Annotated in this window: 56 protein-coding genes, 1 tRNA gene and 4 pseudogenes; 31 read left to right on the forward strand and 30 right to left on the reverse strand. The window is 73.3% G+C overall.

Going from position 1 to position 85018, the window contains the following annotated elements; all coding sequences use genetic code 11:
- Positions 1 to 163: 163 nt before the first annotated feature.
- From ABD358_RS28485 to ABD358_RS22775, 6 genes are all read left to right on the forward strand, one after another.
- Positions 164 to 547 (forward strand): DUF4291 family protein, encoded by a 384-nt coding sequence (locus tag ABD358_RS28485; RefSeq protein WP_425576395.1) that lies wholly within the window; start codon positions 164 to 166, stop codon positions 545 to 547.
- Positions 544 to 1086 carry an SMI1/KNR4 family protein gene (locus ABD358_RS22755; RefSeq protein WP_344632978.1) on the forward strand — a complete coding sequence of 181 codons (543 nt, stop codon included), beginning with the start codon at positions 544 to 546 and terminating at the stop codon, positions 1084 to 1086. The genes ABD358_RS28485 and ABD358_RS22755 overlap by 4 nt, the downstream gene beginning before the upstream one ends.
- Before the next feature lie 61 nt (positions 1087 to 1147).
- Positions 1148 to 1720 carry an SMI1/KNR4 family protein gene (locus ABD358_RS22760; protein WP_344632979.1) on the forward strand — a complete coding sequence of 191 codons (573 nt, stop codon included), beginning with the start codon at positions 1148 to 1150 and terminating at the stop codon, positions 1718 to 1720.
- Positions 1717 to 2289 carry an SMI1/KNR4 family protein gene (locus tag ABD358_RS22765; protein WP_344632980.1) on the forward strand — a complete coding sequence of 191 codons (573 nt, stop codon included), beginning with the start codon at positions 1717 to 1719 and terminating at the stop codon, positions 2287 to 2289. The genes ABD358_RS22760 and ABD358_RS22765 overlap by 4 nt, the downstream gene beginning before the upstream one ends.
- Positions 2286 to 2450, forward strand: a complete 165-nt coding sequence (locus tag ABD358_RS22770) for a hypothetical protein (RefSeq protein WP_344632981.1) — start codon at positions 2286 to 2288, stop codon at positions 2448 to 2450. The genes ABD358_RS22765 and ABD358_RS22770 overlap by 4 nt, the downstream gene beginning before the upstream one ends.
- Positions 2451 to 2538: 88 nt before the next feature.
- Positions 2539 to 2799: a DUF4291 family protein gene (locus ABD358_RS22775; RefSeq protein ID WP_344632982.1), complete on the forward strand. Its 261-nt coding sequence runs from the start codon at positions 2539 to 2541 to the stop codon at positions 2797 to 2799.
- A 95-nt stretch (positions 2800 to 2894) separates the two neighbouring features.
- Here the strand turns inward: ABD358_RS22775 and ABD358_RS22780 are convergent, their stop codons facing one another.
- The 6 genes from ABD358_RS22780 to pglW all read right to left on the reverse strand — a co-directional run bounded on the left by ABD358_RS22780 (position 2895) and on the right by pglW (position 21707).
- Positions 2895 to 5036: a DEAD/DEAH box helicase gene (locus tag ABD358_RS22780; protein ID WP_425576396.1), complete on the reverse strand. Its 2142-nt coding sequence runs from the start codon at positions 5034 to 5036 to the stop codon at positions 2895 to 2897.
- Positions 5033 to 6382 carry a BREX system ATP-binding protein BrxD gene (gene brxD, locus ABD358_RS22785; RefSeq protein ID WP_344632983.1) on the reverse strand — a complete coding sequence of 450 codons (1350 nt, stop codon included), beginning with the start codon at positions 6380 to 6382 and terminating at the stop codon, positions 5033 to 5035. The genes ABD358_RS22780 and brxD overlap by 4 nt, the downstream gene beginning before the upstream one ends.
- Before the next feature lie 26 nt (positions 6383 to 6408).
- A complete protein-coding gene (gene pglZ / locus ABD358_RS22790) occupies positions 6409 to 9339 on the reverse strand; it encodes a BREX-2 system phosphatase PglZ (RefSeq protein ID WP_344632984.1) in 2931 nt (976 codons plus the stop codon).
- Positions 9336 to 13229, reverse strand: a complete 3894-nt coding sequence (gene pglY, locus ABD358_RS22795; RefSeq protein WP_344632985.1) for a BREX-2 system ATPase PglY — start codon at positions 13227 to 13229, stop codon at positions 9336 to 9338. Before pglY ends, pglZ begins: the two co-directional genes overlap by 4 nt.
- A 169-nt stretch (positions 13230 to 13398) precedes the next feature.
- Positions 13399 to 17022, reverse strand: coding sequence for a BREX-2 system adenine-specific DNA-methyltransferase PglX (gene pglX / locus ABD358_RS22800; RefSeq protein ID WP_344632986.1), 3624 nt, complete (start codon positions 17020 to 17022; stop codon positions 13399 to 13401).
- Positions 17019 to 21707 (reverse strand): BREX system serine/threonine kinase PglW, encoded by a 4689-nt coding sequence (pglW, locus tag ABD358_RS22805; RefSeq protein WP_344632987.1) that lies wholly within the window; start codon positions 21705 to 21707, stop codon positions 17019 to 17021. The genes pglX and pglW overlap by 4 nt, the downstream gene beginning before the upstream one ends.
- A gap of 546 nt (positions 21708 to 22253) precedes the next feature.
- On the opposite strand from pglW, the gene ABD358_RS22810 reads away from it, so the two are divergent.
- Positions 22254 to 24017, forward strand: coding sequence for an AIPR family protein (locus ABD358_RS22810; protein ID WP_344632988.1), 1764 nt, complete (start codon positions 22254 to 22256; stop codon positions 24015 to 24017).
- A 47-nt stretch (positions 24018 to 24064) separates the two neighbouring features.
- Here the strand turns inward: ABD358_RS22810 and ABD358_RS22815 are convergent, their stop codons facing one another.
- On the reverse strand, positions 24065 to 25954 hold the full coding sequence (locus ABD358_RS22815) for a DNA/RNA helicase domain-containing protein (RefSeq protein ID WP_344632989.1): 1890 nt from the start codon (positions 25952 to 25954) through the stop codon (positions 24065 to 24067).
- Positions 25955 to 26289: 335 nt separating this feature from the next.
- Between ABD358_RS22815 and ABD358_RS22820 the strand changes: the two are divergent.
- Positions 26290 to 26428: pseudogene (locus ABD358_RS22820) on the forward strand (DedA family protein); the annotation flags it as partial.
- 18 nt (positions 26429 to 26446) lie between these two features.
- Here ABD358_RS22820 and ABD358_RS22825 read toward each other — a convergent pair.
- The 3 genes and pseudogenes from ABD358_RS22825 to ABD358_RS22835 form a co-directional block, all read right to left on the reverse strand.
- Positions 26447 to 26791 carry a hypothetical protein gene (locus ABD358_RS22825; RefSeq protein WP_344633030.1) on the reverse strand — a complete coding sequence of 115 codons (345 nt, stop codon included), beginning with the start codon at positions 26789 to 26791 and terminating at the stop codon, positions 26447 to 26449.
- Positions 26792 to 26973: 182 nt separating this feature from the next.
- A complete protein-coding gene (locus ABD358_RS22830; protein WP_425576399.1) occupies positions 26974 to 28254 on the reverse strand; it encodes a dienelactone hydrolase family protein in 1281 nt (426 codons plus the stop codon).
- Between the two features lie 225 nt (positions 28255 to 28479).
- Positions 28480 to 30040, reverse strand: a pseudogene (locus ABD358_RS22835) (M4 family metallopeptidase).
- Between the two features lie 914 nt (positions 30041 to 30954).
- Here ABD358_RS22835 and ABD358_RS22840 point away from each other — a divergent pair.
- The 5 genes from ABD358_RS22840 (at position 30955) to ABD358_RS22860 (ending at position 43536) form a co-directional block, all read left to right on the forward strand.
- Positions 30955 to 37092, forward strand: coding sequence for a DNRLRE domain-containing protein (locus tag ABD358_RS22840; RefSeq protein WP_425576400.1), 6138 nt, complete (start codon positions 30955 to 30957; stop codon positions 37090 to 37092).
- 147 nt (positions 37093 to 37239) lie between these two features.
- Positions 37240 to 37683 carry a hypothetical protein gene (locus tag ABD358_RS22845; RefSeq protein WP_344632991.1) on the forward strand — a complete coding sequence of 148 codons (444 nt, stop codon included), beginning with the start codon at positions 37240 to 37242 and terminating at the stop codon, positions 37681 to 37683.
- Positions 37684 to 38143: 460 nt separating this feature from the next.
- On the forward strand, positions 38144 to 39961 hold the full coding sequence (locus ABD358_RS22850) for an RNA ligase family protein (RefSeq protein ID WP_344632992.1): 1818 nt from the start codon (positions 38144 to 38146) through the stop codon (positions 39959 to 39961).
- On the forward strand, positions 39961 to 42816 hold the full coding sequence (locus ABD358_RS22855) for a poly(A) polymerase (protein WP_344632993.1): 2856 nt from the start codon (positions 39961 to 39963) through the stop codon (positions 42814 to 42816). The genes ABD358_RS22850 and ABD358_RS22855 overlap by 1 nt, the downstream gene beginning before the upstream one ends.
- A 45-nt stretch (positions 42817 to 42861) precedes the next feature.
- On the forward strand, positions 42862 to 43536 hold the full coding sequence (locus ABD358_RS22860; protein ID WP_344632994.1) for a hypothetical protein: 675 nt from the start codon (positions 42862 to 42864) through the stop codon (positions 43534 to 43536).
- 70 nt (positions 43537 to 43606) lie between these two features.
- Here the strand turns inward: ABD358_RS22860 and ABD358_RS22865 are convergent, their stop codons facing one another.
- The gene (locus ABD358_RS22865) at positions 43607 to 44371 is read right to left on the reverse strand and encodes a class I SAM-dependent methyltransferase (RefSeq protein ID WP_344632995.1); all 765 of its coding nucleotides are present in this window, start codon (positions 44369 to 44371) and stop codon (positions 43607 to 43609) included.
- Positions 44372 to 44676: 305 nt separating this feature from the next.
- On the opposite strand from ABD358_RS22865, the gene pnuC reads away from it, so the two are divergent.
- The 5 genes from pnuC to ABD358_RS22890 all read left to right on the forward strand — a co-directional run bounded on the left by pnuC (position 44677) and on the right by ABD358_RS22890 (position 50337).
- Entirely contained in the window at positions 44677 to 45342 is a 666-nt protein-coding gene (gene pnuC, locus ABD358_RS22870) for a nicotinamide riboside transporter PnuC (protein WP_344632996.1), read from the forward strand.
- On the forward strand, positions 45339 to 46445 hold the full coding sequence (locus ABD358_RS22875) for an AAA family ATPase (RefSeq protein WP_344632997.1): 1107 nt from the start codon (positions 45339 to 45341) through the stop codon (positions 46443 to 46445). Before pnuC ends, ABD358_RS22875 begins: the two co-directional genes overlap by 4 nt.
- Positions 46446 to 46812: 367 nt before the next feature.
- The gene (locus ABD358_RS22880; protein WP_344632998.1) at positions 46813 to 47178 is read left to right on the forward strand and encodes a hypothetical protein; all 366 of its coding nucleotides are present in this window, start codon (positions 46813 to 46815) and stop codon (positions 47176 to 47178) included.
- 691 nt (positions 47179 to 47869) lie between these two features.
- The gene (locus tag ABD358_RS22885) at positions 47870 to 49999 is read left to right on the forward strand and encodes an N-6 DNA methylase (RefSeq protein ID WP_344632999.1); all 2130 of its coding nucleotides are present in this window, start codon (positions 47870 to 47872) and stop codon (positions 49997 to 49999) included.
- Positions 49894 to 50337 carry an NUDIX domain-containing protein gene (locus tag ABD358_RS22890; RefSeq protein ID WP_344633000.1) on the forward strand — a complete coding sequence of 148 codons (444 nt, stop codon included), beginning with the start codon at positions 49894 to 49896 and terminating at the stop codon, positions 50335 to 50337. The genes ABD358_RS22885 and ABD358_RS22890 overlap by 106 nt, the downstream gene beginning before the upstream one ends.
- A 96-nt stretch (positions 50338 to 50433) precedes the next feature.
- On the opposite strand, the gene ABD358_RS22895 is transcribed toward ABD358_RS22890, so the two are convergent.
- The 6 genes from ABD358_RS22895 to ABD358_RS22920 form a co-directional block, all read right to left on the reverse strand.
- Positions 50434 to 51084 (reverse strand): class I SAM-dependent DNA methyltransferase, encoded by a 651-nt coding sequence (locus ABD358_RS22895; RefSeq protein WP_344633001.1) that lies wholly within the window; start codon positions 51082 to 51084, stop codon positions 50434 to 50436.
- A gap of 78 nt (positions 51085 to 51162) precedes the next feature.
- A complete protein-coding gene (locus ABD358_RS22900; protein ID WP_344633002.1) occupies positions 51163 to 51999 on the reverse strand; it encodes an AAC(3) family N-acetyltransferase in 837 nt (278 codons plus the stop codon).
- Between the two features lie 96 nt (positions 52000 to 52095).
- Complete coding sequence (locus ABD358_RS22905; protein ID WP_344633003.1) at positions 52096 to 52836, reverse strand: ThuA domain-containing protein; 741 nt, start codon at positions 52834 to 52836, stop codon at positions 52096 to 52098.
- Between the two features lie 48 nt (positions 52837 to 52884).
- The gene (gene mgrA, locus ABD358_RS22910) at positions 52885 to 53874 is read right to left on the reverse strand and encodes an L-glyceraldehyde 3-phosphate reductase (RefSeq protein ID WP_344633004.1); all 990 of its coding nucleotides are present in this window, start codon (positions 53872 to 53874) and stop codon (positions 52885 to 52887) included.
- A gap of 70 nt (positions 53875 to 53944) precedes the next feature.
- On the reverse strand, positions 53945 to 54835 hold the full coding sequence (locus tag ABD358_RS22915) for a DUF3626 domain-containing protein (protein WP_344633005.1): 891 nt from the start codon (positions 54833 to 54835) through the stop codon (positions 53945 to 53947).
- Between the two features lie 139 nt (positions 54836 to 54974).
- Entirely contained in the window at positions 54975 to 55748 is a 774-nt protein-coding gene (locus tag ABD358_RS22920) for a TioE family transcriptional regulator (protein WP_344633006.1), read from the reverse strand.
- Between the two features lie 59 nt (positions 55749 to 55807).
- Here ABD358_RS22920 and ABD358_RS22925 point away from each other — a divergent pair, with 59 nt between their 5' ends.
- A complete protein-coding gene (locus ABD358_RS22925) occupies positions 55808 to 57013 on the forward strand; it encodes an erythromycin esterase family protein (protein WP_344633007.1) in 1206 nt (401 codons plus the stop codon).
- A gap of 194 nt (positions 57014 to 57207) precedes the next feature.
- On the opposite strand, the gene ABD358_RS22930 is transcribed toward ABD358_RS22925, so the two are convergent.
- Together ABD358_RS22930 and aroD are read right to left on the reverse strand one after the other, a co-directional pair.
- Positions 57208 to 58446, reverse strand: coding sequence for a right-handed parallel beta-helix repeat-containing protein (locus tag ABD358_RS22930; protein ID WP_344633008.1), 1239 nt, complete (start codon positions 58444 to 58446; stop codon positions 57208 to 57210).
- Between the two features lie 320 nt (positions 58447 to 58766).
- Entirely contained in the window at positions 58767 to 59543 is a 777-nt protein-coding gene (gene aroD / locus ABD358_RS22935) for a type I 3-dehydroquinate dehydratase (RefSeq protein ID WP_344633009.1), read from the reverse strand.
- A 190-nt stretch (positions 59544 to 59733) separates the two neighbouring features.
- On the opposite strand from aroD, the gene ABD358_RS22940 reads away from it, so the two are divergent.
- Positions 59734 to 60780, forward strand: a complete 1047-nt coding sequence (locus ABD358_RS22940; protein WP_344633010.1) for a glucose 1-dehydrogenase — start codon at positions 59734 to 59736, stop codon at positions 60778 to 60780.
- Positions 60781 to 60914: 134 nt separating this feature from the next.
- Here ABD358_RS22940 and htpG read toward each other — a convergent pair whose 3' ends face one another.
- The 5 genes and pseudogenes from htpG to ABD358_RS22965 all read right to left on the reverse strand — a co-directional run bounded on the left by htpG (position 60915) and on the right by ABD358_RS22965 (position 66830).
- Positions 60915 to 62855: a molecular chaperone HtpG gene (gene htpG / locus ABD358_RS22945; protein ID WP_344633011.1), complete on the reverse strand. Its 1941-nt coding sequence runs from the start codon at positions 62853 to 62855 to the stop codon at positions 60915 to 60917.
- A 241-nt stretch (positions 62856 to 63096) separates the two neighbouring features.
- Positions 63097 to 64932: a DUF262 domain-containing protein gene (locus tag ABD358_RS22950; RefSeq protein WP_344633012.1), complete on the reverse strand. Its 1836-nt coding sequence runs from the start codon at positions 64930 to 64932 to the stop codon at positions 63097 to 63099.
- A 253-nt stretch (positions 64933 to 65185) separates the two neighbouring features.
- Positions 65186 to 66304 (reverse strand): annotated as a pseudogene (locus ABD358_RS22955) (methyltransferase domain-containing protein).
- Between the two features lie 53 nt (positions 66305 to 66357).
- Positions 66358 to 66492, reverse strand: a complete 135-nt coding sequence (locus tag ABD358_RS22960; RefSeq protein WP_344633013.1) for a hypothetical protein — start codon at positions 66490 to 66492, stop codon at positions 66358 to 66360.
- A 134-nt stretch (positions 66493 to 66626) separates the two neighbouring features.
- Positions 66627 to 66830, reverse strand: a complete 204-nt coding sequence (locus ABD358_RS22965) for a hypothetical protein (protein WP_344325765.1) — start codon at positions 66828 to 66830, stop codon at positions 66627 to 66629.
- 10 nt (positions 66831 to 66840) lie between these two features.
- Here ABD358_RS22965 and ABD358_RS22970 point away from each other — a divergent pair, with 10 nt between their 5' ends.
- The 4 genes from ABD358_RS22970 (at position 66841) to ABD358_RS22985 (ending at position 72733) form a co-directional block, all read left to right on the forward strand.
- Complete coding sequence (locus ABD358_RS22970) at positions 66841 to 67797, forward strand: helix-turn-helix domain-containing protein (RefSeq protein WP_344633014.1); 957 nt, start codon at positions 66841 to 66843, stop codon at positions 67795 to 67797.
- The gene (locus tag ABD358_RS22975; protein ID WP_344633015.1) at positions 67781 to 67990 is read left to right on the forward strand and encodes a DUF397 domain-containing protein; all 210 of its coding nucleotides are present in this window, start codon (positions 67781 to 67783) and stop codon (positions 67988 to 67990) included. Before ABD358_RS22970 ends, ABD358_RS22975 begins: the two co-directional genes overlap by 17 nt.
- A gap of 277 nt (positions 67991 to 68267) precedes the next feature.
- The gene (locus tag ABD358_RS22980) at positions 68268 to 69083 is read left to right on the forward strand and encodes a GNAT family N-acetyltransferase (RefSeq protein WP_344633016.1); all 816 of its coding nucleotides are present in this window, start codon (positions 68268 to 68270) and stop codon (positions 69081 to 69083) included.
- Positions 69084 to 69271: 188 nt separating this feature from the next.
- Entirely contained in the window at positions 69272 to 72733 is a 3462-nt protein-coding gene (locus ABD358_RS22985) for an AAA family ATPase (RefSeq protein ID WP_344633017.1), read from the forward strand.
- A 401-nt stretch (positions 72734 to 73134) separates the two neighbouring features.
- Here the strand turns inward: ABD358_RS22985 and ABD358_RS22990 are convergent.
- Positions 73135 to 73219 (reverse strand) — tRNA-Leu (locus ABD358_RS22990).
- Between the two features lie 275 nt (positions 73220 to 73494).
- Here ABD358_RS22990 and fdhD point away from each other — a divergent pair.
- The 4 genes and pseudogenes from fdhD to ABD358_RS28550 all read left to right on the forward strand — a co-directional run.
- Positions 73495 to 74358 carry a formate dehydrogenase accessory sulfurtransferase FdhD gene (gene fdhD, locus ABD358_RS22995; RefSeq protein ID WP_344633018.1) on the forward strand — a complete coding sequence of 288 codons (864 nt, stop codon included), beginning with the start codon at positions 73495 to 73497 and terminating at the stop codon, positions 74356 to 74358.
- A gap of 210 nt (positions 74359 to 74568) precedes the next feature.
- The gene (locus ABD358_RS23000) at positions 74569 to 76395 is read left to right on the forward strand and encodes an AMP-dependent synthetase/ligase (protein ID WP_344633019.1); all 1827 of its coding nucleotides are present in this window, start codon (positions 74569 to 74571) and stop codon (positions 76393 to 76395) included.
- Between the two features lie 90 nt (positions 76396 to 76485).
- The gene (locus ABD358_RS23005; RefSeq protein ID WP_344633020.1) at positions 76486 to 77313 is read left to right on the forward strand and encodes an aldo/keto reductase; all 828 of its coding nucleotides are present in this window, start codon (positions 76486 to 76488) and stop codon (positions 77311 to 77313) included.
- Positions 77314 to 77450: 137 nt separating this feature from the next.
- A pseudogene (locus ABD358_RS28550) lies at positions 77451 to 77623 on the forward strand (trypsin-like serine protease); the annotation flags it as partial.
- Positions 77624 to 77660: 37 nt separating this feature from the next.
- Here the strand turns inward: ABD358_RS28550 and ABD358_RS23015 are convergent.
- Positions 77661 to 77972: a 4a-hydroxytetrahydrobiopterin dehydratase gene (locus tag ABD358_RS23015; RefSeq protein ID WP_344633021.1), complete on the reverse strand. Its 312-nt coding sequence runs from the start codon at positions 77970 to 77972 to the stop codon at positions 77661 to 77663.
- 51 nt (positions 77973 to 78023) lie between these two features.
- On the opposite strand from ABD358_RS23015, the gene ABD358_RS23020 reads away from it, so the two are divergent.
- On the forward strand, positions 78024 to 78824 hold the full coding sequence (locus ABD358_RS23020) for a helix-turn-helix domain-containing protein (protein ID WP_344633022.1): 801 nt from the start codon (positions 78024 to 78026) through the stop codon (positions 78822 to 78824).
- Between the two features lie 15 nt (positions 78825 to 78839).
- On the opposite strand, the gene ABD358_RS28490 is transcribed toward ABD358_RS23020, so the two are convergent.
- From ABD358_RS28490 to ABD358_RS23030, 3 genes are all read right to left on the reverse strand, one after another.
- Entirely contained in the window at positions 78840 to 79013 is a 174-nt protein-coding gene (locus ABD358_RS28490) for a hypothetical protein (protein WP_425576397.1), read from the reverse strand.
- Entirely contained in the window at positions 78950 to 79282 is a 333-nt protein-coding gene (locus tag ABD358_RS23025; protein ID WP_425576398.1) for a hypothetical protein, read from the reverse strand. The genes ABD358_RS28490 and ABD358_RS23025 overlap by 64 nt, the downstream gene beginning before the upstream one ends.
- Before the next feature lie 282 nt (positions 79283 to 79564).
- Positions 79565 to 81637, reverse strand: coding sequence for a phage holin family protein (locus tag ABD358_RS23030; RefSeq protein WP_344633029.1), 2073 nt, complete (start codon positions 81635 to 81637; stop codon positions 79565 to 79567).
- A 249-nt stretch (positions 81638 to 81886) separates the two neighbouring features.
- Here ABD358_RS23030 and ABD358_RS23035 point away from each other — a divergent pair, with 249 nt between their 5' ends.
- Together ABD358_RS23035 and ABD358_RS23040 are read left to right on the forward strand one after the other, a co-directional pair.
- Positions 81887 to 82660, forward strand: a complete 774-nt coding sequence (locus tag ABD358_RS23035) for an MBL fold metallo-hydrolase (RefSeq protein WP_344633023.1) — start codon at positions 81887 to 81889, stop codon at positions 82658 to 82660.
- Entirely contained in the window at positions 82657 to 83295 is a 639-nt protein-coding gene (locus ABD358_RS23040) for a DedA family protein (protein ID WP_344633024.1), read from the forward strand. Before ABD358_RS23035 ends, ABD358_RS23040 begins: the two co-directional genes overlap by 4 nt.
- A 73-nt stretch (positions 83296 to 83368) precedes the next feature.
- Here the strand turns inward: ABD358_RS23040 and ABD358_RS23045 are convergent, their stop codons facing one another.
- Positions 83369 to 84412, reverse strand: coding sequence for an MBL fold metallo-hydrolase (locus ABD358_RS23045; RefSeq protein ID WP_344633025.1), 1044 nt, complete (start codon positions 84410 to 84412; stop codon positions 83369 to 83371).
- Positions 84413 to 85018: the final 606 nt, after the last annotated feature.

The following is an 85018-nucleotide window of genomic DNA, read 5'->3' on the forward strand; positions in this document are numbered from 1 at the left end:
TCACCCGGACCGGGCCGTCCCGCGCACGGATCTGGGTGGACGGCTGGGGAGAGTCCTTCTTCGGCTGCCAGGAGCTGCGCTGGGCCGCGTACACCGCCGGCGCCCGGCGCGTCGACGGCCCCGCCGTCCGGGACCGTGCCGTCTGGGCGGGAGAGAGGTCGGCATGACGGGGACGGACACGTCGCGGCCCGTGGTGGACCGGCAGGTGAGAGCACGTTTCACGGAGGAGACCATCACGGTGTACCAGGCGTACCCGCCGGCGGTGGCCGACGCCGCGCTCGCCGCCGGTACGTTCGTGGCGCCTTTCAAGCACGAGCGGATGGCCTGGATCAAACCGTCGTCACCGACCTCGCCCGGACGGTCCACCGGGACGTCGGGGCCGGCCGTCTCGGCGAGGCGGCGTCCAGGCTTCCGCAGGAGGTCCCGTACCCGTTGCCCGAGGAGATCCGCGAACGCATCGGCGGCACGGCGACAAACGGGGAGTTCCCGGCAGGGCCGTAGACACGGCCTCCCCGGATTGCCGCACCCGACATGGAGAAGAGCGTGAACCCCACGGTGGCCCGCATCACCGAACTCGTCCCTCCCCCGGCTCCCCCGCGCCCCCGCGCCTGGGAAGCCGTGGAGGCCGAACTGGGCACGCCGCTGCCGGAGGACTACAAGCAACTCGTCGACCTCTACGGCGGAGGAGTGTTCGACGAGGTCATCTGGCTCCTGGAGCCGGGATGCCCGGTCGAGGACCACGACCTGCTCGCCATCGCCCGGGAGCGGGAAGAGATCCTGCCCGGACTGTGGGCGATCGGCGAGCCGAAGCCCACCGGCCTGACGGAGGACGGAACGCGCCTGCTGCCCTGGGCTTATGTGGAGGACGGCGGGCAGTACCTCTACTGGCTCGCCGGGCCCGATCAGGCCCCGGAGGAATGGACGGTGACGATCAACGAGGGGCGCGGACCGGGGCGGGAGGGCCACGCCGTGTCCTGCGCGCGGTTCCTGCTGTCCTTCATGACCGGGAAGATCCGCTCGGGAATCCTGCCCGGGCCTCCCGGCGAGCCCCACGTATTCGACGCCAACACCGACATCCTCCGGTGACCGGCGGGGTTCCCCGCCTTCGTCACCGATCCGGCCGGCCCACCATCGAATGAGGTCCATGATGAGCGACACGATCGACCGGCTCACACGCATCGTCCCTCCGCCCGGTTCCCCCACTGGGAAGGACGGGAGTTCCCACCGACAGGACCTCGGGTTCTCGCTGCCGGAGGACTACGAGCGACTCGTCGAGATCTATGGCGGGAGCCGCTGGGACGACTACCTCTACATCCTGGAGCCGGGATGTCCGAACTCCCACTACGACATGGTCACGTGGGAACGGGAGCAGAGCGAAATCCTCGAAGAGGACTGGCAGTTCGAGGAGAAGCCCGCCCAACTGCGCCCGAAGGGAAGTCGACTGGTCCCCTGGGCGACCACCGACAACGGAGAAGTTCTCTTCTGGTTGCTGCTTCCCGGCCAGGCCCCGGAGGACTGGACCGTCATGATCCGCGAAGCTCGCGGAGAAGGTTGGGAGCACTTCCGGATGGGGTGCGTCGATTTCCTCGTGGCCGCGCTGACGGGAGAGGTGCGCTCCGAGATCCTGTCCTCTCGTTTTCCCCTGGCGGAGCACCGGGTCGAGCCTCTGTCGATCCCCCATGCCCCCGCCAGGAACCTCTCTCACAGGACGCGCCCATGAACCGGTGTCTCTCATCCCTTGTCCGGCTGCTGCCGCGGCCGGAGGACCCGCCGCCCGCCGTGGACTGGGCGACCGCCGAGGACACGCTGGGCACTCCCCTGCCCTCCGATTACAAGGAGTTGATCGACGTCTACGGCGGCGGCCACGTCGACGACTACCTCCTCCTCTTGGAGCCGGGTTGCACGAATGTCAACTACGACCTCCTCGCCAAGGACAGTCAGAGGAGGGAGGCCTATGAGGAGTTGTGGAAGTACGAGGAGAAGCCCCGGGAGATGGAAGAGGAGGGAAACCGGCTCATCCCCTGGGCGACCACCGACAACGGGGAGTACCTCTTCTGGCTCGTCCGCCCCGGACAGAGCCCCGACGCATGGATCACCCTGATCAACGGGGAGGGCGGTCCTGACTGGGAAAGATACGACATGACCTGCACGCGGTTCCTCGCCTCCGTGCTCTCGGGTGAGATCCGTTCGGAGGTCCTCTGGGACCTGTTCCCCCTCGCCGTCCACCGGTTCCGACCGGCGCGGTCCTTCCTCTGCCCAAGTCCCCATGGGAGGTTCGGCGATCAGTGAGGTCCGTGTACGAGTACCGGTGGCGATCCGGCGGCGCCTGGGGCATGGTCGGGTGGCTGCGGGGGAACACCGGTGTTCCCGGCGTCGACCACACCGTACGGTTCGACGCCGAGGAGAACCGGTACGTCTTCACCTGGGGCGAGTCCGGACGGCCCGCGTGAGCGCCCCCGACGGAACCGCGACGCCGACCCCGGCGCTCGGGCGGCATGCGTCGGTCCTGTTCGACGGAGCCGATCTGCTCGCTGTGGAGTGACTGCCGGGCCCCTGCCTCACCGCGTCATTCAGGTCGGCCTCTCGGGGGAGGCCGTGGAGCGGTACGTCGAGGAGTGGATCGTCCGGATCTCGGACGTCACCGACCTCGCCCAGGCGGTCCACCGGGACGTCGGGGCCGGCCGTCTCGGCGAGGCGGCGTCCAGGCTTCCGCAGGAGGTCCCGTACCCGTTGCCCGAGGAGATCCGCGAACGCATCGGCGGCACGGCGACAAACGGGGAGTTCCCGGCAGGGCCGTAGACACGGCCTCCCCGGCATACGGCACCCGGCTGTGGGGCGACACCGTGGAGACCCTCTCCGCCGCGCCGATCCGGACGGACGGCCCGGGGTACCGCTCACCCCGTGAGGTGGAACCGCACCGGCTCGGCCAGGGCCGCCCCGGCGCCGTCGAAGTCCGCCAGCCGGGCGGCGACCGTGGCGGCGGCGAGCTGCTCGGGGAGGGCGGCGGAGAACTTCAGTCCGCGTACGGCGCGGGGGTCCACGTCGGGGAGGACGAAGTGCTCGCCGACGCCGTCGAGGGCCGCGCGCCACATTCCGGGAGTCAGGTCCTCCCTCAGCCGTACGCAGCGGTCGTCCGGCCGCTGCACGGGGTCGGCGATCGACCGGAGGGTGGCGGCGAGGGTGGCGTTGGCCCGGTAACCGGCCCAGGTCCACCAGCGCACGTCGTTCCCGGCCCGGGTGATCAGTGTTCCGCCCGGGTGGACGGTGTCCGGTGCCCTGGTCCCGCGCGCCTCGGCCAGGCGCGCCACGGCGCGGCGGGTGAGGGAGACCGGCGGGTCGGTGCCGAGCAGCACCTCCCTCATGGCCCGGGTCAGTTCGTACGACAGGCCGGTGATTCCGCCGGTCATCCACTTGGCGATGCCGCCGCTGTCGGCGGGTTCGACGAAGACCCGTCTGCGCTTCCAGTCGATGAAGGTGACCTGCCAGCTCCGGCCGGCCAGCAGCAGTCTCCTCGGGCCGGGCCGCTCCTCGGTCAGTACCGAGGGGTCGGTCCGGCCGATCTCGGTGCGGCCGGACAGGACGGTGAACTGGGGCGGCGCGGTGAAGGAGGCGGTCAGGTCCATGAAGTTCCGCCGCCCGAAGCGGCGTTCGGCCTCGGGGCCGACGAACAGCATCCCGCCGTCCCGGTCGAGGTACCCCTCCGCCAGCAGGTGCGTGAGGACGGGCGCCGCCGAGCGGTCGAAGGGCACCAGTCCGTTCCACTGCTCGTGCCACATCCGGTCGCCGAGCCGGTGTTCCTGGAGGGTGACGGCCAGGAGCTGCTGGGCGACGAGGTGGCGCGGTTCGGGCGGCGCGGTCACCGGTTCGACCCAGCCGCGCCCCCACAGCGTCAGCAGACCCGCGGCCTGGAGCAGGGCGTCCTCGTCGGTGGCCAGGAACAGGCAGTTGCGCACGGTGCCGGCGCGGCGTCCGGTGCGGCCGATGCGCTGCAGGAACGCCGCGACGGTGGCGGGTGCGTCGATCTGGATGACGCGGTCCAGGTCGCCGACGTCGATGCCCAGTTCCAGGGTGGAGGTGGAGACGATGACGCAGTCCCGCGCCTCGGCGAACGCCTGCTCGGAGCGGGCGCGTTCGTCGGCGGAGAGGGAGGCGTGGGAGAGGAAGACGGTCACGTCGCGTGCCCGCAGGGCCGCGCCGAGCTGTTCGACCCGGCTCCGCGAGTCGCAGAAGACCAGCCGCTTCTCCCCCCGGTGCAGGGCGGCGATCAGCTTGGCGGCGTTCTCCAGCGACCCGACGTAGTCCAGCTCGACCTCGCCCGCGGGCCGGGCCTGCCCGGGCGCGGCGGGGACCTCGGGGGCGACGACCCGGCCGGTCCGCTTCTCCGCGCCCGCGCCTTGGAGCCATTCCAGCAGGTGGCGGGGGTTGCCCACGGTGGCCGACAGGCCGATCCGCTGGATGGGCCGTCCGGCGATCCGCTCCAGCCGCTCCAGCACGGCGAGCAGGTGCCAGCCCCGGTCGTCGCCGGCGAAGGCGTGCACCTCGTCGACGACGACCGCCCGCACGCCGCCCAGCAGGTGGGTGTGGTCGGTCTTGACGCCGATCAGCATCCCTTCCAGGGATTCCGGCGTGGTGAGCAGGATGTCCGGCGGGTCGGTGCGGATGCGCTGCCGCCGCGACTCGCGCACGTCCCCGTGCCAGAGTTCGGCGCGCCGCCCCAGCCAGCGGGCGTAGGAGTCGACGCGGGTGACGAGGTTGTTGAGCAGCGCCTTGAGCGGGCACAGGTACAGCACCGAGGTGCCGGTCCACTTCCGCTCGGCCATCGCGGACAGCAGCGGGAAGCAGGCCGCCTCGGTCTTGCCGCCGGCGGTCGGGGCGAGCAGGACGGCGTCCTCGCCGTCCATCAGCGGCGCGATCGCCGCCTTCTGCAGGGGCCGCAGATCGGGCCAGCCGAGGGTGTTGACGATGTGGTGCAGGACGACGGGGTCGAGCCGGTCGAGGGCGCCGTCCGTACCGGTGGTGCCGTCCTTCACCGTCACACGTCCAGGTCGATGTCGTCGGCGGAGGCGCCGGACGCCGGGGAGCCCGCCGCGGCCGTCGCCAGGTTGCGTTCGACGTCGGTGAGTTCGTGGCTCGCGACGGTCAGCCGGTAGTGCTGCCGGGGGTCGAAGTCCTCGAACTGGTCGACACGGTCGAGGACGTCCCCGACGAGCTTCTTCAGGAACAGCCGGGGCGCCACCCCGACCTTCCCGCCCAGCGCCCCGCCGACCGCCCGCGCCAGGTCGGCGACATAGGCGTCGTCCACGACCGTCCTGATCCGCTCCGGTGCCCCGGCTCCCGCCGCGTACAGGTCGCGGATGGTGGTCCCGAGGCCCACCAGCGAATCCCGGGTGAAGCCGGGCAGCCTGAGCTGGACGGCGCGCGGGTTGTCGAAGCGCGGGTCGGTGGTGAAGTCGGTGGCCAGGCGCTGGGCGAGCGGCGCGAGCCGCTGGACGCCCTGCTGCCCGTCGTAGAAGGCGGGGGTGCCGGTGATCACCAGGTACAGGCCGGGGAAGCGTCCGGAGTGCACCTCGTCGATGAGCTGCCGCAGTGCGTTGAGGGCCTTGTCGCGGGCGTCGGAGCGCACCCGCTGGAGGGTCTCCACCTCGTCGAGGACGACGAACAGCCCGGCGTGCCCGCTGTCGCGCAGCACGGTGAGCAGTCCCTGGAGGAAACCGAGCGCCCCGAAGTGGTCGAGGTCGCCGCGCACTCCGGCGGCCCGCCGCGCGGCCGCGGCGACGTGCGGCTGCCCGCCGAGCCAGGCCAGGACGGCGGCCGCGGTCGGCTCGTCGTCCCGCTCCAGGGCGGCGCGGTAGCCGCGCAGGGCGGTGGCGAAGGACGGCGCGTGCCGGGACACCTCGGCCAGCCGCGCCGCCAGCAGCTTCTCGACCTCCAGCGGCAGTTCGTCCTCGCTCGCCCCGGCGGCCAGCGCGTCCTCCTCCAGCGCGTAGAACCAGGCGTCGACGACGGGGCGCAGCGCGCTGGGCGGGAAGCCGGCGGTGGTGAGCCGCTCGGTGAGCCGCCGGTAGACGGTCTCCAGCCGGTGCAGCGGCGTCTCGGTCTCCGAGATCTGGATCTCGGCCGTGGCGAAGTTCCGGCGCTTGGCGCGCTCCCCCAGCCAGCGGGTGAAGAAGGTCTTGCCGGACCCGTACTCGCCCCGCACGGCCTTGAAGACGGACGCCCCGGAGGCGACGGCGTCCAGTTCCGCGTCGAGCGCCGCCTCGAACCGGTCGAGTCCGGTGGCGAGCAGGTCGAGTCCGCTCTCGGGGACGGCGCCGCGCCGCAGTGCGTCGATCACGGAGCGACGGCGGGCGGCGGAGACGGGCGTGGTGCGGTGGTCGGTCACTTTATCCGGTCTTCCTTCCGACGCGGTCAGGCCAGTCCGAACTGGAGGCGCAGCAGGTCCGGGTGGAGCCGGACCGTGCGCCCGTCCGGCAGCGTCTCCAGCACCTGTACGCCGTCGTAGTTGAGGAGCTGGCGCAGGACGGCGGCGAAGCCGCTGCCCCGGGTGGGCTGCTGGCCGGTGCGCTGGGCCAGGGCGGTCACGGGGAGGGTGCCGCCCGCTTCCAGCAGGGCGGCGAGTGCCTTCTCCACGTGCTCCTGCCGGGGTTTGCGTCCCAGCAGGCCGAGCTGGGCCTGGTAGGTCTCCGACGCCAGGAGCGCGGTGATCAGGTCCTCGTCCGGGGACACCGGGGCGGGGGCGGGGGCGGGGGGGGGGGGGGGAGGGGTGTCGTCCCCGCCCGGTGCCGGGGCCACGTCGAAGAGGGCGTCGTGGGTGCGGGCGATCTCGGCCTGCTGCCGCTTCGGTGCGGCGGCGGGCTTCCGCGCCGCGGGGGCGGGCCCGGGTGTCCGGGCCGGGGCCTGGGCGAGCGCCGTCCTGGGGTCCGAGAACCACCAGGCCGGACGCTGGTCGCCCAGTTCCTGCCATCCCTTGGGCGGTTCCGCGTCGAACGGCAGGAACGCCAGCACCGGGATGGCGAACTCCGCGAGGGAGGCCCCGCCGTGGTAGCCGGCCTTGAGGGCGGTGTAGCGGGAGTCGGCGTCCCACAGGGCGACGACGGAGCCGCCGGGTCCGGGCGCGACCACCCGGGGTCCGGACAGCTCGATCTCCGCGTCCGCGAGCGGGCCGCCGGGCAGCCGGTGCCGGGCGGAGGCCGGTTCGGCGGCGGCGTCGACCTTCACCCCGTGCCGGTCGACGACGTGCCCGTGGTCGCTGGTGAGGATCACCGCCATGCCCTGGGACCGGGCGACGCGCAGCAGGTCGCCCAGCCCGCCGATGTCGCCGGTGCGCCAGGCTCCGTCGCCGAGCTTCTGCTCCTTGGCGAGCCGGTCGTCGATGGTGTTCAGCACGACGGCGACGTGGGTCCGGCCGTCGGCGAGGGCTTCGGCGAGTGCCGGGCCGAAGACGTCGCCGGCGGTCTCGGTGCGCAGGTCGTCCTTGTGGAACACGGCGGCCGGGGCGCCGCCCCACAGCTTGTGCGCGGGGAAGAGCCGCTTCTCGTCGGCCTGGGTGCCCCGGGTCAGGGTTCCCGCGAACAGGGAGGTGCGGGAGACGGCCGTCACGGTGGGCAGGGCGGCGGCCATGGCGCGGCGGCGCGGGGTGCCGTCCGGCAGCGGGTCGTACTCGGCCCAGTACCGGCGCAGTTCCTCGCCGAGCTCGCCGGCGATGGCCGCGCTCATGCCGTCCAGGACGAGCAGCAGGACGCGTCGTGTGGTGCCGCCGCGCACGACGGGCTTCACGACCCGGTCGAGGAAGGTCTCCACGGTCAGCATCGAGCCGGGCGGGGTGCCCGCCGCGGTCCAGACCGCCAGGGTGCGGGCGAAGGCGCGGTCGATCTCGCGGCGCCGCTCGCGGACGCGTACCGCGAGGGCGTCGTAGGCGGCCTTCAGGACGGGGTCGGGGTCGCCGCCGGCCTCGATGTGCTCCAGGGCGAGGTCGACCCAGCCGGTCTCGGCGACGTGGCGCTGCACGGCGTCGCCGACCGCGCCCGAGTCGGCGGCCGGGTCCAGGGTCAGCCATCGGGCGAGCCGCTTGGCCATCCGGGTCCGCTCGATGCGGGCGCGGGTGTCGTCGGCTTCGGCGAGCCGGTGGCCCGCGAGCCGGCCGATGGCCTCCGCCGCCGCCTTCGGGTCGCCGCCGGCGAGCGCCCGGCCCACGGCCGTGAACCGGGCTTCGAGCCCTTCGCGCAGGACGGGGCTGGCCTCGGCGGCCGTCTCGGCGCCGAACTGGCGGGCCAGCGCGCCGGCCCGGCCCAGGACGGTCTCGGTGGTACGGCGGGCCTCGCGCGCCTCGTCCTCGCCGCCATTGCCGGTGCGGGCGCCGGCGGCGAGCAGGGCGGCGAGGTACTCCTCGGCGGTCCGGCCGAAGGCGGACACCAGGGCGTCGAGTTGTTCGCCGGTGGCGGGCGGCTGGTCGCCGAACCAGCGTTCGGCGCGGCCGCGGGCCCGGTAGGTCTCCGCGTCGGGTCCGGCGTGCGACCACAGTGCCGCGCACACCAGGCCGAACGCCACGGCGTCGGCCCCGTGCCCGGCCTCCGCGAGGGCGAGCAGGGCGCGTCCGGCCGGCCCGGCCTGGTCGTCCTCGCCGAGGAAGGCGGCCAGCCCGGCGCGTTCGGGACCGCGCAGCTCCGTCAGCCGCTCGGGGCCGCCGGGGTCGAGCGACCAGCCCAGCAGGGCGTGGGCGTCGAGCCGGTCGTCGCCGGGGCGGTGCGCGGTGCGGTCCGCGGCGCCGTCGTCGTGGCCCGTGCCGTAGCGGCCCAGGCGCAGGCGGCGCCGGGCGAGCGCGGTGAGGGCGTACTGCCGCGACAGCCAGCCGCCGGGCACGGACGGCCACCCGCCGGGCGGGGTGGCGTCGAGCAGCGCCTCGGCGGCCCAGTTGGCGGCCTTGAGCCGGGGGTCGATCTCCTGGGCTCCGAACGCCTCCTTGACCACGTCCCAGCTGTCGACGGCCTCTATGCGCTTGTGGTGGACGCGGGCGAGGATCGCCGGGTCGATCTCGTGCTGCTCGCGGTCGGTGAGCACGACCAGGACGGCGGGGCCGGGCGTCCGGCCCGCCAGGTGGCCGAGGACCAGCTCGTGGACGGCGAGCGGGGAGGGCGCGGCCACGACGCGGGCGGTCAGGTCCTCGCCCCAGGCGGGTTCGGCGGGGCCGTCCCACTGGGGGGCGGACCTCAGCAGGACGGCGTGCCTCCTGCCGTCACCCGCCTTCCTCAGGGAGGCGGCGAGCGGCGACTGGGACGACAGGTACTGGGTGACGGTCGCGGTGTTCAGCCGGACCACGCCCGAGACGGCGGTGGTGCTCATCCTTCGACGACCTGCCAGGTGATCTCGACGGTGGCCTCCGGGTTGCGGGCCACCAGCTCGGCCAGTTCCGCGCGGAGCACGTCCGCCGCCCGGGCGGCCTTCGTCCGGCTGCCGCCCGCGCGCCGTGCCGCGTCCGGCTTCCCCTGCCCGGCGGCAGGGGTCTGCTCATGGGTGTAGGGGACGCGCGGGTCGCTGGTGCCGGTGTCCAGGGGGACGTCGTCGGCGGTCGACGCGGCCGTCCCCGGCGGTGTGGACCGGGGGGGAGCCGGGGGCGGCGGGGTGACCGCCGCCCGGTTCTTCTTCACCAGCGCCAGCACCTTGCTCTGCGCCGTGGTCAGCGCCTCGCGCAGGTCCAGGGTGTGCTGGTCCTTGCGGGCCACGTTCCGCAGGGAGTCGAGCAGCGCCTCGCCCTTCGGGCCCTCGCCGAAGGCGAGTTCGAGGGTGTGCCAGGAGGTGGCGGCCAGGGCCGCCGCGACGGACCGGGCCTGCCGGACGGACGCCCCGTACCGTTCGGCGGTCGCCGCGCCCAGGTCGAAGGAGGCCAGGGTCTCCACGGTCCTCTTCGCCCCGGAGGCCGATTCGAGGGCCGTGAGGAGTTCGAGGGAGCGCCGGGCGAGCGCGAGCCGCCCGCTCTCGTCGGTCTGGTCCAGGCCGAGGAAGGAGGCGTGCTCCTCCAGTTCGCGCACCAGCTCGGCGGCGTGCTCCCGGTGGGCGCGGGCGGCCTCGGTGATCTGGCGGGCGAACTGGTTGACCATGCGTCCGCGGCGCAGGGCCGGGGGCTTCTGCCCGAAGATCACCTGGTACCGCTGCCGTGCCGTCTCCCAGTCGTCCTCGGCCGGCAGGGGCTGGCTGCGCAGCGCGTCGTACTCCTTGATCTGCGACAGCTCGGGGGCGGGGTCGAGGACGGTTCCGCCGCGCACCCACACCCGGTCGTCCATCTCCGCGAAGGAGGCGACGACGAGGTGGGCGAGGAAGTCGGGCAGGCCGCGCGGCTCGGGTGCGTCGATCCACTCGCGGAGCGACTTCATGGGCAGGTCGGCGGTGACGCCCTGGGCGCTGGCCAGCCGCCGGAAGTGGTCGGCCCAGAACCGGGACAGCTCGAAGTACGCCTCCTTCTGCTGCCCCAGCCGCAGCGGCCCGGCGATCCGCTGCATCAGCCTGCGGTCCCCGGCCGGGATCTCCAGGAGCCCGTCGCGGGTCTCGGCCGCGTCCCGCACGTGGGCGAACACCTTCCGCGCGTCCGCCGGCCTGACGGGGGGTTCGTTCCCGTCGGGGGCGAAGTCGGGGTGCGCCGGGTACTGGTGGGCCAGCAGCTTCCCGGCCACGTGCCGGATGCCCTCGCGGAGGGACTGCCCGAAGGGCAGGGTGAGGTCGTCGACGTCGGGCAGCGCCACGAGGTGGTCGTCGAAGTTGAGGGCCACGTCGGCGGCCTGCTTCTGGGCGAGCCCATAGGCCTGCTTGAAGGCGTTCCTGACCTGCTTGAGCAGGGCCTCGCGCTGGGTCTCCAGCAGGCCCTTGGCGCGGCTGCGGTTGTCGGCGTTGAGGTGGCCGGCGTACTGGGTGTCGAAGCGGTGGTCGTCGGCGAGGGCCTTGTCGATGACGACGAGGCGGCGGAAGTCGGCCAGCCGCTGGGCGGAGAGGTGGGCGGGCAGCCAGGCGACGGTGCGGGAGCGTTCGTCCTGCTGGCGTTCGCGCAGCCGCCGCATCCGGTCGACGTCCTCGGCCGGTCCCCACTCCCCTTCGTCGAAGGGCAGGTCGACGACGATGCGCCAGTGGTCCTGTCCCTGCGGCACCAGGTCGTGGTCGGGCAGCTCGTCCTCGTCGGCGACGTTGCCGAAGACGATCTCGGCGGTGCGGGCGGTGCCGCGCCAGGTGAAGTGCAGCTCGTCGGTGAGCTGGCCCTGCTCGACGCCCAGGTCCTCCGCCAGCAGCCGCTTGGCGAGGGCGAGCCGGTTGCCGGGGTTGTCGTTGACCTGGGCGTTGGCGATGACGGAGTCGACGTCGACGCCGGACAGCTCCAGCCGGACGCCGGGGTTGGTGTCGGTGCCGGTCTCCTTGATCTCGGGGAAGCGGGCGGCCCACTCGGCGACCTTGTTCTTGATGATGCCGACCTCGGCACCCGGGATGGGCGCGGTGACCGATCCGTGGTTGAGCGCGCCGAGCCGCCGGATGGTCAGGTCGGACAGGGCGGGCACGCTGGGCGCCAGCGCCGACAGCAGCAGGGTGCAGATCAGCCGGTTGTCGCCGGTGAACAGCTTGCAGCGGGTGGCCTTCCGCGGGTCGGTGATGCTCTCGGGCCGGTGGAGGTACTGCTCGACGTCGTCCTCGGTGATCTCGTGCGAGCTGAGCAGGTAGGGCCGGAGCTTGGTGCGGTACAGCTTGTCGGCGGCCTCGAAGACGACCTTGAGGCTGTCGGTGAAGGGCTTGTCGCCGCCCTCGGCGATGACCGGGTACAGGTCGCCGACGGGGACCAGCTCCCCCAGCCGCAGGTGGTCGCGGTGGTCGGCCAGGAGCTGGCCCATCAGCTTCAGACCGGTGCGGGAGCGCTGGAGCGCGGAGGAGATGTGGACGAGGGTGTCCATGAAGGCCGGCGAGAAGGGGTACGTCAGCCGGAACGACTCCTCGTCCGCGCCTGTCGTGGCCTTGTCGGAGCCCAGCAGGGTGTCCCACACCTGCGGGCCGAGCCGCTTGGTCTGGGCGAAGGCGGCCTCGACGAGCCGTTCCGCCTCGGTGTCCTTGGGCTTCAGCAGGCGGGCGTGGGCGATCTGGGGGAGGTTGCGGTCCTCCAGGGTGATCTTGTCGAATCGGCCGGAGGCCAGGTTGAGGGTGTCCTGGATGGACGCCTCGGCGGCGCCGGACACCTCCTCGCCGACCAGTTCCCGCAGGTCGCGCTGGCGGGCGATGAACGATACGACGGGGATGGCCCGGCGCGCGTCGCCGCCCTCCACGAAGTTGGTGATCTTGCTGGCCTCGCGGGCGACGAACTTCTGGTCGTGGATGAGGGTGGCGAGCCACAGGATCAGCTCGTCGAGGAAGAGGATCAGCCCGTCGTAGCCGAGGGACTTGGCGTGCGCGGCGATGACGGACAGGCCGGCGTCGAGCGAGATGAAGCCGTGCTCGTCCTCGGCGGCGTTCCGCGCGAAGCCGGGCAGGAGGTTGGTGCTCGCGTCGCCCACGAGCTTGGCGCGCAGCTCGGCGGGCGTGGAGGGGTGGACGAGGTTGAGCGCGGCGTCGGGCTCGTGGTTCTCCTCGGCGGCGAGGGCGGTGTCCAGCAGCTCGGGCGTCCAGGCGAACCCCTCGCCCCACTCGTCGTCCTCGGCGTCGCCCGTGCCGCCCAGGCCCCGGATGACGGCCTCGTCGCCCATGGTGGCGCGCATGGCGCGGATGTCGGCGAAGAGGGAGTCGGTCCGGTACACCTGCGGCGTGGGCGCCTCGGGGTGCAGCTTCTTGACGTGGTGGACGTATCCGCCGAGGACGCGCTGCTCCAGCGCCTTGGCGCCGAGCATGTGGTACGGCACGAGCAGGAACTTCTTCCCGTCGGTGCTCAGCCATTCGTGCTTGGTCAGGACGGGGTCGAACTCCTGCCGGGCGCGGGCGGCCGGGTTGCCGCTGAGCAGCGCGTACAGCACGGCCATGAAGTGCGACTTACCGGAACCGAACGAGCCGTGGAGGTAGGCCGCCTTGGAGGTGTGGCCGTCCAGCGCGGACTTGATCAGTCCCAGGGCCTCGTCGAAGTTCTCCAGCAGCCGCTCCGTGACCACATAGTCCTTGAGCGCGTGCTGCGCGCCCTCGGGCGTGGTCGCCTCGGCGAGGGACAGCACGAAGTCCGACGTGGAGATGGACTCCTTGATGTCGATGACATCGCGGAGGAGGGGCGGCTGCTGGGCCATTGCGGTTCTCGCTCCCTGGGGTTCGCTGCTGCCTGCGGAGGGTTCGATCCTACGTGCACACGATCGTGTGAACTATGTTCTCTTGCGATTGGCGGGGCCCGGACACCCGCCGGTCCGTCTCCTCGCAGAGGCGGACCGGCGAGCCGGCGCCGGGCGGGGTGCCTGGCGCCTACTTCCTGGCGGCGGCTGCACGACGGCCCCGGGTGGCGGCCGGGGGGCGCCAGGCGCGCAGGTCGTCGTCGGTCAGGCCGTGCTCGCCCTGCATCTGCTGCCGGTAGCTCCGGAAGAAGTCCGCCGGGGAACCGCTGTAGAGCACGTCGAACTCGTTGTGCCACTGGTCCAGCCACGGCTGGAGCTCCAGCAGCCCGGCCAGGAACGGGGTGATCTCCTCGGTGGACAGCGGATTGTTGGTGAAGTACGTCGCCAGCGCCTGGGCCTGCTCCCGGTGGTCCCAGCCGGCCCAGCCGTACAGCTCCGGGGTGGCGGTATTGGTCTGGGAGTAGGAGATGAACCGCTCCTTGGGCACGTCCAGCTTGCCGCGCGCCTTCCAGTAGGAGGGGCGCAGGAAGTCGGCCGAGGTGTACTTCGGGGGCACCGGGATCGTCTCGCGGATCTTGCGCTTCTCCGGCTCGGTCTCGGCGGCGTCCTCCTGGCGCTGCAAATCCCAGACGTGCTCCCAGTCGGCCCGCTTCTTCAAGCCGGAGGGCTTGTAGCGCAGCGCGGCCAGGAACGGCACATGCTCGTCGGTGAGGAGATCGGCGACGACGTCCGTCAGCTCCTTGCGGGGAGCGTAGAGCTTGGCGACGGAGACGAAGTCCTCATCGAGGGAGAGCGCGGAGGTGAGCTGGGCGCGGGTGAGGATGGTCGGCTGCTCATCCGGGAACCACAGCTCACGGGCCTCCATCTGGTCCAGCAGCCAGGAGCGCAGCGCCTTGGCCTGGAGAGCGTCCCAGCCCTCGGTGGCCCACCGCCGCTTGTACTCCGGTCGCTCGATCATCCCGATGGCGCGGGAGGACTCGATGGCGTCGATCCGCTTCTGCACCATGGCCTTATAGGTGTCGGGCCAGTGGGTGGGGATTTCGGTGATCGGCGTCGAGCCGTGCCGCCGGAACCACTCGTCGGAGGCTTCTCCGGCGGCCACCCGCCGGGCCAGCACGATCTCGAACGCCCGCTCGCCGAGCGCGAGGTCGGGGATGGTCGGGTCATCGGGGTCGTCGGAGACCCGCAGGTCCTCGGGGTGCAGGCCGTAGAGGGCGTAGACCTGCCAGTCCAACTCCTCCTGCAACGCGATCATCCGCGCCCGGACGGACTCCCACCGGGCCCGAGCCTCCCGCAGCACCCCGGCAGTGGGAACCGCCTCGGCGACCACGGCCGTGGGGCTGGCGGCGGCAAGTTGCCGGGCGAGGGCATCGAGGGCGGTGGCGAGGGCGGTGGGGTACGAGGCGGGAAGCGGGAACTCCTCCAACTTGGTACCGGTGAACTCATAGCGGTCAGACCACGGGTGGACGCTAACCCGCGCTCCTTCACCGCCAACTGGGTCACCACCCTTGGGGTAACTCACCATGCGGAGCCAGAAGCCAGCGGTGGAACTGTTGAGCAGCCCAAGCAGTCGGAGGTGCTCCTCCTCGCTCGCCCCCTCCCGCAACTTGATCACCGGAGCAGAACGGTTGAACACCTTTCCGCCTCGGTCCAAAACGAAGTGATTGTGCGTGGCCACGAAGGAGAACGCGATGGCCAGAGGGTCCTTGTGGCGCTCCGCGAAGAACATGCCGAGGTCGAACCAGCGCAGACCGCGCTCCTCCGGGACCTTGCCGAAATAAAGGCGCCGTCGAAGATTGGAGCGGTAGGGCCAGAGATGCCTGATCGTCGCAGGGCTCAGCTCCCGCTTCCGACCGTCCCAGCTCCTCGGCATAACCACTTGCTGTGGGTCGGCGATGACATAGTCACGCACTTCGTCGCCGTTGACCAGGTACGCGCAGTCCTCGACGAAACCACGGCGCGAGGACAGCTCTTTCGGCAGAAGAAAGGCATCGTCCTCAAGGGTGAGGGCGGTCATGCCGATGGCGGACGAACGCTCTGAGAGCACTCCGACCGAACCGTGTTCCAGCCCTTCCACCATCTCAGGACCGCCATCGGCCAGGATCCACGGCTGTTTGCCGAAGTAGCGCTCACGGCTCAGGTCGTCCACCGAGACCCACTGGCTGGTCGAGCCGGGCTTGTCGATCTGTTCCGTGATGGCTCTCCAGACCAGTCCGTCCTCGGCGTTCTCCGGGGTGACGGGTTCGCCCTGCACGCTCCGCACGGTGCGGATGGTCGCCGAGCGTGCATTTCCCCCTCGTCGCCTGCCGACCAGGATCACCGTCGGGGTGCCGTGTCCGGGGATGTATGCGCCGGAGGTGTCGATGACCTCGGTCAGTTCAACCTTGTGGGCGAAGTACTCCTCGATCAGCTTGGTGCCGAACTCGCGCTTCATGAAGGAGTTGGCGGTGATCTGGCCGACCATGCCGTAGCCGCTGCCGTCGGGCTCCCCGGCCCTGGCCAGTTGGAAGAAGCGCTCGGCGAACGGCACCGACAGCGCGTACTTGCCCGCGCACGACTTGTACAGCTCCCGGTACAGGGCGTTGAGCTTCTTGTCCTTGACCGTGATGTAGGGCGGGTTGCCGACCACCACGTGGTAGCGGCCCTCCTGGAGGATGCCGGGGTGGTCGTGGATGTCCTCGGTGGCGTAGGCGAAGGAGGCCAGCGGATCGGCGGTGCCGTCCTCGTCGCCGCCCAGGGTCAGCTCCAACTGGCGGGCCTTGATCAGGGAGTCGCCCACCGCCAGATGGATCGGCCACGCGTACTTGTTGGCCTCCGCCAACGTCCGCACGTTCGCCGCCGCCATCGCCGCGACCAGCAGCCGGAACCGGGCGATGGCCACCGCGAACGGGTTGATGTCCACCCCGTGCACCGCGTCCAGCGCGGCCCGCACCCGCTCATACGCGTCCATGCCCGGCCGGCGCTCGTCCCACAGCCGCACCAGCCGCCGGAACGCACCCAGCACGAAGTGGCCCGATCCGCAGGTGGGGTCGATCATCTTCAACTCGCCGAAGCGGTCGCCCAGTTCACGCACGACCGGGTTCATCGTCCGGTCGAGGATGAACTCCTCCACGAACTCCGGCGTCTGCAGCAGCGCGTACGTCTTCCGCGCCGCCTCGGACAGGTCCTGGTACAGATCGCCCAGGAACCGGGTGTCCCACCCTTGCGTGCCGTCCGCGCTGAGCGGGTCGGTGAAGTCGTGCACCAGCCCGCCCGTCTCGTCGCGCTGCCGCCAGAAGTCCACCAGCGCCCCGGCCCCGTCGTGGGAGAGCGGGATCTGGTAGAGCGGGTTGTGCCGCTTGTCGAACAGCGAGCGTCCGGCCTGGCCGGCACCCAGCTCCTCGAAGGCGCGCTCCAGCCAGCCCCGGTAGGTGGGGTCCGCGTCGGTCTCCACGTAGTGGTCGTAGCGGGACTCGGCCAGCTCACGCCGGTCGGCGTCCGGCCCGGTCAGGTACGGCTCTGGGATCAGCTGGTTGTCCTCGCAGAACCGCACGAACACCGTGCCCAGCACCCACGCCACCGCCACCTGCGTGACGCGCTCGCCCAGCCAGGAGGCCCACGTCACGCCCGTGCGGCCCAGCTTGCGCGCCTGGTCATACTCCGCACGCAGCCGCGCCCCCACCTCACCCAGCGCCCTCACCTGGCGCTCAAGGTCGGTCTCGACCGCCTTGACCTGCTGCTTCAGGTCGTCCAACAGTGCCTTGCGGTCGATCACTTCGTGTCCCCGTCCCCTTCGTCACGTGCTGCGTTCTCGTCGTGCTCGTCGTTCTCGCCGGGCTGCCGGTGCTTCCCCTGCACCCACGCGTCCGGGAGCTGGATCCACTCCCCCAGTCCGGCCTGGTACGGCACGGCCGTCCGCCCCAGCCGCGGTTCCCGTGCGGGGTCGTCCTGCGGGGCGAGCAGCCACAGGCCGCGTCCGCCGCGCCGGGCCGTGTCCGCGAGGCGGTCCAGGACGCCCATCGCGTCGTACCGGGCGAACGCCCCGGTCTCCGTCAGCAGCACCGGGCCACCGCCGGAGGCGGACGGCCCGGCCGCCAGCAGTTCCCGGATCCGCGGCTCGACCGTCCCCCAGGCGGTGCGCGCGAACTGGGCGAACTTCGTCGCGCCGCGCGAGCCGGGTTCGGCCACGTCCGCCTTGAGCAGCGTCTCCCAGGTGGGCTTGGTGCCCGGCGGGACGAGGCCGTGCATGGCTTCGAGGAACAGTTCGGTGACCGAGACGGTCTCGGCCCGGTACGGCTCGCCGCCCAGCCGGCGCACGGCGTCCCACGTCCGCTTCCCGTTCACGGTCAGCACACGGTAGCCGTCGCGGCGGGCCGAGGCGGTCAGCCGTTCGTCGGCGCGGGCGGCGGCGGCGATCTGCGGGTCGTCGGCGTACCGCGTCACCGAGGTGCCGCCCCGGCTGGTGCCCCGCCGGGTGCCGCCCGTGAGGTAGCTGGAGGCGTGGTCCGTGCGGGTGGGCAGGTAGCGGAGCGTCCCGGTGTCCTCGCGGGTGGACAGGGTCAGGTCGAAGCCCGCCTCCCGCAGCGCCTTCGTCAGCGGCCCGCCGGTGGGCAGGTCGTGCGTGGTGCCGCCCCGCCCGTCGGGGACGACCAGCTCGGGGAAGCGCGCCCGCACCCGCTCGTGGACGTCCTCGCCGGTCAGGCCCGGCTGGCGGCCCTCGGGGACGTCGGGGATCCACCGCACCAGGCCCGCCTGGGTGAGCCGCAGCGCCCGCACCAGCGGCAGGTCGCGCGGGTAGATCTCCAGGCGGGGGGTGGCCGCCGCGTTGGAGGAGGCGGCGGCGGCCAGTTCCACCAGGCGCCGCTCGTCCCAGTCGACGGTGCCGGGCGGCGGGGTGATCGCGCCCAGCTCGGCCAGGACGGTGGCGGCCGTCGGCAGGGTGTCGAGCCGAGCGAGCCGGTCGGCCGTGCGCCCGAGCCTGGTGGCGTAGTCCAGCAGGCCCGGCGCGGTCGGGGTGTCGGGGGCGTCGTCCTCCCGTACGTCCAGGGCGAGCAGGCCCGCGCCCAGCGACTCCTCGGTGGCCCTGCGGTTGGGCTGGTGCTGGAACTCGGCCTCCTCCGGGACGAGCTGCTCGACCTCGACCACGGCCCGCACCGCCGCCAGCGCCAGCGCGCGCCGCTGCTCGCGCTCGGCGAGCTGGGTGCCGCGCCGGACGGCGAGCGCGTCCGCTATCTCGACGGCGGAGGCGACGCGGCCCATGGCGGCGAGCAGCTCCAGGATCTCCTCGCGCAGCGCCCGGACCGCCGGGTCCGCCTTCCAGCGCTTGCGCTCCTCCTTGAGCATCTGCGGGATACGGCCGGCCGACAGGCCCAGCGCCTCGGCGACCTCCCGCTGCTTGGGCCACACACCGATGTCCGGCAGGACGCCCTGCTCGTTCGGCAGGCGCAGCAGCAGCCGCACCATCTCGGCCTTGTTCCGGTTGGATCCGTTGCTGTTGACCGCCGGGACGAGGATCGTGGCGAGGGTGTCGAGGCTGATGGCGCGCAGGGTGCGCCTGGGCAGGCCGTCCGCGGCGCCGCCGGCGGCGAGTTCGCCCGTGACGGCGGCCTCGGCGGCGGTGAGCTGCTCCAGTTCCTCCTTCGCCTCCGCGCGACCCTTCGGGGTGAGCGGCGAGACGGGGACCTCGCGGAGCCTCTCGCCCCACTCGCGCTGGCGGCGCTGGATCTCGTTGCGGGTCCGGGCGCCGAGGCCGGGGGCGTTGACGAGCTTGCGGCGGCTGTAGTCGAGCAGCTCGCCCACCGTCGTCACGCCGAGCCCGTACAGGAACGACTCGGCCGCGCCCGTGAGGCCCGCCACCGACAGCGGGGTGTCGCGGGTGACCTCGGCGGCGAGCCGGTTGCGCTGCTCCTCGGCGGTCTCCGGCTCGGCCTCGGCGATGGCGGACGCGGGGGCGTCCTTGCCGCCGGGCGCCGTGTGCCGGGTGCGGTGGCTGGAGGGGACGGCCTGTGCGGCGTCGAGGAAGATCTTCCGCCAGGCGTCCCGCATGTGCTTCAGCTCGGGGTACCGCTCGGCCGCGTCGCGGTGCAGGGCCTTCTTGAAGAAGGCGAGGAGCCCGTCGCGCACGGCCGGGTCGAACGCGTCGGCCGCGATCGTCGGGTACGGCCACTCCTGCGGGTCCGTCATGCGCGGTGGGACGGACCCGTCGCCCCACCTGGGCAGCTCGCCCGAGGCCATCTGGTGGAGGGTGACGGCGACGGCGTACCGCTCGGCGTGCGAGTCGTAGGTGCCGCGGGTGATGACGCCGACGAACGGGTCGAGGTAGCCCTCGGTGCCCGCGTCGATGTTCTTCGCCGGGTACCCGGCGAGGGAGAAGTCGATCAGCACCAGTTCGCGCGTGCGGTTGGGGCGGATGCGGATCGCGATGTTGTCCGGCTTGATGTCGCGGTGCCAGACGCCCTCGCCCTCCAGGAAGTCGACGGCGCCGAAGAGGTAGTCGCCGTACGCCTCCAACTGGTCGACGGGGAGGCGGCCGTTCTCGCGGATCTGGCGGGCGACGGTCTCCTCGCGGCGGCGGGCGCGCGGGCTCCTCCCGTCCGGCTCGCCGCTCCCGTCCCGCTCGTCGCCGACGTACTCCAGGGCCAGGACCGTGCGGCCGCCGATGGTCAGCGGCTCGGGTTCGACGAGGCGGATGATGCCCGAGTGGGGGCGCAGCCTGCCCATGACCTCGGCCTCGCGGGCGAGGATCTCGCCCCGGCTGTCGGAGAGGGCGACCTTGAGCACGGCCAGCGGGCGCGCCCTGCGCGCCTCGGCCGTCAGGTCGCGGACGAGGAAGGCACGGCTGGTGGAGCCCGTGCCCAGGCGGCGGCGGACCTCCCAGCGGCCGGCGAGCACGTCGCCCGCGACGGCTTCGAGCGGGTCCTTCTCCTCGGACTCCCCGGCCTCCCCCGCGGTCTCGTGGGCCGTGTCGGACGCCGGGGCCGTCAGGGAGTCCTCGACGACCTCCAGCATCTCCAGGAAGTCGTCGACGCCGGCCAGGCGCTGCTCGGGCCGGTAGGCAGTGGCCGCCTGCACCAGATCGTCGATGTCCTCGGACAGGCCGTCGACCAGGGAGCTGGGGCGCAGGCCCTCCCCCGCCTCCAGGCGGGCCAGCAGTTCGCTCTGGCTGGCGGCCGGGGGCTTGCCCGTGACCAGCAGATAGGTGAGGACGCCCAGTCCGTAGACGTCCAGGTGGACCGGGTCGGGGTTGAGCGCGGTCAGCTCGGGCGCGAGGTAGGGGTCGTCGTCGTCGGCCAGGTGCATCGCGGACAGGGCCGTCGGCGCGAACCGCGTCATGCCCTGCCCGGGGGAGGAGTCGCCGCTGCGCTGGGTGGCGATCTGCCAGTCGGAGATCTGGAGCCTCGGGGTGAGCCAGGCGGCGTCCTCCCCCGCCGCCTGGCCCGCCCGGCCGTGCTCGCGGGGCAGGACGTGGATGGAGCGGGCGGCCAGCGCCCGGTGGTGGATGCGGTTGGCGTGGGCGGACCGCACGGTCTCGGCGAGCTGCCGCACCAGCGCCATCCGGCCGAGGATGTCGAGCTTCTCCCCGTACTGGACGAGGTACTCGTCCAGTTTCATCGTCTGCGGGTGGTAGTCGAAGATCAGCGCGGGTCCGGCGGAGTGCCCGGAGGGGTCGTACTGCTTGAGCTGGACGACACCGGGGTGGCGGAAGCGGCGCAGGACCGCCGCCTCGCGGCGGGCGGCGTTCTCCACCGACTGCCGGATCGAGGCGTCCGAGCCGCGTTCGCGCAGGTAGATGCGGACGCGGGCGGTCTCGGGCAGCTCGCTGTGGCGGGCCCGGTAGTCGGCCCAGGTCTCGCCGGAGTCGAAGGCCTTCCGCTCCAGCTCGTAGGGGCCGACCTTGTACTCGGCGTCGCTGCGGCGGATCCCGATCCGCTCCAGCGCGGCCTTGATCTCGCGGGAGTCGGTCTGGGTGATGCGGCGCCGCTCGTCGCGCGGCGGCCGCTTGAGCAGCTCGACCAGCTCGGCGACGCTGTACACGCCGTTCTGGTCATGGGCGGGCAGGCGGACGCGCAGCTCGTCGCTGGTGAAGCAGACCGCCTCGCCGACCCACACCCGCTTGCCGTTCTGCCCCAGCAGCCCGGACAGCTCCTTGGCCTTCTTGTTGACCAGGTGCAGCGGGTTGCCGTGGGTCTGACGCCGCCCGCCGGGCGTGGTCTGCACCCAGGTGCCGCTGACGGAGGTGACCGAGCCGCGCCAGTCCTTCAGCTCGACCAGGTAGACCCCGCCGGGTGCGACGACCAGCAGATCGACCTCGCGCACGTGCCCGGTGTTCGCGGTGAACGTGAAGTTCGACCAGGCCCGCCACGGGTCGGCGTCCGGCAGCTTCTCGCGGATGGCCTCCAGGCCGCGGCGCTCATGGTCGAACTCGGACTCGGTGACCGTGGTCCACCGGCCTTCCCGCATGTGCTGTCCCCGCTCGTCGTTCCGCTTACCCGGCCTGCCTGGAGCCGTGCCCCGGCGGCCGGACTCCCGGGGCGGATCCTAGCCCCTGGGTCCGGCGCCGGGAGAGACGCCAAGGACAGATGTATATGACGTACACCCACGAGTGCAAGGTTGCTCAGTTCACACCCGCAAGGTTCGGATTCGCCGCTGTCGTGCGTCAGGTGTTCCCCGTACGCGTCGCGCTCGCCGTGCCGCACGGACTTGTACCGGCGCACGGCTCCGGGCTGCGGCTGACAGCCCGATGTGCGTGACAGCTCCGGCGCGCGGGGCGAGCAGACGCCGGTCCTCGCCGAGGCGGGGACGGCCGGCCGGGACGCGGGTCTGCCCCGACGGCCGCTCCCACCTCGTGCCCGGAGCGGGGCATCCGGTACACCGGCGGGCAGGACGGTCCGGGCCGGATCCCGGGTGCAGCCGTCGGTCGATCGCGGCAGGGGCGTTCTGGCTTGAAGTATCCCTCCGCCTCCGCTCCACAACCTAAGCTGCCCTTCCGTTCTCAGCATGTGGACCATGGGGGTGGAGGACATGGGCGGCAACGACCTCGTCCTGACGGACCAGATCGTCGAAGACAGGCGCACCAAGAGCGACCCTCCCCTCCCCTTCGAGGTCGCCTTCGAGCATTTCGCCTGTGAGCAGGCGCTCCACGGCTACGGGCTCTCGGCGGAGGAGATCTCTGCGGGGGTGATCGGAGGCGGGGACGACGGCGGCATCGACGGTGTGTACGTCTTTCTGGGCAACCGACTGCTCCACGAGGACAGTGACGTCTTCCAGCCGTCCTTCTCCGTCAACTCCCTTGAGAACGGCGTGCAGCTCACCCTGTGGCTGGTACAGGCCAAGACCAGCAAGTCGTTCTCCGAGGCCGCGCTGGACAAGGTGGCGTCCTCGTGCAACCTGCTGCTGAAGCTGGATGCCGACGACGCGGACCTGGGCAAGCTGTACTGCGAAGACCTGCTCGCCCGGGTCGGGTTGTTCCGTAAGGCGCTGCTGCGCATCGCCGGGCGCATGCCCACCGTCAAAATCCGGTTCTCCTACGTCACCCGGGGCGACACGGAGGAAGTCCACCCCAAGGTGGTCGTCAAGGCACGCCACCTCGAGACGCAGTTCGCGCAGACCTTGGGCACGGCCTCGGGAGAGGTCGAGTTCCTCGGCCCGGCCGAACTGTGGAAGCGCGCCAGCGTCATCCCCTCGTACACCCTCGAGCTGCCTTACCAGGAGAGCATCACCCACGGCACCAGCCACATCGCCCTCATCGCGCTGGGCGACTACATCAGCTTCCTCAGTGAGGACGACGGCACGATCAAGTCGCACATCTTCGACTGGAACGTGCGCGACTACCAGGGGAACGTGGAGGTCAACCGGGAGATCGCCGCGTCCCTGCAGAACCCGGACGCACCCGAGTTCTGGTGGCTGAACAACGGCATCACGATCGTGTGCTCCGGGGCCAGCTCCATCGGCAAGCGGCTCAGCCTCTCCGACGTGCAGATCGTCAACGGCCTCCAGACCTCCTACACGATCCACGAGACGCTGCGCGAGAGGTACGCGGAGAATCCGGGCGATCCCGTTTTCCAGCGCCTGGTGCAGGTGCGCATACTCGTCACGGGCGACCAGGCCGCGCGCGACGCCGTGATCAGGGCGACCAACCGCCAGACGAGCGTGCCGGTCGCCTCGCTCCGGGCCACCGACGACATCCAGCGCCAGATCGAGACGTACTTCTTCGAGCACGACTGGTTCTACGACCGGCGGAAGAACTACTACCGGAACCAGGGCAAGCCCTTGGACCGCATCATCAGCATCCCGTTCCTCGCACAGACCGTGATGGCGATGGCGCTGGGGAGGCCCGACTACGCGCGAGCCCGCCCTTCCAGCCTGTTGAAGTCGGACTCCGACTACCAGCGCGTGTTCTCCAAGGCGACTCCGCTGCCCGTCTACCTGTGGCTGGCTGTCACCCAGCGCCAGGTGGACGGTTTCCTCCAGTCCTCCACCACGTCCCTGTCGAGTTCGGAGTTCACCAACCTCCGCTTCCACCTGTCGATGCTGGCCGCCACCGATCTCATGGGCAGGCCGTTCACCGGCGCGGGGCACCTGAAGAACTTCGCGCTCGAGGAGGTCTTCCCCGGTTCCGCACGCCTGTCGAAGCTTTTCGAAATCCTTCGCGAGGAATTCCTCCGGTACCAGCGTCAGCACGGCACGGGGCCGGACCAGACCGCGAAGAGCAACGACTTCGTCCAGCACCTCCTGGAACATTTCGGCTGGCAGCGCACCAGTTGGCGATAGGCGGGGCAGCCGGGTCCGCCCGCCTGACCGCCCGCTCCGGCAGGCGGTCAGGCGGAGACGGGAGCCGCCGCCCGCTCCGCCCCGACGAGTTCCCGCAGTTTCTCCCGGGTTTCCGGGTCCGTCGAATACACCACCGTGCCGACCATGCCGCGGGTCAGCAGCACCTTGTAGGTGTTGCGGATCAGGCGGTCCACGTCGGCGTCCGGCGTGGACTTCTTGAACACCGGGTCCTTGGAGGCCGTGCGGTCGGTGATCCACCGGTCGCCGCGCCAGACCAGATCCGGCCCGATGATGACGCCCGACCAGTCGTACTCGAAGCCCTGCGCGGTGTAGACGCAGCCGACCTGCCCGAAACCGGCCGGATCGGTGGCCCACAGCGCCGCCGGGGGCGCGCCCGAGACGGAACGGTCGCCGCGCAGGTTCCAGGGGCGGGCCCAGTCGCCGATCACCACGTCCGCCGGAAGCGGGTCGCCCGGCTTCGGCTCGGGCGACCACTTCCAGCAGTAGCCGGCGGAGATACGGGCGCCGTAGCCCCGGGCACGGCGCTCCTCCAGGAACGCTTCCATCTCCCGAGGGCTGTCGGCGACCAGGAGCTGCATCCGGTCGTCGGGCTCCCACACCACCGGACCGCCCGGCTCCAGACCGAGGAGCCGCACCACCCAGCGCAGGTAGGCGTCGCTGCCGCCGCAGCGGAACTGGCTGTCCAGCGGAACGACGTGGCAGGCGAGGCCCTTCGCCGCGGCAGCCGCCCTGATCTCGGCGACCGTCCCCATCTCACCGGGTCGCACCACCTGGTGCTCGTCGAGGAGGAAGACGGGGACCCGGGCGACGTCGATGAGTTCCTCGATCTGCGGTCTGCCCGTGCGGTGCGCGGCCGGGGTGTAGCGGTTGGCGGAGGTCTCGCGGATGCGGTGGGCCTCGTCGCAGATCAGGACGTCGAGGGAGTTCTTCTCGGCCGTCATGAAGCTGTTGAAGTACTTGAACAGGTCCTGCACCTCACGCTTCCGGGCACCCGCCACCTTGCGCATGGTCTTGGTGAACGACTGGGAGCCGGTGGCGTGCAGGGCCGGAACACCCTGCCGGTACAGCTCGCCGAGCAGGGAGAGCGCGATGACGCTCTTGCCCGTGCCGGGCCCGCCGGTGACGACCACGACCTCCTTGTGGTCGGACTGCTTGGCCCTGCGCACGGCGTTGAGCACCACGCGGTACGCGACCTGCTGTTCGTCGAGGAGGACGAACTGCTCGCGCTCGCGCACCTCCTGGGCGGCGACGGACATCAACTGCCTGGACGGGACCGTCTTGCCCGCGAGCAGCTCGTCGGCCGCGCGGGCACCCGGGTGCCCGCCGCTCAGTCTGGCCCGGAGGTAGTCGATGAACTCCCCCCGGCTCCCGGCGGTGTAGAGCTGTCCCCGGTCGTCGGTCTCGATCTCGCGCAGGCCCCCGACTCCGAACTCGGTGGCGTTGTGGAGGTAGGCGACGCCGCTGACGCGCTCCGGGTGCTCCGCGACCGCTCCGTTGAAGTTGATGACGTACTCGCAGTAGCGGCGGACCTGTTCGACGGGGTTGAGAACGGGCCGGGCGTACGCGTCGACGTGGCACAGCGTCGGGTCGTCCTCGTCCGGCGTGGCCTGGCTCCACTGCTTCAACTCGACCACGACGTACGACGGCTCCCCGGTGGCCGGGTGCACTCCGGCGAGCACGGCGTCGACGCGCTTGCTGTTCAGCGGCAGCGCGTACTCCAGGATGACCTCCACACCGCCGAGCCCCGCGTCGTTGAGCGCCGCGGCCAGCACCGGGATGCTCCGTTCCCAGGAGCGTGCCTCGGAGGGCCCCGGCCGGTGACCGTGCATGTGGACGAACTGCTCGGTGAGACGCAGGAAGAGCGAGCCGTCAAGCGCCATGACGGCGACCGTCTCGGCGGACGCGCGGAACAGCAAGGAATGCCCCCAGGCAGCACGGAAGAACTCGTGCGGGTGGGGGCATGTCCTTCAGAACTCCACCGGGGTGGAGCGGAAGCCCGTCGGGCCGCGATGACGATGTGATCAGGGTACTCGTGTGGCGGAACACGGTGAGGCTTTCCGGCAGGCTTCGGGACCGGTGCCTCACGGCCGTGCCCGTCCCCGGACGCGGTGCGGTTCCCCGCCGGCTGGGGCACGGGAAACCGTACCGGGCCGGGCGGCAATCCCCGTACCGCCGCCGGCCTGCGGTTTCTGGCGTGAAGGGGCGCCGGGGCGTCCGCCCCGGACGACCGAACCGCCGTTTGGAGATCCCCATGCGCCTCACCTCCCCGGCCCTGCCGCAGGAACCCGCGGACGGCATCGCGGGCTGGGCCGCCGACCTCGTCGACACCCTGGGCGGCCCCGGGGCCGGTCCGGCCATCGCGCTGGAGAACCTCGCCCCTCCCCGCCCGGCGGGCGGGGAGGGGCGGATCAGCGGCGGCGTCCGAGGCCCGGCAGCCCTCCGGAGACGGTCCGCACGCTGGTGCCGCGCTCCGTGATGTCGCGGAGTTCCGCCCGGAACTCCGCGGCCCCGCGGTCGTCGCCGTACCAGGGTGTGTGGTCCGGCCGCGGGGGCGCGGGGTTCGGGCGCTTTCCGCCGCGTGGGGCCTTGGAGGCGGCGGTCCGCCGGACCGTCACCGGCTGCTCCCGGCGGCGCTTGCCCTCCGTCCCCCCGGAGCCGCTCCTCTTCCTGCCCTGCCCGCCGTTCCCGCGGGGAGAGCAGGCGCACCCCATGCCGACGAGGAGGTCGCACCGCTTGCACCTGGTTTCGCTCATCCGGACACCCGCCCCTGAGAGACCCCTTGGGCCGGCCTCGCGCCGACCATCATCAGCCTACGCGAAAGTTCACGGCATTCAAGAGCGTTGACTGTGTTTCCATCCGGGTCCTGATGCGGAGGGCGTCACACACGGCGCGGACGTGTTCCGTTCGCGGGCCGTGCCGTGCCGCGCCGGGGAGTTCAGCGGCGGGCGCGGGCCACCCACGCATCCAGCCAGGCGAACGCCTCGTCCTGCATCTCGCGGGCGAAGACGTGCCCCAGCTCCGGCCAGACCTCCGTCCGGAGCCGGTCGTCCGCCCGCCGGGAGCGCCAGACGGCCCGCAGCTTCCGGTACGCCGTCTCCACCCCTTCGGCGGTGAACAGCGTGTCCCGGCCGCCGTTGAAGAACAGCATCGGCTTGGGCGCGGCGATGCTCGCCACGTCGGGGATGTCCAGGTGGCGGGAGAGGCCGGGGTGGAGCATCCAGTAGGCGGACTGGCCGCGCAGGGTGTTGCCGCCCGGCGCCATCAGCTCCTTCAGGCCGGTCATCCAGCAGACGGAGACCGCCGCGCGGACGTGGTCCGACAGCGCCGCCACCTGCCACGCCCGCCAGGCCCCCATGGAGAAGCCCAGCGCCGCGACCCGCTCGCCGTCCACCTCGGGCAGGGACGCGAGGAAGGCCGCCGCGCGCTGGTCCTCCCGCGCCATGAGCCCGGCCGGCGACGAGCCGAGGTGGAACAGGTTGCCCGCCAGGGCCTGCTGGCCCTCGTAGGCGAGTCCGGAGCGGTCGCCCCAGCCCAGGGCGTCGACGGCGAGCACCGCGTAGCCGCGCCGGGCGAGTTCGTCGCCGACGAAGCGCCCGTCGAAGCACCTGTCCGCCCAGGCCCGCGCCGAGGACAGTCTCGCCTCGTCGTACCAGGGCCGGATGAGCTTCTCCTTGCCGATGTCGAACTTCGAGCCGTGGTCGTGCAGCAGGAGGACCGCCGGGAACGGGCCCCTGCCCTCCGGCAGGAGGACCGTCGCCCGGACCCGGCTGAAACGTGTCGCGTTGAAGTGGACGATCCGACGGCGGCAGCCCTCCCCCGTCCGCTCGTCGGCGGTCTCCGCGTCGAACGGGGAGTCGTCCGCCGGGTGGAGGAGGTGCTCCTCGACGGTGGCGCGGGCCTTCCGGCGCCAGGCGCGGAAGTCCTGGACCGGGGACGTGCCCCAGGCGAGCGGGAAGGTCAGCTCCTCCTTGAGCCGCTCGTGGAAGGCCGGGAGGTTGCCGTCCAGCACGGCCGGGGACTCGAGGGCGGGGGACTCAAGGGTGGGGGACTCAAGGGTGGGGGACTCAAGGGCGGGGGACTCAAGGGTGGGGGACTCGAAGGCCGGGGGCTCGGGGGCGGTGCCGGGCGGCGGGGGTTCCGCCGCGGCGGCTCCGGCGGGCCGCAGGTGTGCCGCCGTCAGGGCCGCCGTCAGGGCCGCGAAGGCCCGCCTGCCCATGTGCGTCATCGGTTGCGCCCTTCCGCCGAGGCACCGCCGGCGACTGAAACGAATCAACGGCGGATCACCGCGGAACCTAACGAGGGAGCGCCGCCCGCACAAGAGTGCCGTGGCGCCCCGGCCGCCCCGGGCGGGAGGGAGGACGGGCGGCCCGGACGTACGGGCGGAGGGCCGCGCCGTCCGGACGACGGCGCGGCCCTCCTGGTGTTTCCCCGTGTGCTGCCCCTACTTGACGTTGACCGCCGCCCAGGCCGCGTTCACGGCCTGGTACTCGGCGCTGCCGCTGCCGTACAGGTCGGCCGCGGCCGACAGGGTGGCGGTGCGGGCGCCCGCGTACTTGGTGGTGGAGGTCATGTAGACGGTCAGGGCCCGGTACCAGATCTTCTCGGCCTTGGCGCGGCCGATGCCCGAGACGGCCTTGCCGTCGTAGGTCGGCGAGTTGTAGCTGACGCCGTTGATGGTCTTGGCGCCGCTCCCCTCGCTGAGCAGGTAGAAGAAGTGGTTGGCCGGCCCGGAGGAGTGGTGGACGTCCGCGCTGCCCAGGCTGGAGGACCAGTAGTCCTTGGAGCTGCCGTCCTTGCTGGGCTTGTCCATGTAGCGCAGCGGGGTGCCGTTGCCGCGGATGTCGATCTTCTCGCCGACCAGGTAGTCGCCGACGTCCGTGCCGTTGGCGGCCCGGAACTCCACGGCGGCGGCGAAGATGTCGGAGGTCGCCTCGTTCAGTCCGCCGGACTCCCCGCTGTACCAGCCGGGCGGTGTTGGAGGTGACGCCGTGGGTCATCTCGTGGGCGGCCACGTCGATGGACGTCAGCGGCTTGGCGTTGCCCGCGCCGTCGCCGTAGGTCATGCAGAAGCAGGAGTCGGACCAGAAGGCGTTGACGTAGGCGTTGCCGTAGTGGACGCGGGTGTAGGCGGCACGGCCGTCGTTGCGGATGCCGTTGCGGCCGTGGACGCTCTTGTAGTAGTCCCAGGTCAGGGCCGCGCCGTAGTGGGCGTCCACGGCGGCCGTCTGGCGGTTGGAGGGCAGGCCGTTGCCCCAGGCGTCGTCGGCGTCGGTGAACAGCGTGCCGGTGCCGGAGGTGGCGCCCTTCAGGTCGTAGGTCTTGTGGCTGCCGCGGGCGGTGTCGGTCAGGGTGTACGAGGCGCCCGAGCCGCTGGTGCCCAGGGTGACCCGGCCGCTGTACATCCCGGTGCCGGTGCCGGTGTGGACGCCCTCCCACTCGGCGAGCTTCTTCCCGGTGGCGGCGTCGGTGACGACGTGGAGCTCGCTGGGGGTGCCGTCCTCCTGGACGCCGGTCACCAGGGTCTCCCAGGCGAGGACCGGCTTGCCGTCGGCCGCCCAGACCACCTTGCGGGGGGCGTTCTCGGCCTCGGCCCCGGCGGTGTCCTGCGCGGTGGCGGCCTTCAGGGCGGACTTCTCGGCCGCCGTGGCGGACACCTCGGCGGTGGTGCTCGCCACCTTGATGCGGGCCGAGGTGGCCTTGGTGACGCCGCGGGCGCCGTCCTTCTTCTCGTGGACGACCAGGTCGCCGCCGAGGACGGGCAGGCCGTCGTAGGTGCGCTCGTAGCGGGTGTGGACGGTGCCGTCGGCGTCCTTGACGACGTCGCGGGCGACGAGCTTCTCCTTGGCGCCCAGGCCGAGCTCACGGGCCTGGGCGCCTGCCTCGGCCTGGGCGGCCTTGATCGCCGACGCTCTCTGGGCAGGGGTCAGCTCGACCGCGACGGCGCCGGGCTCCGGCGCGGGCCGGGCGCCGGCCGGTCCGGCCTGCAGCCCGGTGAACACCATGGCGGCCAGGGCCACGGGTATCGCGACGCGCAGGGTGGTCTTCCGGGGGGTGGGGGGAGGTGTCACTCGGTCTCCTCGGTGCGGGACCGCGGGGGGCGGTCCGTTCGTGGGGGCGCGGCGTCCATGGCCGGGTCGGGGCCGGTCGGGGAACCGGGTCGGGGGCAGGCCGGAGCACGCGGAATCGATCGCGTTTTCGAAGCGCGGTGACTCGTCCGAGAGAGTGTCACCTTCGGGGCGTGAGCGACAGGTTCCTGTGCCTGTTATTGGCAGGCACTTGACAAGGTCTTTGCAATGAGCGGTCATCAGAAACCGATATCCGGCGCCTCAAAAGGGTGCGTTCCACCCCTGGACACACCGGTCCGCCGAGCGCCCGGGGCAGGGGGCGAAGAAACCCACCGGCCGCCCCGAAACGGTCGACGCGCCGGGAGGCAAACAGGGCGGCGCGCGGCGGACGAGGCGGGGCGGACGCGGCCGACCGTACCGGCAAGGGCGGACGTTCATCCCAAGCCGCCGGGATACCCCGGCCCCCGACTGGAACGCGAACGCCCTCGAAGGAGGAGAAGCAGGGACCGGGGCATCCTTCCGTCTGCATGAACCCGGATCTCGGGGCCGGCCGCCGGGGGCGCAGGCGTCCGGACGTGCCCCCTTACAGCCGGAAGGACCGCTTCACCACTCCTCCACATGTGGCACACATCACCTTCACGCAAAGTTACCGGCAGGTTGCTTACGGTGGATAAATCCCCCTTTCACGCCTTTGCTCACCGGATATCTTTCACGGCGTCAGTTTTCATTCACAGCAGACAGGAACTGCTTTGACAGGCATAGGAGATATGCACCTCTCTGAGCGGAGAGGGAGCATATGGGGGTTGGAGAGCAGGAGTCTGCGGTGGACCGCGGGCGGCCTGGCATTCCTCATGGCCGCCACCCTCACCGAGGGTGCGATGGCGGCTCAGCCGTCCCGCCCGGCGGAGAAGACCCCGAAGCCCGCGGTGACGGCCGCGGCCGACATTCCGTCCGCGAAGGTGGCGGCACGGCTGTCGGGCAAGCGGATCGAGGCGCTCAGCGAGCGCACCGAGACCTCGACGACATGGGTGAACAAGGACGGCAGCCTGACGACCGAGTTGTCGGCCGGCCCGGTCCGCTTCCAGCGGGACGGCGAGTGGGTGGACGTCGACGTCGACCTGGTCCGGCAGCCGGACGGCTCGGTCGAAGCCGCCGCGCACCCGAGTGGGCTGACGCTCGCGGGCAGGGGCGGTGCGCTGCCGAAGTCCCTGGCCGCGGCGGAGAGGGCCCCCGCCCGCGACCTGGTGACCCTGGGCGAGGGCAAGGAGCAGATCACCCTGCGCTGGAAGGGCGGCCTGCCCGCCCCGAAGCTGGACGGCAACCGCGCGACCTACGTCAACGCCGTCCCCGGCGCGGACGTGGTCGTGGAGGCGACCCGCACCGGCTTCGAGCAGTTCGTCGAGATCAAGGAACGGCCCGCGGCGAAGGAGTACTCCTACACCCTGCCGCTGGAGACCGACGGGCTGAAGGTCAGGCAGCTCAAGGACGGCAGCCTGCTGTTCACCGACAGCAAGTCGGGCAGGAAGAAGCGGGCGGTGATGCCCGCGCCGGTGATGTGGGACGCCAGTACCGACAAGCGCTCGGGCGAGCACACCCACCGCGCCGAGGTCGACTGGAAGGTGGTGGAGAACGGCGACGGCGTGGACCTGGTCATCACCCCGGACGCCGACTTCCTCTCCGATCCCGGGACGACGTACCCGGTGACGGTGGACCCCTCCACCTCCTCGCTGTCCAACGTCTTCGACACCTACGTCCAGCAGGGCGAGACGGTGGACAGGTCCACCGACGTCGAACTGGACTTCGGCAACCCGGGCACGAAGAACGCCGACGGCACCCCGCGCACCGCGCAGTCCTTCATCACCTGGAACACCACACCCGTGCAGGACGCGCTGGTCTCCAGCGCCAGGCTGTCGCTGTGGAACTTCCACTCCGGCAACAACGCCGACTGCAAGGCCCAGCCGTGGGAGGTGTGGTCCTCAGCAGCGGCCTCGACCTCCAGCCGGTGGGCCAACCGGCCCACCATGACGGCGAAGAAGGCCACCTCCACCGAGACCCGCGGCAACGCCTCGTGCACCACCCAGCCCGACGGGTGGATCAACGCCGACGTCACCTCGCTGGTGCAGGAGTGGGCCTCGGCCAAGGCCACCCGCGGCCACATGGGCGTCCGCGCCTCCGACGAGGGCTCGGTGGCGCAGTGGAAGCGGGTCAACTCCGCCAACGCCGCGTCCAACCCGCCCAAGCTGGTGGTGACCTACAACCACCGGCCGCGCACCGGCACCAGGCAGGAGGCCGGTCCGCCGTACTTCTCCTACAGCGGCGCCTACATGGTCAACACCACCACGCCGACGCTGCGGGACACCTTCGTCGACCCCGACGGCGACAAGGTCAACGGCACCTTCCAGATCTACGACAGCGCGACCAACACCCAGGTCGGCGACGTGATCGTCTCCAAGTACGTGCCCAGCGGCCAGGCGGCCTCGGTCACCGTTCCCGCCGGGGTGCTGAGCAACGGGAAGACCTACAGGTTCCGCACCAGCCCGTACGACGGGACGCACTACAACACCGGCTGGTCGGCGTGGAAGACCTTCACCGTCGACACCACCAACCCCTCCGCGCCCTCGAAGATCACCTCCACCGACTACCCGTCGGACAAGTGGGTCAAGGGAGCGGGCCAGGCCGGCACCTTCACCGTCACCCCCAACGGCGGTGACCACAACTGGCTGGAGTGGACGCTGGACGGCGTGACCTGGACCAAGGTCGCCACCGGAGGCTCCACCGCCGCCAGGAACATCTCGATCGCCCCGCCCAGGAACGGCACCCACACCCTGCAGGTGCGGGCCGTCGACAAGGCCGACAACAAGTCCGAGGCCGCCGAGTACACCTTCCACGCCGGGTCCGGCGGCTTCCTCCAGCCCTCCGACGGCGAGCGCACCGCCCGCCGTCTGCCGCTGGTCGCCGAGGCCGACGGAGCCAGGTACGACAAGGTGTCCTTCTCCTGGCGCCGTTCCGAGGCCGACCCGTGGGTGAAGATCCCCGCCGGGGACGTCACCTCCGGCGGCGACCCGGTCTCCGCGTGGCCCGTCCCGCTGACGGACGGCAGGAACGCAGCTCTGGTGTGGAACGCCACCGACACCGTCGACCCCGACGGTTCGGTGCAGATCAAGGCCGACTTCACCGGCCCGGACTCGGCGTCCACCAGCACCGAACCGCTGGCCGTGGTCGTGGACCGCAACGCCGACGGCGCCGCCGCCGACGAGGTCGGCCCCGGCTCGGTGAACCTGCTGACCGGCGACTACACGCTGTCGGAGACCGACGCGTCGTTCTTCGGCATGACCGTGACGCGCACCGCCTCCTCCCGTACGCCCGACAAGGGAGCCCGGCAGGAGGGCCAGGCCCCGATCTTCGGCAAGGAGTGGGTGGCCGGCACGGTCGCGGAGCTGACCGAGTCCGACTACAGCCACATCCGCAAGGTCTCCGACACCGCGGTGGACGTGGTGATGGCCGAGGGCGACGCGATCCACTTCACCGCCAACGCCGCGAAGACCGGCTGGATCCCCGAACCCGGCGCGGAGGACCTCACGCTCAAGGGCGGCGTGACCGGCTCGTTCACCCTCACCGACACCGAGGGCACGGTCACCGCGTTCACCAAGCCGGGACCGGCCGCCGCCACATGGCAGGTCTCCAGCACCCTGCTGGACGGCCTGACCAACTCCACCACCAAGGTCGTCTCGGAGACGGTCACCGTGGACGGCAGGACGCTGGCCCGCCCCAAGCGGATCATCGCGCCGACCTCCGCGGCGACCGCCGCCACGTGTGAGGCCACCCCGTCCACCAAGGGCTGCCGGGTGCTGGAGTTCGTCTACGCCACCACCACGACCGCCACCGGCACCCAGAGCGACGCGGACTTCGGCGACTACGCCGGACAGGTGAAGCAGCTGCGGCTGTGGGCCACCGAACCGGGTGCCTCGTCGGCGACCGCCACGGCGGTGGCCGTCTACCGCTACGACTCCGAGGGCCGCCTACGGCAGAACTGGGACCCGAGGACCGGCCAGCAGGCCGAGACCCAGTACGCCTACCACGAGGGCCGGGTCACCTGGATGGAGCCTCCCGGCGAGCTGCCCTACACCTTCACCTACGGCAATGCCGGCAGCGGCACCGCCTCCGGCGAGGGCATGCTGCTGAAGGTCTCCCGCCCGGCGCTGAAGCAGGGCACGGTCGGCACGGTCGAAGGCGAGGCGGTCACCCGCGTCGTCTACGGCGTCCCGCTGTCCGGAACCAAGGCCCCCTACGCCATGGGCGCCAACGACGTGGCCGGCTGGGGCCAGCTGGACGCCCCCTCGGACGCGACCGCGGTCTTCCCCGCGGACGCCGCCCCCGCCTCGCACTCCGGCGCGGACCTCGCCCCGGGGGACTACGGCCGGGCCACGGTGCACTACCTGAACGCCTCCGGGCGCGAGGTGAACACCGCCCAGCCGGGCAAGCACGTCTCCACCACCGAGTACGACCGGTTCGGCAACACCGTCCGCGAACTGAGCGCCTCCAACCGGGCCCTGGCCCTGGGCGCCACGGTGGAGCACCGGGCCGCGCTGACGGACCTGGGCATCGTCGCCCGCACTCCGGCCGAGCGCGCCCACCTGCTGTCGACCACCTCGCTGTACAACGAGACCGGCACCCGTGAGCTGGAGGAGTTCGGGCCGATCCGCCGCGTGGAACTGACCGAGGACCTCAAGGATGGCACCACCACCCTGGTGGAGGCCGGCACCTCGGTGCCCGCGCGGTCCTGGACGGTCAAGGAGTACGACGAGGGCCGCCCCACGGACGGCACCGCCAGCGTCAAGGACCAGGTCACCCTGGAGATCACCGGCGCACGGGTCCGCGACTACTACTCGGCCATGGGCGAGAAGCGCGTCACCGCGACCCGGTACGACTGGGCGAAGGGCCTTCCCACGCTCACCGTCCAGGACTCCGGCGGACTGAACCTGACCACCACCACCGGCTACGACGCCCAGGGGCGCGTCACCTCCCAGGTGCTGCCCGGCGGCACCGGTGACGACGCCGCGACCCGGATCACCGAGTACTGGTCCGCCGACGGCACCGGCTGGTGCAAGGGCCGTCCCGAGTGGGCCGACCAGGTGTGCTGGACCGGACCCGCGGGCGACATCACCGGCGGCGGGTCCAACCCGGCCGAGCTGCCCGACAGCACCACCGAGTACGGCTACTACGGCCAGGTCACCGAGGTCACGGACACCGCCAACGGCGCCACCCGCACCACCACCACGTCGTACGACGACGCCGGCCGTCCCACCACGGTGAAGGTGACCGGTCCCGGTCAGGCCGTCCCGGAGACCACCACCGAGTACGACCCGGCCACCGGGCGGGTGACCGAGGTCGGTTCCCCGACGGCGGGCACCATCACCAAGGCCTACGACAAGCTCGGCCGTCTGATCTCCTACACCGACGCCGACGGAGGGAAGACCACCACCGAGTACGACCTGCTCGACCGTCCGGTCAAGACCACCGACACCGTCCCCTCGACGGTGACCTACACCTACGACCACACCGCCGAACCGCGCGGCCTGGTGACGAAGACCAGCGACTCCGTCGCCGGCGCCTTCTCCGCCACCTACGACGCCGACGGCTCCGTGGCCACCGAGAAGCTGCCCGGCGGCTACACCCTGACCGTCACCGAGGACACCGCCGGCGCCCCCGTGTCCCGGGTGTACACCCGCGACAGCGACGGCACGACCGTCTACACCGACACCGTCACCGAGTCCGTCCACGGCCAGGTCACCGGCCACCAGGGCTGGTCCGCCCAGAAGTACGGCTACGACAGGGCCGGACGCCTGACCACGGTCGACGACACCGTCGGCGAGGTCTGCACCCGGCGCGTCTACGGCTTCGACAAGCGCACCAACCGCAAGACCCTGACCACCTCCGCCGCCGAGCCCGGCAGCGCCTGCACCTCCACCGGAGGCACCACCACCGAGCACACCTACGACAGCGCCGACCGGATCGTCGACTCCGGCTACGCCTACGACGCGTTCGGCCGCACCACCGCCGCACCCGGCAACGGCACCATCTCCTACTACGCCAACGACCTGGTCCACAGGCAGACCACGGACGGCAAGCGCCAGACCTGGCAGCTCGACCCCGCCCTGCGGTTCCGCTCCTGGACGGTCGAGACCGGCAGCGGCGACACCTGGACGCAGACCGCGTCCAGGCGCAACCACTACGACGGCGACGGCGACAATCCCCGCTGGATCGTGGAGGACACCGCCACCGGAGCGCTGACCCGCAACGTCGAATCCGCCTCCGGCGACCTCGCCGCCACCACGGGCAAAACCGGCGACACCGTCCTCCAGCTCAGCACCATCCACGGCGACATCGCCCTCCAGCTCCCGCTGGACGCCGGGCAGGCCCCCGTCGCCCTGGACAGCGACGAGTACGGCAACCCCCGCCAGGGGCAGCCGGCCACTCGCTACAACTGGCTGGGCGCCAAGCAGCGCTCCACCGAGACCCTCACCGGCCTCACCCTCATGGGAGTGCGTCTGTACAACCCCGCCAGCGGTCGGTTCCTGTCCATGGACCCGGTCTACGGCGGCAACGCCAACGCCTACGAGTACACGTTCGCCGATCCGCTGAACAAGTACGACCTCGACGGCCGGTGGGCCTGGGTGGCACGAGCGGGCCAGTGGTGCTGGAAGTCGTGCAGGAAGATCGTCCCCGCCGCCAGGAAGGCCTGGCGCGGCGCCAAGAGCGTGGTGAGGAACACCCGGGTCTCGTGCCGCCGCTTCCCCAGAGCCGGTGGTTTCGGCTGCGACCTGCGCTGGAAGGGACAGCGCAAGTTCGGGCTTCACTACCATCGTCTGCCCGGCGGGAGGCACAAGGTGCCCCACTACCACCGGCGGCCCGGGATCGGCCGGCACCGCCCGTGGGACCGCCCAAGGGACAGCAGGGGCAGGTACCTGCCCTGGTGGAAGAGGTTCTGACGCTGCTCCCGCAGCAGTGTTGATGCCGCTTCTCCGCTGGGAGAGACCCCGCCGGGGGCGCGCCGGTTCACCGGGCGCGCCCCCGGCGGCACTCGATGCGCACACACAGAATCACCACGTCGGATATTGGAGTGAGAAGCCGTGTCCTTGCGACCGAAGTTCCCCTTGCTGTTCACGGACGAGGAGGGGGTGACCAGTGCACTGCCGGATGTCGGCGACATCGGGGTGGCGCTGGAGTTCGTCGACGACTTCGATCCCCCGTACGCGTGCCGTGACGCGGACGGACGTCCCGTCAGGGTGATCGTGTGGGACCTGGAGGTGCTCGCCCTCCAGGTGGTCCCGGAGGATTTCGACGCGGACGGAACCGAGATCAGGGAGCTTCGCCGAACCGATGGCACGAGGGTCCTGACGGAGTACTTCCGGGGTGAGCCCTTGCGTTCGGTCGTGGTGACCCCGGAAGGAAGGAGGACCGCGGAACCCGGAACCTGGGAGGGAACCGTGGAGACCCTCGCCCGCGCGGGAGAGGAACTCCGCATGAGGCGTGAGGAATTCAACTCGCTGTGGATGAGGGCGAGGGGGGTGAAGAGGTGATCCCCCTCGGGGTGCGGGGCCGTCCGAGGGCTTCGACGGCGCCCGGCGGGGCCGCCCCCGCCTGAACCCGCCCTCGCCGGGACGCCGAGGGCGGCCATGAACCTGCCGGCGCCGCCCGGCGGGGTCGTGTGGGGGTCCCGGGGGTTTTTGGACCTCGCGGTTCCGGGCCGCCGGTCCCTTCGTCACCGCGCTCCTCGTACGGCCGGGCGCCCCGGCCCGAGGCGGACGGACACGGAGGCGGTTCCACCGCCTCCGCCGGAGGAACCGGTGAGGGGCGTCCCCGTGACCGTGCGTCACCCCCGCACCCCGCCGGTGGGCGGCGGCGCACAGCCCGTCGGGCCGCACGGAGTCACAACCCGCACGGTCCGCCGTCCGGCCCGTCTGCGGTTATTCGCTGGAGCCCCTTCCGCCCCGCTCCTACAGTGATCCGCGCCCCAACAAGCCCTGCCAGGAGCGGATCATGCGTGTGCACTACCCCCGTACGCCGCACCTGCCGTGGTCGCCGGGGGCGTCGTCGGACGACGTGCGGGCCGGGGACCTGTCGGGGCTGCGGGGCGCCGAGGTGGTGGTCACCGAGAAACTCGACGGGGAGAACACCACCCTCTACCGCGACGGGATGCACGCCCGCTCGCCCGACTCCGCGCACCACCCCTCGCGCGCCTGGGTCAAGGCGCTGCAGGGGCGGATCGGTGCGGCGATACCGCCGGGTTGGCGGGTGTGCGGGGAGAACGTCTTCGCCCGGCACTCGATCCCCTACGAGGACCTGGAGAGCTACTTCTACGGCTTCTCCGTGTGGGACGACCGCGACCGCTGCCTGGACTGGGACGGCACCGTGCGGTTCCTGCGGCGGCTGGGCGTGCCGGTGCCGCGTGTGCTGTGGCGGGGCGTGTACGACGAACGGGCCCTGCGCGCGCTGAGGTTGGACACCGCGCGCCGGGAGGGGTACGTGGTGCGCACGGTCGGGGGGTTCGCGCGAGAGGAGTTCGGGCGGCGGGTGGCCAAGTGGGTGCGTCCGGGCCATGTGCGGACGGACACGCACTGGATGCACGCCGCCGTCGTGGAGAACCGCCTGGGCCCGTCCGCCGCGCTGTGGGCCGTCCGCTCCGGGGCCGCCCCGGACGTCTCCGCGCTGTCGGCCGCCGTCGGCACGGCGCCGGCGGACGGGGAGGCCGCCGGGGCGGCCGTGGCCGAGGTGTCCGACCGGCTCGACGTGCTGGGACGGACGGGGGACGCGCGGCTGGCCGGTGTGCTGGCGGCGCTGCTGCACGGCGTTCCCCGGGCCCGGGTGGCGTCCCGGTCGGCCGCACCGCTGGGGATGCCCCTGGCGCGGCGCGTCGCCGACCTGGTCGGGCTGGCTCCGCTCCTGCACCGCCCCCGTCCCGACGGGGAGCGCCGGGCCGGGCTGGTGCGGATGGCGTTCGCCGCCGACCTGGGGGTGCTGCACGCGGTCGCCGCCTCGGTCCTGGCCGGCCGGACGGACGCGGAGGCGGCGGGGGCGCACGAGCAGGTGGAGTGGTCCGCGCTGCACGCCGAGGACGCCGGGCTGCTGGACGGGACGCCCCTGCGCCGGCTGCGGGCGGGGCTGCGCGAGGCGCTCTCCGGTGCGGGGCTGGACGGGGACGCGGCGGACCGGTGCTGGGCGGAGGCGCGGGAGGCGTACGCGCTGGGCCGGATCGGCGGGCCGGGAGGGAACGCGGGACGGGACGCGGGGAGCGCCGTGGAGGAGGCCGTGGCGGCGACCTGGCGGTGGCGGTCCGGGGAGTTCCCCCGGCTGGTCCATCTGGTCGGGCCGTCGGGCAGCGGGAAGAGCACCTTCGCCGCGGGCCTCCCCGGCGTCGGCGCGTACGTCGGCCTGGACGACCTGCGGCAGGCCCGCGGCTCCCGCGCCGACCAGCGCGCCAACGACGACGTGCTGCGGGAGGGTCTGGCCCGGCTCGACGCCGCCCTGGCCGCGGGCGGGGGGACGACGGTGGTGTGGGACGCCACCTCCCTCACCCCGCAGCAGCGCTCGAAGGTGCACGCGGTCGCGCGCCGCCGGAACGCGCTGGTCACGCATGTCGTCGCGCTGGTCGGCGAGGAGGAGCTGGCGCGGCGCAACACCGTCCGGCCGCATCCGGTGCCGCCGGGGGTGCTCGCCGCGCAGTCGCGCCGTTTCGTCCCGCCGTACCCGGGTCAGGCGCACCGCACGTGGTACGTCGGGAGCGGCGGGACGGTCGGGGACGCCGACGGGCATCTGGGCGGAGGCCCGGAAGGGGCCCCTGACGGAGAGGAGTGGTGATGCGCACCAGCGAGGAGGTCTACCACCAGATCCGCTGGGACCCCCGCCTCGACCCGGCCCGGTTCGTGGTGGGCGTCCGGCAGCGCGGGGCCGGGCCCAAGCGGATCCCGCTGCCCGCCTTCACGCCCGGCGGCGACATCCCCTGGCACCGGGTGCTGTTCGTGGAGGCGGACGGCGAGGTGGTCTGGGACCGCGCCACGGGCGTGGACCGCGTCGGCTCCTCCGGCGCCGGGCGCGTACGCGACCCGCGCCGCCTGCGCGCGCCGTTCTTCACGGCCCGCACGCCCCACGCCTGGGACCCGTCCGCCGGATGGCGGCCCGCGCGGGCCGCCGCCCCGCCCGCCGCGACGGGCGTGCGCGTGCTGACCTGGAACACCCTGTGGGACCGGTACGACAGCGACCGCATCGACACCGCCCGCCGCCGCCCCCTGCTGCTGGCCGCCCTGGAGGAGGCCGACGCGGACGTCATCGCGCTCCAGGAGGTCGAGGCGGGGCTGCTGGCCCTGCTGCTGGACGCCCCCTGGGTCCGCGCCGCCTACACCCTGGGCACCGACCCGCGCGGCGGGGACGTCGACGAGCACGGTCTGCTGCTGCTCAGCCGGCTGCCCGTGCGGGAGGCGGGCGTGCACGCCCTCGGTCCGCACAAGGCCGTCGCCGCCGTCGCCGTCGAGACCGCCTCCGGTCCGCTCACGGTGGCCGCCACCCACCTCACCAGCGACCACGCCCAGGACGGTCCGGCCCGCCGGGAGGCCGAACTGGCCCGGCTGGCCGAGGGGCTGGCCGGGGTCGACGGCGACCTGGTCCTGCTGGGCGACTTCAACGACGGCCGCGACGGCGCGGACGGGCCGGCGGCCGCGCTCGGCCTGCGCGACGCCTGGACGGAGGCCCGCGGCCCCGGCGACCGCACCCCCACCTTCGACCCGGGCGCCAACCCGCTGGCCGCCGTCTCCTCCCTCACCGGCCGGGCCTCCCGCCTGGACCGGATCCTGCTGCGCGGCGACGGCCTGCGCGTCACCGCGGCCGCGCTGCGGGGCGACGCGCCCGCCGAGCGGGGGCTGTACGTGTCGGACCACTACGGCGTGGAGGCCGAGCTGCGCCTGGGCGGGGACGGCGCGGGGGACGTCCTCGACGTGCGCCCCACGGCCCGTACCGCGCTGGCGTGGCTGCCGCCCGGGGAGCTGTGGCCGCCGGTCCAGGAACTCCGGCGGGAGCACGACCCGCAGATCCACCGCTGGCCGCCGCACGTCAACGTGCTGTTCGGGTTCGTCCCGGAGTCGGAGTTCGAGCGGGCCGCTCCGCTGCTGTCCGCCGCGGCGGCCGGGGTGCCGCCGTTCACCGCCCGCCTGGAGGGCGTCCACACCTTCGGGCACCGGGAGGACGCCACCGTCTGGCTCGACCCGGCGGCGAACGGCGGCGAGGGGCCGTGGGCGGAGTTGCACCGCGCGCTGGTGCGGCGGTTCCCCCGCTGCCGGGGCCGCCGCGAGGGCTTCACCCCGCACCTGACGCTGGGCCGCACCACCGACCCCCAGCGGGTCGCGGCCGAGTGCGCCGCCCGGCTGGAGGGCGTCTCGGCGCGGGTCGGGGAGCTGGTGCTGCTCTCCCGCCGGGGCCGCGAGCCGATGCGGCCCCGGGCCACGGTCGCCCTGGGCACGGGCAAGGTGCGGTGGCTTCCCGGGGACGGCGCCGGCACGCCCCCGGCCGGGCCCCGGGACGGGGAGCGGGCCGGGCGGATCGCCCGGCGCGTCGCCGAGGCGCTGCCCGAGGGAACCGTCCACACCGCCGGATCGCGGCGCCTGGGCTGCGCCCTGGACGGCGCGGACCTGGACCTGGTGGCCGCCCTGCCGGGCGACGCGGACATCGCCGGGGTCCGGGCACGGGTGGCTGCGGCACTGTCCGGGGCCGTCCGGATGCGGCAGGTGACGGGGGCCCGGGTGCCGGGGCTGAAGTTCTCCGTGGACGGCCTGGACGTGGACCTCACCGTCGTCGCCACCGGCCCGCTCGACCCCGCCGGGGCGGTGGACCGGCGCACCGGCCTGGGCGAGGCCGCGGCGGTCGCGCTCGGCGCGGTGGCCGACGCGGACGCCGTACGGGACGCGGTCGGCGGCCGGCACGCCGCCTTCGCCCGGCTGGCCCGGCAGGTGAAGGCGTGGGCGCGGGCGCGCGGCCTGGACTCGGCGCCCTTCGGCGGGCTGCCGGGCCTGGCCTGGGCGGTGCTGGCGGCGGCGGTGGTGCGCGAGGCCGGGGACCTGCCCGGGGACGAGCTGCTGCGGCACTTCCACGGCACCTGGGCCGCCTGGGACTGGCGGCGGCCCGTCGGCCTCTCCCCCGCCTCCCCCGCCTCCGCCGCCCCCGCCGGGGACGGGCGGGCCGCGGTGACGGTCCTCACGCCCGCCGCGCCGGTCCGCTCCTGCACCGCGCAGGTGGGCGCCGGCGGCCGGGACCTGCTGGTGCGGGAGTTCTACCGGGCCTGGGAGATCCTGGAGTCGGCCGCCGAGGCCGGCACCGACCCCTGGCCCGAGCTGCTCGCCCCGCCGCCCCTCCACCGCCGCCACGCGGCGTGGGCCGTGCTGACCGTGGACCCGCCCGGTGACGGGGAGTTCGAGGAGGTCCTGGGCGCCGTGCGGGGCCGGCTGCGGGCGCTGCTCGCCGCCCTGGAGGACGCCGGGGCGGCGGACGTCCACGCCTGGCCCCGCCCGTTCGAGACCGGACCGTCCCTGGCCCGGTACGCCATCGGTCTCGGCCGCACCCCGCCCGGCAGGGGCGTGGTCGCCGGGATCGCCGGGAGGTGGGGCCGGGGCCTGCCGGGGGTCGGGGTCGAGGTGGTGGAGGGCGGCGCGGTGCCCACCCTGCGCTGAGCGGGACCCGCGGGGATTGTCGGTGGCGTGCGCTTGGATGGCCCCGTGACCGTCCACGACATCGCCCGCCGGCTGCCCGGCATCGCCGCCCTCCGCGACCACTGCCGTGCCATGGCCATGGTGGAGGCCGTCCTGAACCCGGAGAGGGACTTCCGCCACCACTCCTTCGACGCCCGCTGGTCCGGGACGGAGGAGCTGGCCTCGATGGACAACGGCTCGGGGGACGAGTACTCGATCGTCTTCTCCGCGGCCGGCGCGTACATACGCGGTTTCGACCACGAGTCGCCCATGAGCCCCTACGCCGAGCACGGCGCTCCCTGGCCGGGCGTGCTCGACGAGGTCCCGGAGGTCTTCCGGCCGTACGTCGAGGAGCCGGCGTTCTGCGACGAGGACGGCATGCCCTTCGTCACCGCCTGCCTGTGGCGGGAGCCGGGGGACGGCGCCTGGCGGGCGGGGACGATCGCCTTCCCCGAGGACGCGGACGACCACGGCGACCCCGACGGCGCCGGGTACCTGTTCGAGCTGCTGGTGGACCGCTCACCGGAGGCTTTCCGGCGGTTCGCCGAGGACTACTACGAGATGCCGGTCGACCCGGAGGCCGTCCGCCACGTCTTCGCCCTGCGGCCGCTGACCGGCGAGGTGGTCGCCGCGCTGAACCCCGGGGTCACCCTGGCCGGCCTCGCCCGGGACATCGAGGAGATCGGCTACCCGAGGGGGTGACGGGCTCCGGTCGGGGACCCGCTCCACGGGCTCCCGACCACGGTTTGCCTCACGGTTCGGCCACGGTGCCTCACGGTTTGGCCGCGGTGACGATGCGCGTCCCACGAGGGCCGGGGGCGTCGTGCCGGACGTCCAGTCCCGCGGCGCGGCACTGCCCGGCGAGCCAGGACGGGTCGATCCGGAGCTTGGGGTAGCAGCCGGTCCGCAGCGTCCAGGTGTCCCCGGAGCGGGTGTGGACCAGGTCGTGGACGGTGACGGTGTCCTCGTCCGTGTACTCCAGGAAGCAGGTCATGACACGGTCCGCGGTGGCACGCACGGGGATGAAACGGTCGGTGCCGGTCAGCGGCGCCGTCAGGTCGCGGTAGCCGATGACGAGCAGGCCGCCCGGCGCGAGGGACCGGGCGATGTCGTCCAGCAGGGACGTCACGTCCTCCTTGTCCGGCAGGTGCGTCAGAGTGTCGCCCATGCAGACGACGGCGGCCGCGCCGGACGGCCCGACGTGCTCCGGGAGGATGTGACGGATGTCGCCGTGGACCGGGTGGACGACGCCGGCGGCCGCGGTTCCGGCCGCGCGGGCGGCCAGTTCGTCCAGCAGAGCCCGGCTGGTGTCGACGGCGAGCACCCGGTCGAAGCCCAGCCCGGCCAGGGCCAGACTCTGCGGGCCGGGACCGCAGCCGAGGTCGACCGCGAGCGTCCCGGCCGGTCCCGGCCGCACCCCGAGATCGCGCAGCAGCCGCTCCTGATCGGCGGCCAGGGAGGGGATGTCCCCGCCCAGCATCCAGGTGTAGTGCTCCGCCAGGAGACGGTCGTAGTGTTCGGCAGCGGTGTTCGTCATGCGGGAGGTCACTCCTTCGAAGCGGTACGCGCGGAACGCGGCAGCGGGGCCCGGCGGCCCCTGGAACCGTAGACCGGCCACCGGCGGCTCCGCGGCGATCGGCCGGAGGGCTTCGGGAATTCGCCGCGGGGCGGCCTGCCGCCGTCCGCCGTGCGGCCGCCCACGTCCACCGGGACGGAACGGTGAGCGCCCGTCGCGCCATGCGTGTCCGCTTTCCGGAACGGATGCCGCTCCTGTCGACTTATTCCCTTGCCAACATGCGGCGCCCCCCTTATCGTCACTCTGACACTTAAGGAGGTCGCCGCGTGACCGACATCGCGGACCTGCTCGCTCCCCTCCAGGAACCCCTGTTCACCCTGCTCGACACCCCCGTGAGCTGGACGGAGGTGCTGGGCTTCGGCAGCGGGGCGCTGTGCGTGTGGCTCGTCGCCCGCCAGCACATCGCCAACTGGCCGATCGGCATCGCCAACAACCTGCTGTTCATTCTGCTGTTCACCGGCGCCGGCCTGTACGCGGACGCCGGACTCCAGGTCGTCTACATCGCGCTGGCGGTGTACGGCTGGTGGTCGTGGACGGCCGGCGGCCCGGAGGCCGCCTCGGGGCGCCTGCCGGTCACCCGCACCGACGCCCGCACCTGGTGGGTGCTGGCGCCGGCGACCGTGGCCGTCACCGCGGGCCTGACCCTGCTGCTGACGAGCGCCACCGACTCCACCGTGCCCTTCTGGGACGCCCTGACCACCGCGCTGTCGCTGGCCGCCACCTACGGCCAGTGCCGCAAGAAGGTCGAGTCCTGGTACCTGTGGATCGCCGCCGACATCGTCTACGTCCCCCTCTACGCCTACAAGGGCCTCTACCTCACCGCGCTGCTCTACGTGGGCTTCATGGCCCTGTGCGTGGCCGGGCTGCTGGGCTGGCGGCGCGAACTGGCCGGGCGCGGGACGCCGGGATCCCCGGTGGAGGCGGCGGCGTGAGCGCGACCGGCCGGGGCGGCGGGGAGTTCGGGCACGGCCTGGTGCTGGGCAAGTTCTATCCGCCGCACGCCGGCCACCACCACCTGGTCCGCACCGCCGCCGCGCGCTGCCGCCGGCTCACGGTGCTGGTGTGCGCCTCCTCCGTGGAGTCCATCCCCCTGGAGGACCGGGTGGCGTGGATGCGGGAGGCGCACCCCGAGGAGGGCGTCGACGTCGTCGGCGCGGTGGACGACGTCCCCGTCGACTACTCCGACCCCGGCATCTGGGACGCCCACATGGCCGTCTTCCGGGCCGCCGTCCCCGAGCCGGTCGACGCCGTCTTCACCTCCGAGGCGTACGGCGCCGAGCTCGGCCGCCGCTTCGGGGCGGCGGCGGTCACCGTCGACCTCGACCGCACCGCGTACCCGGTCTCCGGCACCGCCGTCCGCAAGGACCCCGTGGGCTGCTGGGAGTATCTGGCCGCCCCGGTGCGGGCCGCTCTGGCCCGCCGGGTGGTCGTCGTCGGCGCGGAGTCCACCGGGACCACCACCCTCGCCCGCGCCCTGGCCGCGCACTACCGCTCCCGCGGCGGGGTGTGGGCGGACACCCGCTGGGTGCCCGAGTACGGGCGGCGGTACAGCGAGGAGAAGTACGCGCGGCTGCGGGCGGAGAGGCCCGGCGCGGCACTGGAGGAACTCGTCTGGGAGTCGGGCGAGTTCGAACTGATAGCGGAACGCCAGCTCGCCGACGAGGACGCCGCCGCGCGCACCGGCTCGCCCGTGCTGTTCTGCGACACCGACGCCCTGGCCACCACCGTCTGGCACGAGCGCTACACCGGTGGCCGCAGCCCGGCGGTCGAGGCGGTCGCCGCCCGCGGCCGCCACCACCTGTGGCTGCTCACCGACCACGAGGGCGTGCCGTTCGAGGACGACGGGCTGCGCGACGGGGAGCACCTGCGGGCCTGGATGACCGGCCGCTTCCGCACCGAGCTGTCCCGCCGCGGCCTGCCCCATCTGGTCCTCACCGGCGCCCGCGAGGAGCGGCTGCGCACCGCCGTGGCGGCCGTCGACGAACTCCTGGCGCGGGGCTGGCACTTCGCCGACCCCCTCCCGGTGAACGGCTGACGGCCGCCTCCAGACGACCGGCCGGAAGGACCGGTCCGGTCGCCGTGCCCCCTCCTCGCGGCGACCGGACCGGTGTGCGACGGCCGCGGCCGTCGCAACCGGGGCGCCCTCGTACCCGGGTTCCCCGCCGTGCGCCGCGGCTCCTGCGGCGGACGCCGCCCGAACCGCCTCCGCCCGCCGGACCCGACAAAAGAACTCCGATGCGCCGCCACTATACATGGCATGCATTGACTCCATTCACAATGCCGCGAGATCGGGCCATTCCCACCCGGTGCGCCGACTCCTCAATCACGTGAGCTCAGTTGACATGTCTACGGGCTTCCGGCAGCCTTTCAGCGGTCATCCGGAGGGGAACAGGGGGCGGACGATGCGGAAGGGCACGCCGGAGTACGAGGACGCACTGGCCGACATGGTGGAGATCCTCCGGGACCGGGCCCGCCGGAGGGCTCCCCTCACCTACACCGACCTGAGCCGGGAACTGGCACGGCGGGGGCACCACGTCCCGCCCCGCTTCGGAGCGATGCCCCACCTCCTGGCGGACGCGACCGCACAGGAGAGCCCCGACGGGTCGGCTCCCCTCCTCTCCGCCCTGGTGGTGCTCCAGGCCACGGGCAGGCCCTCCGGCGGCTTCTACGAACTGGCCCGCAGGCTCCCCTACTCGCGGCGCGAGGACGACGACTCCCTGTGGGAGGCGGAACTCACCCGCCTGGAGCGGCACTACGCCTCCGAGTGACGCACCCCCGCCTGCCCACCGGCACGGCGCGGGCGCACCGCGATCCCCGCTCCGCCGGATCCGGCCCGCCCGGCCGCGGCCGGGGCCACGACCCGCCCACGCGTCCTCCACCACGCCTTCCGCCGCGTCCGGGCCGGTGACGCCCCTCGCGGGTGCGGCCACCCCTCGCACACGAACCGGGCCGTCCGGACGGACGGCCCTTTCCGCATGCCCCGGCCCGGGGCCCACGCCGTCCCGGCGGCCACAGCGGCTCGGCGGAAGCCACCGCGCCGAAGAGGACCGCGACCGGGGCCGCCGGCGAGCGCCCGGCCCGGCCGGGGCCCGCCACCCCGGCCCGCACTGAACCGCGCCCGCCCCCTCCGGATACCGCGCGAGGACGGCGACGCGGGTACGGCGAGCAGGCCGGAGCGGCGGCCGGCGCGGCTCTCGCCGGGCGCGCGCCGCCACGGGCGGCCACCGCCGGGGCCGCCGCCGGGCCCGGACACGCCCCTCGCGAGGCCGCTCCCCACCCCCTTGTTTCCCCTTCGCCCGCGTTTTCGTACGTAAGCACGCATCTTCACCTTGTGAACCCAGTCAATGAGCGTAGTAACCTGCCCAATGACACGAGCTGTTCGAATCTCCACCTCGACCGACGTTCCTTCAAATTCGAACAGCCGCTCGCGATGACCCGCCGACGACCTCGGAGACCTCCATGCCTTCCACACGCGCAGTTCCGGTCACTCTCGCGGAGATCGCGCGGATCGCCGGCGTGGGACGGGCCGCCGTCAGCAACTGGCGGCGCCGCCACGACACGTTCCCCGAGCGGATCGGCGGCACCGACGCCAGCCCCCTGTTCTCCCTCGCCCAGGTCGAGCAGTGGCTGCGCGAGAACGGCAAGCTCAAGGACGTCGGCGACCGGGAACTGCTCTGGCCCGGCTTCGAGGCCCTCGGCAGCCGGGACGAGACCGGTCTGGCCATCGCCGAGGCCGGACGGCGGATGCGCGGCGGCCGGGCCCGGACCTCCGGCCCCGAACTGTCCGAGCAGGCCCGCGAACTGGTCGGCGAGGCCGTGGCCCTGGGGCGGCGCGAAGGACCTCGGGAGACCTTCGAGTTCCTGCTGCAACGCTGGCTGGACGCCCACGTCCGCCAGGTCAGCGCCAGCCCCCGCCCCCTGGCGGCCCTGATGGCCGAGCTCGCCCTCACCGCCCTGCCGCCGCGGCCCGGCGCCCCGCTGACCGTGCTCGACCCGGCCTGCGGCGCCGGACACCTGCTGGACGCCGCCGCCCGCGCCGCCTCGGCGGCCGGCGCGTCCCCGGTCACCCTCCTGGGCTGCGACAACGACCCGGCCCTGGCCGCCCTGGCCGCCGCACGCCTGGCCTTCGCCTCGGACGAGACCGACGGGGTGACGGCGGACGTGCGCGAGGGCGACTCGCTGCGGGCCGACCCGCACGCACAGGCCGTGGCGGACGTCGCCCTGTGCAACCCCCCGTTCAACGAACGCGACTGGGGCTACGAGGAACTCTCCACCGACCCGCGCTGGGTGCACGGCCTGCCGCCGCGCACCGAGTCCGAACTCGCCTGGGTGCAGCACGTCCTGGCCCGGCTGCGGCCCGGCGGCACCGCCGTGCTGCTGCTGCCGCCCGCCGTGGCCTCCCGCAGGGCCGGACGCAGGATCCGCGGGGCGCTGCTGCGCGCCGGACTGCTCCACGCCGTCATCGCCCTGCCCCCGGGCTGCGCCCAGCCGCACAGCGTGTCCCTCCACCTGTGGCTGCTGCGCGCCCCCGACGGCACCGGGCCGTCCCCGGCCACCGGCGTACTGCTGGCCGACGCGTCGCAGTCCCAGCAGGCGGCGGGCCGCGAGGGCGGTGTGGACTGGGAGGCGCTGGGCGCCTTCGTACGGTCCGCAGCCGGGGCGTTCGGGCGAGGAGAGGACGAACTGCCCGACGGCGCCCGGCGCATGGCCGTCATCGACCTGCTGGACGAGGAGGTGGACCTCACCCCCGGGCGGCACGTCGCCCCCGCCGCGGGCGGCGAGGACCTCCGGCTGGAGGACGCCTGGCAGGGCTTCGCCGAGGCCGTCGCCGGGCTGCGCACCACCGGCAAGGCCCTGGCCGCCCTGGAACCGGCCGGCGCGGACGAGGCCAGGCGCCCGACGACGACCGTGGGGGAACTCGCCCGCGCCGGAGCTCTCGTCCTGCGCGGCGGCCAGCAGCCGCCGGACGGGACGGTCATGAGCGGCGAACCGGCCGGCGACGGCCTGCCCCTGCTGACCGTCGCGGATCTGGTGCAGGGCGGCGGCCCGACCGGGTGGCTCCCCCGGGCCGAGGTGGACGGACGGAAGGCCGTGGTCGTCGAGCCCGGAGACGTCGTGGTGGCCGGCGTGATCCGCGCCTTCACCGCCTGGGTCCACCAGGGACCGCCCACGGTGCTCGGCGCCCAGCTGTACTCCCTGCGCGTGGACCCGGAGAAGCTGGACGCCTGGTTCCTGGCGGGCTGCCTGCGGGCGCCGTCCAACGGGCGGCAGGCGGGCACCCACGCCTCCAGCGCCTCACGGGTGGACGTGCGCAGGCTCCAGGTCCTCCACCTCCCCCTGGCCGAGCAGCTGCCCTACAGCGAGGCGTTCCGGCAGCTCACCGCCTTCGAGGAGTTCCGCGCCCGGCTGGACGGCATCGCCTCCCGGCTGGTGCGCGACCTCAGCGACGGCCTGGCGGCGGGACGGCTGCCAGAATCGCCGGCATGGCGCACGAGGACGGAACGGCCCCCTCCCCGGGCCGCGGCGGGCAGCGGCCCCTGGCGGTGGTCGCCGCCGCGGTCGTCCGGGAGGGGCGGCTGCTGGTGGTGAGCAAGAGGGCGGCCCCGGACGTCTTCTACCTGCCCGGCGGCAAGCCCGGCCCGGGCGAGGGCCCGCTGGAGACCCTGGTGCGGGAGCTGGACGAGGAACTCGGCGTGGAGCCGCTGGAACCGCGCCTCCTCGCCCGCGTCGAAGCCGTGGCCGCGCTGGAGGGCGTGCCCCTGCGCCTGACGGTGTTCGGGGCGCGCTTCGAGGGCGAGCCCCGTCCGGCGGCCGAACTGGCGGACCTGCGGTGGATCACCGGCCGCGAGAGCGGGATCCGCCTCTCCCCCGCCCTGCGCGACCACGTGCTGCCGCTGCTGCGGCGGCGCGGTGCGCTCCCGTCGTAGCCGCCCCGGCCCGGCACGGTTCCCGGCGCCGCCCGGCACGGTTCCCGGCACCCCGCGGGACGCGGCGGCCCCTCCCCCGTCCCGGCGTCCCGGCGGTCACGCCTCCTGCCGCCTGCGGGCCAGCAGGCAGGCCTGCGGGGTCCTCTCCTCCTCGGGCTCGCGCAGCATCCGGGCCCGCACCTCGAACCCGGCTTCCTCCAGCAGGACGGCCACGCGGTCGGGCCGCAGGCGGTGGAAGTCGAGCGAGACCTCGTGGCCGAGCGCCTCGTCGAGGTGCAGGAGCCCGTCGCCGGTCTGGAAGGCGAGCAGCAGGTGGCCGCCCGGCGCCAGCACCCGGTGGAACCCGCCGAACACCTCCGGCAGCAGGTCCGGCGGCAGGTGGATGACGGAGTACCAGGCGACGAGCCCGGCGAGCGAGCCGTCGGCCAGGTCCAGTTCCGTCATCGAGCCCTCCTCGAACCGCAGGTGGGGATGGGTCCGCCGGGCGAGGCCGACCATCGCGGGCGACAGGTCGATGCCGAAGGCGTCCACGCCCAGGCCGTGGAGGAAGGCCGTGATCCGGCCGGGCCCGCAGCCGACCTCGGCGACCCGCCCGCCGCCGGCGGCCCGTACGTACTCGGCGAACGCGACGAGCATCGCGCGGTTCAGCGGCCTGTCCTCCAGGTCGGCGGCGGCGTACTCGGCGTAGTCGGCGGCGATGGCGTCGTAGGAGGCACGGGTGGCGCTCAGCCAGGAGGGTTCGGTCATGGACCGGGACGGTATCCGCCTCCGGCCCGGCGGGGGACGGTTTCCGGACGGCCCGGTCCGGCCGGCGCCCCCGAGGGGTCAGCCGAGGGGGAACGTCCCGAGCGGGCCGCCGGCGGCGGCGTCGCGGCAGCGCAGGCAGCCGGGGTCGGCGCAGCGGGTGGCCTCCGGGTCGGCGGCGACGGCGGCCGACGCGGCGGCGAGCGCCCGCGCCACCGAGTGGGCGGTCCACCGGGAGGCGCCCACCGAGGCCGTGCGCGCGTACGGGCGCAGGACCGGTTCCAGCCGGGGGAAGCCCTCCGAGCAGCCGCCCGCCTCGACCAGGGCGGTCCGGCCGTCGGCCAGGCGGCCGCAGCGGAGGAACAGCCGCCGTCCGGCCATCTGCTCGGCCAGGTGCAGGGACGTCATCCGGTTCAGGCCCACCCCGAGCAGCAGGACGGTGCCGTCGCGCTCCGCCAGGGCCCGCAGGGGGGCGTAGACGTCGGCCGGGCTCTGCGCCCCGGTCAGTTCGGCGGCCAGGGGTCCGACGGCCGCGAAGGACCCCACGGGGTGGTCGCCGCGGTGCGCGTCGCCGCGGGCGATCAGCGCGGCCGGAAGCACGCCCATGCCGGCGTCGATCAGACCGCAGTCGGTGGTGTACGGGACGCCGGACGGGACGGGTCCGCCGGGGTCGTCCGAGTAGAGGACGCCGTTGCGTTCGGGGCGCATCCCCGCCGGTGCCCACACCCCGCAGTGGGAGTGGCTGAAGGAGGGGACCAGCACCGTGCGCCCGCGCGAGAGGAGGGCGTCGAGCACCGCGTCCGCGCCGCCCGGGACGGGCTCGCCGAACGACCGCAGCGAGGAGTGGACCATGACCGGCCCGCCCTCCGGCACCAGGGTGTCCACGGCGTCGGCGAGGTGCTGGGCGGTGATCGTCACGGCGTCTCCTCCGGCGGACGGGTCCCGCGGACCGGGCCCGCCATGCTACCCGCCGGGCCGTCACCGGTCCGGCGGGTCACCGGACGCGGTCCGCCGTCACCGCTCGTACCAGCCCCTCTCGCGGCGCTCCGACGTCCAGGGGACGGCCCGCGGCGCGGCGGCGGCCCCCGTCTCCAGCCCGGCGGCCCAGAACGCCGCGTTGGCCAGGACGGTGCGGACGTCCGGGCGGCGGTAGACGGGGTACTCCTCGTGGCCGGGGCTGAAGTAGAAGATCCGGCCGAGCCCGCGCCGGTAGGCGATCCCGCTGCGGAAGACCTCGCCGCCCTCGAAGGTCGAGAGGAACACCAGCTCGTCGGGGGCGGGGACGTCGAACGGCTCGGCGTACATCTCCTGCTCGGGGATGACCATCGGCTGCGGCACCCCGGCGGCGACGGGGTGCGTGACGTCGACCGTCCACACCACCTCGCGGTCGCCGTGGCGCCAGCCGGAGATCCTGCCGCTGGTGCCCAGCAGGGCGCGGAAGACCTTGGACTCGGCGCTGGAGTGCAGCAGGACCAGTCCCATGCCCTCCAGCACCCGGGCGCGCACCCGCTCCACGGTCCCGTCGCGCACCTCGGCGTGCCGCCGGTGGCCCCACCAGAAGAGCACGTCCGTCTCCTCCAGGACGGTGCCGCCGAGGCCGTGGTCCTCCTCGTCCATGGCGGCGGTGCGCACGTCCAGGCCCTCGCGGGAGGCGAGGCCGGCGGCGATGGCGGCGGGCATGCCCTCGGGGTAGGCCGCGGCCGTCGCCGCGTCGTCCGGTCCGCACTCGGTCCAGACCGTCACGGCGATGGCCACGCCGTACTCCTTCCGGTCCCTTGCCGTTCCGTTCCGCGTCCGCCGGGGCTACCGGGCGTGGCGGTCGATCTCGGCGAGTTCGTCGTCGGTGAAGTCGAGGTTGCCGATGGCGGCGACGTTGTCCTCCAGCTGCGCGACGCTGCTGGCCCCGATGAGCGCGGAGGTCACCCGTCCGCCGCGCAGCACCCAGGCGAGGGCCATCTGCGCCAGGGACTGGCCGCGCCGCCGGGCGATCCCGTCGAGGGCGCGGACCTTCTCCAGGGTCTCCTCGGTGATGCCCTCGGCGGTCAGGAAGGGGCTGGCGGACGCGGCCCGGGAGTCGGCGGGGATGCCGGACAGGTAGCGGTCGGTCAGCAGCCCCTGGGCCAGCGGGGAGTAGGCGATCGAGCCCGCGCCGGCCTCCTCCAGGGCGTCGAGCAGGCCGTCCTCCACCCAGCGGTTGAACATCGAGTACGACGGCTGGTGGATCAGCAGCGGAGTGCCCAGGTCGGCCAGGATGCGGGCCGCCTCGCGGGTCTGCTCGGGACTGTAGTTGGAGATGCCCACGTACAGCGCCTTGCCCTGCCGGACGGCGGTGGCCAGCGCCCCCATCGTCTCCTCCAGGGGCGTGTCGGGGTCGGGGCGGTGGGAGTAGAAGATGTCCACGTACTCCACGCCCAGGCGGCTCAGGCTCTGGTCCAGGCTGGCCAGGAGGTACTTGCGCGAGCCCCATTCGCCGTACGGGCCGGACCACATGTGGTAGCCGGCCTTGGTGGAGATGACGATCTCGTCGCGGTAGGGGCGGAGGTCGCGGGCGAGGTGGCGGCCGAAGTTGGCCTCGGCGGCGCCGGGCGGCGGGCCGTAGTTGTTGGCCAGGTCGAAGTGGGTGATCCCCAGGTCGAAGGCGCGGCGCAGGATCGCCCGCTGGGTCTCCAGCGGCCGGTCGTCGCCGAAGTTGTGCCACAGCCCCAGCGAGATCGCCGGCAGCTTCAGTCCACTGTGGCCGACGCGGCGGTAGGGCATGGTGTCGTACCGGGCCTCCGCGGCGGTGTACGTCATGGTGCTCCTCAGCGGGGACAAGCTCGGGTGAACAAGGGCGGGAGGGGCCGGCGGGCCGGCCGCTGCAACGTTACACCGCGTCATGTGCGGGCACGGCGACCGCGACCCGCCCGGCGCGGTAGGGGGCCGGCGGGCCGAACCGCGCCAGGCAGTGCCAGACCCTCTTGAGCGCCTGGGGGTCGTGACGCCCGGTGCGGACGGCGTCCCCGACGACCCGGGGGTCCAGCAGGCCGTCGACGGCGATCTCCGCGCCCAGCTCGACGTACTCCGGTCCCCTGTAGCCCGGGTGGCGCCGCAGCTCCTCCACGGTGAGCCGGAATCCGCCGTGCCACTCCACGGGACACGGGAGTTCGCGGGCCGCGGCCTCCACGTCCGTGCCCCGGTAGGAGGGGTCCAGGACCAGGGCCTCGACGTCGCGGTCGAAGCGGACCGGGCCGTGCACCTGCGCCTCGACGTAGTCGTCCAGGGCGTCGGAGGTGTCGGCCTCGGCCATTTCGACCAGCGGGCAGCGGTCGGCGGTGCCGAAGGCGGTCGGTTCGGCGGCGCTGTCGGGGTAGCAGAACGTGGCCCGTGCCAGGGTCGCGGCGGCGAGCCTGAAGTGGGAGGACCCGAACCTCGGCGCCGCGCCGACGGCCCTGTCCCGGAAGTTCAGCGCGCCGTAGACGGGGCGCTCGCGGGGGACGGCCCGGTCGTACGCGCCGCCGAAGATGCGGCTCTCCCAGTTCCACCGGTCCCCTCCGGGGTGGGCGGTCAGGCCGCCGTTGCTCGTCCCGGTGGCGAACTGCGGGAGGTAGACGCCGTCCTCCGCCATCGCGCGGAGGATCGGGCGGCCGCCCGCCGCGCGGTCGGGGTGGAAGTTCACCGTCAGGCGCCACCGGGGGTCCAGCGGTCCGCCCGACGACCTGGCCGCGACGTGGCGCAGGGCTCTCTCCCGGGGGGACGGGGGCGTGTCGGTGCTCATCGGAGCAGTGTGCGCGGGAGCGGATCACGGCCGCACCGGGATTCCGGGCTCCTTCGGGCGCCCGCCCGGAATCGGGGCCGCGGAGAGCGGAAAGCGTTTTCGGAGAGAGGGGGCGGACGCCGCGCCGGGCCTTCGCGGGTCACCGGGGTCCGTCGGTCCCGGACTCCCGGCGGCGTTCGCGTTCGCGGAGGTACGCCTCCAGTTCGGCGGCCCCGGCCAGCATCGCCCGTGCGCGGGCGGAGAGCCGGCCGTGCCATTCGGACAGGGTGGCCTCCAGCGGCTCCAGTCCGCCGGCCGTCCGCACCCGGTCGATCAGCGGGACGATCTGCTCCAGCAGGTAGCCGCCCCGTCTGAGCTGGTGGACCAGGCGGGCGTCCCGGATGTCGGCCTCGCCGTAGACGCGGTACCCGGTCAGCGGGTCGCGGCGCGGGCGCACCAGCCCGGCGCGTTCCCACGCGCGCAGCGTCGCGGGCCGGATCCCGAGCTGCTTCGCCAGCGGCCCGATGAACGTGCCGCCGGGCGCGGGGGCCGCGGCGGGCGCTGCGGGCGTGAACTCCGCGGAGGAGGTCAGGTCGCGGAGGGCGCTCTCCACGGCCCGGAGGGTTTGGCGGTCGTCGAGGAGCCGGGCGTGGCTCTCGTCGACGAGGCGGAACGCCTCCTCGGCCGCGTCCTCGTTCACCGCCCGCATGATCGACGTCGCCGTCCGGTGGCCGTGGCCGGGCACCAGGGCGAGGAACGCGCGCAGGGCCCGCGCGTGCAGCGGGGTGTAGACGCGGTAGCCGTGGGGGGTGCGGTCGGCGGGCGGAAGGATGCCGGCCTCCTCGTAGTTCCTGACCGCCTGGGTGGAGAGCCCGTGCCCGCGCGCCAGGTCAACGGGCCTGAGCCGCTCCCCGTTTTGAAGGTTTCGCCCCATGGAACCCGACGATATCGCGGAAAAGTTTCCACCGAGGGTTCAAAGATACGGTTGACGGCATGGTTACCGACATCAGGGAAGCCGTCCATTCCGTCGACGCCGCCGCCGTCATGGGTCTGCTCCCGGCACGGCCCCGGGTGCTCGCCCTGGGCGAGCCCGCCCACCGCGAGGACGCTCTGCTCGAGGTGCGCAACGAACTCTTCCGCCAGCTCGTCGAGGAGGAGGGCTACCGGACGATCGCGATCGAGAGCGACTGCCTGGCGGGCCTGGTCGTGGACGACCACGTCACCTCGGGCAGGGGCGCCCTCGACGAGGTCGTGGAGCGCGGAATCAGCCACGGGTGGGGCGCGTCCGCGGCCAACCGCGCCCTCGTGCGCTGGATGCGCGCCCACAACGAGGGCCGGCCCGCGTCCGAGCAGGTCCGCTTCGCCGGCTTCGACGGCCCTCTGGAGATCACCCACGCCGCGAGCCCCCGCCAGGCCCTCACCGCGCTCCACGGCTTCCTCGCGGCCCATGTGGACGCGGACCTCCTCCCCTGCACCGCGGAGACCCTCGACCGCCTGACCGGCCCCGACGACCGGTGGACCGACCCCGCCGCGATGACGGACCCGTCCCGGTCCGTGGGGCGGACGCCCGAGGCCGGGGAACTGCGGCTGCTCGCCGACGACCTGGTGACCCTGCTGGACACGCAGGCGCCGCACCTGGCCTCGGCGGCCCCGCGGGACGACCTGGACCGGGCGCGCCTGTACGGGCGCACCGCCACCGGCCTGCTGCGCTACCACTTCTGGATGGCCGACGCCTCGCCGAAGCGCATGACGCGGCTGTGCGCGCTGCGGGACTCGATGATGGCCGGCAACCTCCTCGCCCTCGCCGAGCGGGGCCCGGTACTGGTCCACGCCCAGAACGCCCACCTCCAGCGGCACAGGAGCACGATGCGGATGTGGCAGGGACCGGTGGAGTGGTGGGGCGCCGGCGCGATCGCGGAGGCCCGTCTGGGCGAGGGGTACGCCTTCCTGGCCACGGCCCTCGGCACGATCCGGCACCAGGGGGTGGACGCCCCGCCGCCGGACACCGTCGAGGGACTCCTGTACGCGCTCCCGGAGGACCACTGCCTCGTCGACGCCCGCCGGCTGGCCGCCGTCCTCGGCGACGCGCGGCCCGCTCCCCGGGTGTCTCCCTGGTTCGGCTACGCCCCGCTGGATCCGGCCCACCTGGCGGACTGCGACGGGATCGTGTTCGTCAGGGACGTTCCGCACAGCGGGTAGGGCTCCGCCCGGTCTGCGCGGCGGTGCGGCCGACCGCTGACGCCCCCGCCGGCCGTCCGCGGGGAGCGGGGACGGACGCGGGGACGGACGCGGCGGCGGACGGACCGGGGCCCCTGCCCGCCCGGGAAGCCGGGCGGGCGGGGGCCCCGCGTTCCGTGCCTGTCCGGTTCCCCGCTCCCCCGGCCCGTCCCGGCTCAGCAGGTGCTGCGGCTGGTGTTGTTGAGCGTGAGGTTGCGGTAGGTGATGTTCGTGCCGCAGGGGCTTTCCCGCAGCGAGGTGTTGTTCAGCGTCAGGTTCTGCAGGGTGATGTCGCGGTTGCCCGGGAACTCGCTGCGGGCCGCCAGCCTGACCTCGCCGCCGCCGCTGACCGTGCCGCTCTGGCCGGCGATGGTGACGTTGTAGCAGTTCTCGATCAGGATCGCGTTGCCGCCGGTGTTGGTGAGCGTCACCCGGTCGATGACGGCGCCGCCGCTCTCGGAGACGCAGAACACGCCGCGTCCGCCGCCGCGCGCCACGACCTCGCCGACGCGGATGTTGGTCGGGTAGCCGCTGCCGATCCGGCCGTTGCGGTTGGCCATGCGGAACGCCGCGTAGCCGGTGCCGGTGCCGGTGTTCTCGGCGTCGACCCTGCCCACGGTGGCGTTGACGGTGTCGTTGAGCAGCAGGCCCGAGTAGGCGACGTTGCGGGTGGTGACCGTGCCGATGGTCAGCCCGTCCACCCCGTAGGTCTCCACGCCCTGGTCGCCGGCCCCGGAGATGTAGACGTTGTCGATGCGGATGTTGCGCGAGCGCACCGAGCGGTCGCCGTGGTTGTCGATCCGGATCCCCAGGCCGGCCGACAGCCGCATGTCGATCTGGCCGAGCACCGCGTTGTTCACGTTGCGCAGGAAGATCCCGTACCGCGGGGAGCCGGTGACGGTCAGGTGCCCCACCTCGACGTTCGAGGTGCCGCGGGAGTAGATGGGCGCCTGGTCGCCGGAGCCGGAGCCGGTCACGTCGACGGTGCCGCACACGTCGATCGCGGTGTTGCTCGGCAGCGACACCCGGGTGCCGGCGCTGATCGAGCCCGAACCGCGCACGACCACGCGCTCCTTGGAGGTGCGGTTCGGCGTGAGGCTGTTCACCGCGGCCTGCATCGCGTCGCGCATGCTGCTGCCGGTGTAGACGGTGCTGCCGCCCCGGCGGGCGGTCCAGGTGCCGCCGCTCAGCACCGCCTCCGCCTGGTAGGAGCCCTCGCCGCAGGCGGCCGCCGCCGCGGTGCCGGCGGCCTGCGCCGCCGCGGGAGCCTGTCCGGCCGGCGCCGGGCGCGTCCGGGATTCCACGGCTCCGACCGAGGTCGTGGCCAGCGTTCCCAGCGCGGCCACCGACAGCAGGCCGGCCGCGACCGCCGCGACGGCGCGCTTCCTGGGGGATCTCGCGGCTCTGCTTCCCATCTTCGACTCCTTCTGTGGGGGGCGTGTGGGGGGTGCGTTGCGGGAGTGCGTGCGCGCTCGCCGGCCGCGGCCCCCGCCGTGCGGTCCGGCCGGGCGGTTCCGCCCCGCCGCGGCCGTTGCCGGCGGGACCGGGGGAAGAGCGGTGGAACGGCGGGTGACGCCGGGGAGTACGGCAAGCGCTTTCTGGGCGCGCCGAGTATTGCAACGTTTCATTCAGGGGGTCAAGAAGCGGAACCGTATTGGAAATTGCCACCGCGACAGCGTCTCCGCTCAGCGGACCTGTGCGTTCCGCCCAGCGGCGAACCGGGGCGCTCCGGGCGTCACACCGCCCGGTCCAGCACCTCCAGCACCGTGCGCAGCTCCCCCACGTCGATCTGGCCCGGCGCGGAGGCCGTGCCGACCATGCCGAACGTCGCCGCGGAGCCGAAGACCCGGCCCGCCAGCCGCGACACCAGCCCCAGCCCGCCCATCGCCATCGTGATCAGGGGCCGGTCGGCGTGCTCCTCGTGCATGGTGCGCGTGGCGTCCAGGAGGGTCAGCACGTCGGCGGCCGAGTGGGGCATCACGGCGATCTTGCAGATGTCGGCCCCCAGGTCCTGCATCTCCCGCAGCCGCGCGACGATCTCGTCCCGGCCGGGGGTGCCGGAGAAGTCGTGGTTGGAGGCGATCACCGGCACACCGTGCTCGTGCGCGGTCTCGACGATCCGCTCCACCACGTCGGGCCGGCGCCGGTACTCCACGTCCACCAGGTCCACGTGCCCGGAACGGACGGCGGCGGTGTTGAGTTCGCCGTACGCCTCGTCGGCGATGTCCGCCCGGCCGCCCTCGGCCCGGGTGCGGCAGGTGAACAGCAGGGGGATGCCCGCCAGCCGCTCGGCCAGCTCCCGCGCGGTGGCGGTGACGGCGGCGGTGTCGGTCAGGGGCGCGAAGTGGTCGACGCGCCACTCGGCCGCGTCGGGCCGCACGTCGAGGAGGGCGTCCACCTGGCTGCGGAGCTGCTCCGGGGAGCCGCCGGTGAGCGGCGCGATGACCTTCGGGGTGCCCTCCCCGATCGTCACCCCGCGCACCGTGACGGTCCTGATCGCCTTGCCGGCCATGCCTCTCCTCACGCCTCGTGCGTCCCGCGCGCCCGGCGGGCGCGGCTCCCCGGTGGGTCCGGTGGGGTACATCATCGCGCCCCGGAACGCCCCCGGCCGCCCCCGTCCGCCCCCGCGTCCGGTTTCTCCCCCGGCCGGTACGGGGAACGCGGGTGCCACACACCACGTCCGAAGCGGCAGGAAGGCCAGGATGAGAGCGATCACGGTGGTGCCCGGCGAACCGGACCGGATCCGGGTCGAGGAGGTGCCCGAGCCCCCGCTGGAGGAGGGCTCCCTGCTGGTGGAGGGGCGTCTGCTGGGAGTCTGCGGAACCGACCGCGACATCGTGGAGCACGGCTACGGCGAGCCGCCGCCGGGCCGGGACCGGCTGATCGCCGGACACGAGTCGCTCGGAGTGGTCCTGGAGGCGCCGGACGGTTCCGGTTTCTTCCCCGGCGACCACGTGGCGGGCATCGTGCGGCGGCCCGACCCGGTGCCCTGCGAGCCGTGCTCGCGCGGCGAGTGGGACTTCTGCCGCAACGGCCGGTTCACCGAGCGCGGCATCAAGGGCCGGGACGGCTTCGGGTCCGAGCGCTGGCGCGTCGAGCCGGAGTACGCGGTCCGGATCGATCCGGTCCTCGGCGACCTGGGGGTGCTGCTGGAACCGGCGTCGGTGCTGGCCAAGGCGTGGGAGCAGACCGACCGGATCTTCGAGCGCTCCACCTGGCGGCCGAGGACGGCGCTGATCACCGGGGCCGGGCCGATCGGCCTGCTGGCCGCGCTGATGAGCGTCCAGCGCGGGCTGGAGACGCACGTGCTGGACCTGAAGGACACCGGGCCGAAGCCGGACCTGGTCGCCGGTCTCGGCGCGACCTTCCACGCCGGGGGGCCGGGGGACGTCGGTGTGGAGCCCGACGTCGTCGTCGAGTGCACCGGCCACGGCCCCCTGGTCTTCGAGCTCACCCGGACGGTCGCGCCCAACTCGGTCGTCTGCCTCACCGGCATCTCCTCCGGTTCGCGGAAGGTGCCCGTCGGGCTGGACGAGGTCAACAAGGAGATGGTGCTGGAGAACATCGTGCTGTTCGGCACCGTCAACGCCGCCCGGCGCCACTACGAGCAGGCCGCCGGGGCGCTGGCCCGGGCCGACCGGGGGTGGCTGGAGCGGCTCGTCACCCGCCGGGTGCCGATGGACGACTTCGCCGACGCCCTCCACAAGGGCCCGGACGACGTCAAGGTCGTCGTCGACCTGCGCGCCTGATCCGCCCCTTCCGGCGGCGGGACCGCGCACACGGGCTCCCGGCGCCGGCGGACGGGGGCCGGGGCGGGCGCATGCCATCCGCCCCGGCCCGGTGGCCCGGTGCCGCTGCTCAGGCCGCCGCGCCGCTCAGACCGTCACAGGGTGCGCTCCAGGCGCTCCGCGAGGAGCTTGGTGAAGCGGGACGGGTCGTCGGGCCGACCGCCCTCCGCCAGGAGCGCCATCCCGTAGACGATCTCGGCCATGGCGGCCAGTTCCGGATCGGACGCGTCGGCGGCGTGGGCCTTGCGCAGGCCGGCGATCAGACCGTGGCCGGGGTTGAGTTCGAGGATGCGCTTGCTCTCGGGCATCTCCTGCCCCATGGCGCGGAGCATGTTCCGCAGGCCGGGCGTGGCGTCGTCGGCGTCGGAGACGACGCAGGCCGGCGAGGTGGTGAGGCGGGAGGACAGCCGCACCTCCTTCACCTCGTCGCCGAGCTGCTTGCCCAGCCACTCCAGCAGGTCGCCGTACTCCTGCTGCTTCTGCTCGCGTTCCGCCTTGGCCTGCTCCTTCTCCTCCTCGGTGCCGAGTTCGGCCTCGCCCTTGGCGATGGAGCGCAGCTTCTTCCCCTGGAACTCGGGCACGGCGTCGACCCACAGTTCGTCGACCGGGTCGGTGAGGACGAGGACTTCGAGTCCCTTGTCCCGGTAGGCCTCCATGTGCGGCGAGTTCTCGACGGCGGTCCGGGACGGGCCGGTCATGTAGAAGATGTGCTCCTGCCCCTCCTTCATCCGCTCGACGTACTCCTGGAGGGTCGCCGTCTTCTCCGCGTCGTGGGTGGTGGCGAACGAGCAGGCGGCGAGGATCGCGTCGCGGTTCTCGAAGTCGCCCAGCAGCCCCTCCTTGACGACCGGGCCGAACTCCCGCCAGAACGCGGTGTACTTCTCGGGCTGCTTGACCCGCATCTCCTTGATGGTGGACAGGACCTTCTTCGCCAGCCGCCGGCGCATCATCTGGATGTGGCGGTCCTGCTGGAGGATCTCGCGGGAGATGTTGAGCGACAGGTCCTGGGCGTCGACGACGCCCTTGACGAAGCGCAGGTAGGGCGGGACCAGCTCCTCGCACTCCTCCATGATCAGCACGCGCTTCACATAGAGCTGCACGCCGCGCCTGCCCGACGAGAACAGGTCGCGGGGCGGCTGCGCGGGGAAGAAGAGCAGCGCCTGGTACTCGAAGGTGCCCTCCGCGTGGATGCGGATGGTCTCCAGCGGGTCGGTCCAGTCGTGGCTGATGTGCTTGTACAGCTCGTGGTACTCCTCGTCGGAGACCTCGCTCCTGGGCCGCGCCCACAGGGCCTGCCGGGAGTTGATCGTCTCCGGCTCGGACTTCCCGCCGTCCTTCTCCCCGTCCTGGTCCTTCTGCTCACCGGCCGTGGTGATCAGCCTGATCGGCCAGGTGATGAAGTCCGAGTAGCGCTTGACGATCTCCTTGATCTTCCAGGGGGAGGTGTAGTCGAAGAGCCGGTTGTCGTTGTCCACCGGCTTGAGCCGCAGGGTGACCGACGTGCCCTGGGGCGCGTCGTCCACGGTCTCGATGGTGTACGTGCCCTCGCCGGTGGACGTCCAGCGGGTGCCCGTGGACTCCCCGGCGCGGCGGGTCAGGAGTGTGACCTCGTCGGCCACCATGAAGGCGGAGTAGAAGCCGACGCCGAACTGCCCGATGAGCCCCTCGGCCGCGGCGGCCTTGTCCGGGTCGCCGGCCTGCCGGGCCTCCTTGAGCTTCTTCAGGAACTCCGCGGTGCCGGACTTGGCGATCGTGCCGATGAGTCCCACGACCTCGTCGCGCGACATTCCGATGCCGTTGTCGCGGATGGTCAGGGTGCGGGCGTCCTTGTCCGCCTCGATCTCGATGTGCAGGTCGGAGACGTCGGCGCCCAGCGTGTCGTCGCGGAGTGCCTCGATGCGGAGCTTGTCGAGCGCGTCGGAGGCGTTGGAGACGAGTTCGCGCAGGAACACGTCCTTGTTCGAGTAGATCGAGTGGACCATCATCTGGAGGAGCTGGCGCGCCTCCACCTGGAACTCGAACGTCTCGGCCGTCATCGTCGTGGATTCCCCACCAGTGTCGTCGTCCGTCGCCGGAGCGCCTGGGCGCCGTCGGGCGGCGCGGGCCTCCGGACGTACCTTTTACGCTGATGGTATGCGGTACGGGCGTTCGATCCGCACACGCCGGGCGGGGCCTCGATCACCGCACCGGGCGGACGCCGGGGTCAGAGGCAGGCCTGTTCCCTGCGTCCCGCACCGGACCCGTGGGAGCCCGGGCGGGACGCAGGGCTGCGGGTGGTCACCCTTCGCCGATGTCCTCGGCGAGGAGTTCATTGGCGGACGGCCAGACCCGCAGCGCGAGGTTGGCCAGGTAGGACCCCCGCCGGATGATGCGGGTCTCGTCCCAGGTACGCCCCCAGTCCTCCAACTCGGCGCCAGGCGGAGGGTTGAGCAGGGTGCCGTGAGTGAGGCGTAGCAGGCTGTGCTCGCCAAGCCACTGTCGCTTCTCCTGCCATCCCATGTTGCCGATGGCCGGGTTGAGTTTCGCGGTCGCCAGGGTGAGGTTGCCGAGCGTGTGGACGATCTCGTCCCGGGCGGCAGCCGCGTCAGGGTCGTCACTGCTGATCGGCCAGTTCTCCTGCCAACTCTGCGGCATGACGTGCTCGATGGTGAGCTTGGACCCGATGTTCTCCCCGACGGGAACGGTGAGCTGCTCGGTCAGCGATGTGCGCAGGGCGTCCTCCAGCGCTTCGAGGAGGATGCGCACCCGGTGGCGGTAGAGACGCTGGTAGATCGGGTCATGGACGAGGGCGTTCCGGAACTCCTCGTCGGTTGGCCACTGACGGTGCTGTCCCTGCATGGCGGCCAGCGTCTTGAGGACCGCCTCGTCGGCCTGGTCGGGCTGCCTGATCACGGCGGCGACGAGATCCCGGAAGACGTGGTTGTAGTCCCGGTTGCTGAGATTGAGAATGGCACGCCGTACGAGGTAACTGTCGATGCCCCGGATCACCCGTACGCGCCGCTGGTCGGACAGTTTTTCCCCCATCCCATACAGGCACAGCAGCAGCGGCATCGGCGTGGACATCTGCATGACCTTCATCCGGTACAGGAAGCGGCCTTCCATACCGTCCGATGCACGGTTCTCCAGGCTGTCGTAGATATCCGCGTAGCGGGAGAGTTCCGTGAAGATCTCCTCGACCGGCACCGACTGCCCACGCTGCCAGCGTTCGAATTCCTTGAACAGGGCGGGGAAGGTGAACTCCCGCTGGGTCCGCATGGTAAGCCAGTGAGTCAGGAAGACGTCGAGCCGACTGCGTGTGATGCGTCCAGTGGTCTGGTCGACCCGCCACTCATCCTGGTCGAACGGCTCCCAATAAGTGCTGTACAGGCGGCCGGTGTCCGCCCCGGCATGCTCGGCCTCACGGAACAGCAGGTTTTTCACCAGGTCCGCATGTTCGAGCGGAGTACCGCGGCTGTTGAGGGTTTCGAAGACCATCTGGGCGTCATCGTGTTCCTCCAGATCGATGATGACCAGCCGCAGGTGCTCCCGGAGCGTCTGGACCAGGCTGCCGAGCCTCTGCCTGGGGTCCTCACTGTCCTCCAGCCAGTCGCTGACGACGCGCTGGAAGTAGGTGACTGCTTCGGACAGACGCCCCTTGCCCTCCTCCCCACTCATCACGGAGCGGAACTCGTCCCGGTCGGCGTTGGTCGGCCAGACCTTGAAACGGTGATCCGGGTTGCGCGCGGTGTCGTACAGGTCCGGGTCGTTCTCCAGGAACCTGCTGAGCAGGCGTACGGAACGGTCGTCACCGGCCTTCTGGGCGGACTGGCGTGCGGCGAACAGGAAAAGCTGCAAGGTGGTGAGCCGCTGCTGGCCGTCGATGACCTGCCGGGCCTCCAGGTCCGACGAGGCGTAACGCGCCTCGTCGAAGACGACTGCACCCAGGAAGTGCGGAAAGACGGTGTCACCGGTCTCCGCCGCTCTCTCGGCCTGCTCGGCGGTCCGGCGGATGTCCTCCCAGAAGGCGGTCCAGTTGTCGTCCCTGTTCCATACGTACGGCCTCTGGAAGAGCGGCACCATGTACCGGATGTCCCTGCCGAAGATCCGCTTCAGGTCGACCGTATCGGCACGCACTCAGGCTCCTTTCCCTTGTATGACCTGGGTCACAGTACCGACCTTTGCGCGGCGTTGTAGGGGGATCGTCCCGATCGGGTGGGAGAGCGAATCTGTCGTTCCCGGCCGGTGGTTCGACAAGGAGGGCTGCGCGTCGACGGGCAGGGGGCAACGCCGTCGAGACTGTGGTCCGCGGAGCGCTCGGAGGAGGTCTGCGCCGCCCCGCCCGTCCGCTCACCGGCGGACGGACGGGGCGGTACGGCGCGGTCCGTCCTCACACGGGCCAGGAGTCGTCCGGGTCGTCCAGCCAGGCCCGCTGCCCCTCCGGGGCGACCGTCAGCCCGAACCGCTCGTAGCCCGGCCTGCCCCGCTCCTCCTACCAGCGGTGGGCCGCCGCCACCTCGTCCCACAGGCGGCGGGGCCCGGACTGCCAGACGCGCGCCGTGCCCCCGTCGCGGAACAGCACGCAGGCCCAGGACCGGTCGGTGAGCCCGTACCACCACACCGGCCGGGCCCCGTCGCGCTTCTCGGCCGCGACGCACAGGCAGCCCGGGACGCGGAGCCCGAGCGCGAAGTGCCGCACACCGAACCGCTCCCCGGTGAACTCCTCCTCCGGCAGCGAGGTGGAGGACTCGTCGGCGTCGGCCGCACTGCCCGTGACGTACGCGGAGTGGGCCACGGGCGGCAGACGCTGGGCCCGCAGCTTCATGAACTCCACCGGACCCGTGAAGTTCCCCGACGCGCTCCTCCCGTCACGGGAGACGACCAGCCGGGCCACGGCGTCCCCGTTGCCGTAGTGCGTCCCCCACGGGACCACGATCCGGCCGCCGGGACGGCACTGCTCCACCCAGGCGTACGGGACGGAACGCAGACCGCACGTGGCGATGACCCGGTCGTAGGGCGCACCGTCGGGGAAGCCCCGCGAGCCGTCGCCGTGGACGACCCGGACGGGCAGGCCGAAGGCGTCCAGCGCCCTGCGCGCGGCGTCGGCCACCGCCCCGTCCACCTCCACCGTCACCACGTTCGCGGTGCCGAGGCGGTGGGCCAGGAGCGCCGCGTTCCACCCCGTCCCGGTGCCGATCTCCAGCACCCGGTCGCCCGGCCGCACGTCCAGGTCCCGGAGCATCCGGAACACCACCGACGGCATGGACGCCGAGGAGGTGGGGACCTGCCCCGGCTCGGTGCCGGCGTGCCGGCCGTCGTCCCACTGGGTGACGACCGGCACGTCGGCGTCGGCGTACCGGGTCCAGGCGTCCGGGTCCGCCGTCCTCGACACGGCGACGCTGCGTCCCGCGTCCATGTCGAACGGCCAGACCAGCTCCGGCAGGAACGCCGGCCTCGGCACGGCCGCGAAGGCGGGCGCCCAGTCCGGGGAGAGGATTCCCGCTGCCATGAGGGCGCGCCCCAGCCCGGTGCGGCCGGGGCGCTCCTCGCGTGCTTCGGTGCTCACCGGCCGGCGACCGCCTTCGGCGGGTTCGGGACGCCGGGTCCGCCGTCCGGGGTGGGCGGCTGGTGCGGGCCGGGGTAGGGCTCCCCGGGGAGCTTGTCGCCGCCGTCGTTCCGCCGCGTCTGGTTCGTCATGTCCTCTCCTTGCTCTGGTGTTCCGTCCGCCGTCGGAGGCGGGACGGGTTCCCCGGCCCGGCCCCGGGTGGGGCCGGGGCCTACCGGGCGGGGGCAGTAGAGCCAGCACCGCCCGGTGATCCAGGTGCGGGGCCTCACCGACACCGCTCCTGGCTGTACCGGTTCGCCACCCGCACCCCCGCGCTCAGCTGCTCCTCGGGGGTGAGCAGGCGGGTGTTCTCGGGCAGGCACTCCCACTCCCGGCCGCCTCCGGGCGGGCGGAGGAAGTACCGTCCGCCGCTCTTGCCCATCAGCTCGCCGATCCGGTTGCGCGTGGTGTCCATGAGGTACGTCGCCATGCTTGCTCCCGTGCTGCGCGTGGTGGCTTTCCGTATCCACTCACTCACAGATTGCTGCGGCGACGGTACGCTCAACAGGGCTTCCGGCTCTCCAAAGCACAAGTCAAGAGGGGGCATTGCGCAGATGGGCCGCTCCGAGGAACGTCAGGAACCGCAGTCGCCGAAGCAGTTCTTCGGAGAGGAACTGCGGCGCAGACGGGAGGCGGCGGGCCTGACGCAGAGCGCGCTGGGCGAACAGGTGGTGTGCTCCCCCTCGTTGATCGCTCACTTCGAGGCGGGCCGTCGCAAGCCCCGGCTCGAAGACGCCCAGCGGCTGGACGCGGCGCTGGGAACGGACGGCTTCTTCGTCCGGCTGCGCCGAGCGTTGGACAACACCTCGCAGTTCGCCGACCATTTCGCGCCCGTGGCCGAGCTGGAGCCTCTCGCAACGACCATCGAGGCGTACGCGGCCACGCTGGTGCCCGGCATCCTCCAGACCGAGGCGTACGCACGCGCCGTCCTCCGCGCCGGTCAGCCCAACTACACGGCGGAGGAACTTGACAGGCGTGTTGTCAACCGCCTGGAGCGGGCCCACATCCTCAACAATCCGGACTGCCCCATGATCTGGGCGATCTTGAACGAGAACGTGATCCGTGCCGTCGTAGGCGGCCCGGCCGCCATGGCGGAGCAACTGCGCCACATCGTCGCGCTGGGGCGGTCCGGCAGGGTGCTGGTGCAAGTGGTTCCGCACGCTGCGGGGGCTCACGCGACCATGGGTGGGATGCTGACCCTGATGGGCTTTGCCGACGCGCCCGACGTGGCGTACACGGAAGGCGTCCACAGCGGTGAGCTGATCGACGATCCGGCTCGGGTGGCACAGTGCCGGAGGTCATACGATCTCGCCAGGGCTGCCGCGTTGGCGCCGGACGCGTCCCTCGACCTACTCGAATCGGTGGCGGAGGATTACGAGAATGATCGCCAACTTTGACCTGAGCGGCGTTACCTGGCGTAAGTCCACCTACAGCGGCCCGGACAACGGCGACTGCGTCGAGGTCGCCGACGGTCTCCCCGGCGCGGTCCCCGTCCGGGACAGCAAGAACCCCGGAGGCCCGGCCCTGGTCTTTCCCGAGCACGCGTGGGGCGCGTTCGTGGAGGGGATGAAGGGGCGCGCGCGTTCCTGACTCCCGGCCGGTCAAGAGCACAGACAGACACCTCGGCCGGGGTAGGCGGGTCCGGTTCCCGTCCGCCCCGGCCGTCGGTATTCGGGCGTCGTGTCGCGGACCCTGCCCCGGCGGCGGGTCCGGCGCGGTGCCGTGTCGCGGCTCGCTCCGCGCTCCGGAAGTACCGGAGCATCGGCCGGGACGGGCAATTGGCTTGAAAGGGCCCACGGCGGACCACTGACGGGCATACCCTTGCCCAATCGGTTCTCCGCCCGTTCGACCGCGTAAGGGGGGTTCGGTGACGGGACTCGCGGACTCCGTCGAATCGATGGAGCAGCTCACCGTGGTCTGGCGTGCCATGGTGCTCGACCGGAACCCGGACGCGGACGTGCGGGACCTCCCGGGTGTCGCCGTCCGTTGGGCCGACTGCCGGTTCCCCTTCTGGAACTGCGTCACGCTGACCGATGTCGGCGCGGACGCGGAGACCGTCGCGCAACGCCTGGGCCGGGCGGCGGACATCATGCGCTCGAAGAGGCACCCGGGCTTCCTGTGGGTCTTCGAGGACCTTCTCGAAGAGGAGGCCCGCGCAGCGCTGGGGCCGGCGGCCGAGCGGGCGGGCCTCGCGTACGCCTTCCCCGGCACCGGCATGGCCGGGGACCTGCTTCCCGTCCCCGAGCCGGTCCATCCCGACCTGACGTTCGTGCGTGTGACCACCGACGAGCACCTGCGGGCCTACGCGGACATCAACTCGCGCGCCTACGGCCTCCCCCTGGAGGCCGGCCGGGACGGACTCATGGGTTCCGGTCTGTGGAAGGACCGGGTGTACGCCTACCTGGGCCTGCGGGACGGCACCCCGGTGACCTGCGCCGCGACGGTGGAGGCGGAGGGCCGCCTCTTCGTCGTGCTCGTCGCCACGGCCCCGGGGGGGGAGCGCAGGGGGTACGGCGAGGCGGTGACCCGGAAGGCGCTGCACGAGGGGGCTCGAGCCACCGGGCTGACGCGTGCCACCCTGCACGCGACCGCCGCCGGAGCGCCGGTGTACCCGCGGATCGGCTTCATCCCGAACTCACCGGTGCGCTTCTACGGCCTGTCCACCGGCGGCAACCCCGCCTGAGCCCGGCCGCCCCCGACGCGAGAGTCCGCGGTCCCGTCGGGACCGCCTCGGGCAGAAGCCTGCGAGCCGGTTCCCGCACTGGCCTGCCGGCGTCTTGCCGCGTTGGATTCTCTGATAGTTCTTTGGCGGGGTCCGGGCGGTATGCCCGGCGCGGCGCCTCCCGGGGCGCCGCAAAGGAGGGGAAGCACATGGGCACCACCACACGCGACGAGATCATCGCCACCGAGCAGAAGGCGGTGGACCGCGCCTACGACTGCTACGAGACGCAGTTGGCCGAGCTGACCGGGCAGTCGGTCGCCACGGCCTCCGCCAGCGGGAAGGACAGCGTCGCCAACCGGATCGAGGCCGAGGAGCGGGCCGCGGCGTACGGCGGCCTCGGAAGCGCGTCGCTGGTCGTCAGCCGCGTCGACGTGGCGGGCGAGTCCGGTGACGCCCCGGAGACCTGGTACATCGGCCGCCGCGGCGTCCGCGATCCCGCGACCGGTGACCCGGTGGTCCTGCTGTGGACCAGCCCGCTCGCCAAGAAGTGGGCCGAGGCGCTGCCGTCCGACCCCGGGGACGTGCTCCTGCGGCGGCAGCTGCGCTGCGCGCAGCGCATCGTCGAGGACTACTTCGACGAGATCGCCACCGCCGTCTCCGTTCCCCGGCCGCGGCCGGCCATGGACGACGCCGAGCCGGAGGCTCCCGAAACCCAGGCGGCTCCGGCCGCCGCCCCGCAGGAGCCACAGGCGCCGCGCCCGCAGGTCCCCACCCCGGGCGACATCGTGCGCATCCAGCGCCGCAGGCCCCTGCAGCCCGACGACTTCCTCCTGCGGGAGCTCCAGCGCTCGCGCGGCGGCCGCATGCGGGACATCGTCGAGACCATCCGCCGCGACCAGATGGCCCTGGTCACCGGCTCGCCCTCCGACGTCCTCGTCGTGCAGGGCGGCCCGGGTACCGGTAAGTCCGCGGTCGGTCTGCACCGGGTGACCTGGCTCGTCCACAACGATCACTTCAAGGCCCAGGACGTCCTCGTCATCGGGCCCCACCAGAGGTTCCTGGACTACGTCGGCCAGGTCCTGCCCACGCTCGGCGTCCGCAACGTCAACGCCGTGCAGCTGACCCGGCTGTGGGACGGCGAGGTCCTCGGCTCCGACAGCCCGCAGGCGCGGCTGGTGAAGTCCGACGAGCGCATGGCCGCCGTCCTGCGGCGGCGGGTGGAGAACGAGTGCCGCCCCGAGGCCGTCGACGGCCTGGTCGCCGCCCCTTCCTACGAGGGCGACGAGCCGGCGTTCACCGTCACCGCCGGCAGCACGACCCTGCGCATTCCGCGCTCGGAGATCCTCGCCGTCCTCGATCGGGCCCGTGGCGGCGACGGCGCCTACCGCGAGCGCCGCGACCGCTTCCGCAGCCTCCTCGTCGACCGTCTCCTGCGGGAGTTGACCGCCGTCGCCCCGCGGCGCGGCCGTGACAGCGCGATCCGCCGCGACCTGGAACGCAACCGCCGGGTCGAGCGCCTCGTCGAACGCGTCTGGCCGTCGCCGGGTGCCAGGGAGGCCCTCCGCAGCCTCTACGACTCGCCCGACCTGTTGCGCTCCTGCGCCGACGGCATCCTCACCGAGGAGGAGCAGGCCGCTCTGCACCGGCCCCGGGCCGCCGCGGCCGCCGACGAGCCCTGGACCCTGGACGACCAGGTCTGCCTGGAGGAGCTGCGGTACCTCATCGACGGGGAGACCCCGCGGCGCTACGGGCACATCGTCATCGACGAGGCCCAGGACCTGACCCCCATGCAGGCCCGTTCCCTGCGCCGCCGCTGCGCGGCGAACGGCTCCATGACCGTCCTCGGCGACCTCGCCCAGGCCACCGGCCCCCACGCCCACACCGGCTGGGACCACCTCGGTGCTCTGCTGTCCGACCACGGCGACTGGCGCGTCGCGGAGCTGAACACCAGCTACCGCGTGCCCGTCGAGATCATGGAGTTCGTCGCTCCCCTGGCCCGTGCCGTCGCCCCCGCCCTGCCCTACCCGCAGGCCGTACGGGAGGCCGGCGAGGACGCCGTCCGCGTCATGGCGACCGAGCCGTGGAAACTCCTCGACGACACCATCGCCCAGGTCACCCGCCTGGTCGGCACCAGCGACGGGCACACCCTGCGCTCGGTGGCCGTCATCGTCCCCGACGACTCCGGCTGGCTGGAGGAGATCGGCCGCCGACTGGACCTGGCCGAGGGCATCGCGGGCCGGGAGCGCGAGTCGGTGTCCGTGCTGGCCGCCGCCGACGCCAAGGGCATGGAGTACGACCACGTCCTCGTCGTCGAACCCACCACCATCGCCGACCGCGGCCCTGCCGGTCTGCGCCAGCTGTACATCGCCCTCACCCGCAGCACCCAGAGCCTGACCGTCCTGCACACCTCCCCGCTCCCGGAGGCCCTCACCAACACCGGCGACGGCACGGAACAACCGGCCGGCGAGGCCGCGCCGGACGCGGCGGCAGGCAGCATCCCCGAGGTCGGCACCGACCTCCGGGTCCGGGTGATCGGCCACACCAGCGGCGGCAACTACAAGGTCGAGGCCGTCTCACCTGCCACCGACCGCCCGCTGCTGCTGGCCGTGCGCCACGGCTCCGCGCCTCCCGCCGTCGGCGCGGAACTGGACGTCTGGGTGCTCCGTCACGACTCCAACGTCAGCTTCGTCACCGTCGACGAGCGGGGCCGCAAGCCCATCTCGCCCACCATGGCCCAGCGCTACGTGGACGCGCTCGGCGTCTTCGAGGAGCTGGCCGACGGGGACGTCCCGAGCGATGCCCGGGCCCGGCTCTCGGAACTCAAGGGCATGGCCAACCGCTGCCTGCGTCTGGACCAGCACGACTGGCTGGACGTCTGGCGCGTGCTCGGCTCCCCGGACCGGCCCCGCCTGAACCTGCTGCGGGACCTGGCCGTGAACACCAGCCGCGCGCTCGCCTCCAGCGCTCCGGACCTGGGCCGGATCCGGGCCGACCTGGAGCGCAGCGGCTGGGGCGACGCCCTGGCCGAGGCCCGACGGGCCCTCCGGCAGCGCCTGGCCGCCACGGCCGACCCGGTGACGGAGACGGAGGAGACCGAGGAGCCCGAGGAGACCGAGGAAGTCGAGGAGCCTGAGGAGCCCGAGGAAGCCGAGGAAGCCGAGGAAACCCCCGCAGTCCCGCAGCAGCCCGAGCCGAAGGAATCCGCCCCCATGCCCACCGCAGCCGACACCACCACTCTGAAGGCCGAACCGAGCGCCGGTCTCCGCCAGTCCCTGGAGGCCTCGGCGGCAGCCGACCGCACGTGCAAGACCCACGAGGCCGTGCGCTTCGAACTGATGGCGGCTCTGCTGCGAGCGGACCTGCAGCCGGACAACTCGCCGGTTGTCGACGTCAGTTGCGACACCGAGCACGGCCTCTTCCTCTACGAGGTCCTCGGCGCCGGCCTGTCCTCCCACGCCGACCTCCGCTCGGGAGCGGCCCGCCTCCTCGAGATCAACCACGCCCTGCCCGCCCCCGCCGACCGCCTCCACCTGGTCCTGGCCGGACCGCCCGCCGAGGAGTGGTCGGCCGACGTCATCCACGACGTCTTCGGTGTCCGGGTCCTCTGGCGTACCCCCGGAGGCTGGGACGGCCGGGACGCGGAGACCGCCCTGGGGGCCGTCCGGGCGTGATCCCGGCGACGGACACGACCGTCCGGACTCCACCGTGGGGGGGGCGACCAGCCGGTCGGCGCCCCCACGGCCCATCCCCGGGCACCTCCGCGAGCCGTGCCACCGTGGGGAGGGGCTCCGCCGGAGTCGCGAGGCGCTGGCGAGGTCCTCACGGCAGGCTGTACGGGCCGGGGCCCTCCCGGATCACCCCTCCACGGGCCCATGACATCCGTCGGCCGCCCCGTGGCGGAGGTTCCGTGGCCGTGTTCGACGCACCGGCGGCACGGTCGCCGAGGGTGCGGCGGGGCCGTGCCGCCGAGCGATGCACCCGCATCCGCCGTGACGACCGACCGATAACGGGAACGGGTCTCCGGGAGCGACTTCCGTCGCTTCCGGAGACCCGTTCCCTCGGTATCTCCACGTGTCCGAGGGGGGACTTGAACCCCCACGCCCGATAAAGGGCACTAGCACCTCAAGCTAGCGCGTCTGCCATTCCGCCACCCGGACAAGGTGTGCGTCTCGCGGCCTTCCGGCCGCGGCGACAGGGAACACTGTACCAAGCTTTCGGGGTGCCTCTCACCCGCATAACCCGTGGTCCGGCGGGGTGCGGGAGGGCGGCCGGGGTCCTTCACGCCGCGTGAGCGGACGGGCACGGCGGCGCGGTCGCCGGCCGCGTGCGGGGCGCGTCCTGGGACGGCGGCGCGCAGGGGCGCACAATGGGACGACCGCGGCCGGGGAGCCGCGGTTGTACGGCACCGAACCGAAGGCGGGACGGATCACCCATGGGCCGAGTCACCGAGCGCCGCCGTGTCGTCCGCGTACGCGACGGCGCGGTGAGCGAGCGCCCCGACACCCTCGTGGCCGAGGAGCCGCTGGAGATCCGGCTGAACGGCGAGCCGCTGGCCGTCACCATGCGCACTCCCGGCGACGACTTCGCGCTGGCCGCGGGCTTCCTGGTCAGCGAGGGCGTCCTGGGCTCCCCGAAGGAGCTGGCGAACATCGTCTACTGCGCGGGCGCCACCGAGCAGGCCGACGGCACCACCCGCAACAGCTACAACGTCGTCGACGTCCGCCTCGCCCAGGGCGTCCCCGTCCCCGAGGCCACCCTGGGCCGGCTGGAGCGGAGCGTCTACACCAGCTCCTCCTGCGGCCTGTGCGGCAAGACCAGCCTGGACGCGGTCCGCACCACGACCCGCTGGCCGCTCGCCGGCGGCGCCCCGGTGCGCGTCGACCCCGCCGTGCTGTCCGCCCTCCCCGACCGGCTGCGGGCCGCCCAGAAGGTGTTCGACCGGACCGGTGGGCTCCACGCGGCCGGGCTGTTCACCCCCGACGGGGAGCTGCTGGACCTGCGGGAGGACGTCGGCCGCCACAACGCCGTCGACAAGCTGGTCGGGCGCGCCCTGACCGACGGGCGCCTGCCCCTGTCGGAGACGGTGCTGCTGGTGTCGGGGCGCGCCTCGTTCGAGCTGGCGCAGAAGGCGGTGATGGCCGGCATCCCGGTGCTGGCCGCCGTCTCGGCCCCCTCCTCCCTCGCCGTCGACCTGGCCGCCGAGGCCGGGCTGACCCTGGTGGGGTTCCTGCGGGGGGCGTCGATGAACGTCTACGCCGGTGAGGACCGCCTCGCCCTGCCCGTCCGCCGGGGGTGACCGCCGCCGCGGACGGCGCGCGAGGGGGCGCACGGCCGCGGAGAGTCCGTGCAGATATCCGGGATGAACGGTGACGGTCCACCACGGCGGGCCTGAAGTGCCCCCATTCACCCCACCGCGCACCATCACCACCCTTCCTGGGCAGTCGGCGAATCCGATACGGTCGCCCCGCCGTGGGTCCTCATGCGGCGGCGCACCAAGGAGCGGCAATTGCGCGAGTTCACCGTCCCCGCCCTGGCGACGGCTCCCCGGACAGGAGGGCTGGCCGACGCCGTCTTCGAGTACGCCGACGAGGACCCGAGGCGGACGGCCCTCTCCCGCAAGGACGCCTCCGGCGTCTGGCGGGACGTGACCGCCGCCGAGTTCCGCGACCAGGTCCTGGCCCTGGCCAAGGGGCTGCTCGCCGAGGGCGTGCGGTTCGGCGACCGGGTCGCCATCATGTCCCGCACCCGCTACGAGTGGACCCTCTTCGACTTCGCCCTGTGGTCCATCGGCGCCCAGTCCGTGCCGGTCTACCCGACCTCCTCGGCCGAGCAGGTCTACTGGGCGCTCCACGACTCCGAGGTGACGGCCGCCGTGGTGGAGCACGAGGACCACGCGATGACCGTCGGCTCGGTCGTCGACCGGCTGCCGCGCCTGCGGCGGCTGTGGCAGCTCGACGCCGACGCCGAGGGGGCGCTGTCCGCGGCGGGCGCCCACCTCCGGGACGACGTGGTGCACCGCCACCGGCGCGCGCTGACCCCGGACACCCCGGCGACCGTCATCTACACCTCCGGCACCACCGGGCGCCCCAGGGGCTGCGTGATCACCCACGGCAACTTCATGGCCGAGTGCGACAACATCGTCCGGCGCTACGAGACGGTGTTCACCTCCAGGGCCGGCGAGCAGCCGGCCACCCTCCTCTTCCTCCCCCTCGCCCACGTCTTCGGGCGGATGATCGAGGTCGGCGCGATCCGCGCCCGGGTCCGGCTCGGCCACCAGCCCGAGCTCACCGCCTCCGCCCTCCTGCCCGACCTGGAGTCCTTCCGGCCCACCTTCGTCCTGGCCGTGCCCTACATCTTCGAGCGGATCTTCCACGCCGCCCGCCGCAAGGCCGAGGCCGAGGGCCGGGAGGGTCCCTTCGACAAGGCCGTGGAGGTCGCCGTCCGCTACGCCGAGGCCATGGAGAACAAGGCGTTCGGCACCGGTCCCGGGCCCGGCGCCGCCCTGCGGCTGCGGCACCGGTTCTTCGACAAGGTCGTCTACTCCCGGCTCCGCGCGGCCTTCGGCGGGCGCTGCCGCCACGCCATGTCCGGCGGCTCGGCCATGGACCGGCGGCTGGGCCTGTTCTACGACGGCGCGGGGATCCGCATCTTCGAGGGGTACGGGCTGACGGAGTCCACCGCGGCGGCCACCGCCAACCCGCCCGAGCAGACCCGCTTCGGCACCGTCGGCGTGCCCGTCCCCGGCACCACCGTCCACATCGCCGACGACGGCGAGGTGTGGCTGCGCGGCGGGCAGGTCTTCGCCGGGTACCTCAACGACCCCCGGGCCACCGCCGAGGTCCTGCGCGACGGCTGGCTGGCCACCGGCGACCTCGGCCACCTGGACGAGGACGGCTACCTGACGATCACCGGCCGGAAGAAGGACGTCCTGATCACCTCGGGCGGCAAGAGCCTGTCCCCCGCCGTTCTGGAGGACCGGGTGCGGGCCCACCCCCTGGTGGCCCAGTGCGTCGTCGTCGGCAACGACCGGCCCTATGTCGCCGCCCTGGTCACCCTCGACGAGGAGGCCGTGCACCACTGGCTGACCATGCGGAACAAGACCGGGCTGGGCCCGGCCGAACTCGTCCGCGACCCCGAGCTGGAGAACGAGATCAGACGGGCGGTGGTGGCCGCCAACACCCTCGTCTCCCAGGCCGAGTCCATCCGCACCTTCCGGATCCTGAGCTCGCGGTTCACCGAGGAGGAGGGGCTGCTCACCCCCTCCCTGAAACTGCGGCGGAAGGCGGTCGAGAAGACGTACGCGGCCGAGATCGAGGCGCTCTACCACAGCTGACCTCGAACGGACCAGGGGAATGCCCGCGCGGTCATGATCGTTGTGGGGCCGGGTACATGTGCCGCAACCGAACCAAAGGACCGATCACACGTGAGCAACGTCCCCAACATCATCCTCAACAACGGCGTCCGGATGCCCCAGCTCGGCTTCGGCGTGTGGCAGGTCCCGGACGACGAGGCCACGTCCGCCGTCGCCCACGCCATCGCCTCGGGCTACCGCAGCATCGACACCGCCGCCCTGTACCGGAACGAGACGGGCACCGGACGGGCCATCGCCGAGTCCGGGGTGCCGCGCGAGGAGCTGTTCGTCACCACCAAGGTCTGGAACGACCGGCACGGGTACGACTCCACCCTGCGCGCCTTCGACGAGTCCCTGGAGCGGCTCGGCCTGGACTACGTGGACCTCTACCTGATCCACTGGCCGGCGCCGAAGCAGGACCGCTACGTGGAGACCTGGAAGGCGCTGGAGAAGCTGTACGCCGACGGCCGGGCCAAGGCCATCGGCGTCTCCAACTTCAAGCCCACCCACCTGCGGCGGCTGATGGAGGAGACCGAGATCGTCCCGGCCGTCAACCAGATCGAGCTCCACCCCTGGTTCCAGCAGGCCGAGTCGCGCGCCTTCCACGCCGAGCACGGCATCGCCACCGAGGCGTGGTCGCCGCTGGGCCAGGGCAAGGGCCTGCTGGAGGACCCGGCGGTCGCCGAGGTCGCCCGGAAGCACGGCCGCACCCCGGCCCAGGTGGTGCTGCGCTGGCACCTCCAGCTCGGGAACGTGGTGATCCCCAAGTCCGTCACCCCCTCCCGCATCGAGGAGAACATCGCCGTCTTCGACTTCGTCCTGGAGGACGACGACATGGCGCGGCTGGCCGCGCTCGACGCCGGCAACCGGCTCGGCGCCGACCCGGACACCCTGGGCTGACGCCGGACCGGCTCCTCCCCGATTCCGGCACCCGGCCCCGGCGCCGTCCCGCGCACCGTCCGGCGGGGCGGTGCGGCGCCGTCCGGCGGGGCGGCGCGGCGCCGTCCGGGCCGGGCGGCGGAACGGTCCACCGCGGACGGACCACCGTGTGCGCCGGGCCCGGCGACTCCGGCGGCCCCTGCCTCTCCGGGACCGGGCCCAGGGCGTGACCTCCGGCGGGTCGGGCAACCGCGCCATCGGCGGCACCACCTTCCACCAGCCGGTCCGCCCGGCCCTGGAGTCCTACGGCCCCACCCCCGTCACGGGCTGAGCCGCCCGGCCCCCGCGCCGGCGCCCGGGGCGAGGGGTCACCTCGCCCCGTGCGCCGGCGCGATCTCCTCGATGCGGCGCGCCAGCCGCACGTCCAGCGCGGTCACCTTCCCGCCCACGCTGTGGGTGTTCACCGACACCCACAGCGTGTTGTAGCCGAGCAGCAGGTCGGCGTGGTGGTCCAGCTCGTCCTGGATCTCCGCCACGTGGATCACCGTCGCCGCGGCCTGGAGGTGCCGGGCGAAGGAGTAGGAGCGCTTCAGCAGGTCCCGCTCCCGGTCCCACTCCCATCCGGGCAGCTCCGCCAGGGCGCTGTCGATCTCCTCCGGGGTCAGCGGCTTCGGTGGCATGGCACGAATCTCGCTTTCGGTAGACGGTCCTCCCAGCCTAGGGTCGCGGCCATGACTTCTGTGGCAGTCGACGCGGGCACCGGAGTGGGTCCCATGCTGCGGCACTGGCGGCGGCGCGCCGGGCTCAGCCAACTGGAGCTGGCCCTGCGCGCCGACTCCTCGGCCCGGCACATCAGCTTCGTCGAGACCGGGCGGGCCCGGCCCAGCGAGGAGATGGTGCTCCGGCTGGCCGAGCACCTGTCCGTCCCCGTCCGGGAGCGGAACGCGCTGCTGCTGGCCGCCGGTTACGCCCCGCACTACCCCGAGACCCCGGTGGACGACCCCGCCCTGGCCTCCCTGCGCGGCAGTCTGGAGCGGATGCTGACGGCCTACGAGCCGTATCCGGCCCTGGTGGTGGACGGACGGTACGAGGTGCTGGCCGCCAACCGCGGGATCACCGCCCTCCTGGAGGGGGTGGCCGGCCACCTGCTGGGGCCTCCGCCGAACGCCATGCGCCTCACCCTCCACCCCGAGGGTCTGGCCCCGCGCATCCGCAACTTCCTGGAGTGGCGCGAGCATCTGCTGGAGCAGATGCAGCGGCAGCTCGCGCTGCTGCGGTCGGCGCCGCTGCGCGAGCTGTACGAGGAGGTCGCCGCCTATCCGCTGCCCCGGGGCGGCACCGAGCGGCGCGGCCGGGAGATCCCCTTCGCCCTGCCGATGGTGATCGACCACCGGGGGCGGACGCTGTCGTTCTTCTCCACGATCGCCACGTTCAACACCCCCATCGACGTGACCGTCTCCGAGCTGGCCATCGAGACCTTCGTCCCGGCCGACCCGGAGACGGCCGCCGCGCTGCCGATGCTCCTGGGGTGACGGCCCGGCCGGGGGTCAGCCGGCCGGGCGGGTGGCGGCGCGCAGCGCCAGGTGCTGGCCGGCGGCGAAGGCCGCGACCACCGCGGCCTGGAGCGGGATCCACACCAGCCCCGCCGTGGTCGGGCTCAGCAGGCCCGTGGCCAGGGCGGCGACACCGGCCAGCGCCCACAGCAGGTTGCCCTCGACCACCAGGCGCACCCCGGGCGGGGCGGGGCGGGGCGGGAGGCGAGGACGCCGACTCCCGCCCCGTACAGCAGCAGGAAGACGCCGAGCCCCGTCAGCAGGGCCGCGTCCACGCCGAGGAGCCTGCCGAGGAAGCCGGGGAGGGCGAGGTAGGCCAGGCCGTTGACGGCGGTGACGGCCGCGTCCAGGGCGAGGAGGCGGCGCAGCCGCACCGGGGAGGGGCCTGCGGTGCCGGGCCGGGTGGTGCCGAGGGTGCCGAGCGAGGTCGCGGACATGGTGGGGCCTTCCGTGTGTCGGGGCGGGACGGTGGGCGGCGCGTGGGTGTGCCGCCGTCCGGGGCCGGGGTCCGTCCGGAGAGTGCCGTCCGGACCCGGGTGGCTCCACCCTGCCGGGGACCGGCGCCGGGGTCGATTACCGCTCGGGTAATGGCGGGCGGCGACGGGCGACGGCCCTGCCCGCACCTCGCGGTCATACGAACTGCTTGGCACATTATTTCTTTCCGTCCTGCCCCGCCTGTGGAACCCGTCCGCAGGCGGCGGGCCGGTGCCGCGGGCGGGTCAGCGGAGGGGGACGCGGGCCGGGAGCGGCGTGGGCAGGACGGGGGCCTTCTCCGCCTCGTGCAGCCAGCCGCGCAGCACCCGGTGGATCCGCTCGGCGCCGACCAGCTCCCCGTCCTCGTCCGGCGCGGGGAGCAGGCGGGGGTAGAGCAGGAACGCCCGGGACTGCTCGCCGCCGAGGCCGCCGTGGGAGCCGAGCTGCTCCTCGAAGGCGTGGACGGCGCCGGTCTCCGGTTCGAGGGCGGAGTTGACCATGATGTCGGCGGTGTGCGGGAAGCCGGCGGTCCGCCGCACCGCCTCGGCGGCGCGCGGCCCGTAGGGGGCCAGGGGGTCGCGTCCGGTGATCTCGCCGGTGGCCAGGTGGTGCTCGGCGCCGTTCGCGCCGAGCACCACCGGCCCGTGGCGTTCGCTGTGGACGAGCAGGAAGCCGATGCCTGGGTGGTCGGCGAGGGTCCGCAGCAGGGCGGGGTGGCGGCGCTCGATCTCCTCGCGGGTGGCGCGCCCGGGGATGCCGGGGAAGGAGACCAGGCCGAGGTTGCCCGAGCCCAGCACCACCGGCCCGGGACCGGTGACCCGGTGCGGTTCGGCGCCGTGCCCGTCCTCGGGCCGGTGGAGGGCGGCGCGGGCGGCGGCGCGGGCCTCGGCCCCGCTGGGCGACCGCCTGGCGCGCCGGGAGACGGGCAGCCCGCAGCCGGCCCGCACCAGGTCCTCCAGGGTGAGCCCGTAGCGCGCGGCGAAGGGCTCGCCCGGGCTCTGCCCGTGGTCGGAGAGGAGCACCAGGCGGTACGGCCGGGGGGCCCGCTCGGCGACCTCGGCGATCAGCGCGACGGCCCGGTCGAGCCGCCGCAGCACCTGGTGGGTGTCGCGGCTCCGGGGCCCGGAGTGGTGGGCCACCTCGTCGTAGGCGACCAGGTCGGCGTAGACGGCGGTCCGCCCGTTGAGGACGTCGCCGAGGACGGAGGCGACCACCACGTCCCTCTCGACGACGGTGGCGAAGGCCCGGATGAGGGGGTAGAGCCCCCCGCGCCCCACCCTGGGCCGCTCCCCGCGCAGCCTGGCCCGGCCCGCCTGGAGGAGTTCGCGGACGACCTCGACGGCGAAGGAGGCGGCCGTCCGGGTGGCGTTGGCGGGGTCGGAGAAGTACGCGAAGTAGCCGGCGCGGGAGCGGTTGTGCCGCCCGCGGCGGGCGGAGACGGACAGCACCAGGGCGGCCTGGGCCGCGCCGCCGCTGAAGAGGTTGCCGCGGCTGGCGCCGTCGTGGGCCAGCAGTCCCGGGTGCCCGCTGCGGGCCGCGGCGCGGCGCTGGAGCTCGGCGGCGCTGCTGGGCCGGTTGCTGATCACCACCTCGCCGGTCTCCTTCTCGTACCAGCGGAAGGCCGGCACGTCCTCGTTGGAGCCGTGCAGGATGCCGAGCTGGCTGGCGCCGGTCTGGCTGGACCAGTCGGTGTGCCAGGGGACGAGGCGGTGGGTGTCGCGGCACATGGCGGCGACGGCGGGCATCAGCGGTTCGCAGCCCTCGGGGGCGGTGATCGCCTCGCGCAGCACGTCGTATCCGAGGCCGTCGAGCTGGAGGAAGACCGTGCCCGGCGTGGCGGGCACCTCCCGGCGCCCGGCGCGGCGCCAGCGGCGGTCGGCGAGCCGGGCCAGGCGCCGCCGGTAGGCGCCGTCGTCGCGGACGGCCAGGAAGGTGCTGGCCGCCGATGAGGCGGCGGACATGGCGGCGGCGACCACCACGGCGGTCCGGGGGTCGGCCTCGCCCCTGTCCTCGGGGAGGAGGCTGAGCGCGAACCACAGCAGCGAGCCGTTGAGGAAGAACACCAGCAGGCCCAGGACGAGGGCGGGCACCAGCAGCAGCGCTCTGACCAGCAGGGGCCACACCAGGGCGCCGAGGAGGCCGAAGGCGCCGGCCCCCAGGGCGGCGGTGATCCCGATGCTGGTGGCGGAGTCGCCGTCGGCGGACTGGATCCGGAAGTCGGGCAGCAGACCGGCCAGCACGAGCATGGTCAGGGTGCTCACCGCCCATACGACCGACACGCGCAGCACCGCGCCGCCCGCCCTGCGCCAGGCCGCCATCCGCACGCCGTTCCGCCTTTCCCGTTCTCCGTCCGTGTGTGGCCGTCGGTCCGGGCGTGGGCCCGGTACCGGGAACCGCCCCGGTCGCGGGGGCATGTTCCACCTTTCCACAGTGCGTCACCCTTCCGGGGGCGCTCCCCGGCGCGGCCGGGAGGCGCCGGGGGGCGGGGCGCGGTAGCCGGGGCGCGCCGCGGGAACAATGAGAGGATCGACGCGGTGACGGGGTGAGCGGACGGGAGGAGGGCCCGGGTGCCGGTGGAGATCACCTGGTGGGGCCATGCCACGGCGACCGTGCGGGACTCCGGGGTGACGGTGCTCACCGACCCGCTGTTCGTCCGCCGGCTGGCCCATCTGCGCAGGCGGCGCGGTGACCTGCCGCCCGAGTCGGCGGCGCGGGTGGACGCGGTGCTGGTCTCCCACCTCCACGCCGACCACCTCCACCTGCCTTCCCTGGCCCGGCTGGAGCCGGGGACGCGGGTGGTGGTGCCGCGCGGCGCGCTCGCCGCGGTGGCGCGGCTGCGGCGGCTGGCGGAGCGGCTGCGGATCGAGGAGGCGGACGTGGGCGACCTGGTGCGGGTCGGCCCGGTGACCGTCCGCGCGGTGCCCGCGCTGCACGACGGGCGGCGGCTGCCGTACGGGCCGCGGCTGGCGCCCGCGCTCGGCTACGTGGTGGAGGGGGAGGCCCGGACGTACTTCGCCGGGGACACGGGCCTGTTCGACTCCATGGCGGAGGCCGTCGGCGAGGTGGACGTGGCGCTGCTGCCCGTCGGCGGCTGGGGGCCGCGGCTGGGCGAGGGCCACATGAACGCGCGGCGGGCCGCCGAGGCGCTGGCGCGGCTGGGGGCGCCCCGCGCGGTGCCGGTGCACTACGGCACGTACTGGCCGATCGGTCTGGACGCGGTCCGGCCGCACGAGTTCCACTCCCCGGGGGACGAGTTCGTCCGGCTGGCGGCGCGGAGCGCGCCGGGGGCGGCGGTGCACCGGCTGGCGCACGGCGAGAGCATAAGACTGGGGGACGGGTGACAGAGGCGCTGCTCGCCGCGGTGCGGGAGCTTCCGGCTCAGGTGGTGCCTGGGGCGGCGGGTTATCCATCGCTGTTCCTGCTGGTGGCGTTCGGCGCGCTGGTGCCGGTGGTTCCGACGGGGGCGGTGGTCAGCGGAGCGGCGGTGGTGGCCTTCCACAGCAGTCCCCCGGTGCCTCCGCTGCTGCTGGTGTTCGCCGTCGCGGCGCTGGCCGCGTTCCTGGGCGACCTGGGGCTGTACTGGCTGGGGCAGCGCGGGGAGCGGTCGGCGGTCGGCGCGCGCTGGCAGCGGTGGCTGCGGTCCAGGGCCGAGCCGGACCGGCTCGCGGCGGCCCGGCGGAAGCTGGACGAGCACGGCGTGGCGGTGCTGGTGCTCTCCCGGCTGCTGCCGGCCGGGCGGATTCCGGTGATGGTCGCCTGCCTCCTGTCGCGGATGCCGATGCGTTCCTTCGCGCGCGGTGACGCGGCGGCCTGCCTGGCGTGGACGGCGACCTACCAGCTCATCGGCGTGCTGGGCGGTTCGCTGTTCCCCGAGCCGTGGGAGGGCGTGGCCGCCGCGGTCGCGCTGACGCTGCTGATCGGCGCGGTGCCCCCGGCGTGGCGGCGGCTGCGTCCCGCCCGGTCCGCCTCCCGGTAGCCGCGGGGCCGCACGGCGGGCGCGTCCGTCGTCCCGGCACCCGTCACTCCGGTACCCGTCACTGCGGCACCCGTCACTCCAGCACCCTGGAGCCCCCGATGGGCAGGTCCCACAGGTCCTCGCGCGGCCGGCCGGTCGCGGCCCAGGCGGCCCGTACCCGGGTCAGCGGCTCCAGCGGGGGTTCGGCCGAGAGCAGGAAGGTGCCCCAGTGCATGGGGGCCATCCGCCGCGCCCCGAGGTCCACGCAGGCGGCGACGGCCTCCTCGGGGTCGGTGTGGACGGGGCGGAGCATCCAGCGCGGGGCGTAGGCGCCGATGGGCAGCAGGGCGAGGTCGATGCCGGGCAGCCGGCGGCCGATCTCGGCGAACCAGTGCCCGTATCCGGTGTCGCCCGCGAAGTGGACGCGCTGCCCGTGGCGGTCGGTGAGCACCCAGCCGCCCCACAGCGAGCGGCAGGTGTCGGTCAGGGTGCGCCGCGACCAGTGGTGGGAGGGGACGAAGTCGAACCGCACGGCGCCGCCGCCCGGCGAGGGCAGCTCGGCCGCCTCCCACCAGTCCAGTTCGGTGACGCACGTGAAGCGGCGGCGCCGGCACCAGGCGCCCAGGCCGGCGGGGACGAACAGCGGGGTGTCGCGCGGCAGCCGCCTGAGGGTGGGCAGGTCGAGGTGGTCGTAGTGGTTGTGGGAGATCACCACGGCGTCGACGCGGGGCAGGTCCTCCCAGGGGACGCCGACCGGGGTGACCCGGGCCGGGGTGCCCAGGATCCGGCGGGACCAGACGGGGTCGGTCAGGACGGTCAGGCCGCCGATGCGCACCACCCAGCTGGCGTGTCCGGCCCAGGTGACGGCGACGGTGTCGGCGCCGACCCGCGGCAGGGGCCCCGGTTCGACGGGCAGCAGCGGGATGTCGCGGAGCGACTCGGGGTCGGGGCGCGTGGTGCCCTCGCGGGCTATCCGCGCCAGCGAGCGTATGCCGGGCAGCGGGTCGGTGAGCCGGTCGGCGAAGGACCGCGGCCAGGTGCGCGCCTCGCCGAGCGGCCTGAGGCCGGACGGGGCGGCGGGGTGGGAGCCCGGGGCGTCGTGGAGGACGTGGGCGGGTTTCCTGGTCTGCTGGGTCATGCTGGGCTCCCATCGGCGTCCTGAAGACTTCACGGGATCTGCTGTCACCCGGTCACCCGGCCGTCAGTCCGGCCAGGGCCGTCGCCACCGCCGCCAGCGCCGCCTCCGTCCCGGGCCGCTCCGGAGGGGTCCCGGGTCCGGGCGGGGCGGAGCCGGCCGGGAGGGGCGCGGCGTCCGGGGAGACGCCGGGGGCCGCCAGGTCGGTTGACAGCCGCACCCGCAGGGCTTCGGGATCGTCCCCGAAGCGGTGCCCGCCGAGGACGTGCGGGCCCAGCCGCCGCACCAGTTCCGCCTCCAGGCGCGGGGCGTCCTCGATGCCGCGGGCGGCCAGGTCGGGGCGGAGCGCCTCGAAGTCCGGGTACAGGTGCCGCCCGGCCTGCGGGGGGCGGCACACCGCGCCGGCGTCGGTCAGGACGCGGTGGAGGGCGGCGGCGAGCGCGCCGTGCGCGCGGGCGGCGGCGGCACGGTGCTCGCGCCGGTCCGGGGGTTGCACGAGGGCCTGGGCCGCGGCGGCGCCGCAGGGGCCGTCCAGCCGGGCGTGGAGGGCGGCCAAAGTCGGATCGTAGCCATGTCGTTCTGTGAGCCAAGGAGTTGTCAATATTCCTT

This window comes from Streptomyces glaucosporus (assembly GCF_039533345.1).
Lineage (GTDB): Bacteria > Actinomycetota > Actinomycetes > Streptomycetales > Streptomycetaceae > Streptomyces > Streptomyces glaucosporus.

Coding starts and splice junctions, on each gene's coding strand:
- htpG (WP_344633011.1), bottom strand. CDS start 62,855: ATGACGGCCGAGACGTTCGAGTTCCAGGTGGAGGCGCGCCAGCTCCTC.
- ABD358_RS22765 (WP_344632980.1), top strand. CDS start 1,717: ATGAACCGGTGTCTCTCATCCCTTGTCCGGCTGCTGCCGCGGCCGGAG.
- ABD358_RS22830 (WP_425576399.1), bottom strand. CDS start 28,254: ATGGGCAGGCGGGCCTTCGCGGCCCTGACGGCGGCCCTGACGGCGGCA.
- ABD358_RS22965 (WP_344325765.1), bottom strand. CDS start 66,830: ATGGCGACGTACCTCATGGACACCACGCGCAACCGGATCGGCGAGCTG.
- ABD358_RS22885 (WP_344632999.1), top strand. CDS start 47,870: ATGCCTTCCACACGCGCAGTTCCGGTCACTCTCGCGGAGATCGCGCGG.
- ABD358_RS22915 (WP_344633005.1), bottom strand. CDS start 54,835: ATGAGCACCGACACGCCCCCGTCCCCCCGGGAGAGAGCCCTGCGCCAC.
- ABD358_RS22930 (WP_344633008.1), bottom strand. CDS start 58,446: ATGGGAAGCAGAGCCGCGAGATCCCCCAGGAAGCGCGCCGTCGCGGCG.
- pglZ (WP_344632984.1), bottom strand. CDS start 9,339: ATGAGCACCACCGCCGTCTCGGGCGTGGTCCGGCTGAACACCGCGACC.
- ABD358_RS23025 (WP_425576398.1), bottom strand. CDS start 79,282: ATGTCCGCGACCTCGCTCGGCACCCTCGGCACCACCCGGCCCGGCACC.
- ABD358_RS22850 (WP_344632992.1), top strand. CDS start 38,144: ATGCGTGTGCACTACCCCCGTACGCCGCACCTGCCGTGGTCGCCGGGG.
- ABD358_RS23045 (WP_344633025.1), bottom strand. CDS start 84,412: ATGACCCAGCAGACCAGGAAACCCGCCCACGTCCTCCACGACGCCCCG.
- ABD358_RS22975 (WP_344633015.1), top strand. CDS start 67,781: ATGATCGCCAACTTTGACCTGAGCGGCGTTACCTGGCGTAAGTCCACC.
- ABD358_RS22855 (WP_344632993.1), top strand. CDS start 39,961: ATGCGCACCAGCGAGGAGGTCTACCACCAGATCCGCTGGGACCCCCGC.
- ABD358_RS23020 (WP_344633022.1), top strand. CDS start 78,024: ATGACTTCTGTGGCAGTCGACGCGGGCACCGGAGTGGGTCCCATGCTG.
- ABD358_RS22960 (WP_344633013.1), bottom strand. CDS start 66,492: ATGACGAACCAGACGCGGCGGAACGACGGCGGCGACAAGCTCCCCGGG.
- ABD358_RS22940 (WP_344633010.1), top strand. CDS start 59,734: ATGAGAGCGATCACGGTGGTGCCCGGCGAACCGGACCGGATCCGGGTC.
- pglY (WP_344632985.1), bottom strand. CDS start 13,229: ATGGCCCAGCAGCCGCCCCTCCTCCGCGATGTCATCGACATCAAGGAG.
- ABD358_RS22760 (WP_344632979.1), top strand. CDS start 1,148: ATGAGCGACACGATCGACCGGCTCACACGCATCGTCCCTCCGCCCGGT.
- ABD358_RS22865 (WP_344632995.1), bottom strand. CDS start 44,371: ATGACGAACACCGCTGCCGAACACTACGACCGTCTCCTGGCGGAGCAC.
- ABD358_RS22895 (WP_344633001.1), bottom strand. CDS start 51,084: ATGACCGAACCCTCCTGGCTGAGCGCCACCCGTGCCTCCTACGACGCC.
- ABD358_RS23030 (WP_344633029.1), bottom strand. CDS start 81,637: ATGGCGGCCTGGCGCAGGGCGGGCGGCGCGGTGCTGCGCGTGTCGGTC.
- pglW (WP_344632987.1), bottom strand. CDS start 21,707: ATGCGGGAAGGCCGGTGGACCACGGTCACCGAGTCCGAGTTCGACCAT.
- ABD358_RS28485 (WP_425576395.1), top strand. CDS start 164: ATGACGGGGACGGACACGTCGCGGCCCGTGGTGGACCGGCAGGTGAGA.
- aroD (WP_344633009.1), bottom strand. CDS start 59,543: ATGGCCGGCAAGGCGATCAGGACCGTCACGGTGCGCGGGGTGACGATC.
- ABD358_RS22920 (WP_344633006.1), bottom strand. CDS start 55,748: ATGGGGCGAAACCTTCAAAACGGGGAGCGGCTCAGGCCCGTTGACCTG.
- fdhD (WP_344633018.1), top strand. CDS start 73,495: ATGGGCCGAGTCACCGAGCGCCGCCGTGTCGTCCGCGTACGCGACGGC.
- ABD358_RS22840 (WP_425576400.1), top strand. CDS start 30,955: ATGGCCGCCACCCTCACCGAGGGTGCGATGGCGGCTCAGCCGTCCCGC.
- ABD358_RS22880 (WP_344632998.1), top strand. CDS start 46,813: ATGCGGAAGGGCACGCCGGAGTACGAGGACGCACTGGCCGACATGGTG.
- ABD358_RS23015 (WP_344633021.1), bottom strand. CDS start 77,972: ATGCCACCGAAGCCGCTGACCCCGGAGGAGATCGACAGCGCCCTGGCG.
- ABD358_RS22825 (WP_344633030.1), bottom strand. CDS start 26,791: ATGAGCGAAACCAGGTGCAAGCGGTGCGACCTCCTCGTCGGCATGGGG.
- ABD358_RS22985 (WP_344633017.1), top strand. CDS start 69,272: ATGGGCACCACCACACGCGACGAGATCATCGCCACCGAGCAGAAGGCG.
- mgrA (WP_344633004.1), bottom strand. CDS start 53,874: ATGACGTACACCGCCGCGGAGGCCCGGTACGACACCATGCCCTACCGC.
- ABD358_RS22890 (WP_344633000.1), top strand. CDS start 49,894: ATGGCGCACGAGGACGGAACGGCCCCCTCCCCGGGCCGCGGCGGGCAG.
- ABD358_RS22810 (WP_344632988.1), top strand. CDS start 22,254: ATGGGGGTGGAGGACATGGGCGGCAACGACCTCGTCCTGACGGACCAG.
- ABD358_RS22925 (WP_344633007.1), top strand. CDS start 55,808: ATGGTTACCGACATCAGGGAAGCCGTCCATTCCGTCGACGCCGCCGCC.